At 43.9% G+C, this 82,880-nt stretch carries 79 protein-coding genes and 1 tRNA gene (1 of these 80 cut by a window edge); 43 read left to right on the top strand and 37 right to left on the bottom strand.

Annotated features, from left to right (window positions below; genetic code table 11):
• Positions 1 to 312 precede the first annotated feature (312 nt).
• The 3 genes from IS446_RS11270 to IS446_RS11260 all read left to right on the top strand — a co-directional run bounded on the left by IS446_RS11270 (position 313) and on the right by IS446_RS11260 (position 3,475).
• Complete coding sequence (locus IS446_RS11270; RefSeq protein WP_235996478.1) at positions 313 to 1,707, top strand: aldehyde dehydrogenase; 1,395 nt, start codon at positions 313 to 315, stop codon at positions 1,705 to 1,707.
• Positions 1,708 to 2,436 carry a nitroreductase family protein gene (locus IS446_RS11265; protein ID WP_203060748.1) on the top strand — a complete coding sequence of 243 codons (729 nt, stop codon included), beginning with the start codon at positions 1,708 to 1,710 and terminating at the stop codon, positions 2,434 to 2,436.
• Positions 2,437 to 2,902: 466 nt separating this feature from the next.
• Positions 2,903 to 3,475: a hypothetical protein gene (locus tag IS446_RS11260; protein ID WP_203060745.1), complete on the top strand. Its 573-nt coding sequence runs from the start codon at positions 2,903 to 2,905 to the stop codon at positions 3,473 to 3,475.
• 55 nt (positions 3,476 to 3,530) lie between these two features.
• Here IS446_RS11260 and IS446_RS11255 read toward each other — a convergent pair whose 3' ends face one another.
• The 5 genes from IS446_RS11255 to IS446_RS11235 are packed head-to-tail and all read right to left on the bottom strand — an operon-like array spanning position 3,531 to position 8,128.
• Positions 3,531 to 4,370, bottom strand: a complete 840-nt coding sequence (locus IS446_RS11255) for a 5-oxoprolinase subunit C family protein (protein ID WP_203060743.1) — start codon at positions 4,368 to 4,370, stop codon at positions 3,531 to 3,533.
• Positions 4,354 to 5,088: a 5-oxoprolinase subunit PxpB gene (gene pxpB / locus IS446_RS11250; protein ID WP_203060741.1), complete on the bottom strand. Its 735-nt coding sequence runs from the start codon at positions 5,086 to 5,088 to the stop codon at positions 4,354 to 4,356. Before pxpB ends, IS446_RS11255 begins: the two co-directional genes overlap by 17 nt.
• Positions 5,089 to 5,091: 3 nt before the next feature.
• Positions 5,092 to 5,808, bottom strand: a complete 717-nt coding sequence (locus tag IS446_RS11245) for a LamB/YcsF family protein (RefSeq protein ID WP_203060739.1) — start codon at positions 5,806 to 5,808, stop codon at positions 5,092 to 5,094.
• The gene (locus IS446_RS11240) at positions 5,808 to 7,010 is read right to left on the bottom strand and encodes an Nramp family divalent metal transporter (RefSeq protein ID WP_203060737.1); all 1,203 of its coding nucleotides are present in this window, start codon (positions 7,008 to 7,010) and stop codon (positions 5,808 to 5,810) included. The genes IS446_RS11245 and IS446_RS11240 overlap by 1 nt, the downstream gene beginning before the upstream one ends.
• Positions 7,007 to 8,128, bottom strand: coding sequence for a DUF2891 domain-containing protein (locus tag IS446_RS11235; protein WP_203060735.1), 1,122 nt, complete (start codon positions 8,126 to 8,128; stop codon positions 7,007 to 7,009). Before IS446_RS11235 ends, IS446_RS11240 begins: the two co-directional genes overlap by 4 nt.
• 193 nt (positions 8,129 to 8,321) lie before the next feature.
• Between IS446_RS11235 and IS446_RS11230 the strand changes: the two genes are divergently transcribed.
• The 7 genes from IS446_RS11230 to IS446_RS11200 all read left to right on the top strand — a co-directional run bounded on the left by IS446_RS11230 (position 8,322) and on the right by IS446_RS11200 (position 15,939).
• Positions 8,322 to 8,504, top strand: a complete 183-nt coding sequence (locus tag IS446_RS11230; RefSeq protein ID WP_203060733.1) for a hypothetical protein — start codon at positions 8,322 to 8,324, stop codon at positions 8,502 to 8,504.
• Positions 8,505 to 8,826: 322 nt separating this feature from the next.
• Positions 8,827 to 9,318, top strand: coding sequence for a hypothetical protein (locus IS446_RS11225; protein ID WP_203060731.1), 492 nt, complete (start codon positions 8,827 to 8,829; stop codon positions 9,316 to 9,318).
• 20 nt (positions 9,319 to 9,338) lie between these two features.
• A complete protein-coding gene (locus tag IS446_RS11220) occupies positions 9,339 to 11,207 on the top strand; it encodes an adenylate/guanylate cyclase domain-containing protein (protein WP_203060729.1) in 1,869 nt (622 codons plus the stop codon).
• 329 nt (positions 11,208 to 11,536) lie between these two features.
• Positions 11,537 to 12,034: a hypothetical protein gene (locus IS446_RS11215; protein ID WP_203060727.1), complete on the top strand. Its 498-nt coding sequence runs from the start codon at positions 11,537 to 11,539 to the stop codon at positions 12,032 to 12,034.
• 9 nt (positions 12,035 to 12,043) lie between these two features.
• Positions 12,044 to 13,978, top strand: a complete 1,935-nt coding sequence (locus tag IS446_RS11210; protein WP_203060725.1) for an adenylate/guanylate cyclase domain-containing protein — start codon at positions 12,044 to 12,046, stop codon at positions 13,976 to 13,978.
• A gap of 76 nt (positions 13,979 to 14,054) precedes the next feature.
• Entirely contained in the window at positions 14,055 to 15,476 is a 1,422-nt protein-coding gene (locus IS446_RS11205) for a serine hydrolase (RefSeq protein WP_203060723.1), read from the top strand.
• Between the two features lie 94 nt (positions 15,477 to 15,570).
• On the top strand, positions 15,571 to 15,939 hold the full coding sequence (locus IS446_RS11200) for a septal ring lytic transglycosylase RlpA family protein (protein WP_203060721.1): 369 nt from the start codon (positions 15,571 to 15,573) through the stop codon (positions 15,937 to 15,939).
• An 18-nt stretch (positions 15,940 to 15,957) separates the two neighbouring features.
• Here IS446_RS11200 and IS446_RS11195 read toward each other — a convergent pair whose 3' ends face one another.
• Positions 15,958 to 17,496, bottom strand: coding sequence for a YifB family Mg chelatase-like AAA ATPase (locus IS446_RS11195; protein WP_203060719.1), 1,539 nt, complete (start codon positions 17,494 to 17,496; stop codon positions 15,958 to 15,960).
• Positions 17,497 to 17,884: 388 nt separating this feature from the next.
• Here IS446_RS11195 and IS446_RS11190 point away from each other — a divergent pair, with 388 nt between their 5' ends.
• Positions 17,885 to 18,217, top strand: coding sequence for a hypothetical protein (locus IS446_RS11190; RefSeq protein WP_203060718.1), 333 nt, complete (start codon positions 17,885 to 17,887; stop codon positions 18,215 to 18,217).
• Positions 18,218 to 18,377: 160 nt separating this feature from the next.
• Positions 18,378 to 18,665 (top strand): hypothetical protein, encoded by a 288-nt coding sequence (locus IS446_RS11185; protein WP_235996477.1) that lies wholly within the window; start codon positions 18,378 to 18,380, stop codon positions 18,663 to 18,665.
• 406 nt (positions 18,666 to 19,071) lie between these two features.
• Here IS446_RS11185 and IS446_RS11180 read toward each other — a convergent pair whose 3' ends face one another.
• From IS446_RS11180 to pabB, 5 genes are all read right to left on the bottom strand, one after another.
• Positions 19,072 to 20,724 (bottom strand): sodium/sugar symporter, encoded by a 1,653-nt coding sequence (locus tag IS446_RS11180; protein ID WP_203060715.1) that lies wholly within the window; start codon positions 20,722 to 20,724, stop codon positions 19,072 to 19,074.
• Between the two features lie 211 nt (positions 20,725 to 20,935).
• On the bottom strand, positions 20,936 to 22,783 hold the full coding sequence (locus IS446_RS11175) for a CocE/NonD family hydrolase (protein WP_235996476.1): 1,848 nt from the start codon (positions 22,781 to 22,783) through the stop codon (positions 20,936 to 20,938).
• A 26-nt stretch (positions 22,784 to 22,809) separates the two neighbouring features.
• Positions 22,810 to 24,144: a tRNA lysidine(34) synthetase TilS gene (gene tilS, locus IS446_RS11170; RefSeq protein ID WP_203060713.1), complete on the bottom strand. Its 1,335-nt coding sequence runs from the start codon at positions 24,142 to 24,144 to the stop codon at positions 22,810 to 22,812.
• A gap of 2 nt (positions 24,145 to 24,146) precedes the next feature.
• Positions 24,147 to 24,977 carry an alpha/beta hydrolase gene (locus IS446_RS11165; protein ID WP_203060711.1) on the bottom strand — a complete coding sequence of 277 codons (831 nt, stop codon included), beginning with the start codon at positions 24,975 to 24,977 and terminating at the stop codon, positions 24,147 to 24,149.
• Between the two features lie 360 nt (positions 24,978 to 25,337).
• Positions 25,338 to 26,642, bottom strand: coding sequence for an aminodeoxychorismate synthase component I (gene pabB / locus IS446_RS11160; protein ID WP_203060709.1), 1,305 nt, complete (start codon positions 26,640 to 26,642; stop codon positions 25,338 to 25,340).
• 368 nt (positions 26,643 to 27,010) lie between these two features.
• Here pabB and IS446_RS11155 point away from each other — a divergent pair, with 368 nt between their 5' ends.
• From IS446_RS11155 to proB, 12 genes are all read left to right on the top strand, one after another.
• On the top strand, positions 27,011 to 27,652 hold the full coding sequence (locus tag IS446_RS11155) for a GNAT family N-acetyltransferase (protein WP_203060708.1): 642 nt from the start codon (positions 27,011 to 27,013) through the stop codon (positions 27,650 to 27,652).
• Positions 27,649 to 28,836 carry an argininosuccinate synthase gene (gene argG / locus IS446_RS11150; RefSeq protein WP_203060706.1) on the top strand — a complete coding sequence of 396 codons (1,188 nt, stop codon included), beginning with the start codon at positions 27,649 to 27,651 and terminating at the stop codon, positions 28,834 to 28,836. The genes IS446_RS11155 and argG overlap by 4 nt, the downstream gene beginning before the upstream one ends.
• Positions 28,833 to 29,807: an N-acetyl-gamma-glutamyl-phosphate reductase gene (argC, locus tag IS446_RS11145; protein ID WP_203060705.1), complete on the top strand. Its 975-nt coding sequence runs from the start codon at positions 28,833 to 28,835 to the stop codon at positions 29,805 to 29,807. Before argG ends, argC begins: the two co-directional genes overlap by 4 nt.
• Positions 29,808 to 29,825: 18 nt before the next feature.
• Positions 29,826 to 30,623, top strand: coding sequence for a pyrroline-5-carboxylate reductase (gene proC / locus IS446_RS11140; RefSeq protein ID WP_203060703.1), 798 nt, complete (start codon positions 29,826 to 29,828; stop codon positions 30,621 to 30,623).
• Between the two features lie 5 nt (positions 30,624 to 30,628).
• A complete protein-coding gene (locus IS446_RS11135; protein WP_203060701.1) occupies positions 30,629 to 31,786 on the top strand; it encodes an aspartate aminotransferase family protein in 1,158 nt (385 codons plus the stop codon).
• Positions 31,786 to 32,784 carry an N-acetylornithine carbamoyltransferase gene (locus tag IS446_RS11130; RefSeq protein ID WP_235996475.1) on the top strand — a complete coding sequence of 333 codons (999 nt, stop codon included), beginning with the start codon at positions 31,786 to 31,788 and terminating at the stop codon, positions 32,782 to 32,784. The genes IS446_RS11135 and IS446_RS11130 overlap by 1 nt, the downstream gene beginning before the upstream one ends.
• Positions 32,785 to 32,795: 11 nt before the next feature.
• Positions 32,796 to 33,575: an acetylglutamate kinase gene (gene argB / locus IS446_RS11125; RefSeq protein WP_203060700.1), complete on the top strand. Its 780-nt coding sequence runs from the start codon at positions 32,796 to 32,798 to the stop codon at positions 33,573 to 33,575.
• Positions 33,572 to 34,687 carry a M20 family metallo-hydrolase gene (locus tag IS446_RS11120; RefSeq protein ID WP_203060698.1) on the top strand — a complete coding sequence of 372 codons (1,116 nt, stop codon included), beginning with the start codon at positions 33,572 to 33,574 and terminating at the stop codon, positions 34,685 to 34,687. Before argB ends, IS446_RS11120 begins: the two co-directional genes overlap by 4 nt.
• A 210-nt stretch (positions 34,688 to 34,897) precedes the next feature.
• A complete protein-coding gene (gene argH, locus IS446_RS11115) occupies positions 34,898 to 36,178 on the top strand; it encodes an argininosuccinate lyase (protein ID WP_203060696.1) in 1,281 nt (426 codons plus the stop codon).
• A 633-nt stretch (positions 36,179 to 36,811) separates the two neighbouring features.
• Complete coding sequence (gene proC / locus IS446_RS11110; RefSeq protein ID WP_203060695.1) at positions 36,812 to 37,606, top strand: pyrroline-5-carboxylate reductase; 795 nt, start codon at positions 36,812 to 36,814, stop codon at positions 37,604 to 37,606.
• A gap of 185 nt (positions 37,607 to 37,791) precedes the next feature.
• Entirely contained in the window at positions 37,792 to 38,988 is a 1,197-nt protein-coding gene (locus tag IS446_RS11105) for a glutamate-5-semialdehyde dehydrogenase (protein ID WP_203060693.1), read from the top strand.
• Between the two features lie 89 nt (positions 38,989 to 39,077).
• On the top strand, positions 39,078 to 39,854 hold the full coding sequence (gene proB, locus IS446_RS11100; protein ID WP_203060691.1) for a glutamate 5-kinase: 777 nt from the start codon (positions 39,078 to 39,080) through the stop codon (positions 39,852 to 39,854).
• Positions 39,855 to 39,927: 73 nt separating this feature from the next.
• Here proB and IS446_RS11095 read toward each other — a convergent pair whose 3' ends face one another.
• Entirely contained in the window at positions 39,928 to 40,887 is a 960-nt protein-coding gene (locus IS446_RS11095; protein WP_203060690.1) for a UDP-glucuronic acid decarboxylase family protein, read from the bottom strand.
• 397 nt (positions 40,888 to 41,284) lie between these two features.
• Here IS446_RS11095 and nhaC point away from each other — a divergent pair, with 397 nt between their 5' ends.
• The 4 genes from nhaC (at position 41,285) to IS446_RS11075 (ending at position 44,146) form a co-directional block, all read left to right on the top strand.
• Entirely contained in the window at positions 41,285 to 42,736 is a 1,452-nt protein-coding gene (gene nhaC / locus IS446_RS11090; protein WP_203060688.1) for a Na+/H+ antiporter NhaC, read from the top strand.
• A gap of 206 nt (positions 42,737 to 42,942) precedes the next feature.
• A complete protein-coding gene (locus tag IS446_RS11085; RefSeq protein ID WP_203060687.1) occupies positions 42,943 to 43,581 on the top strand; it encodes a peroxiredoxin in 639 nt (212 codons plus the stop codon).
• 6 nt (positions 43,582 to 43,587) lie between these two features.
• Complete coding sequence (locus IS446_RS11080) at positions 43,588 to 43,902, top strand: thioredoxin family protein (RefSeq protein ID WP_203060685.1); 315 nt, start codon at positions 43,588 to 43,590, stop codon at positions 43,900 to 43,902.
• Entirely contained in the window at positions 43,883 to 44,146 is a 264-nt protein-coding gene (locus IS446_RS11075; protein WP_203060684.1) for a DUF6952 family protein, read from the top strand. Before IS446_RS11080 ends, IS446_RS11075 begins: the two co-directional genes overlap by 20 nt.
• Positions 44,147 to 44,259: 113 nt before the next feature.
• Here IS446_RS11075 and IS446_RS11070 read toward each other — a convergent pair whose 3' ends face one another.
• Entirely contained in the window at positions 44,260 to 44,616 is a 357-nt protein-coding gene (locus IS446_RS11070; protein WP_203060682.1) for a four helix bundle protein, read from the bottom strand.
• A 251-nt stretch (positions 44,617 to 44,867) separates the two neighbouring features.
• Here IS446_RS11070 and tpx point away from each other — a divergent pair, with 251 nt between their 5' ends.
• The 8 genes from tpx (at position 44,868) to IS446_RS11030 (ending at position 53,830) form a co-directional block, all read left to right on the top strand.
• On the top strand, positions 44,868 to 45,365 hold the full coding sequence (gene tpx, locus IS446_RS11065) for a thiol peroxidase (RefSeq protein WP_203060680.1): 498 nt from the start codon (positions 44,868 to 44,870) through the stop codon (positions 45,363 to 45,365).
• 13 nt (positions 45,366 to 45,378) lie between these two features.
• Positions 45,379 to 45,738, top strand: a complete 360-nt coding sequence (locus IS446_RS11060; RefSeq protein ID WP_203060678.1) for a diacylglycerol kinase — start codon at positions 45,379 to 45,381, stop codon at positions 45,736 to 45,738.
• A gap of 61 nt (positions 45,739 to 45,799) precedes the next feature.
• Positions 45,800 to 48,229 carry a DNA translocase FtsK gene (locus tag IS446_RS11055; protein ID WP_203060676.1) on the top strand — a complete coding sequence of 810 codons (2,430 nt, stop codon included), beginning with the start codon at positions 45,800 to 45,802 and terminating at the stop codon, positions 48,227 to 48,229.
• Between the two features lie 4 nt (positions 48,230 to 48,233).
• On the top strand, positions 48,234 to 48,893 hold the full coding sequence (locus tag IS446_RS11050; RefSeq protein ID WP_203060674.1) for a LolA family protein: 660 nt from the start codon (positions 48,234 to 48,236) through the stop codon (positions 48,891 to 48,893).
• A 3-nt stretch (positions 48,894 to 48,896) separates the two neighbouring features.
• The gene (locus tag IS446_RS11045) at positions 48,897 to 50,369 is read left to right on the top strand and encodes an LptF/LptG family permease (RefSeq protein WP_203060673.1); all 1,473 of its coding nucleotides are present in this window, start codon (positions 48,897 to 48,899) and stop codon (positions 50,367 to 50,369) included.
• A 40-nt stretch (positions 50,370 to 50,409) separates the two neighbouring features.
• Entirely contained in the window at positions 50,410 to 51,543 is a 1,134-nt protein-coding gene (gene ribB, locus IS446_RS11040; RefSeq protein ID WP_203060671.1) for a 3,4-dihydroxy-2-butanone-4-phosphate synthase, read from the top strand.
• Between the two features lie 97 nt (positions 51,544 to 51,640).
• Entirely contained in the window at positions 51,641 to 52,954 is a 1,314-nt protein-coding gene (locus IS446_RS11035) for a dipeptidase (protein WP_203060669.1), read from the top strand.
• 90 nt (positions 52,955 to 53,044) lie between these two features.
• On the top strand, positions 53,045 to 53,830 hold the full coding sequence (locus tag IS446_RS11030) for a PhzF family phenazine biosynthesis protein (RefSeq protein ID WP_203060667.1): 786 nt from the start codon (positions 53,045 to 53,047) through the stop codon (positions 53,828 to 53,830).
• A 16-nt stretch (positions 53,831 to 53,846) separates the two neighbouring features.
• Here the strand turns inward: IS446_RS11030 and IS446_RS11025 are convergent, their stop codons facing one another.
• The 3 genes from IS446_RS11025 to IS446_RS11015 form a co-directional block, all read right to left on the bottom strand.
• The gene (locus IS446_RS11025; RefSeq protein WP_203060665.1) at positions 53,847 to 55,049 is read right to left on the bottom strand and encodes a DegT/DnrJ/EryC1/StrS family aminotransferase; all 1,203 of its coding nucleotides are present in this window, start codon (positions 55,047 to 55,049) and stop codon (positions 53,847 to 53,849) included.
• Positions 55,050 to 55,114: 65 nt separating this feature from the next.
• Positions 55,115 to 55,744 carry an NAD(P)H-dependent oxidoreductase gene (locus IS446_RS11020; protein ID WP_203060663.1) on the bottom strand — a complete coding sequence of 210 codons (630 nt, stop codon included), beginning with the start codon at positions 55,742 to 55,744 and terminating at the stop codon, positions 55,115 to 55,117.
• 60 nt (positions 55,745 to 55,804) lie between these two features.
• Positions 55,805 to 56,557 (bottom strand): sulfite exporter TauE/SafE family protein, encoded by a 753-nt coding sequence (locus IS446_RS11015; RefSeq protein ID WP_203060661.1) that lies wholly within the window; start codon positions 56,555 to 56,557, stop codon positions 55,805 to 55,807.
• A 198-nt stretch (positions 56,558 to 56,755) separates the two neighbouring features.
• On the opposite strand from IS446_RS11015, the gene IS446_RS11010 reads away from it, so the two are divergent.
• Together IS446_RS11010 and IS446_RS11005 are read left to right on the top strand one after the other, a co-directional pair.
• Positions 56,756 to 56,840 (top strand) — tRNA-Ser (locus tag IS446_RS11010).
• A 247-nt stretch (positions 56,841 to 57,087) separates the two neighbouring features.
• Positions 57,088 to 58,299 (top strand): site-specific integrase, encoded by a 1,212-nt coding sequence (locus IS446_RS11005; protein WP_203060659.1) that lies wholly within the window; start codon positions 57,088 to 57,090, stop codon positions 58,297 to 58,299.
• A 136-nt stretch (positions 58,300 to 58,435) separates the two neighbouring features.
• On the opposite strand, the gene IS446_RS11000 is transcribed toward IS446_RS11005, so the two are convergent.
• From IS446_RS11000 to IS446_RS10975, 6 genes are all read right to left on the bottom strand, one after another.
• Positions 58,436 to 59,434: an HNH endonuclease signature motif containing protein gene (locus tag IS446_RS11000; RefSeq protein WP_203060657.1), complete on the bottom strand. Its 999-nt coding sequence runs from the start codon at positions 59,432 to 59,434 to the stop codon at positions 58,436 to 58,438.
• A gap of 209 nt (positions 59,435 to 59,643) precedes the next feature.
• The gene (locus tag IS446_RS10995; protein ID WP_203060655.1) at positions 59,644 to 60,072 is read right to left on the bottom strand and encodes a hypothetical protein; all 429 of its coding nucleotides are present in this window, start codon (positions 60,070 to 60,072) and stop codon (positions 59,644 to 59,646) included.
• Between the two features lie 201 nt (positions 60,073 to 60,273).
• Complete coding sequence (locus IS446_RS10990; RefSeq protein ID WP_203060653.1) at positions 60,274 to 62,526, bottom strand: AAA family ATPase; 2,253 nt, start codon at positions 62,524 to 62,526, stop codon at positions 60,274 to 60,276.
• Positions 62,527 to 62,737: 211 nt separating this feature from the next.
• Positions 62,738 to 63,871, bottom strand: coding sequence for an erythromycin esterase family protein (locus IS446_RS10985; protein WP_203060651.1), 1,134 nt, complete (start codon positions 63,869 to 63,871; stop codon positions 62,738 to 62,740).
• A 207-nt stretch (positions 63,872 to 64,078) separates the two neighbouring features.
• Positions 64,079 to 64,609, bottom strand: coding sequence for a hypothetical protein (locus IS446_RS10980; protein ID WP_203060650.1), 531 nt, complete (start codon positions 64,607 to 64,609; stop codon positions 64,079 to 64,081).
• A gap of 190 nt (positions 64,610 to 64,799) precedes the next feature.
• Complete coding sequence (locus tag IS446_RS10975; RefSeq protein ID WP_203060648.1) at positions 64,800 to 65,402, bottom strand: hypothetical protein; 603 nt, start codon at positions 65,400 to 65,402, stop codon at positions 64,800 to 64,802.
• 647 nt (positions 65,403 to 66,049) lie between these two features.
• On the opposite strand from IS446_RS10975, the gene IS446_RS10970 reads away from it, so the two are divergent.
• From IS446_RS10970 to IS446_RS10960, 3 genes are all read left to right on the top strand, one after another.
• Positions 66,050 to 66,514, top strand: coding sequence for a BfmA/BtgA family mobilization protein (locus IS446_RS10970; RefSeq protein WP_203060646.1), 465 nt, complete (start codon positions 66,050 to 66,052; stop codon positions 66,512 to 66,514).
• A gap of 8 nt (positions 66,515 to 66,522) precedes the next feature.
• Complete coding sequence (gene mobB / locus IS446_RS10965; protein ID WP_203060644.1) at positions 66,523 to 67,548, top strand: MobB family relaxase; 1,026 nt, start codon at positions 66,523 to 66,525, stop codon at positions 67,546 to 67,548.
• Positions 67,549 to 67,848: 300 nt separating this feature from the next.
• The gene (locus IS446_RS10960) at positions 67,849 to 69,090 is read left to right on the top strand and encodes a type IV secretory system conjugative DNA transfer family protein (RefSeq protein ID WP_235996474.1); all 1,242 of its coding nucleotides are present in this window, start codon (positions 67,849 to 67,851) and stop codon (positions 69,088 to 69,090) included.
• Here the strand turns inward: IS446_RS10960 and IS446_RS10955 are convergent.
• Positions 69,087 to 69,362 (bottom strand): hypothetical protein, encoded by a 276-nt coding sequence (locus IS446_RS10955; protein WP_203060641.1) that lies wholly within the window; start codon positions 69,360 to 69,362, stop codon positions 69,087 to 69,089. The two genes, IS446_RS10960 and IS446_RS10955, sit on opposite strands and share 4 nt — an antisense overlap.
• A gap of 147 nt (positions 69,363 to 69,509) precedes the next feature.
• On the opposite strand from IS446_RS10955, the gene IS446_RS10950 reads away from it, so the two are divergent.
• On the top strand, positions 69,510 to 70,145 hold the full coding sequence (locus IS446_RS10950; protein WP_203060640.1) for a phospholipase D-like domain-containing protein: 636 nt from the start codon (positions 69,510 to 69,512) through the stop codon (positions 70,143 to 70,145).
• Here the strand turns inward: IS446_RS10950 and IS446_RS10945 are convergent.
• The 13 genes from IS446_RS10945 to IS446_RS10885 all read right to left on the bottom strand — a co-directional run bounded on the left by IS446_RS10945 (position 70,142) and on the right by IS446_RS10885 (position 81,318).
• A complete protein-coding gene (locus IS446_RS10945) occupies positions 70,142 to 70,918 on the bottom strand; it encodes a DUF4138 domain-containing protein (protein ID WP_203060639.1) in 777 nt (258 codons plus the stop codon). The two genes, IS446_RS10950 and IS446_RS10945, sit on opposite strands and share 4 nt — an antisense overlap.
• On the bottom strand, positions 70,915 to 71,757 hold the full coding sequence (gene traM, locus IS446_RS10940) for a conjugative transposon protein TraM (protein WP_203060638.1): 843 nt from the start codon (positions 71,755 to 71,757) through the stop codon (positions 70,915 to 70,917). The genes IS446_RS10945 and traM overlap by 4 nt, the downstream gene beginning before the upstream one ends.
• Positions 71,738 to 72,361, bottom strand: a complete 624-nt coding sequence (locus IS446_RS10935; RefSeq protein ID WP_203060636.1) for a conjugal transfer protein TraK — start codon at positions 72,359 to 72,361, stop codon at positions 71,738 to 71,740. The genes traM and IS446_RS10935 overlap by 20 nt, the downstream gene beginning before the upstream one ends.
• An 11-nt stretch (positions 72,362 to 72,372) precedes the next feature.
• Positions 72,373 to 73,197 carry a hypothetical protein gene (locus tag IS446_RS10930; RefSeq protein ID WP_203060634.1) on the bottom strand — a complete coding sequence of 275 codons (825 nt, stop codon included), beginning with the start codon at positions 73,195 to 73,197 and terminating at the stop codon, positions 72,373 to 72,375.
• Positions 73,194 to 73,763 carry a conjugal transfer protein gene (locus IS446_RS10925; protein WP_203060633.1) on the bottom strand — a complete coding sequence of 190 codons (570 nt, stop codon included), beginning with the start codon at positions 73,761 to 73,763 and terminating at the stop codon, positions 73,194 to 73,196. The genes IS446_RS10930 and IS446_RS10925 overlap by 4 nt, the downstream gene beginning before the upstream one ends.
• Positions 73,760 to 76,183 carry a TraG family conjugative transposon ATPase gene (locus IS446_RS10920; protein ID WP_203060631.1) on the bottom strand — a complete coding sequence of 808 codons (2,424 nt, stop codon included), beginning with the start codon at positions 76,181 to 76,183 and terminating at the stop codon, positions 73,760 to 73,762. The genes IS446_RS10925 and IS446_RS10920 overlap by 4 nt, the downstream gene beginning before the upstream one ends.
• Before the next feature lie 264 nt (positions 76,184 to 76,447).
• Complete coding sequence (locus tag IS446_RS10915) at positions 76,448 to 76,735, bottom strand: hypothetical protein (protein ID WP_203060629.1); 288 nt, start codon at positions 76,733 to 76,735, stop codon at positions 76,448 to 76,450.
• 135 nt (positions 76,736 to 76,870) lie between these two features.
• On the bottom strand, positions 76,871 to 77,989 hold the full coding sequence (locus IS446_RS10910) for an exonuclease/endonuclease/phosphatase family protein (protein WP_203060628.1): 1,119 nt from the start codon (positions 77,987 to 77,989) through the stop codon (positions 76,871 to 76,873).
• A 7-nt stretch (positions 77,990 to 77,996) separates the two neighbouring features.
• Complete coding sequence (locus IS446_RS10905; protein ID WP_203060626.1) at positions 77,997 to 78,671, bottom strand: P-loop NTPase family protein; 675 nt, start codon at positions 78,669 to 78,671, stop codon at positions 77,997 to 77,999.
• 2 nt (positions 78,672 to 78,673) lie between these two features.
• The gene (locus tag IS446_RS10900; RefSeq protein WP_203060624.1) at positions 78,674 to 79,111 is read right to left on the bottom strand and encodes a hypothetical protein; all 438 of its coding nucleotides are present in this window, start codon (positions 79,109 to 79,111) and stop codon (positions 78,674 to 78,676) included.
• A 5-nt stretch (positions 79,112 to 79,116) separates the two neighbouring features.
• Complete coding sequence (locus IS446_RS10895) at positions 79,117 to 79,389, bottom strand: helix-turn-helix domain-containing protein (RefSeq protein ID WP_203060623.1); 273 nt, start codon at positions 79,387 to 79,389, stop codon at positions 79,117 to 79,119.
• 141 nt (positions 79,390 to 79,530) lie between these two features.
• Positions 79,531 to 80,373 (bottom strand): RteC domain-containing protein, encoded by an 843-nt coding sequence (locus tag IS446_RS10890; RefSeq protein ID WP_203060622.1) that lies wholly within the window; start codon positions 80,371 to 80,373, stop codon positions 79,531 to 79,533.
• Positions 80,374 to 80,634: 261 nt separating this feature from the next.
• Positions 80,635 to 81,318 carry an NUDIX hydrolase gene (locus IS446_RS10885; protein WP_203060620.1) on the bottom strand — a complete coding sequence of 228 codons (684 nt, stop codon included), beginning with the start codon at positions 81,316 to 81,318 and terminating at the stop codon, positions 80,635 to 80,637.
• Between the two features lie 177 nt (positions 81,319 to 81,495).
• Here IS446_RS10885 and IS446_RS10880 point away from each other — a divergent pair, with 177 nt between their 5' ends.
• Complete coding sequence (locus tag IS446_RS10880) at positions 81,496 to 82,482, top strand: hypothetical protein (RefSeq protein ID WP_203060618.1); 987 nt, start codon at positions 81,496 to 81,498, stop codon at positions 82,480 to 82,482.
• A gap of 371 nt (positions 82,483 to 82,853) precedes the next feature.
• Here IS446_RS10880 and IS446_RS10875 read toward each other — a convergent pair whose 3' ends face one another.
• Positions 82,854 to 82,880 carry the final stretch of a toxin-antitoxin system YwqK family antitoxin gene (locus tag IS446_RS10875; RefSeq protein WP_203060616.1) on the bottom strand. 423 nt of this gene lie beyond the right edge of the window, so 27 of the gene's 450 nt are visible here — the last part of the coding sequence; its start codon lies off the right edge, out of view — the gene reads right to left on this strand; its stop codon occupies positions 82,854 to 82,856.

Below are 82,880 nucleotides of genomic sequence, written 5' to 3'. Positions count from 1 at the left end.
TCGCTCCGCTCCGGCACTCGAACTGACACACCTATTACTTGTTACTTATTACCTTTAATCCTCTGAAGCTTTAGCGAAAGAGGACTTTACCCCTTTTACCTGTTACCTATTACTTTTTACTTGTTACCTCAAATAAAAAAGGCCTCCCCAATGGAAGGCCCGAACAAATTATATCCATATCCTTCCTGCACTACTGTGAACGGATCACAATAATGTTGACAGGAATAATATTGATAATTTGTTTTGTCATCGAGACAATATTAATTATAATTTTCTAATTTGTGAAGCATCAGAAAAAATTTAACGCTTTTCATGAAAACAATGCAATTGGAAGCCAATGCGAGCGCTATCGTCAAGGAACAGCGTCTTTTCTTCAACAGCGGAAAGACCAAGGACGTAACCTTTCGAAAAGCTTCGCTTAAAAGACTTTACCAGGAGATCATTGCCCGGGAGACCGAGATCTGTGAGGCCGTAAAGCGGGATTTCAACAAATCGGAATTCGAGGCTTTGCTATCAGAAACCCAGTTTACCCTGGCCGAGCTCAAGCATACCATAAACCACATTAAAAAGTGGTCGCGACGCAAATCGGTACTGCCCAGTCTGGCGAATTTCCCGTCGTCTGACGCCATCTATAAGGAACCCTATGGAAGCGTACTCGTTATCGCCCCGTGGAACTACCCTTTTAACCTGGCCATGGCACCCCTTATCGGGGCTGTTGCAGCAGGAAATACCGCCTGTATAAAACCTTCGGAACTCACGCCGAACACCTCTGCCATCATCCGCGAGATCGTTACTGCCGTATTCGAACCCGGACATGTACAGGTCGCTGAAGGAGGTGTCGAGGTAGCCCAGGACCTGCTGGCACAGCGCTGGGACTATATATTCTTTACCGGAAGCGTTCAGGTGGGTAAGATCGTCTATAAGGCTGCAGCCGAGCATCTCACCCCCGTAACCCTTGAACTTGGAGGTAAGAATCCGTGTATCATCGATGCTACAGCCAATATTCAGCTTACCGCCCGCCGACTGGTATGGGGAAAGTTTCTCAATGGCGGACAAACTTGTATTGCGCCCGACTATTTGCTGGTAGAGCGAAGTGTGAAAGACGACCTGGTGAAAGCCATACGCGAAGAGGTCACCAAAGCCTATGGGGAAGATCCGCAACGCTCTCCCGATTATCCGCGTATCGTAAACAAAAAGCAATTCGACCGTCTCAATGCCATGCTGGATGGCGAGTCCTTACTTATGGGAGGTGTCACGAACAGGGACGACCGCTATATTGCTCCTACCCTCTTAGACGAGCCGGACCTGGACAGCGAGGTGATGAAAGACGAGATCTTTGGTCCGATCCTTCCGGTACTTACCTGGGATAAGGAAAAAGAGATACACCATATCATATCCCGCTACGAAAAGCCACTGGCCTTCTATGTCTTCAGCCGGAAAACGCGCAAAGCCAAAAGGATCATGAGTCAGTATAATTTCGGAGGCGGATGTATTAACGATACCATTATTCATATCGCCAACAAGCGACTTCCTTTTGGAGGTGTGGGCAATAGCGGTATCGGAGCCTACCACGGGAAAAAGAGTTTCGATATCTTTACCCACCACAAACCCGTAGTGAATCGGGGTACGTGGATGGATGTGCCCATTCGCTACGCTCCGTACAGTAAAAAGACAAATCTTGCCAAACATATAAGAAAGCTATTCTAAATGGAAAAAACCGTAAGTGAAGCGATACAATACCGTCGCTCTGTGAGGGTGTTCAAAGATGATGAAAACCCCGATCCGGAAGTTGTACGCTCATGTATCGAAGAGGCTACCCTCGCCCCTACATCAAGCAACCTGCAGCTCTGGGAGTTCTATCATATTGTTTCTGAAGACACCCTGGAGAAAATGACGGAGGCCTGCCTGGGGCAGAATGCCGCAAAGACGGCCAAACAAATGGTGGTCGTGGTAAGCCGTAAGGACCTTTATAAAAAGCGTGCCCAACAAAATATCAATTTCCTCAAGTCGGTCTATGGCGACAAGCCTGAATCGGAATACAGCAGGAGAGAGAAGTTTGCCCTGAACTATTATAAGAAACTCATCCCCACCATCTACACCGACTTCCTGGGGATCCTGGGACAGCTCAAATACATGGTGTTTAATGTCATCGGACTCTTCAGGCCGGTATACCGGCAAGTGCGACGCAGCGATATGCGAATCGTGGCCCAAAAGAGCGCCGGACTCGCAGCCCAGACCTTTATGCTGAGCATGGCCGCCAAAGGATACGATACCTGCCCTATGGAAGGTAGCGATACCCTGAGGGTTAAGAAACTGCTGGGCATCCCTTCAAGCGCAGAGATCAATATGGTGATCGGCTGTGGGGTACGCGCAGAGAACGGGATCTACGGACCTAGGTTCAGAGTTCCCTTTGAGGAGACGTATAAGAGGGTTTAGTGAGTGGTGAGTGGTGAGTGGTGAGTGGTGATAAAAATATTGACTGGAAATAAATTAGACAACCCCATCCGATTTTGCTTCGCAAAACCACCTTCCCCTTGAAGGGGAAGGATATCGATCAATCATTAGAAAGAATGGAATTCGATCCCAACATTTAAATCACCATTGTAAAACAAAAGCACGATCTCTTCCCCTCCCAGGGGAAGGTGGCAGCGCAAAAGCGCTAACGGAAGGGGTTTATAAGCCTAACTAATAATCCTCATAACTTCAACCGTTACACCTTAAAAACACTCCCACTCAAACCCCTCCGCTGCTAACGTCTACATAACCATTTGATAACATGAACTTTCCACTGCTGCACACATAGTTCCTACACCGTTTTTTCAGGTCTGTAAACGTTAAATTTTCTCCATTAACCTTGTATTGCTTTGATTTGGATCATAGGTTGAATTAAAATGGAGGCGCTATGAATAACACTACATCTTATATTAATATGTATGAACGTCTTTCTTCTCAGACGATGACCGATTTTGAGAAGATACAGATGCTCATTGAAAATGAAAATGATGAGGCACCGGATCAACTGTATTCGCTGCTACGCGACATGGAAGATATGTTCCGCAGAAATAAGCTGGTACAGTTCATGGATATCGCCAAATACAGAGCAAAACTACGCTCTTCGCAGATCGCTATCGATCGTCGTATCCCCAGACCGAAATTACAACTGGAAGCCGCTTCCAATCTCTTGCCTACGATAACAAAAACGGTAAAAGAAGCAATGAAACCATTAGAAGAAGGAATCCTGGAGATCAAGGCAACTGTCAGAGAACTGGTCGAAGAAGCCTATGATAGTAATCTTGTGCATTACAATAACGGACTCAATTTTTCGGAGTTCATTCAGGCCCTTTGGCGATTGCTCATCAAAGACGAACGCTTCAAGCCTAAAACCTTAGGTCTGCTTGATCGTATCTCTAAGAATGAAGCCCTCGAATTACTCGCAGAAGAGGTAAACAGAAGAAACGCGCTAAAACAAGCTTAATTAGGTTCCATAATTGGTAGAAAGGTTGCCTTTACTCACGTAAATGGCAGCCTTTTTATTTGATACGAAACAGAAACTGATCTCCGGTTTTCTTCTGACTCAAAAAGGCTAGTCCTTCATCTGAAAGCTGCAAAATCCGGGGATACCCCCCCGTGGTCTGCGCATCTTTCATCAGGATAATAATGCGTCCGTCAGGAGTGAGTTGCACCGTACCCGGTAGCGTTGAAGAGGTAAGTATGCTGTGACTATGCCCCAGGATCTTCTCTTGAAGCTGATATGCCATACGATTGCTTTCGTTGGCGACCTTGAAGATGCCCTTCTCCAGCTGTGACTTTTGATCGGCACTTAAAAGATCGTACTCCGGACCTTTATACACCTCGATGTAATCACCCTCCAGGTTTTCCTGTGGATATTCCGGTACATTCTTAGTGCTTTGTTTCCCGGCTTTACCGGTTTCCAAACTATCACCCTTTTTGAGCATGGCCCTTGCGGTTACCGGCTTATACCACGACCTGCTTCCCAGCACTTCAGGGGTATCGAATCCGCCCTTCACGGCCAGGTAGGCGCGATATCCTTTGACCAACCTACCGAACTTCAGGTGCTGACCTGCCTTTGCTGTATATACCGTATTGTTCTGTAACGCTTCGCCATCCAGTTCAGGAGACAACATGGCACCGCAAATAGCGAAATCACATTCCTTATCAAATTCAAGCTCAGGTCCCGTCATGGTGATCTCCATCACCGCAGCCCCTGCCTTATTGCCTAACAAAAGATTAGCCACACGGGCTGCCCGGGGATCCATGGCACCACTTACCGGCACTCCCTTGTCTCTGAGACCAAACCGCCCCTCGTCCTGAAGGGTCGTAAACAAACCTGGATTAAGCACTTTGATCATCTAACTCTAGGGTTTTAATTTGAAATACTCCTGAGTCTACCTGTATGGTAAACAACTCGTGCATGTCTTTATCAATAGCGTAAAAACGGATCTTATCGCCTACGGAGATCCCACAGGGCGGGTCATTTTCTGCATTAAAGATCTTTATGGGCGAATTCCCGATGATGTTCCAGCCACCAGGGGATTCCTGCGGATAGATCCCGGTTTGTTTTCCGCCTATACCTACCGATCCTGCGGCCACTTTTGGCCTGGGACTTTCCCGCCTCGGGAAGTGCAATGCTTCCGGCAATCCTCCCAGGTACATAAACCCCGGTAAAAAGCCTATGGCATACACCGTATAGGTCGCCTGCGTATGCCCCTCGATAATAGCTTCAGGTGAAGTACCCGAGGCTTGGGCGATCTCCTCCAGATCCTGACAAAAAGGTGCTTCATAGCACACGGGAATGTTCCATAGCTTTCGTTTCTTAGCAGAATTCCCACTTTTCTCATCATAGAGCTTGCGAAGCCCGGCAGTAAGATCCTCAGCTTCCATAGGCTCCCTGCTTATAAGGGTGAGCGAATTATAGGCCGGTACCCGCTCTAAGGTGGGCATCGCTTCAGCAATACGCCGACTGAAAGCCATGATATCGGTAAGAATGTTTTCACTGATCTCCTCCGGCCACTCTATTAACAGGGCTCTTTCTCCAAACGGACGGTATTTTAATTCAAAGTTCTGCAAGTGTCAATAGTTTAGGTGCATTTTTAAATATTCGAGATTCGCCACGGCATTGGCCGTATCTGAATGCATACAAATGGTATCGGCTTTCAGGGGCTTCATATGTCCTTCTACGGTGGTTACCCATCCGCGCAGGATCTCCTGCACATGAGCGAGCACCTTTTTATTCTCGGTGATCAGGGCTTCGGGGTCCCGGCGACTTACCAGGGTAAGATCATCGTTATAATTGCGATCGCCAAAAGCTTCTACTGCCACCTTAAAGCCTGTTTCCAATGCCATTCGCTCCAATACCGAATCAAAGGGAACGTACAAAAGGGTATTTGCCTTGTAAGGCTCCAGTACCTCCAGATAATTACGGGCAAGAGATTCATTTACCGCCAGGTCGTTGTATAATGCACCGTGCGCCTTGATATGGTGAAGGTCTTCCGTATGCCCCCCAAGTACCTCAACGAAATCGTCGAGCTGCTGTTTCAGATTCGACTTAAAGGCCTCATCTTCCATCTTAAGGGAAACCCGACCAAAATGTTCCCGATCGGGATATGAAGGGTGCGCTCCAATGGCGACCCCGAATTTACGTGCCAATTCGACCACTCTCTTCATCGTAGCCTTATCGCCGGCATGCCCTCCACAGGCAATATTACAAGAATGTATGAGCGGCATAAGCGTGGCTTCATTGTCCAAACCTTCGCCCAGATCGCAGTTGATATTAACAGGGGGGTGCATCAAAACAGTTCAAAAACTTTTAATACGCTTTTTACGCCTAAAAAGACCGCAAAAACGACAATAATAAAGGTAAGGATATTTTGAAGGAATGTGTTACGGTATTTTCCCAAGACCTGCGGTCTATTTACGACCCAAAAAAGAAATATGGCGATCACAGGCAAGAGAATGCCATTAGCCACCTGTGCGAACTTTATGAGTTCTATGGGTTTTATATGGAAGGTTTGTACCAATAGCCCGATACCCAATACCAAAAGCCATACCGCACGAAACCGCGGACCTTTAAGCGAGTCTTTCCACCCGAAACAGCTCCTGGCCACATAGGCCGCAGCCAGCGGTGCTGTTACTGCCGAGGTAATACCTGCAGCAAACAATCCCAGACCAAGAAAATAACGGGCCATCGGACCATACAGGGGTTCCAGGCCTTCAGCAAGGGCTACTACGGTAGTTACCTCTCCCGAATTTATGGTAGCAGCCGAGATCATGATACTCATAGAAACCAATCCGCCAAGCACAATAGACACCACCGTATCTATTCTTGATGCTTTAAGGTCTTCTTCCCGCTTCCAGCGCTCTTTGACCAGGGAAGCGTGTAAAAACAAATTATAGGGCACCACCGTGGTTCCTACCAATGCGGCCACCATGAGCAAATTGCTGCTATCTGCCCGCGGAATAAAGAGTCCGCGTAGTACCTCAACGAGATCCGGGCCTGTAAGGATGGCGGTAACGATAAACGAAATACTCATAAGGAGCACCAGGAAGAGTAAGCTCCTCTCGAGAATGCGATAACTTCCCGAGAACAATACGGCGGTGGCGATACCTCCGATCACCCACGGATAAGCAGACAGGTATTGGCTGCCAAATATAGCTTCGAGTCCGAGAATGGCCCCACTGATATTACCACCTTCATAGGCCGAATTTCCTACGATGATCGCCGTGATGATAAGCAACATAGCCATAACCCGCATGTAGAGATTGGGGATGTTCTCGTAGATCACCTGAGACAGTCCCTTTTGTGTAATGATACCCACCCGACTTGCCATTTCCTGAAGGATGATGGTAGCGATCACCGAGACCAGCATGGCCCATAGCAAACTGTATCCGAATCCGGCACCGGCCAGGGTACATACCGTTACCGTACCGGGCCCAATAAAAGCTGCGGCTACAAGGGTTCCGGGACCTATGTTCTTAAAGATATGCTTCATGAACCGGCTTTTGCTAGTGCATAAATGGCAAAGGTTCCCAGCCAGTGGGTCCCCTCATAGTTCTCGTCGACCACAGAAGGTAGCGAATAGGCAATATGGGCTGCGGCCACCTCCCTGAGGTGGGCGTATTCCGGCAAGGTCTCAGCGATCCCATAAAGACACCAGGCCCTGCTGAAGTTCACCCCATCGAGGTGCACGAGTTTTCCATCAGAGCGATCGCCTACCCTCCCCGGTTCCAGGGTATAGTTTTTATCGGATAATTGCGGTAAGAAGGCCTTTAACCAGGTCCGGTATGCTTCTTCAGGAAGTACCCGACGCATGAGATCGGCTTCTTCCAGGCAGGGTGACAGGAAATCGCTTCCACCGGGTTCCCAGGATATGGGACAGTTCGTATCTTTCAGGTAATACTCCCCGGCCTTGTCTTGTATGAGTGCAAGGAGTGCTTCGTTGCCTGTAGTTTGAGCATAATCCCACGCAAAGGCGAGTCCGAATGCCGTATTGGGATGTTCCCCAACCCGGATCGGATACAGCAGTTTAGGCAAAAACCTTTGATACCCCTCAACAATAACAGCCGTTAAAGGTTGCAGGTTGGCTTCCAGCTCCCTGGCCAGAGGGTCGTTCCAGGTGTGCAGTTCTTCGGCAAGTTTGAGTAACCAGGCCCATCCGTAGGTACGCTCGTAATTGGCATTTCCTTCCATTTCAAAATAGGCCACCTCTGCCTGTATATGTTCTTTGGAGATATTCTCCAGTAAGCGACTACGAATCTCCGCTTCACCTTCAAGTCCGGGAAATTCCTTTAGCAAACGCACCAGACTCCAATGCCCGTGTACCGACGAATGCCAGTCAAAACAGCCGTAAAAGGCCGGATGCAGTTGCCTGGGAGCGCGTAATTGTGTTGAATCGTTCAGGGTTTGTCCCAATTTGTTGGGATATTCTGTTTGCATGCACTGCAGGGGGAGTTGCGACAAACGGTTCGCTTCGTCAAGACTGAGCTCTGCTACCGGTACCTTGGTCTCCACTGGTGTCGCTTCAGAAACAGGATCTTGCTTTTTCTGTATACATGACACTGTGAATAAAATAACCAATACGAGTAGCGACAGGGTTTTGATCTTCATCATAAGTGAAAGGCTTAGCGGTTAAAGTCCACAGGAACAAGAGACCATACCCCGGGGTATTCCCAAAGCTATGGTGATCGGTTTCAAATGTTCCAACTACCAAAATACTGTTTTTAACAGGAAACAGAAAACCACGTACAGGAATAGTAAGAACTTTCTTTGTATTTTGCTCAGGAATAAATCCGCAACACCACCCATGAGACTGACAAAAACATACATACTCACCGGGATCGTCCTTGCTCAATTTCTGAGTACTTCGATGTGGTTTGCCACCGTTATCAGCATACAGCTACTCACCCTGCTGACCCCCAAGCTCCCGACCACATATTTGCTTTTCCCTTTAGCCCTTGGGCCGGGATCAGACTCTTCTTTGCCCTAAGAACAAGGATCTCAAAAGGGAGGACTTCCCTCAAAGGCAATGCTTAAGTATACTTCAATCCTTTAGTATTTAGAGAAACTCACCTTTATTAAGTGATTGATTTTCAGTATATTTCAACTTCGAACCCCTGCTTAAGCCATCGTTTTGCTGTTCATTCCAGTATTTTCTGAATAGCGGTACTCCCCTTCTTCCATGATAAGACGGTTCATATGCTCCAGATCCTTCCGGTTATTTAGCCCTCATAATTCAATGACTCGTAACCATTAATTGTGTCGCCAAATACATAACACATTAACACGAATACCAACCAAAAACAACCCATATGAAAATGCTAATCAGATGTACTTCACTGGCAGTAGCTCTTCTATTTATTACAACCCTTTCTTCCTGTGAGGTGATCAAACTCAAGGTAGATGCCGCAAGACTCATCGCAGATGGGGAAACAGAAGATTTTAATGACTATGCAACATTCGAGGATCAGGATAATGCCGGCTCCTTAGAATCCTACCTCGCCACCGTTAAAAAAGGAAGGGTGATCACATGGAAAGGGGTTTCCACATCCAAAGGCTATAAAGTGAATATCACCAAGGTCATGTACGAAGAGGGAACCAATCCGTTTCCCGACTCACTGGAAGTCATCAATTACAAGGGAAGCTGGAAAGGAAAACTCAAAAAGGTCGTTAAGGTGAAACCGGTTCGGGTAACCACCGGCGGAGAGGATTGTAAGTACAGCCTCCATTTTACCATTTCACAAGATGGAAAAACCATAACGCAACCCTTAGTGATCGATCCTAAATTACGTATCATGCAATAAGGGTACAGACCATTTCCGAGATGAAATATGTATGTGTTTTCACGATCCGATCGCTCTGCAAAAGCGTTCTTCTGATCTTCCTGTTCTTACTTTCCGTACCTCATTGTTTCGGACAAGAAGACAGATCCCTTGACGGTATGAAGAAGGAATATCTGAAGAAAGACCGCACTTCAAAAGCGCAGTATGAGCTATTAAAAAGTATCATCGAGGAATCTCCCAACATTCATGAAAAACTACAATGGGCAGATACGCTAATGAAGTTTGCCATAGTTGAAAAGAACCCCAAATATAAGATCCTCGCCCATATGAGTAAGGCTTGGGCTTATAGTGATCTTGGAAAACATTACCTGGATATTAAAGAGACTCTGAGCGCTATGGAAATTTCAGATAGTATCGGAGAAAATTCAGGAAGTATCTATAATCATCTGGCAGGGATCTATCAAAAAGTGAGTGATACCGGTGAGGCCATTAAATATTATCACAAATCAATATCCCTTTATGAAAAAGCAGATACTATAAACTATCCTCAATTGGTAAGCAGCTATTACAATTACAGTGATTTCTTTTTAAAAATGAATATGCTGGATTCTGCCTACCTGTATCTGGAAAAGGCCATGGAGGCTACAAAAAAAACATCCCCGGAACTTTCGTCCTTTATAACCCCATTTCTTGAAGGAAATCTGGGGGTCTATTATTTAAAGCAAGGGCAATACAGTAAAGCCGTTCCTCTGATCGAAAAAAGCGCTGAGGAAATCATAGCTACAAATCCTGATGGCGCTGTAGAATATTACAATTACCTCACCAATATGGCTCAGGAACAGGGTGACATGAAACAGGCTCTTAACTATGCTAACAGAGCCATGGAAATAGCTGAAGCAACCAATGCCACCTCCAAGCTGGCAGATACACATCTCAACCTGTATGAAATCGAGAAGACCAAGGGAAATGCCACAAAAGCCCTCGAACATTATATTATTCATCAGGAGTACAAAGACAGTCTGCTTAACCTGAGTTCCATCCAGGAGATGTATAATATGAATAAGAATTACGAGGTAGCCAGTGTTCAAAAGGAGGTTGACCTGATGGAAAAAGAAGCGGAAATACAGGAGCTACGTGCCTACCGCTCAAAGATCATTAGTTTTATTGCTGCAGGAGCCGTTATCCTTTTATTGTTATTGATATTCGGATTGTTCAACCGGTTTAAATACATTCGGAAAACCAGCAGGATCATCGAACAGGAAAAAGAGCGTTCAGACCAACTCCTCAGAAATATTCTCCCCGATGAAACGGCCACAGAACTCAAGATCAACGGTAAGGTAAAGGCCAAACAGTTTGAATCGGTATCGGTACTCTTTGCCGACTTTTGCGGGTTCACGAAATTCTCTGCCAGTATGGAACCCCAGGCATTGGTAGAACGGGTCGATCACTACTTCTCCCAATTTGACAAGATCATGGAAACCTACCAATTGGAAAAGATAAAAACCATTGGTGATGCTTACATGTGTGCCGGCGGACTCCCATTTGCACGGCAGGATCATGCAGAACGGCTGGTGAAGGCAGCCTTCGATATGCTTGAGGTGGTTAAAAAAGTGAAAAATGAGGATCCCAACGACCCTACCCGTTTTGACATCAGAATTGGCATTAATACGGGCCCTGTGGTGGCCGGAGTCGTGGGTACCAAAAAGTTCGTTTACGACATCTGGGGCGATACGGTGAATATCGCCTCAAGGATGGAAACGAACTCCGAAGCCGGACAGATCAATGTTTCTGAAAACACCTACCAACTTATAAAAGATACCTTCGAATGCTCCTATCGCGGTATGGTCGATGTCAAACACAAAGGGATGATGAAGATGTACTTTGTGAATCCCATATCTGAAGCCTTCTGAGGACCGGGTAACAAAAGACATGCTTGCCCGTAATTCTCAGTTTCTCTTCCATTACGATCCATTGATTCCAAGCCGTGTCGGTGGATCATATAAAGCGAAGCACCACAAACCATACCTGTTTGCTCCGGGCGGTAAGGTGATCAGGCTTGACGTTGAAGTAATCATTTACATCGAAATAAGCATGCTATAAACATTTCCTGTTTTGTAAGTAGCTGATTTTACGTATCTTAACATGAATTTTCTAACTAATTTGGATATTTCTCCCCCACTTTTCTTCCCACCTCCTGCCATTGCCTTGGTGTACACTACAATTCAAAAACCTATACATTATGAAAAATCGTATGATGAGCAACCGCTACTTTTGGATGCTTCTTTTTTGTCTTACCCTGGGAACAAACGTTTTAATGGCCCAAGCCACAGAAACAGTAACCTTGTATGTGGATACCGACCGGCTCCAAAACAATACTCCTGCAAATGAAGTAAACAACTATTGTAATTTCGGACAGGATCCTTCGATCTCCAATGAGGATTATCTCATTGAGGTTAATGTGGGAGATGTAGTGAACTGGAGAGGGGTTGCCAATAATGGTGTTGATATTGTAAACATCGAAAAGATCATTGTTCAGGGAGGTCCTAATCCGTTTCCCGCAGATCGGGACGAACTTGATGGAGGTGGTGACGGGGGTAGAGTAGTAAGCGTACAAATGGCGCGTGCTACCGGAAATGAAACCTGTAAATACATGGTGAAGTTTTCTATCCAAAGAGGCGATGCCCCTGTAGCCAGAATCTTTGATATTGATCCGCGTCTACGGGTGATGCAGGAATAGTTCACGTTGATGAAAACATTGCTTCCTCATTCCATAAAAACGCTTATTACCGTAATGACCTTCGTTATTGCGGGTGGACTAACCGTGACAAAGGTTTCTGCCCAAGGTAAAGTGGAAGTTGATTCGCTGCTGAATGCCTACTACGGAGGTAAGCAAAATACAGAGGAACGTATTCAAACACTTTTAGAGCTGAGTTATAATGGCATTATCCCTCCGGAAGACCGTCTGAAATACGCAGACTCCCTGATCCAAATGGGAAAGAAATTTGGATTGCCAAAAAGAGTCTTCAATGGTTATATGAATAAGTCGTACGCCTATTACGATATGAGCGACTTTGAGGGGAATATCAGGGAAAGTCTTATTGCCTTGGAACTAGCCGACAGTCTGAATAACGGATATCAGGGAGCACTTTACGATAACCTGGCCTACACTTACAGTAAAGTGAATAACCCTACGGAAGCAGAACGTTACTTTAGAAAAGCTCTTGAACTTCATCTAAACCAGGAAGAAAAAGATTATGAACATTTGGGGAAATCCTACTTCAACATCAGTGATTTCTACCTCAGGCAAAATAAATTAGATTCTGCCATTAATTACCTTAACCTGGCAGAATCCACATTTGCTAAATTAGGTCCTTCTCCTTATGACTCCATTAGAGATGGTAAGGCTACCCAGATATGTTTGTTAGCCAACCTTGGGGTTTATCATTTCAAAAAGGGAGACTATGATAAGGCTCGCCCACTTATAGAACAGGGAGCACAAGGGTTCCAAGTTATCTGGCCCGAAGCTTCCCTTGAATACTACAACTACCTTATCGATCTGGCCCAGGAACAAAAAAACTATAAACAGGCAGAAAGCTATGCCAAACGGGCTGCCGAGATCGGGAAGAACACTCGAACAAATACCGAGTTGGCCAAGGTCTATCTCAATCTCTACGAGTTGGAACTTCAGAAAAAGGACTATAAAACTGCCCTGGAGTATTACCAGACCCACCGGGCTTATTACGACAGTGCCATTAATCTGCCTACCATTCAACGCATGTCGAACATGCGAAATGCGTTCGAGATGGCCAACAAACAAAAAGAGGTCGACTTGATGGCCAAGGAAGCCGAGATCCAGCAACTTCAGGCCAAACGACAACGAACCATAAGCTATATTTCTGTAGGATTGGTAGTTTTACTGGGGCTGCTCATCTTCGGACTTTTCAATCGGATGAAATATGTGCGCAAGACCAGCAGGATCATCGAGATCGAAAAGAACAGGTCTGATAAGCTGTTAAGGAATATCCTCCCCGATGAGACCGCTTCAGAGTTAAAGAACTACGGAAAGGTTAAGGCCAAACAATTTGAATCGGTGACCGTGCTCTTTGCCGATTTCCAGGGATTCACCAAATACTCAGAGAACATGGATCCGGAAGAACTGGTGAACAGGGTCGACTTTTATTTTTCAAAGTTCGACGAGATCATGGAGCGCTTCGACCTGGAAAAGATCAAAACCATGGGCGATGCCTATATGTGTGCCGGCGGACTCCCCTTTCCTACCGAAGATCACGCAACCCGAATGATCATGGCAGCCTTTGAGATCATTGACTTCGTAGAACAGGTAAAGAATGAAAACCCCGACGACCCGACGCGTTTTCGCATCAGGGTGGGGATCAATACCGGACCGGTGGTTGCCGGAGTGGTGGGTACCAAAAAGTTCGTTTACGATATCTGGGGCGATACCGTAAATATCGCTGCACGAATGGAATCGAATTCCATCCCGGGCCATATCAATATTTCTGAGAACACCTATCATCTTATCAAAGACCGCTTCGATTGCACCTACCGCGGTGAGGTTGATGTGAAGAACAAAGGGATGATGCGTATGTATTACGTAAATCCGATCAACAGCTCACAGCGAAACGAGGTGATCAGGGAAATGAGCATTTCTCAAACCAGTTAATCACGGTCCGCACAATTGGCCCTTGCCATAATTAATCCTTATTTTAGCCGGATACTACCATTTATAAATCCGTTTTATGACCCGGTTCTTAAGCACTGTCTTCACACTTATCCTCCCCTTTTTATCATTCTCACAAACCATCACGGAAGAGATCGGTGAAGAGATCGACAGGCGCGTTTCTGAGAAGATCAATCCCTCGTTGATCATTGGTATCCTCCATGAAGATGGCCACCGGACGTATCACGGATACGGGACTTACCGCAACGATATGGAAATAACACCCGATAGCGCTACACACTACGAGATCGGTTCGGTAACAAAGACCTTTACCGCTACCCTGGCCAACAGCTATTTCACCCAACAAGAAGCCAAGACCCTTGACTTGTTCTTTCCAGGGATCGCAGAGAAAAACACCCGTTTAAAATATATCAACATCCAACAGCTCAAGCACCATATAAGTGGTATCCCCAGGCTCTCCGATCGTTTTGCGCCCAACAACTGGTCGGATCCGTTCAAAGGCTATGGCGATGAACAACTGCACAATGAATTGTTAACGGTAGTGCCGGATACCACCGCCAAGTGGTCCTATTCCAACTTTGGATATGCCATTCTGGGCAAAGCCCTGGAAAAACAGACCGGGAAAGACTTTGATATGCTCATTGCTGAGATCGCCCTCCAGGCCGGAATGCCAAATACCTATACGGCTCATGGCCCCGGGATCGATAGTATCATGGCAGTGCCAACCAACCTGGGAACCACCAATAGCTTCTGGCATTTTGAAGGACCCAGCAGGTATGCAGGGGGAGTGATAAGTACCGCTTCCGACCTGCTCAATTACCTGGAATATCAAATAGCCCAAAATGACTTGTTTGGCCGCTATCCGGTAACAGGGGCATACCCAACGGGCATCAATACCCTGGGAAAAAACCAATTATCGTATAAAGAAGGATGGTTCGTTTACGAGCCTGATGAATACACCCAGATCCTCTTTCACAATGGCGGTACAGGAGGATATACCTCCTTTTTGGGATATAATAAACGTACACGTACCGGGGTCGTAGCCCTTTCAAATTCGGTGACCCTGGCAGACGATATCGCTCTTAAGATCCTCTACCCGGGATTTGAATTAAAATCACCCGAGCGTACGATCGCCTTTGAATTGGCAGCCATGATCGATGCCGGGAATAGCGACAAGCTATTAGAGCGCTATCAGACCCTCAAACAAGCGAAGTATCCGAATAACCTCGTAAATATCTACTGGCTGGAGCGCTTTCATTATGGCGAAAAACATTACGAGATAAGCGATAAGCTCAGCACCATCATGCTGCTGGAGCTCCCGGACGACTGGGAGGTGTTGCACATCAAAGGACAAAACCTCGAAAAGCTAGGGAACTATTTTGATGCCAAGCTTATGTACGAATCGGCCCTGGAACTCAATCCCAAACGCATGGATATCAAAGACAGTATTGCCCGATGTGAAGCGAAGTTGAAAGAATAAGTGGTGAGTTGGGAGTCGTGAATGGTGAATGGTGAATGGTGAATGGTGAATGGTGAATGGTGAATGATGATTTGTGAATAGTGAATAGTGAATTATGAATGCAAAACTTCCTTATACTCTTTTTCTCTTTATATTCTTGTTGATCACGGCCAAGTCCACTGCCCAGGAGACACCTGCAGAGGGCATGGCGTCTTATTACAGTGACACCCTTGAAGGCCGGAGTACAGCAAGCGGGGAACCTTATCAAATGGCATTGTTTACAGCTGCCCATCGCACCTTGCCCTTTAACACCAGGGTCAAAGTAACCAATCTCAGTAATCTCAAAACCGTTATCGTTCGTATCAACGACCGCGGCCCTTTTGTAAAAGGCAGGATCATCGATGTATCACGTGCCGTCGCAGAGGTGCTCGGGATCATTGAAAAAGGGGTTGTAAACGTGAGGATCGAAGTGGTTGAGGATTAAGTGCTTCCTGAATCCAACCTACCCCAACCACCCCTCTCTGTCAAGGCTGCGGTATTGTATAGCTTCTGCTATATGGTGGGTAGCCAGCCTTTCTTCCCCTTCCAGATCGGCGATGGTACGGGACACCTTTAGAATACGGTCATAAGCCCTGGCTGAAAGTTTGAGTCGGTCCATCGCCTGTTTTAGCAGCGCCAGAGAAGCGTCGTCCATGGCACAAAATTCACGAATATTACGGGTGGTCATCTGCGCGTTGTAATGCACATCCTTAAAGTCTGAGAATCGCACCTCCTGTATCTTCCGGGCTTTGCATACCCTCTTGCGAATACTGGCTGAAGCCTCTCCCTTTGCCCTCTTGGAAAGCTCTTCGAAAGGCACGGGATTCACCTCGATATGAATATCGATACGATCCAATAGGGGTCCGCTGATCTTACTCAGGTAACGTTGCATTTCGGCAGGGGTATTCGTTACAGGGGAAGTACCATCGTTAAAATACCCTCCAGGACTCGGATTCATACTGGCTACCAGCATAAAACTACTGGGATAATTTACGGTAAACCTGGCCCGGGAAATGGTGACTTCCCGGTCTTCAAGAGGCTGACGCATGACTTCGAGTACATCCCTTTTAAACTCCGGTAACTCATCAAGAAACAATACCCCATTATGAGAAAGGGAGATCTCTCCGGGTTGGGGATAGCTCCCACCTCCTACTAAGGCTACATTGCTAATGGTATGGTGCGGACTCCGGAAGGGTCGCTGCACCACAAGGCCCTTTCCCTCAACCTTACCAGCCACAGAATGGATCTTGGTGGTTTCCAGGGATTCTTTGAGACTCATGGGTGGTAGTATGGATGGTAATCGTTTTGCCAGCATGGTCTTGCCGGAACCCGGCGGACCGATAAGAATGATATTATGCCCACCGGCAGCGGCGATCTCCATACACCGCTTTATACTTTCTTGTCCGCGAACATCGCTAAAATCCATTTCCGGAAACTCCAGTTGCTCTCCGAACAAGGCCTCCATATCAAGTTTGACGGGTTCGGCAACTGCTTGTCCGGATAAAATATCGATCACCTCCGTAATGTGGTCGAGTCCGTAAACCTGTAACCCTTCGACCACAGCGGCCTCTTCGGCATTGGCCTTCGGAAGGATGAGTCCTTTGAACCCTTCATCCCTGGCCTTGACCGCCATAGGCAATACACCATGAACGGGCTGCAAACCGCCATCTAAGGACAATTCGCCCATGATCACAAAATCGTCCAATTCAGAAGGGATGGCGATCTTACCAGCAGAGATCAAAATACCCAGCGCAATAGGCAGGTCATACGCTGAACCCTCTTTACGCATATCTGCAGGTGCCATATTAATGGTGATGCGCTTTCCCGGTACCCGGTAGCCATTATTGGAAAGCGCAGCCGCGATCCTGTAATTACTCTCCCTGATCGCATTATCCGGTAATCCAACCAAGTGATACCCCACGCCGGGACCAATATGTACTTCGATGGTGATCACGGTAGCTTCTATCCCGAAAATTGCACTGCCATATACCTTTGTAAGCATCCCTAAACTTTTTCTAAATATATAGATTATTTTCTACATCATAAATATTGGGACCACATTCATTGCCCAAGATCTTAACATAAAACCTCCCTAACTCCTTGATAACCTGTTGACAACCTGTTCAAAACCCAAAATTCCGGGATTTCATTTAACAGAATTCCCCTACAATTAGGCCTTGACACCTTTTGTTTAACCTTACTCCCTATTAATTTTAGCTTTAAGTCGTACGTAAAGGTTAGGATTTGAAACTATTTGAAAGAATTTTACTGCTTAATAAAATGTTACTAACCTCTTCTTTTTCAGTTACTTACAACTAAAATCCTGTTCTATATTTGAATATCCTTTCAGGACGATATCAACATTACACCTAACCAAAACAAAGACTATTATGATAAACAAAGAGCTGGACCTTTACATTCAACTCATCATGAAGAAGTTGGTTCTTGAAACCCAGGGAGAGGTCTCGAACAGGCATTATTGCGATCCATTTAAGATGCGGGTGCATCTACAGGGTATCCTGGGCCACAATTACCGCAGTGAACAATACCATAATGCCATCGAGTATATAAACCGCCATCAATATGCTCGTTACGGAGGCATGTACCTCACTGAAAAAGGCGCCCAATATGTAGACCGGCTTATGAGTTTGCAGCAACGCCGGATCACCTTATCGTCCATGCGACGTAAAACGCAGGAACCTGTTCTGGTCCCTGTGGCTTGATCACAACAAACGAATCGCTAGATCAGGGAACACTACTCCCACTTACTACTATTCGCCCTTCCGGAAACATTCGGAAGGGCTTTTTATTATTCCTGCATAACAAAGGAAACCAATTATAAACCGTACCTTTAAGATATTCAACACATTAAATTGCCGGCATATGAATATATCAAAACGATTGTATTTCATGGCAGGCGGTATTCTCTTCATACTGCTCATTCCGTTTGTGGCCATGCAATTCACCACTGAAGTACAATGGAGTTCAGCCGATTTTCTGGTTATGGGCTCCCTGTTACTCTTCCTTGTCATTGGCCTTGAAACGATTTTGAGACTAGTGCGAGGCAAAGGGACACGTACCCTGCTTATTACCACGTTGCTGCTCGTGTTCCTGCTTGTATGGGCAGAACTCGCTGTAGGGGTTTTTAATACGCCTTTTGCAGGAAGTTAATTAAATACCTGTCCCCTTTACGCTCTTTACGCTTTATTCTTGGTTCTGTGGAACGGTTATGCCAACCTTCGCTAAAGCTTTGGAGGGTGATACGGTTACGCCGATACGTAGGTACGAAAAATCAAAATCCACCTTTACCCTTCAACAGATCGCCGCGCTCAGATAATTCGCTCGCAAAGACAGTGATGCAGTGACGCAGTGAAACAGTGACACGGTTATGCGGTTATGCGGTTATGCGGTTATGCGGTTATGCGGTTATGCGGTTATGCGGGAATTTAGCTCTTACAACACCCTAATTCAAAATTTATAATCTATAATTCATCATCTTCATCCTCCTTTACCCCTTTACCTCAAAAAAAAGCCCCGCAAAACTGCAGGGCTCTTTTTACATTAGTTACCTTATGTTCTAGTTCCAGAAGATCGCGTATAAAGCGACCAGGATCACCATAACGGCAAAGGCTCCGATATTGAAGACCGGATCGGTCTTGAACAGGGATTTTGACAATGGAATTCCATGCTCATCATCCTTACCTTTATTCTCCTTCAAACTCACTACAGCGATAATGATCATGGTCAAAATGGCCGTAAGCCCCATTTGATTCAGGAATGGCAGTTCGAGGAATAGCGGACTGTCTGACCAGCCGTTGGGTGCTACCTTAAAGTACATAGCGATCGGGATCGATGCCAGTGCCCCCACAATAGCTCCTTTGTTGGTAGCCTTCTTCCAGAAAAGTCCGAGGATAAATACGGCCAGGATACCCGGACTCACAATTCCGGTATACTCCTGTATGTACTGAAATGCCTGCCCAAGCCCGGCAAGCATAGGCGCGATCAAACACGCTATGACCAGGGCTACTGCTGCCGAGATTCGTCCTACCTTAACGGTAGTATTATCACTTGCGTTCTTATTGATATACGGCTTATAAATGTCCATGGTAAAGATGGTAGAGGTTGAATTAAGCATCGATGCCAACGAAGATACGATAGCTGCTGCCAGTGCTGCAAAAGCGATCCCTTTAAGTCCGACAGGCAGGAACTGTAACAACCACGGATAGGCCTTGTCAGGCTGCTCCAGCGAAGGCAGGTTCACCATGGCCGATTCGCCAAGGCTGGCCATGATCTCCGGATCGTTCACCATCACATAGGCGGCAATACCCGGAATAACCACGATAAGCGGAATGAGTAATTTAAGGAAGGCTGCAAGCAGGATACCTCGCTGTGATTCTTTCAAAGATTTGGCAGCAAGGGTACGCTGAATGATGTACTGGTTGAATCCCCAGTAATAGATATTTGCTACCCACATTCCACCAACAAGCACCCATATTCCGGGAAGGTTAGCAAACTCCGGATTCGATTTATCCAGGATCATCGCAAAATTATCAGGTACACGCTCATAAATGATCTCAAATCCGCGCATAATTCCTTCACCTCCCGATACGGTAGAAAGTGCCAGATAGGTGGTTACCAATCCGCCAAGGATCAAAAAGATCACCTGGATCACATCGGTCCACGCCACCGCCGACAATCCGCCATAAAGCGAATAAGCCGCTGCAAACAACGCCAGTCCGATCACCCCGTAGATCATCGGGATCCCCATAATGGTTTCCATGGCAAGGGCTCCGAGATACAAAACAGAGGTGAGGTTAACGAAAATATAGAGGCCGATCCAGAATACGGCAAGGATGGTCTTCAGATTGGTTGAATACCGTTGTTCTACAAATTCCGGAATGGTATACAGCTCCTTCTTAATAAAGATCGGCAGGAAGAATTTCCCGACGATAAGTAGGGTTAGGGCTGCCATCCACTCGTAAGAGGCGATAGCAAGGCCAACGGCAAAGCCCGATCCGGACATCCCGATAAATTGTTCTGCCGAGATGTTCGCGGCGATAAGGGAGGCTCCGATAGCCCACCATGGGAGAGATTTACTCGCAAGGAAGTAATCTTCTGCGTTACGCTGATGTCCTTTTTTGGTCCTGGACACCCAAAGCCCCACGAAGAGGATCATTGCAGCGTAAGCAATAAACACCGCATAGTCCAGAGTACTAAAAGATGAGGTCATAGTAGTTAGTAGTTATAAGTTATTAGTTAGATAGTTATTGGTTATGGATAAGCAGCTGATGATAGTGCATACCACTGCGCTTCAAAAAATTAAATTTACACAATACCCCAAAAGGGGCAGCTGATATTTATCAAAAAAACATTGGCCGGTTCAAGGCGCATCAATAGCCTGCAACCTTTACACACTGATTACCAGCCACATGATACCCTTTTTATTTCTTCAAAATAGTGAATTCGATCTGTGAATTGTTGTACACCTTATGGGTCTGTGCTTTAAAATCTTCTTCCTCAGCCTCAAAGATATTGTCTACCCAGGTTTGCGGATTCCTGTCGATGTAAGGGAACATGGTACTTTGCACCTGCACCTGGATCTTATGCCCTTTCTTAAAGGTGTGATATACATCCTGCAGTTTGATATTCACCTTTGCTTCCTTATTTGGCGCAAAGGGCTCCGGTTTTTCAAAACTATTTCTAAAGCGTCCGCGCATAACCTCTGAGCGCACCATCATATGATAGTTGCTCATTTTGAGGTGGTCCTGGGTTTCAGGAAAATCTTCGGCATCACCCGGCCATACATCAATAAGCTTAACAGCCCAGTCGGCATCTTGCCCTGTGGTAGACACTACCAATTTTGCCAGGATATCGCCTGCCAGGGTAACATCTTCTTCAAGCACTTCAGTCTCAAATACCAGCACATCGGGCCTGCGTGCCGCAAAACGCTGATCGTCGGTCATGAATTTTCTTGGGGTGAACACCATCTTGATATCCTCTGAATATGGCACCGGCTTAGCGGGGTCACTAATAAATTCCTTATGATCATATACCATGGGAGCAATTTCGGTAAGGGCTCCGGTGTGGTGGAGAAAATAAGATCGTTTCTCTGCTGTCTTGGGTGGCCATGATTCAAATGTTCCCCAGGCATTGCTACCTGTATTGAACACATAGGCTTCCGGAAGTCCGGTATCTCCATTGGCATCACCTTTAAGGTAGTGGTTGAAGAACTTACGTTCTATTTCTCTTTGATAGAACCCGGAGATGCTGTCTCCAAAATACACATTTCCTACAGCCTGTCGCTCCCGATCTCTGGCCCAGTCACCGTGACTCCAGGGACCCATAACGATCGTATTGTAGTTATCGCTCCGTTTTTCAATATTCTTATAGGTTTCCAGCGGCCCGTACAGGTCTTCGGCATCGAACCAGCCACCTACGACCATCACCGCAGGTTCTATATCCTCCAGGTGCTGAATGATCCCTCTCGATCTCCAGAATTCGTCGTAATTGGGGTGCTCCTTGAGCTGTTGCCAGAACACATTATCTTCCTTATAGTAGGCATCGAGGTTAGAAAGCGGCCCCTCATCCATAAAGAACTGATACTGGTCTTTGGTTTTGATCTCCGGAAAGGAATACCACGATTCGGTGGTAGGGGTATCTTTCATATACCCAAAAACGGCCGTAGCCCTCCAGTAACTGAGCAGATAGGCTCCGTTATGGTGAAAATCGTCAAAGAAAAAATCGCCAATACACGCCTGAGGTGAAGCCGCTACCAAGTTAGGGTGCTTACTCAGCAAGGCATAGGTAGCATAGAATCCTGGATAGGATATCCCCCATACGCCAACCTTTCCGTTGTTGTTTTCAACATTATTCACCAACCATTCGATGGTATCATAGGTGTCTGAAGCCTCATCGACCTCCCCTTGTTTCTTTTCCGGGATATAGGCCCGCATATTGTCATAGACTCCTTCACTGTTCCAGCGACCGCGAACATCCTGGTATACGATAATATACCCTTCTTTCATAAGCGTTTCACTGGGGCCGATCTTTGTACGGAATACATCAGCTCCGTAAGGCCTGCAACTATAGGGAGTACGTTGCATGAGTATCGGGTATGGCTTACTGGTATCTTTTGGTGCATAAATGGTGGTATGCAATTTTATCCCGTCGCGCATCGGGATCATCACTTCTTTCTTGGTGTAGTGATCTCTGATCTTATAGTCCGATTCCTGGCAGCTTAACTGAAAAGAAAAAGCCAACAAGAACAGAAGTAGTGATAGTTTTCTCAAAACAATGGTTTTAATGGTTAATGGTTTTAATTTTCGTATCGTGTATGGTTTCGTATTCTAAGGATCTCTTCAGTGTATTCATCGACCCTGAAGCGGTTATCGGCCCTTTTCCCGATCACCCAGACAATGCGGTCCTGGGCATCACAAAGCAGCCACTGTCTTTCTTTATCGGCCATGGAATATTTCTCGTCTTTAAAGAACTTACTCAGTTTTTTACTCCCCTTCAAGCCAAAAGGCTCGAACCGGTCGCCCGGTTGCCATTTGCGGAGTTTAAGCGGATAACTCAGTTTTCCCTCATCGATATAGATCACATCCTTGCCGGTATGGGTAATGGCGTCTACTTGTTCAAAACTCAAGGTTACAGGCCCCAGGAAGCGGGTATTCTTTTTCCTGATCACATAGGCTGTTGCCTGGTCGTTCTCCAGGTCTTCCAGCTTTTGCAAGATCAGGTAATCCCTGTCGCGGAACAACCGGTGGGTAGCCGATAAGACCTTTTTCCCCGTTTGTCCGTGCAGCAAATGCTCTACATCCTGCCATTCGGTAAATCCGTATCGGTGGAAAAAGGCATAAAGATATGCCCCCGTGGGGTCCAGGTTCTTCAGGCTGGCCACAGGAATTTTTACGAGTCCGTCTTCTTTTCTGAACAAGGCCGACCGCATGGCATTCACGTGATCTTCGAGGATGGAGGCACTACCACTAAGGTATTCAAGGGTTTTATTGAAGTTCTGAATAAGGGTGGTGTTCAGGCCTTTGAGTCCGGGAATCACCTCGTGCCTGATCTTATTACGCAGGTATTTGGTATCCCTGTTACTGCTGTCTTCGACCCATTCCAGTTTTTTCTCGCGGGCGTAGGTTTCTATGGCTTCTCGGGAAAAAGGAAGCATAGGCCGCACCACATTACCATTAACCGAAGGTATCCCTGTGAGTCCGTCAAGTCCGGTACCTCTGCTCAGGTTGATCAAAAAGGTTTCCAGGTTATCGTCGGCATGGTGTCCGGTAAGCAGGTAGCGGTACCCATGGGTTTCTATAAGTTCGTAGAACCATGTATAGCGTAACTCTCGCGCAGCAACCTGTGTCGAGACACTGTTGGTTTGCGCATAGGTTTTGGTATCAAAGCGTTTGGTAAATACCGGAAGGTTCCATTTTTCGGAAAGGCTCTCCACAAAGCGGGCGTCACGTTCACTCTCTTCGCCGCGCAGCTGAAAATTACAATGTGCTATGGCCGTTTCGAATCCGCAAACCACCTTACACAAATAGGTGAGCACCACACTATCCAATCCGCCACTACTGGCCACCAATACGGGATCACGACCTAGAAAAGGAAAGTTACGGGCAATATGTTCTTTGAAGGTGTCCTCCACGATCAGGCTTTTAATGTTTTATCGATCCATTCCAATACCACGGTAAACAGCTTTTCCTTATCCAGGTCATTGTGCAGTTCGTGGTATCCTCCGGGAAAAAGTTCAAGATCGACATCCTGAAGTTCTTGTGCAAGTTCTTCTGTAGCGCGGTAACTGGTGATCAGATCGCCGGTACCGTGACACAAAAACACCGGAAGTTGCATTTCCTCCCCATGGGCTTGCATCCATAGGGCAGCCTCTAAGAACGGAAAAACGAAGTTTGGACTTACCTTATCGTGGTTAAACGGATCCTCGATGTACTTTCGCACTTCTTCAGGGTCTCTTGAAATATGCTCCGGATCGAGTCCGCTGGGTAAGGTTACCGATGGTAATACCGACCGCATTAGCTTTCCCATGGTCAATTTCCATGCCGGTGGAGCAAAAGCCATCTTAAGGAACGGACTCGTACTTATGACCCCCGCAAGATTGGGTTTACGCTTCATGGCATAACCCAATACGGCATTGCCACCCATACTATGGCCGTACATGAATACAGGAAGGTCCTGATGGGCTTCACGAACGAGGTTCAGGGTTTGATCGATGCTATCTAAAACCGCCTCATATCCCGGACAATGACCGCGTTTGCCTTCACTGCGCCCATGACCAAAATGATCGGTAGCATAAACCGCTATTCGCGTAGCGAGGAATTCAGGGATGATCGAAGAAGTATAGCGATCGCTATGCTCCCCCATACCATGCACCAGAACCACCACAGCCTTGGGATGCTCGGGTGTCCAGTACTTTCCAACAAGTCGTTTTTGATGGCAAATGAATTCGAAATCACCTTGATGCATAAGCGCTATTTACGTTAGGTGCATAAAGGTAAGAAAAGTTATAAGGTTATGGGGTTACGATGTGACGAGGTTACAAGGTTATGCCCTCCTTCGCTAAAGCTTTCTCCTTCACTTATCAGTTTCGGGGAACAAGTCGGAGGGTAAGGCCGTTAAACAAATTTGCGATTTTGCAGTTTTGCGTTTTTACGGTTAAACGGTGACGACCACCTTCGCTAAAGCTACGGTGGATGACACGGTGATCTGGTTATAGATTTAAGGGCTAAGAAATCAACAATTCAAAATTTATAATCCAAAATTTCCCTACTTCCCTCCTTACCTACTTACCTACTTCCCTACTCACTACTCCCTACTCACTACTCCCTACTCACTACTCCCCTCCAACACCTCTCTCATGGCCTTGGCCTTTACCAAGCACTCCTCGTATTCCTTATCCGGTGATGAGGCCGCGGTAATGGCGCTTCCCACTGAGAAAGACACATAGCGCTTTTCTTTATTATAGAGAATACTCCTGATGATCACATTAAGATCAAAATCTCCTTCGGGACTAAAGTAACCCACTGCCCCACTGTAGAGTCCGCGACGCGTTTCCTCCAGTTCCTCGATGATCTTCATGGCCGAGATCTTCGGTGCCCCCGTCATACTCCCCATAGGAAACGTATTTCTTATGATCTCCACCGGGTCTGTATCTTCACTAACCACAGCCGTAACCGTAGATATAAGCTGGTGGACCTGTTTAAAGGTATACACCTCACATAACTCCTCTACCTCAACACTCCCCTTCAGGGCCATTCGCGACAGGTCATTGCGCACGAGGTCTACGATCATGACATTTTCCGAGCGCTCCTTTTCATCGGCCTTCAGGTTGGCGGCCAGCTGTTGGTCTTCCTCAGGATCTTCAGCCCGTCGGGCAGTTCCCTTTATGGGCTGGGAGATCACTTTTTGCCCCTTTTTCTTCAGGTAACGCTCAGGTGAAGCAGATACCAGGTAGAGCTCTTCCAGCTTAAGATAGGTCGCAAAAGGAGGTGCCGAGATGGCATTGAGGTCGAAATAACATTGTAAGGGATAGATCACGGTATCTTCCGCATAGAATTCCTGGCAAAAATTGGCTTCGTAGATATCGCCCCTGTGAATATGCCGGAGCATCTCTCCCACCTTTTCTTTGTATTCATCTTTGTGAATGCGCATTTTAATGGCCACCCGGTGTGGATCCTGGGGTACTTCTGCTTCTAAAAGTCTCATGATCTTCTCGTAGTCCTCTTCGATCTCATCGTCGACCATGGGTAAATAAGAAAAAACCAGTTTTTGGTCCCTGCAAAAAATGATCTTCTTAGGCTGAAAGAAATACAGGTCCGGAAAACCGAGTCCGTCGTAATTCTCCGAAACCAGGTTTTCCACATCGTTCTTCAGGTCGTAGGTAAGGTAACCGAAGATCCAGTCGGAGGTACTGCGCCTGTATTCCGAAAGATTTTCAAAGGCATTACTATGATCGGTTCGTATCGCCGTAAGGGCATCGACAGCGAGAACAGCCTCGAATTCACCATGCCTTTGCGTGTATGCATTACTATCGAGAAAGACCACCTCTTCGTGATCCTTTCCCCATAGTAACATGGCCTTTTTAAGGGTGATATCAGGAAGGTGATCGTAGACTATTTCTGTTCTTTTCATGCAATTTTAAAAGGTATACTTTTTATGGCAACACAAATTTAACAACAAAAAAACGGCTTCATTAGAAATATAATTCATAATATTGTTCTATCGTTTCTGAGTTACCCACAATCTTTTTGGGTTTCAAAGGCATCAGAACAGCGGTAATTTTTCGAATGAAACAGGAATTAAGAAATATCATCCAATTTTTAAGAGCCATCTTCTCTCCGGCTCCTGCTATGGTATTTGTTCCTGTGCGCAACCGCCGCATTCGCCGTCCTCGCCCGTAGGGCGCTATATTCTTTTGGGGTTTAGGTGAGTCCAACCCCGCTTTCACAAGACCATTTTACACTTTTTACAACAGTTATTCATCTGTTATTCTTTTTATCATGCAAGTTGTTATTGCAAATACTTCGCATTTGGGATATACCCGGGTGATATGCGATACTATCGAAGAATCGGCGAAATTACGCGGTACCGGTATCGCCAGACGTAGTGAGGAGTACCTCGCTACCAAGATCACTAACGGCAACGCCGTGATCGCTCTCGATGGCGATAAGTTCGCAGGTTTCTGTTATATCGAAACCTGGGGCCATGGTAAGTTCGTGGCAAATTCCGGACTTATCGTACATCCCGATTACAGGGGTAAAGGGCTGGCCAAAACCATTAAGACCAAGGTCTTTGAACACAGCCGAACCAAATTTCCCCAGGCCAAGATCTTTGGGATCACCACCGGACTGGCCGTGATGAAGATCAACTACGCCCTGGGATACGAACCGGTGACCTTCTCTGAACTCACCGACGATCCTGATTTCTGGAAAGGATGTCAAACCTGCAAGAACTACGACATCCTGACTCGTACCGAACGCAAAATGTGCCTGTGTACCGGCATGCTTTTCAATCCGGAAAAAAAGGCCGGGAAATCCAGAAGATCCTTTAATGAAAAGGTCTTCTCCCGCCTTAAAGGGATCAAAGGATCACTACAGCGAAAAAAAGAAAAGAATACAACACCTAACCCTTCCCACAAATGAAAAAATTAGTATTGGCCTATAGTGGCGGACTCGACACTTCATATTGTGCAAAATACCTCAGCAATGAAGGCTACGAGGTACACGCCGTTAGTATCAACACCGGGGGATTCACCCCGCAGGAGATCACCCTAATGGGCGAAAAGGCCAAAGCCCTTGGTGTAGCGGTATACCATAATATAGACGCCAAAGCTTCGTATTACGAGCAGGTGATCAAATACCTCATCTTCGGAAATATCCTGAAGAACAACACCTATCCGCTTTCCGTTAGTGCAGAGCGTATCGTACAGGCCATTGCCCTTATCAAATACGCCAGAACCATAGGTGCCGATGCTATTGCCCATGGAAGTACCGGGGCCGGAAACGACCAGGTGAGGTTCGATACCATCTTTCAGGTTATGGCTCCGGAGATCGGGATCATTACCCCGGTAAGAGATCAGCAACTTTCAAGACAAGAAGAAATGAGCTACCTCGAACAGTATGGTGTTCAAATGGAATGGCATAAAGCCAAATACTCTGTGAACAAAGGCCTTTGGGGTACCAGCGTTGGAGGTGAAGAAACACTGACCTCCCATAAACCCCTTCCGGAAGAAGCCTATCCGAGTCAGCTCACCCAAAATGAACCTATCTCACTTACCATTGCCTTCAAAAAAGGAGAACCGGTAAGCATTAACGGGGAGAACATGGATTCCGTCACCCTCATCGAAACCCTCGAAAACATCGCCTCTGCCTATGCTATTGGCCGCGATATCCATGTGGGAGATACCATTATCGGGATCAAAGGAAGGGTCGGATTCGAAGCGGCAGCCTCTCTCATCCTGATCAAGGCACACCACCTGCTGGAAAAACACGTTCTCAGCAAATGGCAACTTCATCACAAGGAGTACCTGGCAAGCCAGTACGGGATGCTATTGCACGAAGGACAATACCTTGACCCCTTTATGAGAAATACAGAGGCCTTTCTGGCCGATTCCCAGGAACATGTGAATGGAGAAGTTTTCCTTACCCTTCACCCCTATCGATTTACCCTCGATGGGATCGCCTCGGAGAACGATCTGATGCAGCCCGGATTTGGAAGCTATGGCGAGATGAATACCGGATGGAATGCTACCGAGGCTAAAGGATTTATTAAGATCAATGCCCAAGGACAGAAATTACAGAACAGCGTAAATACCCTTACCGTATGATCAAGGCAGGAATTATAGGAGGCTCAGGATATACTGCAGGAGAACTGCTGCGCTTATTGGTACATCACCCGGAGGTGAACATTGATTTTGCATACAGCACCACCAATGCCGGCAAATCGGTTAGCACAGTACACCAGGACCTCATCGGAGACACCGATCTTAAATTCACCGATGTGGTAAACCCCGATGTCGATGTGGTCTTTCTATGCCTGGGTCATGGCAATTCGAGAACCTTCCTCGAAGGTCAGGAGTTTGCTACACATACATTGACCATAGATCTCAGCAACGATTTCCGACTTCAGGGGCAACATATCGCCAACGATAAAACCTTTGTCTACGGACTTCCGGAATTCTTCGGTGAGGAAATAAAGCAAGCTAAGGCCATCGCCAATCCCGGTTGCTTTGCGACCGCCATTCAACTGGCGTTACTGCCCATGGCTAAGGCCGGAAAGCTACCGAAAGAGGTGCATACCAATGGGATCACAGGCAGTACCGGTGCCGGGGTTAAGCCCTCAGCTACGACCCACTTTAGCTGGAGGAATAATAACATTAGCTGGTATAAACCCTTTACCCACCAACACCTGGATGAAGTAGGACAAAGTATCAACACGCTGGGGGATACCAATAGCAAAGTGATCTTTATTCCTCACAGAGGCAATTTCACCCGAGGGATCTTTACCACCTCCTATTTTAAGTTTGAAGGGGATCTTACGAAGGCCGAAGCTATCTATCAAAAAGCTTATGAGAATACCCCATTCACTACCCTGTCTGCTGTTGAACCCCACCTTAAACAGGTGGTGAACACCAATAAATGCCTGGTACACCTGCACAAACATGAAGATATGCTTATGGTCACCAGCATGATCGACAACCTCCTGAAGGGCGCTTCGGGACAAGCCGTACAAAATATGAACCTTGTATTTGGCCTTGAAGAAACCGCAGGCCTCCAATTAAAAGGCAGTCATTTTTAACCATAAAAAGGGAACCGTATGAAAACAGCCATTATAGGAACCGGAAATCTGGGCGCAGCCATCGCCAGAGGTATCATCAAAGATGATCTGGCCTCCCAATTGACTCTTACCAAAAGAAAGCTCGAAGAACTGCACACCTTCGAAAGGCACCACGGAGTACAATGTACCAGGGACAACCTGGCAGCAGCAACCGATAGCGACGTGATCATAATGGCCGTACAACCCACCCAAATGGAGGGGTTACTTCAAGAGCTTTCTCCCGTGATCCGTAACAAACAATTGCTCATTTCTGTAGCCACCGGTTATGGCATCGATCAAATGGAAGCCATCCTTGGCAGCGATAAACCCATCATGAGAGCCATGCCAAACACGGCCATTGGCGTAGGACATTCTATGACCACATTATGTGGCAACAAGGCTTCTGAAGGATTGGAGCACAAGGCAGAAAGCATCTTTAATTCCCTTGGGAAAACGCTGCACATCCCCGAGGAAAAAATGCAGGCCGCCACCGTTGTTTGCGCCAGTGGGATCGCATTCTGGATGCGTCTCATCAGGGCAACCACCCAAGGTGCTATACAACTGGGATTCGATTCCGGGGAAGCGCGCGAAATGGCCATACAAACCTGTTTTGGTGCTGCCAGTCTGCTACAACATTCCGGAAGTCATCCTGAAGCCGAGATCGATAAGGTGACCACCCCTATGGGTTGCACCATCGAAGGGCTTAACGAAATGGAATTCCAGGGCATGAGCGCCTCCCTGATCAAAGGAATGAAGGCGTCATTTGAAAAGATCAATGAAATAGCTATCAAAAAATAAGACCTATGAAACTCTTCGATGTTTATCCGCTATACGATATTACCCCTGTAAAGGCCCAAGGCATGCATGTTTACGACAGCAAAGGTGGGGAATACCTCGATTTCTACGGAGGTCATGCCGTGATCTCCATCGGCCACTCCCATCCGCACTATGTGAGCAGTATCTCTGAACAACTCCAAAAACTGGGATTCTATTCGAATGCCGTGGTGAATACCTTACAACAAACCCTTGCCGATAAACTCGGAGCCGTATCCGGTTGCGATCACTATCAGCTGTTTTTGTGTAGCTCAGGGGCCGAAGCCAATGAGAATGCCCTCAAAATGGCTTCTTTTTATACCGGCAAGAAAAAGGTGATCGCCTTCGAGAAAGCTTTTCACGGGAGAACATCTGCCGCCGTAGCCGCTACCGATAATGTGAAGATCCAGGCGCCTTTGAATCAGGACCACGAGGTCGCACACCTGCCATGGGAGGATCTGGAAGCCCTGGAACAGGAGCTCGCCAAAGGCGATGCTTGTGCCGTGATCATTGAACCCATACAAGGCGTTGGCGGACTCCAAACGGCGTCTGCAGCTTTTTTACAGGGTATTGAGTCGCTCTGCAAGCAATACAAGGCCGTTTTCATCGCCGATGAGGTGCAAAGCGGATACGGACGAACGGGAAAATTCTTTGCCTTTCAGCATGCTGGCGTTGAACCGGATATGATCACCATGGCCAAAGGCATGGGGAATGGTTTTCCGGTAGCAGGAGTGCTCTTCCACCCCGACATACCCGCCCAACACGGTCAGTTGGGCACCACCTTTGGAGGCAATCACCTGGCCTGTGCCGCGGCTATCTCGGTATTGGAGGTGATCGAAAAAGAAAACCTGGTGAACAATGCCCAAACAGCCGGCGCCTATATGGCAACGCAACTGGCGAAGATCCCCGGGGTGATCGCTGTAAAGGGCAAAGGACTTATGCTGGGGATCACCCTCGAAGGGCCGGCAGCTCCCATCCGTAAGGAACTGCTTTTCGGAGAACACATTTTTACCGGTGGGGCTGCCCATAAGAACATGATCCGGTTATTACCGCCTCTTACTGTTAACCAAGAGGCTATTGATAAACTCATCACAGCGATCGATCATGTGATCAATACCGTTCCCGCATCACTCAATAACAACAAGTAATGAAAACGACAATGCAACAACATACCGACACGCTCAACGGAAAATCCGCTCAACAGGAAAAAGAATTCACCGACCTTCACAACAAAGAGCATATCAACAAGCTTATTGACAGTGCGATCAGCCTGAAAGCATCACCTTTTGCACACAGCGAAACCGGAAAACACAAAACCCTGGCCATGCTGTTCTTTAACAGCAGCCTGAGAACACGTATGAGCACCCAAAAGGCCGCTCAAAACCTGGGCATGAACGTGATGACCATCAACCTCAATCAGGACGGATGGCAGCTCGAGTTTGAAGATGGTACGACCATGAATGCCGATAAGGCCGAGCATATCAAAGAAGCAGCCCTGGTGATCTCGCAATATGCCGATATTATTGCCCTGAGGGCATTTCCAAAACTGGTTTCACGAGAAGACGACTACCAGGAAACCATACTCAACGCCTTTGTAAAATACGCCACCGTTCCCGTGGTCAATATGGAAAGCGCAACAGCCCATCCGCTCCAGGCCCTGGCCGATGCCATGACCATTAAAGAAAAGCAAACCCATAAAAAGCCCAAAGTGGTACTTACCTGGGCACCCCATCCTAAAGCCCTGCCACAGGCCGTGCCCAACTCCTTCGTAAAAATGATGCGCATGCAAGCCGTCGACCTGGTAGTTACCCACCCCGAAGGTTATGAGCTGTCACCGGAGATCATGGGTGATACCAAAGTGATCTACGACCAGGAAGAGGCCCTCAAGGATGCCGATTTTATCTACGCCAAGAACTGGAGCTCTTTTACGGAATATGGCAAAGTACTTAGCCAGGATGAGAACTGGATGATTACCCCCGAAAAGACGGGAGAGGCCTTTTTTATGCACTGCCTGCCGGTGCGAAGAAACGTAGTGGTTGCCGACGCCGTTCTCGATAGCAAACAAAGCCTGGTGATCGATCAGGCCAATAACCGAACCTGGAGCGCCCAGGCCGTATTACTCGATCTATTGCATAATAACGCATAATACACGGAATCATGGAAACACTTTCGATCGTAAAAATAGGCGGAAACGTCATCGATGATCAGGATGCCCTGAACCACTTCCTGCACAACTTGGCTGCCCTTCCGGGCTATAAACTGCTGGTACACGGTGGTGGCAAGATCGCTACTGAAACCGCACACAAAATGGGCATCCCAGTACAAATGCACGAAGGCAGACGTATTACCTGCTTTGAGACCCTAAAAGTGGTGACCATGGTCTATGCGGGTTATGTGAACAAAACCATTACCGCCTCCCTGCAGGCAAGCGGCTGTAATGCCATCGGATTAAGCGGTGCCGATATGAATATGATCAAGGCCGAAAAGCGTCCCGTTAAGGAGATCGATTACGGATTTGCAGGAGATATCACCGAGGTGAATATTACCCAGTTAAATCTGCTTTTAACAGCCGGCATTACACCTGTATGCTGTGCGGTGACCCATGATGGGAACGGACAATTACTCAATACCAATGCCGATACCATCGCAGCTGCCCTGGCCTCGGCCCTGGCCGGAAGCTGGAATACCAGCCTGTATTATTGTTTTGAAAAGAATGGCGTTCTAGAGGATATCAACCAGGCGCATTCTGTGATCCCTCAGATCACCCGAACGTATTTTGAAGAACTGAAACAAAAGGCGATCATCGCCGACGGGATGCTTCCTAAACTGAATAATGCATTCGCTGCCCTGGAGAACGGCGTAAAAGAAGTGTTTATTGGTTCACATCAAATGATCGGAAGCACTGAAGTTGTCAATACCAAAATAGCACTGTCATGACCCTCGATACCCTAAAGCATGAAGCCCTCGCGCTTCTTAAACAACTTATTGAAACGCCTTCCTTTTCGAAAGAGGAAGATAAGACCGCAGCGCTTATAGAACAATGGTTTACCGACCATGGCATTCCTTTTGAACGGGAAAACAACAATATCTGGGCATTTAACGAACACTATCGGAAGGACACTCCCCTCCTGCTGCTCAATTCGCACCACGATACCGTGAAGCCCAATAAAGCCTATACCCGGGATCCGTTCACAGCAGCAGAAGAAAATGGAAAATTGTACGGCCTTGGCAGTAATGATGCCGGGGGCTGCCTGGTGTCTCTTTTGGCAACATTCACCTATTTGTATCATCAAGAGGGACTGGCATATAACCTGGTTATGGTAGCCTCTGCCGAAGAAGAGAACAGTGGGATGAACGGATTAAATTCGGTTTTGAAGCATTTGCCTGAACCCGAGGTGGCCATCGTGGGAGAACCTACAAAAATGCATATGGCCATTGCCGAGAAAGGCCTGGTGGTATTTGATGCCGCTGTACATGGCACACCGGGTCACGCCGCACACCCGAACAACGATAATCCGTTGTACAAGTGTATTGAGGTCCTCCAATGGTTCAAAGATTATCAATTCGAGAAAACCTCCCCCCTGCTCGGAGCAGTGAAGATGACCGTAACCCAGATCAACGCGGGGTCCCAGCACAATGTGGTTCCTGCAAAGGTCGACCTTGTAGTTGATGTAAGGGTGACCGAACAGTATACCAACCAGGAGGTCTATGAACTGCTTAAGGCAGAAGCCCCATGCGAGATCACCCCACGCTCTCTGCGCCTGGGCTCCTCATCCATACCGGAAGGTCACCCCCTGGTAAAAGCAGGATTAAAAATGGGAAGGGAAACCTATGGCTCACCCACCCTATCTGATCAGGCCGCTTTGAGTTGCCCCTCCCTCAAAATGGGCCCGGGAGATTCAACCCGCTCCCATTCCGCCGATGAATTCATCTACGTAAAAGAGCTCATGGAAGGGATCGATATTTACGCCGGACTGCTGGAAAAGGTGGTCTTTAAGGAGCGTGCGATGATTGATGATGAATTATCAATGAAAGAAGAAAGATTGTAGATGTTGAATGGAAAATGGTGAGTTATGAATGGTGAGTTATGAATGGTGAATTATGAATGGTGAATTATGAATGGTGAATTATGAATGGTGAATGATTCATGTGTAGGGGTAATTCTTTACTCTTTACTCTTTACCCTTCTCTCTTTACCCCTTTACACCTTCACCTCTTCACCTCTTCACCTCTTTACCTAATAAAAAACTTCAAGTAAAATGAAACTCTGGGACAAAGGAATATCAACAGACGAAAAGACAGATCAATTTACCGTAGGACAAGACAGGGAGTTTGACCTGTTGCTGGTAAAATACGACATACAGGCCTCCATTGCCCATGCCCAAATGCTGGCCAAGGTCGGACTCATCACCAATGAAGAGGGCAAGGCGCTGGAAGAGGAACTTCTGGCCATAGGTGAGCAAGTCGCTCAGGGCGATTTCACCATAGAAAAGGAATTCGAGGATATGCACTCGAAGATCGAGTTCCTCCTCACCGAACGCCTGGGAGATACCGGAAAAAAAGTGCATACAGCACGATCGCGAAACGACCAGGTACTGGTCGCCATGCAGCTCTACCTCAAGGATGAACTCAAGGCTATTCGAACCCTTTCTAAGTCCCTTTTTGACCAACTCACCGCCCTTGCCGAAACCCATAAGGACACCCTCTTACCGGGGTATACCCACCTTCAGGTGGCCATGCCCTCTTCTTTCGGGCTTTGGCTCGGAGCCTATGCCGAGACGCTTATAGACGACCTCTACCTGGTGGACGCAGCGTATAAGGTTTGCGATCAGAATCCGCTGGGAAGTGCCGCCGGTTACGGAAGCTCCTTCCCCGTAGACAGGGAATTCACCACCAAAGCCCTTGGCTTTTCAACCCTTAAATACAATGCCGTAGCCGCACAAATGGGTCGCGGTAAGGTCGAGAAATATACCGCTTTTTCCCTGGCAGGGATCGCCGGTACCCTGGGGAAATTTGCGATGGACATCTGCCTCTACCTAAGTCAGAACTTTGATTTTATAAGTTTTCCGGACCAGCTCACCACGGGAAGCAGCATCATGCCACATAAAAAGAATCCCGACATATTCGAATTGATACGTGGTAAATGCAACAAGCTTCAGGGACTGCCTAATACCCTGGCCTTACTCACTACCAATTTACCCAGTGGCTATCACAGAGAGCTCCAGCTCTGTAAAGAGCTAATAGTTCCTGCGATACAGGAAATGAAGAGCTGTATCGAAATGACCCACTTTGCCATAGCAGAAATGCAGGTAAATACCGATATTCTGGAAGACCCTAAATACGATTACCTCTTTAGCGTTGATACCCTTAATCAAATGGTACTTGATGGAACGCCCTTCAGAGAAGCTTATAAAATAATGGGTGCGTCGATCGAAAACGGCACCTATGCCCCCAATAAAAGTGTGAACCATACCCATCTCGGTAGTATCGGTAATCCGGCCATAGCCGAGATCAGGCAAAAAATGGAAGCTGCAAAATAAACCTTCTTGGGGATGAATGGCTTCGGTTGCCATTCATCCCCAAAATAAAGATGGGTCGCTACGATCTTTTAAGTGCACAGGTATCAATACATCTAAAAATATCACCTAACATAATCTACATAAAAGCCGTTAATTCGCACAAAATTCAACAGTTAAGCAACCAGCCCTAAGTCTTAATGAAATGTTAAAAATATTTTGGAGTTGATAGCCTCGACAGCTTATTATATAAAATATTTCTATGTTCAGAACACGATCAATTCCTGAAAATGATCTTCAGAACAGCATGCTTCTCAAACGTTAGAATTCTAATTATTACAAGCATTACATCAGAATTTTCCTGATAAAAGTTCCACCCTCAACTTCCATCTCTCATACCGTCCGTAAGAAATTTTAACACAATTTATTTGTTCCTTAATATTATGTAAAACAGCTCGAATAACTTGGATTTGAGGCGTATAATATTATAATGGTATCGGTTCGGAGTTTGCACACGAAGGAAAATCCTTCTTTTACGAGTGAAATAAGAAATGGTTATTTCAGACCATTTTTTACAGATCCCGAAAGCGTAGATCTCCTTCAAAACAATCCTCGAACCACCTTTACGAATTGTAATATTAACCTTAAAAACAAAAAATGAAAGTAACCGTTATTGGATCGGGTAATTTAGGAAAATCTATTATCAGCGGACTCGCTAACAGCGATCTGTTCGATCCAAAGAACATTGTGGTGGCCGATGCCGATCCGGACAATCTGGAGATCATAAAAGCCCAGGCCGGGGTAAGTGTCACTGAAAGCAACCTGGAAGCGATCAAAGAATCAAAATGGATCATTTTGTGTATCCAACCGCGAATTCTCCAGATCGTTCTGGATCAGATCAAAGACCACCTGCGAGAAGACCAGGTATTGATCTCTACCGTTACCGGTGTGACCACCGAAGACATTAACGAGGTAGTTCCGAATAACAAGGTTATTCGCGCTATGCCTAACACGGCAGCGGTACAACAACAATCCATGTCGTTTATCTGCGCAGAGAACAACGAAGATGAAGACGTAGAATTCGTTAGACGTATGTTTGGCACTATTGGTAAGGCCATTATCATCGAACAACGACTAATGAAACCTGCTACCGTACTGGGAGCATCCGGAACGGCGTTCTTCCTCCGATTTTTACGCGCCCTTACCCAGGGAGGTGTGCAAATGGGCTTTCACCCGCATGAAGCACAGGCTATCGTAGCACAGGTTGCCATTGGGGCGGCTTCGCTTATCGAAGACGGAACCCAGGCAGAGGTCGAAGTAGACAACGTGACCACGCCAAGAGGTTGCACCATCGAAGGTCTTAATGCCATGGAGCATAACGGTCTCACTTCGGCAGTGATCAAAGGGGTAATGGCTGCATTCGATAAGATCAGCAATATTCACGAGGCATAATTGCCCGGGTAGATCAACCTCACTGAAATTAGTTAGTATTTAATCATTTAATTTTTTAGTAAAAAAGGATCTGATGGCGGAAAAAATACAAGGGTGTACGCGTGTCAGGATCCTCCGATAGAACTCAACACCCTCAAGTCCGGTACTCTCATATAAAAACTATCAAGCTACCGGCATTACACGTGATGAAAACCATACTTACGATCAAAGAGCGTAACAATGTTTTATCAACCATGGCTAAACTGATCCGCGAGGAAAGCGAAGCCATACTTACAGCAAATAAACAAGACCTGGAGGCCTATAGCGGAGAAGATCTTGCTATGGAAGACCGGTTAAAAGTAAACGATGCCAAGATCGACGGGATGATCAACTCCCTCGAAGAATTGGCATCACAAAAAGATCCTCTCGGGCAGGAACGTTTCCATTTTACCCACGACAACGGTATGGAAGTTTCCAATAAAACGGCCCCCTTCGGAACGGTGATGATCATCTATGAATCAAGGCCCGACGTTACCGTAGAAGCTGCGGGAATTGCCTTTAAATCTGGAAATAAGATCTTGCTGAAGGGAGGAAAAGAATCTCTCAATTCCAATCTCGTGATCACCGATCTGTGGCATCGCGCCTTAGCCATGCACAGCATTGACACCGATTGGATGACCTATCTGAAGTTCAACCGTCAGGAAACCCAAGAATTCCTGGCCAATCCCACGGAGCCTATCGACCTGATCGTACCCCGTGGTGGTGAACGACTCATAGCCTTTGTAAAAGAACATGCTACCTGCCCTGTGGTGGTTAGTGGCCGGGGTAATAACTTCGTATATGTTCATAAGAACGCCGATAAGGAACTGGCAAAAAAGGTGATCCTGAATGCCAAGACCGCCAAGATCTCGGCTTGTAATGCCCTGGATAAGGTGCTAATCGATAAAGACCTGGAAGGGAAAACCGAATTCCTCAATGAACTCACCGCCATGCTCCAAGAGCAGGATGTGGAGATCCTCACCGACGAGGCCCTAAAAGGGCTCGAAGGTACCAGCATTCTGGAAAGTGATGACATCTGGTACAAGGAATTCCTCGACTACAAGATCGTGATCGGAGAAACCAGCTCCCTGGAAGATGCCGTGGCCTGGATCAACAAATATTCGGGCGGCCATTCGAGTTCGATCATTACCACCGAAAATAGCGCCGCAGAGCAATTCATGATCAATGTAGATGCCGCTGCGGTTTATCACAACGCCTCTACCCGATTTACCGATGGCGGACAATTAGGACTTGGTGGTGAACTCGCTATCAGTACCGACAAACTCCATCAACGAGGCCCCATTGGTCTGCAACACCTGGTGACCAACAAATGGTACATTCACGGTGCCGGACAGATCAGATAAATAACAAAACGATGCATAATAAACACTTTTGTGTTATCCATAAAACATATAGGATCGAAGACACTGTTGTCGGTTCAAAAAACAAAGACATGAGTACGTCAAAAACAAAGAAAAGAGTACTGTTAAAAATAGGCTCCAATACCCTTACCAAAGAATCCGATCAGCTTTCAAGGGGAAAGATCGAAGATATAGGACGACAGATCGCTGCCCTTTCAGACGATTATGAATTCATTATTGTGAGTTCGGGTGCTAAGGTGGTTGCCAAACAATTCGTGCAATTAGAAAGCGACCACGCAGAGATCAACGTAAAACAAGCCCTTACGTCTATCGGACAACCCCATCTTATAAGGATCTTTCAGGAGAGCTTCCGCGAATTGGGATTACTGGCATCCCAATGCCTGTTATCGTATTCCGATTTCGAAAAGGAAATGTCCAGGGAGAATATCAAGAACGTGGTCGACATTCTAGTTAGCAACGGATATATTCCTATTATCAATGAGAACGACACCGTTTCGACCGAGGAGATCCAATTTGGCGATAACGACCGATTGGCAGCGATGACCGCAGCCTTGCTGGGCGTAGACCTCCTGGTGATCGCCACCAATACCAATGGGATCTATACCAAAGAGTCGTTCGTAAACGACGATCCGGAGACCATAGAAGAGGTCGATAACTTCAAAGATCTCAAAAAAGAGGTCGTAGACGAAGATAAGTCGACACATGGTACCGGGGGAATGAGCTCCAAGGTGATGGCCCTGGAGATCGCCAATAAGGCGAGTATTGAGACCTGGATCGTAAATGGACTGGAAGATAATTTCATCCTGAATACCATCAATGAGAATACCGCCTTTACAAAGATCTCCTGATCTTGATACACACAGGCCTTTAACAAAACAGCCACCTTGACGGGTGGCTGTTTTTCTTTCTGTATACTTCTATTTAATGGGCATAAGGATCAGGTCCTGCTAAGATCTCATCAAAATAAGCAATGGTCTTGGTCAATCCCTCGCGCAAATGCACTTTAGGCTCCCACCCATTAAGCTTTTCCTTGGCAAGGCTAATATCCGGACGACGCTGTTTTGGATCGTCCTGAGGTAGTGGTTGATGTACCAGCTTAGAACTACTGCCGGTAAGATCGAGAATATTCTGCGCTAATTCCAGCATGGTGAACTCATGCGGATTCCCTATGTTCACCGGTCCCGTAAAATCGTCTGAGGTGTTCATCATTCGCACGGTTCCTTCCACCAGGTCATCGACATACTGGAAAGAACGGGTTTGCATTCCGTCTCCATAAATGGTAATATCCTTTCCCTGTAAGGCCTGAACAATAAAATTAGAGACCACGCGCCCGTCGTTCGGATTCATATTCGGGCCGTAAGTATTGAAGATCCTGATGATCTTAATATCCACCTGGTTCGAATTGTGATAATCCATGAAGAGGGTTTCGGCACAGCGTTTACCTTCATCATAACAGGATCGCAAACCGATGGGATTCACATTACCCCAATACGACTCCGGTTGCGGGTGTACCGTTGGATCACCATACACTTCAGAGGTACTCGCCTGAAGGATCCGGGCCTTCATACGTTTGGCCAGACCGAGCATATTTACCGCCCCCATCACAGAGGTCTTAATGGTCTTAATAGGATTGTACTGGTAGTGCACCGGACTCGCAGGACAGGCCATATTGTAGATCTGGTCTACTTCGGCAAAGAACGGATGTGTAATGTCGTGGCGTACCATTTCAAAATATGGGTAATCTCTTAGATGAAGAATGTTGGCCTTGGTCCCTGTAAAATAGTTATCAAGACAGATCACCTCATTACCCTCTTTGAGTAATCGCTCACACAGGTGCGAACCTATGAACCCGGCTCCTCCGGTTACTAATATTCTTTTCATAATCTATTTGTCCATTTTATATAATTGAGTCTCTTTGACCTGACTCGTGAAATAAGATTTGAGGCGTTTGCCCAAATACATCTTACCGTTAATTCTCTGTACATGTTTGACCATGGATCATGATCTTTTCAAATGTAACATGAGCGCCATGGTCTGTGAAAATAAATGTAGGAGATTTTGTAAGTCTCTACAACAAGACGGGGTAAAATAAAGGATTTTACAGATAAGAGTAAAAACTACCATGTTTCAACCAAATCGATAAACACTTCGTACAAAACCACTTAGACCCCTGTTGTCATAAAAAGATCAAAAAATTGAATTTGCACACAATTCGTTAAAATCGTAACATTACATCGCTATAGATAAAATTTCAGCTTAAAACGTCACCTATTTATACATGGAAGAAACCGGGATAGATCAGAACAAAGAATTGAGTATTTGGGAAGCTTTGCTTCCCGTTATCATATTAGTAGCCATGCTGGCGTTTAACGTATTTGTATACGGAGACGACGCACTTAGCGGTTCGAACCAGTTCATTCTTCTTTTAGGAGGGGCTGTAGCCGCCCTGGTCGGATTGCGTAATAAGGTAACTTTCGATACCATGCTTGAAGAGGTTGCCAAAAACATCAAATCGACTTCCAGTGCCATTCTCATTCTATTGTTCGTAGGGTCCCTGGCAGGAACCTGGCTCATTAGCGGGGTGATCCCTGCAATGATCTACTACGGATTACAGATCCTGAACCCCACCTTTTTCCTGGCGGCCAGTGTGATCATTTGTGCGGTGATCTCCATCGCTACGGGATCCAGCTGGACCACCTCAGCCACGGTAGGGATCGCCTTGATCGGTATTGGGAATGCCCTGGGTATCGACGCCGGTATGTCGGCCGGAGCAGTGATATCTGGTGCGTATTTTGGTGATAAAATGTCGCCCCTGAGCGACACTACTAACCTGGCACCGGCCATGGCGGGTACAGATCTGTTCACTCACATCCGGTATATGGCCTTTACAACCGTACCCACAGTGATCGTTACCCTGATCATTTTCACCATTATCGGATTGAACCTGGAAACCACCTCTGCTCCTGATACGTCAGGACTACTAAAGTCTATTGAAGAGACCTTTTATATAACTCCGTGGTTATTCCTGGTACCGGCAGCAGTGATCTTTATGATCGTTCGCAAGACCTCCCCCCTGGTAGCACTGCTCCTGGGAACACTCTTAGGAGGTGTATTCGCTATTATCTTCCAACCGGAGATCGTTATGGGAATTGCCGGCGCTACAGAACTCAATGTGGTTTCTGCCTATCGCGGGGTCATGGATGCCATTACTGTAGATGTCGCCATAGAGACCAGCAATGAAAAACTAAACGAGCTGTTCTCTGCCGGAGGTATGTATGGCATGCTGGGAACCATCTGGCTTATTCTCTGCGCTATGGTATTTGGAGGTATCATGGACGCTATTGGAGCACTGTCCAGAATTAGTAAGGCTCTGCTCACAGCATTTAACTCTGTGTTCGGTCTTTTTGCCAGTACTGTGGCCAGTTGTCTTGCCATTAACGTTACCGCTTCAGACCAGTACCTGGCGATCGTGGTCCCCGGTAAGATGTATGCCAAGGCGTATGAAGATAAGGGGCTTGCGCCGGAGAACCTGAGTAGAACTCTGGAAGATTCCGGAACGGTAACCTCTGTACTCATCCCTTGGAATACTTGTGGTGCTTATCAGAGTGGCGTTCTTGGGGTAGATACCATGAGTTATATGGGGTACGCCTTCTTCAATTATTTGAGTCCGTTCATGACCCTCACCTTTGCAGCCCTCAACATAAAGATCAGACGACTTGCAGGAAAATAAAATGTAAAGGCTTTTTGCCAAAACATTAACAGATTCGTAAAACATATAGGGGTGTTTTTCCAAATTCCGAAAAGAATTAAAGGAAAAACACCTCTATTTTTATTGCCTATACCAGCATAGGATAATACAATTTGAAGTGCCGTGCAGGGTATGCTTATAATGCTACTTTTGCCCTCGTAGTTTAACAAATCAAAACATTGAACAATATGACCCTAGTTGGTAGAAAATTCCCAAATGTAGCGGTAAACGCTATGGATGAAATGGGCGATACCTTCCAGATCAACGTACTGGAAGAAGCTAAAAAGAACAACAAGAAAGTACTTCTTTTCTGGTACCCTAAAGATTTTACTTTCGTTTGTCCTACTGAGCTTCACGCTTTCCAGGCAGCTATGGAAGAGTTCGAAAAAAGAAACACTATGGTTATCGGTGCTTCTTGTGATACTGCCGAAGTACACTTTGCATGGTTGAACACCAAAAAAGACGACGGTGGTATTGAAGGAGTAACCTACCCACTGCTTGCAGACAGCAACAGAAACCTGGCTAACATCCTTGGTATCCTTGACGGTCAGTCGGAGACCTATAATGAGGAAACAGGAACTTATATGCTGGAAGGAGACAATGTAACCTACCGCGCTACTTACCTGATCGACGAGGAAGGAACCGTATTCCATGAAGGTGTTAACCACATGCCTGTTGGACGTAACGTAAACGAATTCCTTAGATTGATCGACGCATACGCTCACGTACAGAAGAACGGTGAGGTTTGTCCTGCAAACTGGGAAGAAGGAAAACAAGCCATGACTGCCGACAGAACGGGAGTAGCTGAATACTTAAGCTTAAACTAAGAAATTATGCTGGTAGAACTGGAAAATGATAACCTCGCAGAACTGGTTTCTCAACACCCAAAGGTGATCGTGCAGTATTCTGCCGGTTGGTGCGGTAACTGCCGTATCATGAAGCCTAAGTTCAAAAAATTCTCCAGAGATCATGAAGATACCCTATTCGTGATCGCCGATGCGGAGAAATATCCGGAGTCCCGAAAACTGGCTAAGGTAGACAACCTGCCTACTTTTGCAGCTTTCAAGAACGGGGCTACGGCCAATCAGGTTCAGACCAACAAAACTGACGTCCTAAAAGAACTTATAGATGAAATTACCAGTAATTAAGCAGATCACTGGCTTCATCGCCGAGAACGACCAGGATTACGTACTCGAAACCATCGAAACCCTGGAAGCGATCACAGAGGTCCCGTCTCTCAAAGACGAGGAACTCGATGTAATCGGTGAATTGCTCTCCAATTTATACGGTGCACTCGAAGTACACAAAATGGTCAGAGACGAAGGTATGGACCAAAAGAAAGCACTCAATGCTTTTATGCAACGGGTCATGGGATCTATCGATAAAGAATAATCCCCTCCCGTTCAACACATGGGAATTAGTTATATGAAAAAGGGAAAAACTCCGGGCGAAAGTCCGGAGTTTTTTTGTTACGAGGTTACAAGGTTACAAGGTTATAATGAATGCTAATGTTTAGACCTCAAGGCTATACTTCGTTTTAAACCATGGATCATGGCCCTTATCGTGACGATATCTTCTTGTATATCGGGTGCTAATTTCTGCAATCCTAACCGATCGAGTATCATGAGCTGAGTCTCTAACTCTGATAGGGATCCGGAGGAAATATCCAGGTATCGCAAAAACTCTTTGTTGCTCCTGCGCCCCGCTCCTTCAGCTATATTACTGGGTATGGAAACCACCGCACGGTTAATCTGGCTGCCAAAGTCGTACCTTTCCTGAGCATTCATCATCTTTGTCAAAGCGTATACCTTCTCCACCAAAGTCATACTGCGCTTCCATACTTCCAGATCCGTGTGATACATAATTATTGATTATAAAACTATAAAGATATAGATTTTTTTCTACATAATTGATTTCCAGGTTTTCCCTCATAACCTCATAACCTCATAACCTCATAACCTCATAACCTCATAACCTCATAACCTCATAACCTCATAACCTCATAACCTTGTAACCTCATAACCTTGTAACCTTGTAACCTTGTAACCTCATAACCTTGTAACCTCATAACCTCATAACTTTTTTCATACCTTTAAAACAAAAATTCAACCATATGGCAACAGTAACATTAAAAGGAAATGAAATTCACACTTCAGGAACCCTGCCCGAGGTAGGTAAACCCGCACCTGAATTCGCACTGGTAGCAGAAGATCTATCTTCAAAGGGTCTGGCCGATTTTAAAGGACAAAAATTGGTGCTCAATGTATTTCCAAGCATAGATACCGGTACCTGTGCGCAAAGCGTACGTACGTTCAACGAAAAGGCTTCCGGAATGGATAACACCAAAGTGCTTTGCATCTCTCGCGACACCCCTTTTGCGATGACACGTTTTTGCGGAGCTGAAGGCCTGGAGCACGTGATCAACCTATCGGATATGCGCGACTGGAACTTCGGAAAGGCCTACGGACTCGATTTCACCGATGGGCCGCTGCAAGGACTGTTGAGCAGGGCGGTTATCGTTATCGATGAGAACGGTGTGGTAACCCATGCACAACAAGTACCTGAGATCGTTGACGAACCTGATTACAACGCTGCACTGGCGGCCTTATAACCGCATTTCGCCAATGAGCAGCTTCCTGAGAAAAAGGATAAAAAGCATTGGGTATGCCTCGAAAGGGGCATACCTCTTGCTTAAACATGAACCGAGCATTCAAGTGCAGGCCGTAATTGCATGTGCGGTGACCATTCTGGGATTAGTGGTAGGCCTTACCGCTACCGAATGGTGTATTCAAAACCTTACCATTACCGTGATCATGACCGCTGAAGGACTCAACACGGCTATTGAAAAAACGGCCGATTTCGTTCACCCGGAACACCATCCTATGATCGGACGCATCAAAGATGTGGCCGCCGGCGCGGTAATGATCGCTGCCCTGGGAGCAGTTCTCGTAGGATTGTTCATCTATATCCCCAAATTTTTTTAAAATTACAATCTCAGAACGTACGTTTGTAATTTGTACTTTTGCCTTAAACCTAACAATGCTAATGGCCCGTAAAAAGACCAAAAAGAAAACCAGCTCAACCGGCAATAAACTATCTCAATTCAAGCTTTCTCACCAGCAAAAGATCATTTTGGGTAGTTTGCTCATGCTGCTTAGTATCGGGTGTTTTATAGCATTTATCTCTTTCTTTACTTCCTGGCAACAAGACCAAAGTCTGCTTACCGAATTCGCCAACCGCGAACTCGAAGCCCGCAACTGGCTTAACAAGTTCGGCGCTTCTGTAAGTCACCTCTTTATCTACAAGGGATTTGGCGTAGCCTCTTTTATCTTTCTGGCCCTCGTATTTCAAACAGGATTATACCTCTTTCTCGACCTGGGCGCAAAGAAACTCGCCGACCGTTGGTTCTGGGGCCTCGTGGTGATCCTATGGCTCTCTGTCCTCATGGGATTCTTTGGCCAAAGCGCTCCCCTGCTGGGTGGGGTTGTCGGATTTGAAATGAACGACTTCTTAAAAGACTATATCGGTAATATCGGAATAAGCCTTATCCTCCTTTTTGTGCTCATTACCTATTCGGTACTGCGCCTCAAGATCACACCCCAAAAGATCGCTTCGGCCTTTCAGCATACCCGTAATGAGATCAAATCGAATTTTTCTGAGGAACACGCCGGGGTTACTGCCGAAACAGATACCCTGATTCCGGAAACAGAACCTGTTGATGAAGCTCCGGTTACCGAAGAAGATATCCCTGTGTCTGCCCCTACCCTTACTTCTGAAACCCGCGGAGACGATACCAACGACATAACCCTGGAGAACAGCTTCGAGGTAAAGATAGATACGACGAATGCTCCAAAAAGTGAGCCTGAAAATTCGCAAGAGGACAGGATCACCATGGAAGTGGAGACCATCAAAGAAGAAAAGGAAGAAAGTGAGCTCCTTGCCGAAAAGCTGGTAAGCGACTTCGGAGAGTTCGATCCCAAGCTCAACCTGAGCAATTACAAGTTTCCTCCCCTTGACCTTCTTAAGGATTACGGTGCAGGAAGCATCACCATAGACCAGACAGAACTCGAAGAGAATAAAGACAGGATCGTAGCCACCCTGAAGAATTATAAGATCGATATTTCGCAGATCAAGGCGACTATAGGGCCAACCGTAACCCTTTATGAGATCGTTCCGGCAGCGGGGGTGCGTATTTCGAAGATCAAGAACCTGGAAGATGATATCGCCCTTTCACTTTCGGCCCTTGGTATCAGGATCATTGCTCCCATCCCCGGAAAAGGTACCATAGGTATTGAAGTACCTAATAAAAAGGCGGCTATCGTATCCATGCGATCGGTGATCGCCTCCAAGAAATTTCAGAATGCCGAAATGGAACTTCCTATAGCCTTCGGAAAGACCATTAGCAATGAAACCTTTGTGGCCGACCTTACCAAAATGCCACACATGCTTATGGCCGGTGCTACCGGTCAGGGTAAGTCGGTAGGTCTTAATGCCATCCTTACTTCCCTGCTCTACAAGAAGCATCCGGCAGAAGTAAAATTCGTCCTTGTAGATCCTAAAAAGGTCGAACTTACCTTGTTCAACCACATCGAAAGACATTTCCTTGCGAAGCTTCCCGACAGTGAAGAAGCTATTATTACCGATAACACCAAGGTGATCAACACCCTGAACTCCCTTTGTATAGAAATGGACAACAGGTACGAGTTGCTTAAGAATGCCATGGTGCGAAATATCAAAGAGTACAACGCCAAATTCAAGGAGCGCAAGCTCAATCCGAACGACGGCCATCAATTCCTGCCCTATATCGTATTGGTGATCGATGAGTTTGCCGACCTTATCATGACGGCCGGTAAGGAAGTAGAAACTCCTATCGCCCGACTGGCACAGCTGGCAAGGGCCGTAGGGATCCACCTGATCATTGCGACCCAGCGACCATCGGTGAATGTGATCACCGGGATCATCAAGGCAAACTTCCCGGCGAGGGTAGCCTTCAGGGTGACCTCGAAGATCGATTCCAGAACCATTCTCGATTCTCCGGGTGCCGACCAGCTTATTGGTCGTGGAGACATGCTGTTTACCCAGGGAGCAGAACCGGTGCGTTTACAGTGTGCCTTTGTAGACACCCCTGAAGTTGCAAGAATTACCGACTATATTGGCGGACAAAGAGCATATCCCGAAGCTCACCTCCTACCCGAATACGTGGGCGAAGACTCTGGCACAGCTCTTGATATAGATGCCTCAGACAGAGATGCCCTCTTCCGTGAGGCGGCAGAGGTGATCGTCATAGCACAGCAAGGATCGGCATCCCTCTTGCAGCGAAAACTCAAACTCGGATATAACCGCGCGGGAAGGATCATCGATCAGCTCGAAGCTGCCGGGATCGTAGGCCCATTTGAAGGCTCCAAAGCGAGACAAGTGCTTGTTCCCGATGTTATGGCTCTTGAAGAAATGTTAAACAATGAAAACAACAACTGATATTATGAAGAAAATTGTCTTACTGGCCCTAATGACCTTTACGGTGGCTCTGGGAACCACAGACCTCCATGCTCAGAACGACAGCAAGGCTAAAGCCCTGCTCGACCAGGTGCACCAAACGGTAAAAAGCTACGACAACATCTTTATCGACTTTAATTACGTTTTGGAGAACACCGCAGAGAATATCCGTCAGGAAACCCGCGGCGATGTGACCCTGAAGGGCGATAAATATCGTTTTAACTACCTCGGGGCAACAAAGATCTTCGACGGTTCGAAAACCTATACCATTATTCCCGAAAATGAGGAAGTGGTTATTGAAGATGCCGGGAGTGAAGAGCAGGGAACCATAACCCCTTCGAAGATGCTTACCTTTTACGAGAACGGATATACCTATAAGTGGGATATCACCCAAAACGTAAAAGGCAGAAACATCCAGTACATCGAACTGGTGCCTATCGATTCGAATTCAGAGATCAGTAAGATCCTCCTGGGTATTGACACCCAGACCAAACACATCTACAACCTGATCGAAGTAGGACAGAGCGGTACAAAAACCACCATTACCGTTAATTCTTTTAAAACCGACCAACCCATATCAAAAAGCTTATTTACCTTTGATGGCCCCAAATACGAAGAAATGGGCTATTACATCATAAACAACTAGGCTTTGTACACATTAGACCGTTACATTCTTTCAAGGTTCTTATACAATTTTTTAAGTTCCTTCCTGATATTGATGCTCATCTTTATCTTCCAGGCCATTTGGTTCTTTATAGACGAATGGGCAGGGAAAGGTATCGACCTTTTGATCGTGGGGAAGTTCCTGGTGTACTACTCCCCTAACCTGATCCCCATGGTATTGCCACTAACCGTTTTGCTGGCAAGTATCATGACCTTTGGAAGTCTTGCCGAGAATTACGAATTCGCAGCCATGAAAGCTTCAGGGATCTCCCTGTTCCGGGCCATGAGACCGCTCATTATCTTTATCACCGTATTGAGCATCGGAACGTTTTTCTTTGCCAACAGCGTTATCCCCGAAGCGGAGCTCAAATCGTACAACCTGAGAAGAAATATTGCCCAGGCCAAGCCTGCCCTGGCGATCACCGAAGGGATCTTTAACAACATACCGGAGACCGACATCAATATCAAGGTGAACGACAAGTACGGCGATAACGACCAACTCCTGAGCGAGGTGGTGATCCATAAACTCACTAATGGCGGACTCAACAACCAGGTGGTAAAATCAAAGGAAGGAGAGCTCACCAGCAAAAAAGGGAGTAACTACCTGCAGCTGGTATTGAAAGACGGTCACTTTTACGAAGACATCCAGGGGAAAACGATCTCTGCCCGTCGAAAGGTTCCCTTTGCCAAGGCTTATTTTGACACCTATACCATGAACGTAGACCTCTCCCAGCTCAGCAATGATAACCTGGAAAAGGAAAACGTAAGCAACACCCATAAAATGCTTAATGCGAGGGAACTCGATGTGGCTATTGATTCCCTTTACACCGATAACCGCGAGGTGATAAGCTCCCTGTCTAAAAGTATTCAGAGCCGTACCGGTTTTACCAATATTGACGGTGATCACACAGCGCAGCGCCCGGTAAAAGACACCATAGACCCAACAGGAAAGTCGATCCCTGAGCTCATGGAATTCTACGAGCCCTGGAGACAATCACAGATCGTGGACATGGCCAAGAACAATATGAACAGTACGAAGCGTTCTATCGAAGCCAAGCGCTCTGACATTCAGCGACGCATCAAGCTCCTTAATGTGCATTTCTTGTCGCTACACCAAAAGTTTGCATTGCCTATAGCGTGTTTTATCCTCTTCTTTGTTGGTGCACCCCTGGGGGCTATTATCCGAAAGGGCGGACTCGGACTGCCCATGGTATTGGCTATCGCACTCTTCCTTACCTATTACTTTATTGGGATCTTTACCAAGAACTACGCAGAAGATGGTAGTATGGATCCTGTATGGGCGTCGTGGGTATCGACCCTGATCATGTTGCCACTGGGCATCTGGCTCACCAGAAGAGCTACTGCAGATAAGGCTGTGTTCGATCCGGACAGTATTTCTGAAAAGTTCTTCAACCTTTTTAATTTCATTCGCAAAAAAGATTCAACAGAGGCAAAATAAGTATCTTTGCCAAAAATTTGTGAAGCAGTCAACGCACATCATGCCTGAAAAAGAGATAAAACTCAACTCCATAGAAGAAGCCATTGCCGACATCAGAGCGGGAAAAGTGGTGATCGTAGTAGACGATGAAAACCGGGAAAACGAAGGTGATTTTGTTGCCGCCGCCGAGAAAGCGACCCCGGAAATGATCAATTTCATGGCACAGCACGGCCGCGGACTCATCTGTACGCCGCTTACCGAACAACGCTGTAAAGAGCTGGACCTTCACCCCATGGTGACCAATAATTCCGATCCTATGGAAACGGCCTTTACCGTTTCGATCGACCTACGTGGACATGGAGTGACTACAGGGATATCGGCATCAGACCGCGCCCTGACCATTCAGGCGCTTACCAACAGAAATACCCAGCCTAAAGACCTGGCCAGACCCGGACACATCTTCCCCCTAACCGCTAAAGAAGGGGGCGTACTTAGACGTACCGGACATACTGAGGCTGCTATCGACCTGGCACGCCTCGCCGGCCTTCAACCTGCAGGGGTGATCGTAGAGATCATGAACGAGGACGGCACCATGGCAAGGCTGCCTCAGCTGGTGGATGTAGCCGAACGATTCGACCTGAAACTCATCAGTATCGAAGACCTCGTGGCCTACCGTATGGAGCACGACAGCCTTATCGAGAAAAAAGAAGATTTCGATATCGAAACCCGCTTCGGAACCTTCCGCTTGCGCGCCTATAAACAAACAACGAACAACCAGGTGCATATCGCCCTGACCAAAGGTTCGTGGAATGCTAATGAGCCCGTGCTTACCCGTATCAATTCGACCCTGATCAATAACGATATCCTGGGTACCCTGACCTCTGATGCCGACAAGAAGCTGGATCATATGTTCCGCCAGCTAAACGAGGAAGGCCGCGGAGCCATCGTATTCATCAACCAGGAGAGCAGCTCTATCAACATGCTCAAACGCCTTAAAGAGCTTAAAGAGCTTCAAAGTCAGGGAGAAATGAAAGCGCCTAGGATCGTGATGGACAATAAGGACTTCGGGATCGGAGCCCAGATCCTGCACGACCTGGATATCTCCAAGATCCGCCTCATGTCCAACTCCACGCAAACCAAGCGTGTGGGGATCATAGGCTACGGACTGGAGATCGTGGAATACGTGAATTACTAAATTCACAACCCTTCCCCTCTATTATTGGAAATTCTGCACTGCGGCAGACTTTGAGATTTATAAGAAAAAGGCTACTTTTCGGCATAAACTTTATTTTATGCGCAAACCACTCTTATCCCTCATTGCTGCCCTTTCACTTTTTTCCTGTAAAGAGCAGCCTCAAACCACCACGACTTCAGAAGCGGCCATCGACACCCTGGCCCTGGCCAAAAGCATTCACGAAAAGGTGATCACCATTGACACCCATTGTGATATCAACGTGAATAACTTTACCGATTCGATCAACTACACCCAGGACCTGCACACACAGATCACCCTTCCGAAAATGGAAGAAGGCGGGTTGGATGTTGCGTGGTTCATTGTGTACACCGGGCAGGATACCCTTACAACTGAGGGTTACCAAAAGGCATACGAGAACGCCATGGCTAAATTCGAAGCCATTCACAAACTCACCGAAGAGATCGCTCCGGAGGCCATTGAACTGGCTTATACGGCAGCAGAAGCACGAAGCATAGCCTCTAAAGGCAAGAAGGTAGCCATGATCGGTATCGAGAACGGATATCCAATTGGTACCGATATCAACAACGTTAAGAAATTCTACGACCTCGGTGGCCGCTATATGTCACTGGCCCACCAGGGACACAGTCAGCTGTCTGATTCCAACACCGGAGAACAAGACAGTGTATGGCTGCATAACGGACTCAGTGAACTGGGGCGAAAGGTCATTGCCGAAATGAACAAATACGGGATGATGGTTGACATTTCGCATCCGTCAAAGGCTGCCATTAAAGAGATGATCGAACTCTCTAAAGCACCGGTTATCGCCTCCCACTCTTCTGCCCGTGCCATTTGCGATCACAGCCGTAACCTGGACGACGAGCAATTGCAATGGATCAAAGAAAACGGAGGGGTAGTACAGACCGTGGCTTTCAGTAACTATGTAGATACCAAAAAGCACCAGGCTTATAACGAAAAACTCAATGCCATGCTCGCAGAAAAAGCAGAAGAGGCAGGATTTACCCTTCTGGACCGCAGTGAGGCCAGACAGCTTCCTGCAGAAGAGCGCAGTGCCTATTACGCCAAATACATGGACTTTAGAGCGTCTATGAAAGAAGAGATCGATGCCTTTGCTATCGCCAACAACCCGGTAGATGTATCAGATTTTGTAGACCATATCGACTACCTGGTAGAAAAGATCGGATTGAAGCATGTTGGGATCAGTTCTGACTTCGATGGTGGCGGTGGTGTATACGGATGGAATGACGCATCAGAAACCTTTAATGTGACCCTCGAACTGGTAAAGCGTGGCTATACTGAAGAAGAGATCAGACAGCTATGGGGAGAGAACCTTCTACGCGTGATGGGAGAAGTAGAGCAAGTTGCAGCTTCCCTGCAAAAGTCAGATTCATAAAGACGTCCATCCAACAGCAAACAATATTTTTAAAGCCCTTCATGACGAAGGGCTTTTTTAATTAATTTTATTAGGAATAATCCCGTGTGTATGGAACTCAAGATCTATCAGGTAGACGCCTTTTCTAAAGAAGCCTTTTCCGGCAATCCCGCCGCCGTTTGTCCGCTGAAAAACTGGCTGGAAGACGACCTGCTGCAAAAGATAGCAGCAGAGAACAACCTCTCTGAAACTGCTTTTTATATTCCCCGGGAAGATCATTATGAGTTGCGGTGGTTCACCCCCACCACCGAAGTCGACCTTTGCGGCCATGCCACCCTGGCTACGGCTCATGTACTCTTTGAAAAGGAAGGGCACGAGGGTGAACTTATCAATTTCTACTCCCCGCGAAGCGGAGACCTCCAGGTACAAAAACACGGCAATAAGCTAAGCCTTAATTTTCCGGCCGACCCTGTAACCGCCATTGCTGTATCCAAAGACATCCAACGGGCGTTCAGTATTCCCCCGGCTGGTGCCTTTCGTGGCAAGACAGATATCCTGCTGGTCTATCATTCTGAAGAAGACATCAAAAATCTCGAAGCGGATATCCCTGCAGTAAACCTGCTCGATGCGCGTGGGGTCATCGTTACCGCCAGAGGCAACCAGGTTGATTTTGTTTCCAGGTTCTTTGCCCCCCAGGCCGGCGTTGATGAAGACCCTGTGACCGGATCGGCGCACACCACCCTAACCCCTTATTGGAGTAAGGTATTGGATAAGAAAATATTGGAGGCACGCCAATTATCCCTCAGAAAGGGTTACCTGCACTGTGAAGACCGCGGAGAACGGGTGATCATAAGCGGGGAAGCCCGTCTATACCTCGAAGGCAAGATCTATATCTAAGAAAATATTCAGGGAATTACCCAGCTTTCAGCACCGTTTCCAGGACTTCTGCCATGGTCGACGCTCGTGAAGCTACCGTTTCCTGATCCCAACCTAATTTGATGAGTACAGATATGTTTCTTCCCATCCAATGGTCGGAAGCACTGAAGTCTGCTCCCTCGTGGTCCGGAAGGTTGTCCAGCACATCCTGTGGTAGTTTTCCAAGGCTGGTCGCCTTCTTCAGGTGATCCCACTTTTTGATATAATGCCAGTTGTTGTCAAACCAGTAGAAGCAGCCGTCGATACCTGCTTCAGATAGGGCCTTATGCGCTTTTCTGGCCATCTCTTCATCCGGCAGGAAGATGTTTAAAAAGGAGTAGTTCTCCTCTCCCCCTTCCGGTACACGGCGAAAAGTGACCCCCTCTACCCCGGCTAATGCTTTTCTTATGGTCGAATAATGCTCTTTTTGAATGGCTATAAAATCGTCCAGGCGTTTGATCTGCGCAACACCCACAGCAGCATTCAATTCCGAGATACGGTAATTATACCCCAGGAATGGATGGGACTCTGCTCCCCTGTCGTTCCCGACATGGTCATGGCCATGATCGGAATAATGATCGGCGTGCTTCTTATAGGTTTCGTTATTGGTGATCAGGGCTCCTCCCTCACCACAGGTAATGGTTTTTACGTAGTCAAAAGAAAAACATCCCAGGTCTCCGATACTCCCGAGTGGTTTGCCCTTATAGGTACCACCAATGGCCTGGCAGGCATCTTCGATGAGCAAGATATCGTGTTTATCGCACAGTTCCTTAAGCGCATCCAGATCGGCCATCGAACCGCACATATGCACAGGCATGACCACCTTGGTTCTGGGAGTAATGGCTGCAGCCACGGCTTTGGGATCCAGGGTAAGGGTATCGTCGATATCGACCAAAACGGGAACGGCCCCGATGGCCAGTACAGACTCAAAACTGGCAACGAAGGTAAAGGTGGGCATGATCACCTCATCGCCTGCACCAACTCCGGCACTGGCGAGCGCCACAGTAAGTGCGGCCGTACCGCTACTCACCAACTGGGCGTGGTTTACCTCCATTCTACGGCAAAGGGCAGCCTCCAGCTCTAAAGCCTTCCACTGCCCTTTACGCATTCCGTCGAATCCGTAGCGCATAAGCACCCCGGTATCCAATACTTTATTTACTTCTTCTCTTTCCTGATCACCGAATAATTCAAATCCTGGCATAATACGCTTTGATGTTTTGCGCAAATATAGGAAAGGAAGGTGTGAAGTCGAAGCTTTTAAGAAGATCAGATCTCCAGAATACTCTCTTCAACCTGCTTACGTACCTTTTTAAAACCGGCAAACATATCGTCTTGAGCACGATACCCAACCGGCATGGCCAGAACTGAGGTAAGTCCTTTAGCCTCCAGCCCCAATACGCGATCGTATTCTGCATTTACAAAGCCTTCCATCGGACAAGCATCGATCTGCTCTACAGCACAAACGGTAAGGAGGTTCCCCATAGCGATATAGGCCTGCTTGGCGATCCATTCTTTCTTGATCCCGGTCTCCATGGTCTTTACAGAAGTCTCCAGGTAATCGCGGAATGGTTTTAGGACCTCATCCGGGGTCTGGCGAATATCTTTTACGCGATCAAAGTAGCTCTGGATGTATTTTTCGTCGATATCGGTTTCTACAGCGAATACCAGTAAATGAGAGGCATCGGCCACCTGCTGCTGATTGAAACTATGTTGAACGAGTTCTTCTTTGATCTTCTGGTTTCCGATCACCAACAGACGTACCGGCTGGAGTCCGAAAGAGGTAGCCGTAAGGTTAAACGCACTTTTAAGGGTATCGATCTTTTCTACCGGCAGTTTTTTATCGGCATCAAACTTCTTGGTGGCATATCGCCATTCCAGGGCATCTAGTACATTCATTGTTTTGCAATTTTTTTGCAAAAGTAAGGTTTTTGATAAGATACGATTCTAAAGTAATCCTTAAAATAACCAGAGCTTAACGGCCATGGCGATCACCATGATAATGAGGAAGGTTTTAACGAGTCCGTCGCCCTTGGCCACCGACCACCGGCTGCTCACCCAACCTCCTACGAACTGCCCCGAAGCCAGGAGGAGTCCGTATTTGAGATTGACCTTATCGTGATAGAAGAATACCGAAAGACTCACGGCCGTATAGATTAGCATGACCACCGCTTTGACCAGGTTCGAACGCACCAGGGTCATTTGATTGATCGAGGATAGGGCCAGGAGCATAAAGATCCCGGTACCCGCCTGCAGGAATCCGCCATAGATCCCGATAAAGAAGAAAGCAATAAGACTTCCCCAAAAGTATTTTCCGGTAAACCGCTCAGCCAGGTCATTCAGGTTTTTGGTAGGTTTAAGCACCATAAAGGCTACAATCACGATCATAAAGATGGCCAGAATTCGGTTGAAGACCGTATTGCTGATATCCACAGCGATCAACGAACCGATAAAAGCACCAATGGTTGCCGCCACCCCTAACCACCAACTGGGTTTGGGAATGGTAAGCCCTTTGGACCGGAATCCCGCTATAGACGAGATGGTCTGCAGAAAGATCGCTACACGATTCGTACCGTTGGCCATAGCCGAATCGCCGAGAAAAAAGATGAGGATAGGCAGGGTGAGCATGGAACCGCCTCCGGAGATCGTATTGATCACCCCAACGATAAAGCCCACCACCACAAGAATAAGGATCTCCAGTATGGGTGACATGTAACAGGTTTAGCTTGGACTAAAATAAGTCATTCGTTCGAAATACCCTTACCGAAACCTTAAATGACTGAAAAGCAGAGCGCGGGAAAACAATCCCGGTTTAAGGCGAAAAAAAATCAAAAAATAGTTGTTGAAAAATAAAAAAGCTTTCTATATTTGCACCCGCAATCGCAGGATAAAACGCCTGTAACGTTGCAAGGAGAAATGGCAGAGTGGTCGAATGCGGCAGTCTTGAAAACTGTTGAGGGTCACACCTCCGGGGGTTCGAATCCCTCTTTCTCCGCTGAACGAACTTCAAAGTTCCTCCAAACCCCGTAAAACACCAGTGTTTACGGGGTTTTTCATTTTTATTGATTTCATTTGATATCAAATAACAAGCTATAAAAAGTGGCAAATTCGGGGGAGATTTCAAATTTCTAAAAAGTCCCCCGAATTAGCTCAAAACCATTGATTTTACTGGTATTTGTGCATTTTTGCGTTTTTGATTTTCAAGGATGTTTTCTACCTTAAAAGGGGGAAATAAATGTAAAATGAATCAACGTGTCTCTTTTCGCTATTTTATCAAACCCAGTAAGGCAGATATAAATGGACTCTGTAATATTTATCTAAGGATCACCATAGATGGAAGTCGTGTCGAGTTTAGTGTAAATAGAAAAGTGGATCCTGCCCGCTGGATAGCCAAAGCTGGGATGGTAAACCTTAACAATGCTTCCGGTCAAGAATTAAATAATTACCTATCCAATATTCGTTCAAGGTTATTACAAATTCACCAACAATATATTAATGAAAATAGAGAGCTTACAGCTAAGGCATTACGAAATACATATTTCGGAAAGGATGATAGAAAAAGGATGTTGCTTGAGGTCTTTAAGGAACACAATGATCAAGTGGACTCACTTATAGGAAAAGATTTTGCTTCAGGAACTGCAGAGCGATATCGAACTGCAAAAATGCATGTCGCAAACTATATTAGAAAAGCCTATAAAAAGAAAGACCTCCTGATAACTAAAGTTGATCTAAAGTTTATCAATGGATTCGAATACTACTTAAAAACAGAACGCAATTGTGGACACAATACTGCTATTAAGTATATAACCAATTTTAAAAAAATAATCAGAATTGCCATTGCTAATGAATGGATAAAAAAAGATCCATTCATTAACTGGAATTCGAAACTAAAACCGGTAGAAAGAGATTTCCTTACAGAGGGCGAAATCTCTATACTTCTGGAAAAAAACTTTGGAATCGACCGCCTAGAACAAGTTCGCGATGTATTCATTTTTTGCTGTTTTACCGGACTGGCATATGCTGATGTAAAGAAACTAAACGCAGATGATATCAAATTTGATTTGGATGGTACAGCTTGGATAAAAACAAGAAGAACCAAAACAAAAACAAAAAGTAACATACCGCTTTTATCAATTCCTAGAGGTATAATTAGCAAATACAATCGTGATCCAAATAAAGTCTCCTCGGCGTATTTACTTCCAGTTCCTACCAATCAAAAAATGAATGCTTACTTAAAAGAAATTGCTGATTTGACAGGAATTCGCAAAAATCTTTCAACCCATCTGGCAAGACATACTTTTGCTACAACGGTTACCCTTTCCAATGGTGTGCCTATCGAATCCGTGAGTAAAATGCTGGGACACAAAAATCTCAGTACAACCCAACATTATGCAAAAATCCTGGATCAAAAAGTTAAAAAAGACATGGAAGCCCTTAGGCAAAAGTTTAGTTAAGCAACTATAAACAAATCATCCTTTGCTTTCGCTAAATGAATCAAGCACATTCCCCTACACCCTGTTCCGGGAAAAGAGCTTGATCCAAAAAGACAGAACACATTTCAAAAATTTATTTTTAATCTCTTTGAGAAAACTAATTTTTTGAAAAGCGTTCTCGAAAAAGAACTTGATTTTTCAACTTATTTAATACTTGATTCTTATAATAGGTCACTTCAGTAAGTGAATGTGGTAGATCTATAATAGAAACTTTCTCTTGAATTTCATCAATAGGAACGGGAATGTATTCTCCATTTTCTTGTTCCCTATAGACGTAAGCAGCCCTTGTTAGCACATAAATGGACTGCATATCTTTAGAAAATCCTCTTTTAACAACTACATATTCTCCATTATGGTTTCTAAAAAAGATTTTTCCTTCCTTTAATTTCTCATAGTATGTGGCCAATGGATTCTCTTCAATGGTTTTGGGTGTACTTGGAAATTCATTGGGTTTATCATTGTAAAAGGTAATGGTTTGGGCTGCATTTAGAGTTTTAGATAAAATGTAATTGGGAGCTGGATTATTTTGATTTAGAAAAATATTTCGATTATATATCCATTCTCCTAATTGACCTCCTTTCGGAATTTTACCCTCTTTAGCCCAATTAATTAAATTTTGCCTGGTGTTTTCTGATTCTTCTTTTGTTACCGTTCTCATCCAATCAAAATTTTGTTCTAGTTGTCCATCAATCGGCTTGGATGGATTTGCAAGAAAATCGTCAATACTCCCGTACTTGAAAATTATTCTCGAAAGAGTTATGGGATTAAGTAAAATATTTTCCAACCTAGTAATCCATCTCAAGTTTTCAGGTCTATTATTTTTTTTGTTGGTGTCAATATGATCAACTATATGTTTTGCTGAGGGCTGATCACCATGAAAAGCTGTAGCAACAATTCTATGAACCGTGTGAGAAGAGAAATTTAAATATCCTTTGTTCTTATCTGGTTTTCCAAACGTCCATTCTTCATCTAATGGTCTTTTTCTTTTACCAGATCTTCTTAATCTATAAACGGCACCATTGTCTCGGACGCGATAAGTTTCTCCTCGGTAGTCACAGGTTTTTTCAACTTGAAATATGTTTATGATGCTATTCAATTGTCAAGATTTAATTTAAAAAGTATGCGCATCGGTAGATATTTGAAACGTTCTGACTGGCTGTTTTGGTCCCTAATTTAACATTACATTAGAGGAGAAAAGTACAGCTGGCCGAATGGTATTGGTTTAGTTGTTGATATGAAGATAAGGAATATAGTCGAAACTTGTAAGAATGATAGCGCTGGGGTATAGCCTCATGTTGTCTGTAGTTATTTCTTTTTTTCTTTAATTAAATTAGCAAGACCATTTAAATCTTGGTTTAAATGCCAAACTCTAGAAATGTATAAGGTAACATCGAGATCTATTAAATCATTTTTTTCAAGTATTGTTTCATCTATTAGGTCTGAAAATAATGCGTATATGTTATGCGTAATGTAATTGCGTTGTTTTGATATTTGTTTCAATGCAGTTATGAAGTTACCACTGAAAAGTTTATTCTTTTCTACAATTTCAATTAGTTGACCTAAGGTTGCTCTTTGGAAATTTCCTTTAATATTGTTCTGATTAAGGAACACTTTAATTTCTGCTTCCAATTTACCAGAGGCTAGGGTCACCTTTCCTAACTCTGAAGTAAACTCTTCAGAGTCATAAAGTAATTTGTAGAATTCTAATCCAGATTTTGGTTCTCCGGTATACATTTTTAATAATTACAGACAACGGTTGGGCTCTGCGCTGGCGTGGTTGGCTGGCCTGGGCGACCTTTTGGCCTTTGGCGTTGGAGGAGAACAGGGCAGCGAGCACATAGCATTTGGTTTTTTACTGGAGTTTAAGATAGAGAAAATAGTTGAAACTTATAAGAAATGTAACGCTTGCGATAGCCTCACGTTGTAAGCTGGCCTTTATTTATTTACTGTCTTGATAAGTTCAGAATAATGTAATTCATCTTCTTTTATAAGAGAATGAAGGTCAGACACCGCATTTTCGATGTCACACATTAAATCACTATTTCTCATCATCCTTTCAATGTTGTTGGCGTGACTGAAATAATGAAAAACTTTTAATAATCTTTTAGATCTTTCTGCTCCCCATAGTTTCTCAGCTCTTTGATCTACAGAATTATTATGGTTACCTGGAACCCGAGCATATGTATAAAGTTCAACAAAACGTCTTACAGCATTCGGTATTCCCATTAAGGCTTGATAATCTTTATCTACACTATTATCAAAATTGTATATGAGTTCAAATAAATAATGGTATTCTGAAGAATAGTTTTGAATCGCTTTAGGTAGTTTCTCTAAAGTAGATTTTTCTGCATCAATTCTCCTTACGTAGTAATAAAATTTGTTTGCCCCACTTGGTTTTGGCAATTCTCTTAATAGACCGAAAAAATCAAAATTATGAGTTGAAATGAAAAGTTGATTACAGTTTAATTTTATCCGGCTACTTTCGTTCTCGGGATCTTCTTTCGATAAGAAGAATTCTTTTATTAGAGCGTTAACTTGAAATATGTGATTGCTGTCAAGACTGGAAATAGGATCGTCAATATAAACGATTATATTTTCGAGCTCAGAACTTTCTAATAGTTTGGTTAAAAAAAAGGAAAATGCAATAGCAGTTTTTTCGCCTTCACTTAGATTTACTGCTTTCGAATCTTTTCGTTGTAATCGAAATAATTCAACTCCTTCTTCTTTTGTAACAACAACTTGAATTTCGTTTCTACCTAAAAATTTATCGATAAATTCATTTAATTTCTCTTTTCCTTTATGAGCTTTACTAATCTCAGATTCTAATTCTGCAATCGACTTTTCTAATTGTTCCTCGATATCTAAGAAGTACTCAGATCGGTTTTTATATAATTCAATTTTTTGTTCCTTTCTGGAAAGACCAATTTTCTTAACATAGTCTGCGGCATAATGTTCTTTGATATTATTTTGAGCCTTAGCTTTTGCCTCATCAAACTCTTTTGTTACTTTATTATTTTTTGAAATAAGATCATTCCAGCTACTAACGGCGTCCTTTAAAAAAGTATTATTTAATTTAATTTGAGAATAATCTTCTATAGGATTAAAGGGGTTCTTTATTTTCTGTTTTACTAATTTTGATAAATTGGAATATTGAGAATTTAAATTGCTGATTTGTTTTTTTAACTCTTTTTTTTTCTCATTAAAATCTGTTCTCAAAAAAGGATAAAATTGTTCAGCTTTTATCTCGGGAACTATTTTTTTCTTACTTTCAATTTTATCAAATAGGATATTTAATTCCTGTTTGTGATTACTTAAATCCTTTGAAAAATGTGCCTTGAGTGATATTAGTCTATCATTTTCAATTTCATTTCCACAAAATTCGCAGTTAGAATTTTCTAAATGAAATTCTAACCCTTCTTCTACCCAAGATGCGATTTCGGGGTTTTCTATAAAATATTTAATGGTAGAAGAGAATTCTGGAACTTTTTTCAGTTGTGTTTTTGATTCCTCAAGAACCTCTTTTAAATCATAATTAAATTCAAAATCATCCATAATAGGAAGTTTGTTTTCTTCCGAAATGGTTGCAGTCTTTAATGTTTTTTGAAATTCAGTTTTACTTAATAGATAGGATTCATGATTTGATTTGACTTTTTCAAAAATTGGTTTTAAATGAGTTCTAGTAAAGGCCTGAACTATTTGAAGAGAATCTTTAATTTTAGAAGCAGTTTCAGTTAGACCATCTAAAATAGATTTCTCAATTACGGAAGATTCTTTTTTCAAATTCCTTTCGATGCTCTTAACCTTTTCAATCTTTTTAAGTTCAATTTTTAATTGTTCTTGAGCTAACTTAGTGTCTTCTCCTAGAAGTAGTACCGGATTAAAATTACCTCCTTCTAAATGGATATTGTCACGTATGAAATCTGAATTAAAAACTTTTATTTTTAAATGATCGAGATCATTCTGGTTTAGTTTATGACCATCGTAATCCTCAATTTCGAATTCGCAATTTTCATAATCGGAGTTTATCTTATTAAGTTCAAAACATTGAAATATACGGGATATTGTCGTTTTACCTGAATAATTCCAGCCATAGATTATATTTATTTTATCAAATTCTTGAATATCTCCACTTCTTCGGTAATCATTAAATACTCCGAATTTTTTAATTTGATTTATTCTTTTGATCATCTATGTCTTTTTTTTGGGGGTGGCTTGCTTACGGCAGGTGTATGAACCGTTCTGGCTGGCTGTTTTGGCCCTGTTTCGGCCTTTAGCGTTGGCGAGGCCAAAACAGCTAACCTGGATTGTTAAGTTAGTACTGACACCTAAACTAAAGAAAATATTCTAAAGGAAGTAGGATTTAGGAATGGTTTATACACCATGTTAGCCACAGTATCTTTTAATTTAAATACTTCACTTTTTCTCCTTTTGAAATAAATACTAAGGCATCAAAATGTTTGAACCAATTTGTTTTAGCCCTATTTAAACCAAACATTCCTTCGTATTCCTTAGCACTATATTCAGGATTTGTATTGATTATATTCTTGGAATCCAAGAAGAAGTTCTTTTCAAGAGTAGGCAAAAAATGGAGCAGATTTTCATCGTCATTGTGGCATTTTTCTAGCCATCTTTCTTTTCTATATGGCATTTGTATAGATGAGAAAGCAATGTGATATGAAATGCCAGGATTTTGTTTGATAAATTGACTACCCATAGTCTGACCTTTCATGAAATCATTTTCAGTTTTTGCCATATGTGCATTTGCAAGCCAAACGATTATCTTTTTTTCATCGAGGTCACGAACAAGAAAGTTTAGGTTCTTTGCCATTTGAGTATCTCTTATAGCGATTCCTGTATTTTTCTTTGAATTATTTTGAAGGATATGGCTTTTGAAACTTTCAAGAATTTGATACCAAGTCTTATCATTTCTAATAGTGACATTTTCTAGTAAATTATCTACCGACGCTATTAGGCTTTCAATTTCATTATTAGCTCTTCCTTTATTCAATGATGAGCCATTTCCTAATGCTCTTTTTGCCAAAGACATGAAATCGTGAGCATAATCAATATTGTTTTGATCAAGGTAAATACGAAGTTTATTTACAAAATTCTGTTGTGAGAAAATGGAATAAAGTTGATTGTCAAAGCCCCATATGGTAACATTGTGCTCATCAAGAAATTCGAATAGTGCCTGGCATTGAACTGATCTCGACCAGAATGGAAATAGATTTCTTTTGTTATGATCAAAATACAAACCAAAAAAATCACTCTCAAAAGCGATTTCGGTGTATCCTTTTTCAAGAACTAAATATCTGACAAATTGAGATTTGGCTAAAAAGTCAGAACCTATATGATGTTCTGCTTCGCCTAAAAACACTACCCTTTTACTTTCTAGATTTTCATCTATCAATTTTTTTACATCCTCCGTGATTAGATTATCTATTGAGTTTAATTCGTAAACATGATCATTTACTTGGGCATTGGATAGATTGATAGATGTTAAGAGGATTAAAACGTAAACGAATCTTAGCATTGATAGGGTGTTCTTTGATATTGTGGCTAACGGCAGGTGTATGAACCGTTCTGGCTGGCTGTTTTGGCCCTGTTTCGGCCTTTAGCGTTGGCGAGGCCAAAACAGCTGACCTGGATTGTTAAGTTAGTACTGACGCCTAAACTAAAGAAAATATTCTAAAGGAAGTAAGGTTTAGGAATGGTTTATACACCATGTTGTAGCTAGTTTTTATTGTTTTAAATACTTTCTATTCTTAGAATCGATTAAATAATCGCCTTCATGCTTAAATTCGATTATCTCTCCTAGATAAGTTATTAATAAGGTGTCATTCTTTCGTTTAGGGTAATATGTGAAATTCTTATTGCGGGAATCTTTAATTTTCCATTCAAGTGCACCGGGGCCTACGGATTGACTAATAATCCTTATGTTCTCTTCAGAACACACCCATTCACCCTTGTATTTGTATGTGATGGTTTGTGATTCGGGGATGAATGTTTTTTTATCATACATCAATTTCCCATTTTCCTGCCAAATTGGATATTTCAAATTGCCTTTGTAAATGTAATCTCGATATTTTCTATCATGTATTAGGTACGTTTCTCTCCCTTCCTTTAAATACAATGAATCGTTTCTTAAATAAATGGAAATGGAATGTATTTCATTCTCTGCTTCATACCATTTACCTTCATCTAAATCGCGATAAGAATAATTACAGCTGAAAATAAGAGATAATAATAAGATTGAAATTATGCGATTCATTTTTCAAAAATTAGCTACAACGGCAGGTGTATGAACCGTTCTGGCTGGCTGTTTTGGCCCTGTTTCGGCCTTTAGCGTTGGCGAGGCCAAAACAGCTACCCTGGATTGTTAAGTTAGTACTGACGCCTAAACTAAAGAAAATATTCTAAAGGAAGTAGGATTTAGGAATGGTTTATACACCATGTTGGCATTAGTATGTTTTTATCAACTGCTCAAACCCTTCCATAAGGTTTAATAGTTTTTGACGTTCTTTCCAACCTGGATATTTTTCTTTTATATAAGACTCTGGAGCATAAGTCCCATAGGCGATATAGTTATTACCTTGACAGATTTCAAAATGATAATTTGTTCCGTCTACAGCATTCATTTCTAATACTCTTCCCGCATCTTTATTTGGTTTTTTTGTAATGTTCAGTCTTGATCTATCAATCTCAAATAAGTCATTGTTAGAACATTCATTTAAGTAACTCCAATAAAATTTATAATCTTGCTTTCTTATTTTTCGACGTGTAATATCAGTTTTGTCCTTTGGATCACTAGGTTGGAAAACATCGTACCGAGTTACTTTACCATTATTTTGATAAACGAGAAATTTTGAAATCATTCCTTTGGTCCAATAAGAGGAGTGACCAATTCTAACTATTAATGAGTTACTGTCTTTTAAATTGAGTAACTCAATATAAATATTTTGCTTTTCTGTTTTATCAATCCAATTAATCTCTGGAATTTCCCAATCTTGAGAGAAGCTAATTAATGGTATCAGCAAAATTATATGAAGTATGGTTTTTCTCATATTAATGCCAACTTGTTTATATAATGATGTTTTTCCCTTAAAGCCCTCTTATTACAGAGAATAAACATGAGATTATCACTAATACAAACATATAGTATAAATTCTAAATAATTAAAATATTAGATTTCAATTAGTTTAAGCTTCCCTCTCCCTTTTCATAGAAGGAATAAATTTTTCCCTTATCGTGACTGCATAAACCGGTCCATTCCTCCCTATTTATAAGTCACTTTATAATTGAAAAATTATAGGTGTTCCATGAAAAGGGAACAGCGACGGCTCTATAGGAAGTATAGTGATCTCACCCTATTTATAAAGTTCTTATGAACTTTCATAGTCCAATAAAGAAAAAGGGATACGCTCCGGATATAAAAAGTATAGTGGTTAGAATTGGAGAATATTTATGATTTCCTTTCTTCTACTGTCAATACTTCAAAAAAGCTCGTTACGATTGTTAAAATTCCACTCCTTCCCTTCTGACATTTCTGGTTAATAAAAAACTTGATAAAGGAATAGCAAGAGGGCAACGCGCTGAAGTACGTTGCTTTTATCAATAATTCCTTTAACATCAAGTATAATAAGGGGTTCCGAATGATCAATTTTATCCATGCTCCATCCCGATCACATAAAAAATATTCAATTGGTTTTACATGAATACTTACGCTAACATTAGAGCTTACAAAGACATTATTGATCAATTCAGAGACTTTGCCAAGCAGCAAGGATTAATGCAGTCTCAAGCCTTAAAATTACTCCTTGATCACTATCATGAAAGTGAGGATCAACAACCGAAAGTATTCTCCAACGACCATCCCATTGTTCAACGTATCGAACAAACCATATCCATTATTCGAAACATTGAGAAAAATCAAACCAAACCCATCCTGGCCCTGTTACAAATGTTATTTGAAGAACAACCACAAAACCGACCATCATCAAAGGTCCAGGCCTCAAATGAGCTTTCAGAACTGGAAAATCACTGTAACCTTTTGCTCCATCAAATTCAGGATCTGGTCCGAAAGATCGAACCGGTCTCTCCCCCATTTTCGAAAAACTATTTCCGAATTCAACTTTCAAATACAGAATACAAAGAACTACTAAACACCTTTAATTAGTCTAAATCATGTATGTCACAATAACTCCACAAAAACTGGGATCCACCTTTCACAATTCAGTCGCTGACCTGGTAGCCTATCTGGAAAAAGAGAATGACACCGATCCAACTTCGAAATATAATTTCTTTTTTGACCAGTCACGGGATATTGTCTCTGCAGAACAAGTCATCCAGGCTATCGACCAAAACACGGCTAAGCTAAGCAGTAATGCTCCCAGGTTCTTTTCCTTGGTGATTAGCCCAAGTAAGCGGGAATTAGAACACATTAAAGCCTCCCCTGAACAAATGCAAAAGTATACCAGGGAGCTCATGAAGATCTACGCTAAAAATTTCAATCGTAAAATTGATGGTCACCCAGTTACTGAGAAGGATCTGTTTTATTTTGCCAAAATTGAATTTCAGCGCACCTTCAAAGAATTTGGCTGGCAGGTAAAAGAAAATGCCTCCTACATAAAAAAGATCGCCCAGCTAGATAACCAAATCACCCAATCGGAAGAAACATCCAGTATCAAAAAACTGCAAAAACAAAAAGAAGTCATCTTTCAACAGATCCCGCATAAGTTGAACGGTGAACCGATCATCCCCGGAATGCATAAACCCGGAGACCAGATTCATGTGCATGTTATCGTAAGTAGAAAAGACCGAAGTAATCGGTACAGCCTCTCCCCTGGCAGCTCCTATAAATCTTCCGAAACTGTTCTTAACCATAAGAAAATAGCCCGGGGATTCAATCGAAATGAATTCTATCAGCATGCTGAAACCCTTTTTGACAAGACATTCCAGTATAACCGCAACCCCGCAGAATCCTTTCAGCTTCGAAAGGACTTTATAAAATCCCCGGTGAAAGTATATAAGCAACTAGCTTCCCTCCCTCCAGATGAGAAACAGCTGGCGTTTCGCTTATTAAGGGAAAGCTCAACTCAGATCCTATCCCCTATGCTGAACCCTTCTCAGACTAAATTGGCTATGCAAGCCTTTAAAAGGATTCAAAAGACTTTAGCATTAAGTACCAAATCAAGCTCTATAGGATATTAAAATCATATGCAATTGAGCCTATTTTTCATCGTGCATTTCGTGCTGATTTCCTTATTCCTCCTTGGTCTAAGAATCAGCCGATTCTACTTTGTTTGGAATATTTCTGTACTCCTTTTTGCTTGTGTATTTGTGGCATTTTTTATTACAAATGGCCCTCCAATATCAGTCCTTACATGGATCCTCTCCCCTGGCCTCATGATCCAGGCCTTAATCCTGGGATGGTTTTCCATCAACCCTTCCAACCGTAAAAAACATGATCATCCTTACTCAGTCTCGCTAAAAGGTGAAAATTCCACCTGGATGATCGATAATCTCAGAAAAGGGATTTCTATTATTGGTGCTGCAGGGAGTGGTAAAACGGAAAGCCTTATTCACCCCCTAATGATGCATCTGGCTTCCCACAACTTTTCGGGGGTGATCTATGATTATAAAAATTTTGAACTCACTGAACTAGCCTACCCAATTTTTAAAACCAATGACCTCCCCTTCTATATTATTTCTTTCGATCGCTTCTATAACCGCGTGAATCCTATTGCTCCAAAATACATGAGAGATGAGGAATCGGTAAATGAATTTTCCAGGGTGCTTATCGAAAATCTCATGGAGCTAAAAGAATCCGGGGCTGAGGGTTCCTCAAAGTTCTTCCAGGATGCCGCGGAAGGATTACTGGCCGGACTTATATGGATGTTCAAACAAAAGGAGCCCGATGCCTGCAACCTTCCCGCATTGATCGACTTTTTTATTGCTAACCGAAGTGAGCAACTCGCTGAATGCATAAATCAGGATTGCATAGCCCGTGGAATGGCTTCTGCCTTTTTAAATGGACTCGAATCTGAACGGCAAACTGCGGGAGTGCTCAGTACCCTGGCTAATGGACTTAAAAAGATCAATACCCAAAGAATCCGAAAAGTAATTTCTAAAGATGAAGTCCCCCTGGAGTGCAACCATGCTTCAAACCCGGGGGTCATTTGCCTGGTGAATAATCCTAAATTTGAATCCGCTTACAGCCCCATCCTATCCGCTATTCTCCATGTGATCACCAAACAAATGAGTGAACGCAATCGCAGACCTTCTTTTTTGCTTATGGAAGAGGCTCCTACTTTAAGACTGCTCAACATGCATCGGATCCCTGCTACCCTGCGTTCCTACAACATTGCAACTCTTTATGTCCTTCAGGATAAAGTTCAAAACGATGTCCTCTATGGAGAGAAGATGAGCCGAGCCATCCTAGCCAACCTTTCTTATCAATTCTTTGGGAAGGCTAACGATCCGGAAACTGGGAAATACTACGAGCAATTTCTTGAGCTTATAAAAACCAAAACAAGGAGCGTGAGTAAAGGCATGAACCTGAGTTTTGATACTCGTATTACCTCCAGTGAAAAAGAAGTGCATCGAATTCGGGCTAACCAATTCTTTAAACTGCAAACCGGCCAATTTATAGCAAGCTCTGATGCCAGGAGCCAGCTATTGACCTTTCCTAAAAAGAATCTACACCGATCCCTCCCCATCCTTAAAAAAGAGGATCTGTTTTGGAAAGATTAGCGATGGAGTCCAATACTATTCATAAGTCCTAAGGCTTCAAAACAAAAAGCTTTGTAAAGTTCAGAAGTATTTGATTCATTGCCTTCGACATGTACCCGCTCCAATTTAAGGTACAAGGCTTTCAACCCCAACCAATCCTTTTCAAATTGCCCCTTTGAAATAGTACCATCTCCAAATTTTTCATAATAAGATTTCAATTTCGCTAAAAGCAATAGGCAATGATCAAACTGATGATCCACCTCTGCTGAAGTTGCTGTAGGTTGAATTTCCATATGTAGAATACTTTCTATAAATATAAAAAAGTAATCCGATAAGCAAACCATTAATTTCTAATTCTTTATCACCATTTGGCGTAGTTCACAGGCTTAAAATCTGCCATAATTTTCGTAAATTATAGGGTTGATTTATGCTCATTAATCATGTTTACTAACCGTGTTGAATGCGATATTTATGTTGGAAAAGGAGCCGGAAACAAGCTCCTGAATGATCTGCGACATGCTGAGAAATCCATTAAAATTGTTTCTCCTTTTATCTCTCCAAAAATGTTAGAAGTACTTAAAGAACTTCACCTAAGAGGAGTGCAAATTTCCCTGATCAGTCAAAGGCCGGAATCAAAAGAAACCTCCAGTTTACAACAATTATTTTATCCGATATTGACTCCTTCATCAAAGGCTTTCTTCTCAGGATATGCTTCAAAATATGCTGGATGGTTCATCGTGCTCATTTCCATGGCATTGCTATTTGCAGTCTATCAAATTGAAAAATTATCCTTAATAGCTACAATACTTATATTGCTTCTATCTACATTCTTCTTATTTAGTCGGAATTCGCCCCCCTCTCAAAGATTCCTTTTCCCGACCAAGCTCTGGAGTCCTAACAGCCGCAACAGATTGCATAGCAAATTCTATATCATCGATAACAAAATTGCCTACCTGGGATCCCTCAACTTCACGCACTCGGGAATCTATAACAACCATGAGTCCCGGGTCCGAACTATGGATTCCAAAGTTATCCAATCCTTGAACCAGGAATTCGAACATCTGATGCAGTCTTAGATCTTAAGATTCCGATATCCATTTTTTTCCCGAAGATAAAATCGTAATCGTGCCTTCCCTCCAATTCCAATTTTTCGGTAACCGATAACAAATCGTTGTGTAGTCTGGGGCAATACCACTTTAGGGGTGTGGTAATGATAGACTTCCTCTAAGGGTAATTCCTGAAAGGACCTTTCTGCCCGATCTTTTCCGTGTTCAATGATGGTGTTTACGGATCCAACCTCGTAGCTGTCCTTACTTTTGTTTTCAATTTCAAAAGCCACAAACATTTCCCTTTCCGCATATAGTATATCCAAGACCGTGAAAGCGATCCCACTTTCCTTTTTAGTTTTGTTCAGGGTGTGTACTTTTTGTAAAACATAAGCCCCAGCCTTTTCATAGTGTACAGAATCTATAACAGGCACTCTTTCTTTAAATGCTGCTCCTCCCTCCTTCCCAATGGCCGTAGTGTCTGTAACAAAATAATTGGTTTGGGATAGTTCCTCCTGGTACTTCAACAAATAGGAATACACCCTGCCATCATGGGTGATCACCAAAAGATTACTTTCCGGGGCCTTTCGCCCTTGAAGAATTCCAAAATATTGAGGAATTTGTTCATTATAGGAGAAATGAAAATCCTCAGAACCGGTGGTTGCTTGACGAATCGGACTCGGGAAAAACATGACCACCTTCTTTTGCTCATTTACAGCGATAATCTGCAACTCCTGTCCATGGAGTCCCATGATCGAAATAAATAAGTTTACAGCCATCGCGGATATTATATACATTCTCATAACTTAGGTTTTAAAATGAATTCAAATTGGTCGTAAAGTAGAATAGTCCCTCCCCTATTCCTTTGCGTAAAAAGATTTCCAATCCTGGGCAAAAACGGTACCCCGGGAATCTGAATTTCCGTGCTGACTTCCCTGGCCAAGCCATCGGTTAACTTTTGTTGTCTTTGATTGCGAACATAGATGCCCTTTTCATGATCTTGGGAATCATAAGCCATCCACCGCTGTCCATCATCCATCAAAACTTCTACATGAATCCTATTTCCATTCACCTTACAAATTCCATAAACCATTTGAGGAAACGCTTTGTCACCTTGCCCTGAGAGAGCTATTGGAATAGAAAGTTTCAGTCTGGACCCTGAACGAATTTTTTGAGTGGAGTATACCATCGCCTTAAGCACAGTGGTTCTAGTATCCTGAATAAGTTTGCTTGTGAAAATGCGATCACATTTTTTAAATGAGCTAGGATCTGCAGTATCCTTAACCGGTAAATCCGATACCTCCCTAATCGTTTCTCTTTGTGTGATTGCTCTCAATTCCGAATAATCCATTTGAAGCAGCGTATCCTGAACTATATCGAGTGCCGGAGTAGCTATGATACTATCGCTTTCCCACGGATAGATCTCTGGAAGGACGAGCTCTCGCTCCTCTTTGATCTGATCAATCGCCTCCAAACGATCCTTAAATTGAGAGTCATTACTGGTAGACATCGGAATCTCCGGAGATCGTAATGAGTCGTTCTCTTCCTCCGAATGAAAAACAGAAATGCCATAACCGATAATAAATATCAGGACGCTCGCAACGATAGAGAGATAGATCAGTTTATTCCTGGACAATTTCATAAGGGATCTTTTTTAAGGATTGTTCGTAATAATTGGTAATCAAGAGACCATGAGGATTATTGGGAAAGTTTCTTTCAATACTCCGCAGTTCTCCAGTGGCTACCAGTCGATAGTGGTCAACCGAAGTTCCTCGTGCCACCTGAAAAATAACCTCCGTGATAAATGTGGGGTTTCTTTGATCCTCACTCAATTCGATGGAAACACTTTTTACTTGATGGATCAAAGCATATTGTAAAATACGATTGTACACCCCATCTGATTTCTTCTGCTGATACAGTTCATCCACGCTTCGATCTGCCAGCCAGAGCGCCTTAGAAAGATTTTTCTGCATACTGGCCGGTTCCAGTCCATAAAACAATTCTATAAACGTTTGAATATGGGCGCGAACCTCTACCTCCATTTGATCACTACTGGCGCTCCACCGGATGGGAAGCACCCCTCCAGCTGGGTCAATGACATAGGACTTGTGGCGGAGCTCCTGTTGTGTCTTAAAATGGAACCACAACGATAGTCCACTGATCAGTCCGGAAATTATAAGGGCCGTCAATGTTACCAGCCTATGAAGGGCTAGGGTATCGTAAATTTTGAACAGGGTATTTTTCATAAGCTGACTTTTTAGTTGGTAAACATTCGAAGGGTAAAAGATGTGGCTTTGCGGTAGAGTTTAAATTTGAGTAATACCATAAAACCTACCACTCCTAATTCAATAACCGGTGCCATCAAACTATCTTCTGGAAGCGAGCCGGTGAGTTCACTCCAAAAGTTCTGGTTTGCTTCCGTGAAAAGACCATTGATAAAAACGTTGACCAAAAAAAATGCCGGCACCAGCATATAAATGGCGATATACAGCCGGAAAAAATTATACCCCATCGTCCTGAATTTTTCAAACACCGAAAGGCTGAGAATCAATGGAAAAAATACCTGCATCAATCCCAAGATGAAGAATCGTTCTGCCAGGAATAGAGGATAGATGATCAGATCCAATAACCATAAAAAAACACTTAATATAAAGGCAACAATTCTCATGGGGTAAAAAGGCGTGGTGATGTATTCGTAAATCGTGGAAAGAGCCTTGGTTCCTACATCCGACCAATGGATATCCTGACTCAGATCAAAGCCCTGTAGTTGTAATGGGACCAAATCCGGAGCTACCTCCCTGTATTGGGTTTCAATGGCAACCAAAAAAGTATCAAATTGAAATAGGATCTCATGGGAAAAGATGACCAGAAGTACTATCGCTAAATTTTTAACAAGGTCCGATGGAGTTAGCCCCCAGGTGACCTCTTGGGTATTGGCTGTACCCTCCAGATACTTTTTTAATAGATTGATCAAAAACAAGAGTACAGCTAAAACCTGAACCCCTGTCAGCGTATACTGAGACAGATCCGATCCTTGCAGCGTTTTAAAAACTGCGTCTACATATTCCAGGTTCAGCGTCATTGCCCTCTACGATTTTCGACAGCTCCTGCTACCAATGTCCGGAAATCTATCATTGCCGTATAGCGCCTCATTTGAGTCATACAGATTGCCCTGGCTTCTTCCATTCGCTGTCTTCGCTGACCCAAAAGATCGATACGATCCTTATCTGTCATTTTGAAATGGTCATTCCTTAGTAATTGGCGGATCATATCCAGGTCATCCATGGAGGCTGCCATGGTCCTTTCCAGAGTTTTGGATAACTCCCGGAGTTCATCTTTTGCCAAATATTTACTGCTTCCTAAGAGCCCAAAATCCCTTCGAATTTCAAGCTGTAATGACTTGTGCTCCTCGATGATTTCCCGTATAAGCTTTAGATCCCGGATAACACCGTTAACCTGTTCCAATCGTTCCTGCTGTTGCTTGAGAAATTGGACCGTCCGAATCAACTGGGAGGTTTGTTTTCCGGACTCTAACAATTGTTTACCTAGGGTGAGGAAATTGGTGTTATCGTATACCGGCATCCCTTGCGCCCTTAATTCAGATGAAAAAAGAAATACCCCGATTGCCAGGTAGATATACGTTTTCATGATCTTAGATTTTTTTGATGCACAAACTTTGCAATAGCTTCTTCCATACTCCCTATCTCCCTGTAATTCTTCATCAACTCATGATATTCAGGACCATCCGTGAGATATGCCGCATAGGCTTCCGGAGCCACCTCCAACCGGTATACATTGCTGTGATTCCCCACTTTTATAAAGACTTCTGTATACCTTCTGTCCCCCAAAAACTGATTGGTTAAGGACTGTAATTGTTCCACATCATGAGTGGACAAGTGGAATCGTCCTTTAAAAGGAGCATAGCCTTTTTCGTTTCTTAAAGCGTAGATCACCTGAGTATTGTCGATAATACTGTTGGAAAGATGGTTTTCAGGGAGTTGACTGATGGACTGCAGAATGATACCCACAGCCGCATTTTGCTTTCGTATCGCCTGATAATAATAAGCCACTTGTTGAAGGACATTCGGAAATTGTAATTGCTTAGCGAATTCATCGAATAGGATCAAACCCCTCTTGGAGCGATCCGCCCATATATACCGATGAATGGTAGTTCTGATCAAGGTGAGCATGACAGATAAAAGCTCTTGGTGCTCCCGGATCTCATCCAACTCAAAAATAACAATGCTTTTTTGGCTTAAATCATCATCAATATGATCATTCGCCTTAAAAAGAAATCCATACAATCCATCTCCTACATATTCTGACAAGACAAATAATAGTTTGTCAAAATCAAAATGATCTGCGGTAACTCCCTTTGTAATCGTACTCTGACTTTGTTGCTTTAAAAAACTTAAATAGCCCTCCAGGTGGTAATTTGGAACTTCTTCCCTGTAATAATCCACCAAACTATTTTTCAAAGCTACCTTCTCTTCCCGCTTTAAATCTTCCCCCGGAGCGTACAATTCATGAATGAAATGCACCAAGTCCTCAATCTTATCGGAGGTAACAGTATCTCCTGGCGCAAGATAAAATGGATTGATCCCCAATCCTTGTCCATATTCGTATCTAATGATCTGATGATCGTCAGGATATAAGGCTCCGAATTTTTGATAAGACCCGCCCAGGTCGATGATGATCAAGCGTACTTCCTGCTCATAAAACTGTCGTAGAATGTGATTGGCCAGAAAACTTTTACCCTCTCCCGTAGGAGCTAAAACAGCGAAATTACGGGCCTTGATCCTTTTATTCATGCGATCCCATACATCCTTCAACACAGGTATGTCCTCGTGGCGATCAGTAAACCAAACACCTTCAGCGTCGCTTTTATACCTGCCCGTTTGTATCCATAGACACAATGCCTGTTGGAGATCACTCACATAGTGATCCTCACCCCTAAATGCACCGGGGAGTCCAAAATAATTAGCCTTAAAATAGCGATGCAATTCCCGACCCTTTGGATAATGGGGATATAGATCTCTCTCCCTCATTTTGGTATTGATACGCTGTTCGATCTCTTGAAGCTCTTGACCATCCTGCCCGTAATAGAGAATGTTTACCTGTCCTTTAACCATGCGTATCGCATCATTTACCTCCAAATCCTCTAAGTATCTCTCGATCCTTTCCAGGTTGATCCTGTTCTCTGATCCGAAATGAATACTTTTTTTAAGTTCCAACCTTCTCTTATGGAGCAATGCCCTCCACCATTGCGTGCTTTCTAAAACAATGCGTTGGCTAACGATATGATCATAGGGGATATCCAATCCAAAGCTATCCAAGAATCCTTCGAAAAATTGGAAGCGGTCGTTGGAATACCGCGGATGTACCCGAACATTGGCAATGGAAGCCCCTAAGGCTTTTTCATGATTTAACGAAACCAAACCTACGCGATGCACTCCCGCCTGAATCCCATCAGCATTGAATACGATATCCGTGGTAAAATCATTTTGAAAAGCATTCCAGTAGGCTTTTGCCATTTCTTTTATCCGACCCTCTTTTAATGGGAAAATACCGATCAAGGATTGACTTTGTAAAAAATGAACCACCTCCCGAGCCCTCCGCTTATACGATTCCAATGTCGCAAGTGTATCCCTTTTTTGCGAAGCGATTGAATTCTTGAAAGGGGTAGTTACCCCAGTTGGAGATCCCTTCCCTTGTATGGGAAAGAACAACATCAAAATACTCTGATGTTCCAGGAACCTACGCCCGCTAAAGTGCCTGTCGGTAGCATCTTGTAAAAAAGATTTTTTCAATTTGGGAGATTCCTGATAGATCCTTTTCCTGAAATGATCCTGTTTTAAAACAATGGTCTGATCCGGTAAATTTTTAAAGGCTTGGTGCCATACCCCATGTAAGACATCAAATTGTTTTTCTCCCAGGGAATAGATCTCTGGTAGCTGTAATTCATAACCAAAACCCCAATACCCATCACCAGTAAGTATCACATTGTTGTCCACCTCAATACCGGGTGGAATTAGGGTTTTGAAATGGGTAGCGCATTTAAGAACCATAATTTTCCGGGTATTTACCTGTGATCAAGGCATCATATACAGACCATCTTTTAACAACATTCACTAATTGTTTACGCAAGAGCAACCCCAGAAACGTTAGACTATTGAACACAAATAGCATGATCAAAAGGGAAAAACGGAAGGAGAATATCAGGACTAACAACGAGAAAATAACTCCGGACATAAAAAGTGAAAAATGGGTCAATTCTAATCCTAAAATGGAAACGGATTTCCTGATGTAGCTATAGGGTTGATAGCGTTTCATTATACTGTAATGCTGATTAAATAGGTGAATATTCCAACGACCGCACCGGCGATCAACACAAAAACCAAAACCCGGGTAATTCCTTTTTTGAGATCGGAATTCTCTCCGAAAAAGTGGCCGGCATTGAATAAAAATCCAATAAGGAAGATCACTCCCAATAGGATGGGGAAAATAGCCCTGACCGTATTGGCGATATCATTTACGGAATTTTCTATTCCTCCGATCTGTGCCCAAAGTGTGGGCTGGTAAATAAATCCTAGTAGGATAATGAGCAAAACTCTTTTCATGATTGTTGCTTTATAAGGGTGAAACTAATGGTGTAAAGACAGGGCTGTGCTGTCCAGGAATATTTTTTAACATTTAAATGCGCATTCTTTGAATGATTATCAATGAAATTTGAGTTCTATTGATAATCCTATTGGTTATAAATCCAGATCCACCCATAATGCCGGATGTTCACTGGCTGATTCTGCAGTAGATTTCAAGGTGGGGTAACAATTCCAATGACCTGATTTCCCGGGATACATGCCTTTTTTGGTGAGGCCACAGGAGGTGATCTTCCCAAAGAGTTCTGGAGAGAGCAGGATAAAATCCTTCTGCTGCAAGGCGATGCCTTGTTTACGAGAGAGCATTCGCTTGTAGGATGGTTCCGCATCCAGATCGATCGACTTCACAAACTTAGGATGCTTTGCGATGGAGGTGAGTGAAGTTTTGCGAAGCAAAGGCTCTAGGGAATGACAAAACCCGGGTGCAGCAAGGCAACCGGCAACCATTACCTGGGTCTTTTCCTCCGATAAAAGTTTTTCATACAATTTAGCTACAAACAGAGCCTGCTGAAACCTTCGCATATCGGAGACTTCCTTATCATCCCTATCCTCATCGAAAAAAACATGTAGCACGATAAAAGAAAATCCTTGGTCTGTTACCACCCGAATCTTTTGAACATCCTTTCCAAAAAGTGCCTTTCCCCGGTGGTCCTTACACGCTCTATAGGTCGTGATAGAGGTGATTGTATATCCAGGCCGAACAGCAACACCCATACCCTTCCCCCGGTCCTCATTGCTTTCCAGAGAATACCCATCCTGGTACTTTAAAAGTGGTAGTTCCTTTTCCAAAAAATCCCTGAAACTTCCCTGTGATTCCACTTCCTGCAATAACAATAGATCTCCCTGCAGCTCTTGGATCACGTTGGCTTTATGCAGAATGCATTTTTGATGGATAGGTGTGGTCCTCACCCTCACCCAACCGTTCCAGTCGTTATCGTACCCGGCCTTAGGTAAAAAATGAGCCGAATGGTTACGAAAATATAACTGCCCGGAGCGGTTACGCATCAATACCTCCTGGTTCCTGGAGACCTCTTCCAAATTGAGCAGTAGAGATATCTCCTGCATACGTTCAAAATCGATATCCTTTCGCGACTTTTTGGCAATCAATTCATCAAGTTCAGCCATGAGCTCAGCTGTCGAAGTTTTCTTATGGGAATTTTTCAGGGTGTTATCCCGATGATAGAGGTTCTGGATGTTAAATGATACTATTCTCATGATGCAGTTATTTTCGTTTATCAATGGCTTGGGAAGAAAAGCTGAGTAGGTTGAACATTTCACGCATACGAGATCGGACACGGGAGCCATACCGCTCTTCCAGCTCATGGGCATTTAAGTTGGTGGTGATATGGGTTGGCTTGTGGTACTTTTTAAAAAGTTCGTATCGCGATAATAACACCTCCCCCATCACGTTACAATCACGACCGTAATACCTTCCCATAGGCTCCACCCCCAGGTCATCAAAACAGTAGTAACCTCCGTTGCCATAGTCTTCAATAACCTTATGGGCCAGGTGCGAGAAAGTAAAAACAAGGTTGCGGGCCGGAATGATCTCATACGACTTTCTGTGAGGGACCAGATCCCGCATTAGGGACATCAAAGCCGTCTTTCCGCAACCCTCCGGACCGGTGAGTAAGATTCCCTTTTTAATATCCAGATCTAATTCCTTGCAGGAAGCCTCATCCTGAATGAAATAATTCACCAGGGAGTAAAGGATCCGATGATCATCAGGAAGGATTTGGAAATTTTTCCCGAATCGCTCCCTACCTTTGGCTTGCAGGAATTTGAGGATCACCTGAAAATCATACAACAGCATGCCCTTTTTCATCTTGGCGATCTCAAAGACAATTCCGCCTACCGAAAGTGTGCCAATGGGTGTGTTTTTTTTGAGTGTTTCCATAATCAAAGTGGCTCGTTGTAATCCTTGTTGTTTTTTGTTTTTAAAGCATCCAAAAAACCTTTTTTATTAAATTTTTTGTTTAAAGGTTTACTATGTTTATATAATGGCTCGCTGAGTTGGCCCACTTTTGGGCCAACTGATTGGACAACCTGATCAAGGGGTAATAAGTGAACTTCACTGGGTACATTTGGTGAATTTGATGGGTAATATTCGATCAGTTTAAACTGTTGTAATTCTCTAAGTGTGTTTTGATAGGTTGACCTGGATTTTATCCTTGATTGTTTCATCATTTCATCGCGATATACAGGAATTCGTTTTGCAAAACGATGGGTATTCCAGGAGAAAAAAAGACTTAGGTAAAGACTAATATGAGCAGGTTTATAGTCATTTTTCCCATAAACCAAGGCGCCGAAATTGTTCAGATGCCTTATGTAGTTCATGTGACTTAGTCTTCAACTTCTTTACCTTCCAAAATTTCTGTGATCTTCAAGGCATCGTAATAAATTGATCCGCCGAGCTTGGTATATGGAATCTCACCCTTTATCCTGAGTGACTGGAGTGTACCGGGACTGATTTTCATGAGTTGCATCACTTCTGCAGATTTCATCCAACGCTTGTTGTTGTGATGAAAGTGATTGCGAATTAAGAGTTCGATCTTTTCAAAAAGCTCCTCTTTGAACTTTTCCAGATCGGCTTTGGTAATTACATCTAAGGTCATTGTACGAATAATTTAAAGTGAATTGCTTCCTTTTATTTAGGTTCACTTCAAAATTGTTCAATCCCCCACAATGCTTTTCATGACCTTTCGAATTTTCGAGATTTTTATTGAGAAAACTATTTGAATTAAATGTATCACCCTTTAACTTTCATCTGCACGTTCCATACCCATGTTCAATTGATATCGCAACTCATCAAGAAATTTGGTACGCGTTTTTTTCCTACCCCGGATCTCTCCATAGACTTTATACATATCGCTGAGTTCAACCCCGAAAAGCCGTTGAAAAACCCGTGCTACCTCCTGAATTTCATGCTTCCCATGATTCAGGATCTTAGAATGGTGTAAGGCATAGATCAATTCAATCAGCGCTACTTTAGAACCGGTCCATTGCAATTGTGGAAGTCCAATATTAGCACCCTCATCTAATGTTGGCTCTTTAGGATGATCCAGGTCGTATAATACCTTTTCAAAGTATTTATAGAGTTTTGGTAGGGCTAATAGTTTTGCATGGATATGATCATAAGAGGTACTAAAACAATGGTATCTGTAATGCTCCATGGAATTGATATCAACCTCCAGGCTGTTTTTCCTTAAAAAGTACACGGCATCCAGATCACCTCGATTACTTTGAATGTAATTCCAGAATTGCTTGTGCTCTCTGTAAAATCCGTGTAATTCACTGATCTTATCCTGAATGAATTCTCGAAAGACACTGCTTAGGCATACCTGGGAAAACTCTTCAGCATACAAAACCTGCTTATAATAGATCCAATAGGAATAGGGTTCGGGTTTGATGGTCTTAAAAAAATGGACTTCCTGGGATTCCTTCCTAAAGGGATGCTTTAAAATCTCATCATGCATCCTATGTAAGGTTTTGGTACTCAAATCCAAACCAAGTTGGGCACGTTTAAACAGGTTGGGGTGGTCGTATTTCAGATCGGTGAGTTCCAATCGAAAATCCTGAAGTAATTCTACTAAATCCATAATAACAGGTATTTAAAAACCAAGCACTTATAGAAAAATATTTTGTAAGAATTGAGATTATATTCTATTCAAAAGGTGTGCCAAAATGCTTGTTGAACACTTAAAATTACCAACTATATATGATTTTATGTCATGAATACACAAAATAATGCCTAATGTGAAAAGCGTTTGAACAACCACTATTGGATTATTTGCGTAAGAATAAATTGCTTAAGAAAAACTAATCTGCTCAACCTAAACTCTATAAATACGTATACCCTATTAAGAAAATTTGATCTCGAATTGGAAACCTTCTTCTTGAAGTTCTTTAAATCGTTGTTCTATGAATCGATATTTATTAGCAGGGCGACCTTTTCCTGGTGAAGAAAAAATTCCCAAATCCTCTAAAAGTCCCAAACGTAGAATTTTTCTCCGAAAATTTCTGCGATCAAAATCTCTTCTTGTTAGCGTCCTATATAACCCTTCCAATTCCGCCATGTAGAATATTGGGTTGAGTAAATCAAAGCCAATTGGTTCATAATGAACTTTTGATCGTAGTCGCTCTAATCCTTTAGCTACTATTTCATTATGATCGAATCCAAGAGAGGGAAGTTTCTCTACCGAAAACCATTTTGCATCCATTGCATCTGTAGCTGCTTTTATCTTCAGCCCTTCTGGATTGACCAATCCTAAGTATGTCACCGTGATCACCCTTCCTCTTGGATCCCGATCGAGGGTATCTCCGAATGTGTAGAGCTGTTCTAAATATTCTACCTCGACATTGGTTTCTTCAAGTAGTTCTCTTATGACAGCCTCTTGTAATCTTTCCTTATCTTTGACCAATCCTCCAGGTAATACCCAGTGTCCTTTTAAGGGCCCAAATTTTTGTTTTATACACAACAAAAACAGCTGCTCGTCTTTATACCCAAATACCACAGCGTCGACTGCTACCTTTATATTTTGCATTGTATAATTATTTTACGTCTAATATACATAAAACCAATAATACATGACCATTCAATTAAAATGGAATTTTCATGTGAATTTTTATAACTCCCATTCCCATTTTGTATAAACGAATTAACTTTATTTCTAGAATAGAATTTTTTCTATATCTTAGAGTCTAATCCTTAATTTATATGTATGATGGTTGTCACTAAGGAATTTTTAAAAAAAATGGAAGATGCCTATTACTATAATTCTGCATCCACTTCTGGATATTGTCCTGCGCGGTCATATGAAATGGTTAAGGCACTGGTAAAAGGTGAATCCTTGTATATTGAAGGTGAGAATTTGGAAATTAAGACTTTAGAAGAATATATGGAATGGAAAAGGCCTCATGATTTTCTTAATGCAGGCATTACTACTGAATGCATCACCAGGGCTAAGAAAGAACTATTTCCTCATTGGGAGGCTTTTCCAAGAAGATTAGCAACTAAAAAGAATAATAGCCGCAAAATGGTGTCTATTGAATACCTAAAAAATATGGAGGAACTTTTTATCCGAAATACCCCCTCTACAATATGCGGTTTGAAGTACCTTTCTTATGAAATGGTCAAATCTTTAACCAAGGGCATCCCCTTGTTCATTGAAGAGGAAGGACGAAGCATTACTTCCATTAAAGAATACTTAAATTGGATCAAACCATACAGCTATCTGAAAGTTGGCAATACCAATGATTTTATCAATGAAGCGGAAAAGGAAATCAAACGCGAAAAAGCAGGTATAAAAGACGCTCAAGCCAATCAGAAGGCTGTCCTTGAAGAGGTCTTAAGTGAGATTAAAAATATTCAGATTGAAAGGAAAAAGTTGTATGGCAAAAAAAGTGATCCGGATTTTGTTGTTACGAAGCACTTTATTGAAAAAATGAAATCCATGTATCACTTAACCAAAGGACCTTCGTATGGAATTTGTGATATCATGCAGTACAAGTTGGTAAAAACATTAGTATGTGGTGGGTCACTGATCATTGAGGAAGAAAATAACCTAATGATTGAAACCGTTGAAGCCTATTCCAAGTGGAAGAAACCATATCCTTATCTTAATTTTATCAACACCTGGGATTTGGTAGTGAAAGCGATCCATGAACTTAAACTGGAACTACCAATGGTAAATAGTAAACTCAGGTGATTCTGTATTACTTCCCAATTTTTATTTATGAATTTATTGGTTGGCTCTTTAGGAGCATAGTCACTGACTTTTGAACAATCGCATATAGGCATTTACAGCATTGCGAGGTACGCTAAGGGTTTCAGCAATTTTACGTTAACCCGTCGAGATGAAGAGAAATGATGATCTGTTTTAAGTGCATAGAATCAAGGGTATTGGCCACATCGCTTGTTTTTAAGCGATAAGGTATTTACTTGATCTTTCGAAGTGGCACAAATCGAACCAAGATATCCAGCACTTCAGAAATTGGGGAAGTATGTAATTAATCTGCCGAGGCTTGAGGTGGGTAAGGATCTTTTTATTTATAGTTGTTATACTGGCTTAAACAATTCTTACCTGCTGTTTTTTTCATTTCCACG

Origin of the sequence: Robertkochia sediminum, from assembly GCF_016786255.1 — a bacterium.
Lineage (GTDB): Bacteria > Bacteroidota > Bacteroidia > Flavobacteriales > Flavobacteriaceae > Robertkochia > Robertkochia sediminum.
Note: the sequence above shows the minus strand (reverse complement) of the source record. Positions and strands in the feature narration are given on the sequence as shown.

Excerpts from the sequence above, each read along its gene's own strand:
- IS446_RS11240 (WP_203060737.1), bottom strand. The coding sequence starts at position 7,010 with ATGAAGCATATCTTTAAGAACATAGGTCCCGGAACCCTTGTAGCCGCA.
- IS446_RS11265 (WP_203060748.1), top strand. The coding sequence starts at position 1,708 with ATGGAAAAAACCGTAAGTGAAGCGATACAATACCGTCGCTCTGTGAGG.
- IS446_RS11070 (WP_203060682.1), bottom strand. The coding sequence starts at position 44,616 with ATGTATCACACGGATCTGGAAGTATGGAAGCGCAGTATGACTTTGGTG.
- IS446_RS11180 (WP_203060715.1), bottom strand. The coding sequence starts at position 20,724 with ATGACCTCATCTTTTAGTACTCTGGACTATGCGGTGTTTATTGCTTAC.
- IS446_RS11080 (WP_203060685.1), top strand. The coding sequence starts at position 43,588 with ATGCTGGTAGAACTGGAAAATGATAACCTCGCAGAACTGGTTTCTCAA.
- IS446_RS11130 (WP_235996475.1), top strand. The coding sequence starts at position 31,786 with ATGAAAACGACAATGCAACAACATACCGACACGCTCAACGGAAAATCC.
- IS446_RS10950 (WP_203060640.1), top strand. The coding sequence starts at position 69,510 with ATGTTTACTAACCGTGTTGAATGCGATATTTATGTTGGAAAAGGAGCC.
- IS446_RS11135 (WP_203060701.1), top strand. The coding sequence starts at position 30,629 with ATGAAACTCTTCGATGTTTATCCGCTATACGATATTACCCCTGTAAAG.
- IS446_RS10990 (WP_203060653.1), bottom strand. The coding sequence starts at position 62,526 with ATGATCAAAAGAATAAATCAAATTAAAAAATTCGGAGTATTTAATGAT.
- IS446_RS10930 (WP_203060634.1), bottom strand. The coding sequence starts at position 73,197 with ATGACGCTGAACCTGGAATATGTAGACGCAGTTTTTAAAACGCTGCAA.
- IS446_RS10885 (WP_203060620.1), bottom strand. The coding sequence starts at position 81,318 with ATGCAAAATATAAAGGTAGCAGTCGACGCTGTGGTATTTGGGTATAAA.
- IS446_RS10920 (WP_203060631.1), bottom strand. The coding sequence starts at position 76,183 with ATGGTTCTTAAATGCGCTACCCATTTCAAAACCCTAATTCCACCCGGT.
- IS446_RS10900 (WP_203060624.1), bottom strand. The coding sequence starts at position 79,111 with ATGAACTACATAAGGCATCTGAACAATTTCGGCGCCTTGGTTTATGGG.
- IS446_RS10970 (WP_203060646.1), top strand. The coding sequence starts at position 66,050 with ATGAATACTTACGCTAACATTAGAGCTTACAAAGACATTATTGATCAA.
- IS446_RS11050 (WP_203060674.1), top strand. The coding sequence starts at position 48,234 with ATGAAGAAAATTGTCTTACTGGCCCTAATGACCTTTACGGTGGCTCTG.
- IS446_RS11060 (WP_203060678.1), top strand. The coding sequence starts at position 45,379 with ATGAGCAGCTTCCTGAGAAAAAGGATAAAAAGCATTGGGTATGCCTCG.
- IS446_RS11095 (WP_203060690.1), bottom strand. The coding sequence starts at position 40,887 with ATGAAAAGAATATTAGTAACCGGAGGAGCCGGGTTCATAGGTTCGCAC.
- argB (WP_203060700.1), top strand. The coding sequence starts at position 32,796 with ATGGAAACACTTTCGATCGTAAAAATAGGCGGAAACGTCATCGATGAT.
- IS446_RS11225 (WP_203060731.1), top strand. The coding sequence starts at position 8,827 with ATGAAAATGCTAATCAGATGTACTTCACTGGCAGTAGCTCTTCTATTT.
- IS446_RS10945 (WP_203060639.1), bottom strand. The coding sequence starts at position 70,918 with ATGAGAATGTATATAATATCCGCGATGGCTGTAAACTTATTTATTTCG.
- IS446_RS11030 (WP_203060667.1), top strand. The coding sequence starts at position 53,045 with ATGGAACTCAAGATCTATCAGGTAGACGCCTTTTCTAAAGAAGCCTTT.
- IS446_RS10915 (WP_203060629.1), bottom strand. The coding sequence starts at position 76,735 with ATGAAAAGAGTTTTGCTCATTATCCTACTAGGATTTATTTACCAGCCC.
- pabB (WP_203060709.1), bottom strand. The coding sequence starts at position 26,642 with ATGAAAAGAACAGAAATAGTCTACGATCACCTTCCTGATATCACCCTT.
- IS446_RS11185 (WP_235996477.1), top strand. The coding sequence starts at position 18,378 with ATGAATATATCAAAACGATTGTATTTCATGGCAGGCGGTATTCTCTTC.
- IS446_RS10890 (WP_203060622.1), bottom strand. The coding sequence starts at position 80,373 with ATGGATTTAGTAGAATTACTTCAGGATTTTCGATTGGAACTCACCGAT.
- IS446_RS10880 (WP_203060618.1), top strand. The coding sequence starts at position 81,496 with ATGATGGTTGTCACTAAGGAATTTTTAAAAAAAATGGAAGATGCCTAT.
- IS446_RS10955 (WP_203060641.1), bottom strand. The coding sequence starts at position 69,362 with ATGGAAATTCAACCTACAGCAACTTCAGCAGAGGTGGATCATCAGTTT.
- IS446_RS11195 (WP_203060719.1), bottom strand. The coding sequence starts at position 17,496 with ATGCTTACAAAGGTATATGGCAGTGCAATTTTCGGGATAGAAGCTACC.
- IS446_RS11105 (WP_203060693.1), top strand. The coding sequence starts at position 37,792 with ATGAAAACCATACTTACGATCAAAGAGCGTAACAATGTTTTATCAACC.
- argH (WP_203060696.1), top strand. The coding sequence starts at position 34,898 with ATGAAACTCTGGGACAAAGGAATATCAACAGACGAAAAGACAGATCAA.
- IS446_RS11035 (WP_203060669.1), top strand. The coding sequence starts at position 51,641 with ATGCGCAAACCACTCTTATCCCTCATTGCTGCCCTTTCACTTTTTTCC.
- IS446_RS11220 (WP_203060729.1), top strand. The coding sequence starts at position 9,339 with ATGAAATATGTATGTGTTTTCACGATCCGATCGCTCTGCAAAAGCGTT.
- IS446_RS10910 (WP_203060628.1), bottom strand. The coding sequence starts at position 77,989 with ATGAGAATAGTATCATTTAACATCCAGAACCTCTATCATCGGGATAAC.
- IS446_RS11190 (WP_203060718.1), top strand. The coding sequence starts at position 17,885 with ATGATAAACAAAGAGCTGGACCTTTACATTCAACTCATCATGAAGAAG.
- IS446_RS11215 (WP_203060727.1), top strand. The coding sequence starts at position 11,537 with ATGAAAAATCGTATGATGAGCAACCGCTACTTTTGGATGCTTCTTTTT.
- nhaC (WP_203060688.1), top strand. The coding sequence starts at position 41,285 with ATGGAAGAAACCGGGATAGATCAGAACAAAGAATTGAGTATTTGGGAA.
- IS446_RS11020 (WP_203060663.1), bottom strand. The coding sequence starts at position 55,744 with ATGAATGTACTAGATGCCCTGGAATGGCGATATGCCACCAAGAAGTTT.
- IS446_RS11085 (WP_203060687.1), top strand. The coding sequence starts at position 42,943 with ATGACCCTAGTTGGTAGAAAATTCCCAAATGTAGCGGTAAACGCTATG.
- IS446_RS10895 (WP_203060623.1), bottom strand. The coding sequence starts at position 79,389 with ATGACCTTAGATGTAATTACCAAAGCCGATCTGGAAAAGTTCAAAGAG.
- IS446_RS11075 (WP_203060684.1), top strand. The coding sequence starts at position 43,883 with ATGAAATTACCAGTAATTAAGCAGATCACTGGCTTCATCGCCGAGAAC.
- IS446_RS11260 (WP_203060745.1), top strand. The coding sequence starts at position 2,903 with ATGAATAACACTACATCTTATATTAATATGTATGAACGTCTTTCTTCT.
- tpx (WP_203060680.1), top strand. The coding sequence starts at position 44,868 with ATGGCAACAGTAACATTAAAAGGAAATGAAATTCACACTTCAGGAACC.
- IS446_RS11055 (WP_203060676.1), top strand. The coding sequence starts at position 45,800 with ATGGCCCGTAAAAAGACCAAAAAGAAAACCAGCTCAACCGGCAATAAA.
- IS446_RS11245 (WP_203060739.1), bottom strand. The coding sequence starts at position 5,808 with ATGCACCCCCCTGTTAATATCAACTGCGATCTGGGCGAAGGTTTGGAC.
- proB (WP_203060691.1), top strand. The coding sequence starts at position 39,078 with ATGAGTACGTCAAAAACAAAGAAAAGAGTACTGTTAAAAATAGGCTCC.
- IS446_RS11255 (WP_203060743.1), bottom strand. The coding sequence starts at position 4,370 with ATGATCAAAGTGCTTAATCCAGGTTTGTTTACGACCCTTCAGGACGAG.
- IS446_RS11270 (WP_235996478.1), top strand. The coding sequence starts at position 313 with ATGAAAACAATGCAATTGGAAGCCAATGCGAGCGCTATCGTCAAGGAA.
- IS446_RS11005 (WP_203060659.1), top strand. The coding sequence starts at position 57,088 with ATGAATCAACGTGTCTCTTTTCGCTATTTTATCAAACCCAGTAAGGCA.
- proC (WP_203060695.1), top strand. The coding sequence starts at position 36,812 with ATGAAAGTAACCGTTATTGGATCGGGTAATTTAGGAAAATCTATTATC.
- IS446_RS11230 (WP_203060733.1), top strand. The coding sequence starts at position 8,322 with ATGAGACTGACAAAAACATACATACTCACCGGGATCGTCCTTGCTCAA.
- argG (WP_203060706.1), top strand. The coding sequence starts at position 27,649 with ATGAAAAAATTAGTATTGGCCTATAGTGGCGGACTCGACACTTCATAT.
- argC (WP_203060705.1), top strand. The coding sequence starts at position 28,833 with ATGATCAAGGCAGGAATTATAGGAGGCTCAGGATATACTGCAGGAGAA.
- IS446_RS11210 (WP_203060725.1), top strand. The coding sequence starts at position 12,044 with ATGAAAACATTGCTTCCTCATTCCATAAAAACGCTTATTACCGTAATG.
- IS446_RS11155 (WP_203060708.1), top strand. The coding sequence starts at position 27,011 with ATGCAAGTTGTTATTGCAAATACTTCGCATTTGGGATATACCCGGGTG.
- IS446_RS10980 (WP_203060650.1), bottom strand. The coding sequence starts at position 64,609 with ATGAATCGCATAATTTCAATCTTATTATTATCTCTTATTTTCAGCTGT.
- traM (WP_203060638.1), bottom strand. The coding sequence starts at position 71,757 with ATGAAATTGTCCAGGAATAAACTGATCTATCTCTCTATCGTTGCGAGC.
- IS446_RS11120 (WP_203060698.1), top strand. The coding sequence starts at position 33,572 with ATGACCCTCGATACCCTAAAGCATGAAGCCCTCGCGCTTCTTAAACAA.
- IS446_RS11205 (WP_203060723.1), top strand. The coding sequence starts at position 14,055 with ATGACCCGGTTCTTAAGCACTGTCTTCACACTTATCCTCCCCTTTTTA.
- IS446_RS10975 (WP_203060648.1), bottom strand. The coding sequence starts at position 65,402 with ATGAGAAAAACCATACTTCATATAATTTTGCTGATACCATTAATTAGC.
- IS446_RS11015 (WP_203060661.1), bottom strand. The coding sequence starts at position 56,557 with ATGTCACCCATACTGGAGATCCTTATTCTTGTGGTGGTGGGCTTTATC.
- IS446_RS10935 (WP_203060636.1), bottom strand. The coding sequence starts at position 72,361 with ATGAAAAATACCCTGTTCAAAATTTACGATACCCTAGCCCTTCATAGG.
- IS446_RS11235 (WP_203060735.1), bottom strand. The coding sequence starts at position 8,128 with ATGATGAAGATCAAAACCCTGTCGCTACTCGTATTGGTTATTTTATTC.
- IS446_RS11025 (WP_203060665.1), bottom strand. The coding sequence starts at position 55,049 with ATGCCAGGATTTGAATTATTCGGTGATCAGGAAAGAGAAGAAGTAAAT.
- IS446_RS11200 (WP_203060721.1), top strand. The coding sequence starts at position 15,571 with ATGAATGCAAAACTTCCTTATACTCTTTTTCTCTTTATATTCTTGTTG.
- IS446_RS10925 (WP_203060633.1), bottom strand. The coding sequence starts at position 73,763 with ATGAAAACGTATATCTACCTGGCAATCGGGGTATTTCTTTTTTCATCT.
- IS446_RS10905 (WP_203060626.1), bottom strand. The coding sequence starts at position 78,671 with ATGGAAACACTCAAAAAAAACACACCCATTGGCACACTTTCGGTAGGC.
- proC (WP_203060703.1), top strand. The coding sequence starts at position 29,826 with ATGAAAACAGCCATTATAGGAACCGGAAATCTGGGCGCAGCCATCGCC.
- IS446_RS11165 (WP_203060711.1), bottom strand. The coding sequence starts at position 24,977 with ATGCATCAAGGTGATTTCGAATTCATTTGCCATCAAAAACGACTTGTT.
- IS446_RS10995 (WP_203060655.1), bottom strand. The coding sequence starts at position 60,072 with ATGTATACCGGAGAACCAAAATCTGGATTAGAATTCTACAAATTACTT.
- IS446_RS10960 (WP_235996474.1), top strand. The coding sequence starts at position 67,849 with ATGATCGATAATCTCAGAAAAGGGATTTCTATTATTGGTGCTGCAGGG.
- ribB (WP_203060671.1), top strand. The coding sequence starts at position 50,410 with ATGCCTGAAAAAGAGATAAAACTCAACTCCATAGAAGAAGCCATTGCC.
- mobB (WP_203060644.1), top strand. The coding sequence starts at position 66,523 with ATGTATGTCACAATAACTCCACAAAAACTGGGATCCACCTTTCACAAT.
- IS446_RS10985 (WP_203060651.1), bottom strand. The coding sequence starts at position 63,871 with ATGCTAAGATTCGTTTACGTTTTAATCCTCTTAACATCTATCAATCTA.